General features: G+C 52.0%; 71 protein-coding genes, 2 tRNA genes and 1 pseudogene. 30 read left to right on the forward strand and 44 right to left on the reverse strand.

Annotated elements, in window-relative coordinates; translation table 11 throughout:
* Positions 1 to 474 precede the first annotated feature (474 nt).
* Complete coding sequence (locus tag ACN0YH_RS13115) at positions 475 to 1,362, reverse strand: FliM/FliN family flagellar motor switch protein (protein WP_417380017.1); 888 nt, start codon at positions 1,360 to 1,362, stop codon at positions 475 to 477.
* A gap of 270 nt (positions 1,363 to 1,632) precedes the next feature.
* Between ACN0YH_RS13115 and ACN0YH_RS13120 the strand changes: the two genes are divergently transcribed.
* The 3 genes from ACN0YH_RS13120 (at position 1,633) to ACN0YH_RS13130 (ending at position 4,181) form a co-directional block, all read left to right on the forward strand.
* The gene (locus ACN0YH_RS13120; RefSeq protein WP_417380018.1) at positions 1,633 to 2,421 is read left to right on the forward strand and encodes a TIGR00266 family protein; all 789 of its coding nucleotides are present in this window, start codon (positions 1,633 to 1,635) and stop codon (positions 2,419 to 2,421) included.
* Between the two features lie 57 nt (positions 2,422 to 2,478).
* Positions 2,479 to 3,036: a DUF3592 domain-containing protein gene (locus tag ACN0YH_RS13125; RefSeq protein ID WP_417380019.1), complete on the forward strand. Its 558-nt coding sequence runs from the start codon at positions 2,479 to 2,481 to the stop codon at positions 3,034 to 3,036.
* 104 nt (positions 3,037 to 3,140) lie between these two features.
* On the forward strand, positions 3,141 to 4,181 hold the full coding sequence (locus ACN0YH_RS13130; protein WP_417380020.1) for a hypothetical protein: 1,041 nt from the start codon (positions 3,141 to 3,143) through the stop codon (positions 4,179 to 4,181).
* Positions 4,182 to 4,187: 6 nt separating this feature from the next.
* Here ACN0YH_RS13130 and ACN0YH_RS13135 read toward each other — a convergent pair whose 3' ends face one another.
* The gene (locus ACN0YH_RS13135) at positions 4,188 to 4,661 is read right to left on the reverse strand and encodes an RrF2 family transcriptional regulator (protein WP_417380021.1); all 474 of its coding nucleotides are present in this window, start codon (positions 4,659 to 4,661) and stop codon (positions 4,188 to 4,190) included.
* Between the two features lie 110 nt (positions 4,662 to 4,771).
* Here ACN0YH_RS13135 and ACN0YH_RS13140 point away from each other — a divergent pair, with 110 nt between their 5' ends.
* A complete protein-coding gene (locus ACN0YH_RS13140; RefSeq protein WP_417380022.1) occupies positions 4,772 to 5,344 on the forward strand; it encodes a protoglobin family protein in 573 nt (190 codons plus the stop codon).
* Here ACN0YH_RS13140 and ACN0YH_RS13145 read toward each other — a convergent pair whose 3' ends face one another.
* The 3 genes from ACN0YH_RS13145 to ACN0YH_RS13155 all read right to left on the reverse strand — a co-directional run bounded on the left by ACN0YH_RS13145 (position 5,345) and on the right by ACN0YH_RS13155 (position 10,003).
* Positions 5,345 to 6,691, reverse strand: a complete 1,347-nt coding sequence (locus ACN0YH_RS13145) for a PQQ-binding-like beta-propeller repeat protein (RefSeq protein WP_417380023.1) — start codon at positions 6,689 to 6,691, stop codon at positions 5,345 to 5,347.
* A gap of 45 nt (positions 6,692 to 6,736) precedes the next feature.
* On the reverse strand, positions 6,737 to 8,500 hold the full coding sequence (aspS, locus tag ACN0YH_RS13150; protein WP_417380024.1) for an aspartate--tRNA ligase: 1,764 nt from the start codon (positions 8,498 to 8,500) through the stop codon (positions 6,737 to 6,739).
* A gap of 357 nt (positions 8,501 to 8,857) precedes the next feature.
* Positions 8,858 to 10,003: a PmoA family protein gene (locus ACN0YH_RS13155; RefSeq protein WP_417380025.1), complete on the reverse strand. Its 1,146-nt coding sequence runs from the start codon at positions 10,001 to 10,003 to the stop codon at positions 8,858 to 8,860.
* Positions 10,004 to 10,294: 291 nt separating this feature from the next.
* On the opposite strand from ACN0YH_RS13155, the gene ACN0YH_RS13160 reads away from it, so the two are divergent.
* On the forward strand, positions 10,295 to 10,852 hold the full coding sequence (locus ACN0YH_RS13160) for a ClpP family protease (RefSeq protein ID WP_417380026.1): 558 nt from the start codon (positions 10,295 to 10,297) through the stop codon (positions 10,850 to 10,852).
* Positions 10,853 to 11,006: 154 nt separating this feature from the next.
* Positions 11,007 to 11,720, forward strand: coding sequence for a hypothetical protein (locus tag ACN0YH_RS13165; RefSeq protein ID WP_417380027.1), 714 nt, complete (start codon positions 11,007 to 11,009; stop codon positions 11,718 to 11,720).
* Positions 11,721 to 11,741: 21 nt separating this feature from the next.
* Here ACN0YH_RS13165 and ACN0YH_RS13170 read toward each other — a convergent pair whose 3' ends face one another.
* Both ACN0YH_RS13170 and thiS read right to left on the reverse strand, forming a co-directional pair.
* The gene (locus ACN0YH_RS13170) at positions 11,742 to 12,572 is read right to left on the reverse strand and encodes a thiazole synthase (protein ID WP_417380028.1); all 831 of its coding nucleotides are present in this window, start codon (positions 12,570 to 12,572) and stop codon (positions 11,742 to 11,744) included.
* A gap of 5 nt (positions 12,573 to 12,577) precedes the next feature.
* Positions 12,578 to 12,778, reverse strand: a complete 201-nt coding sequence (gene thiS, locus ACN0YH_RS13175; RefSeq protein ID WP_145223693.1) for a sulfur carrier protein ThiS — start codon at positions 12,776 to 12,778, stop codon at positions 12,578 to 12,580.
* A gap of 353 nt (positions 12,779 to 13,131) precedes the next feature.
* Between thiS and ACN0YH_RS13180 the strand changes: the two genes are divergently transcribed.
* Together ACN0YH_RS13180 and ACN0YH_RS13185 are read left to right on the forward strand one after the other, a co-directional pair.
* On the forward strand, positions 13,132 to 13,962 hold the full coding sequence (locus ACN0YH_RS13180; protein WP_417380029.1) for a glycerophosphodiester phosphodiesterase: 831 nt from the start codon (positions 13,132 to 13,134) through the stop codon (positions 13,960 to 13,962).
* 112 nt (positions 13,963 to 14,074) lie between these two features.
* Positions 14,075 to 15,124, forward strand: coding sequence for a PDZ domain-containing protein (locus ACN0YH_RS13185; protein WP_417380030.1), 1,050 nt, complete (start codon positions 14,075 to 14,077; stop codon positions 15,122 to 15,124).
* Between the two features lie 14 nt (positions 15,125 to 15,138).
* On the opposite strand, the gene ACN0YH_RS13190 is transcribed toward ACN0YH_RS13185, so the two are convergent.
* The 10 genes from ACN0YH_RS13190 to ACN0YH_RS13235 all read right to left on the reverse strand — a co-directional run bounded on the left by ACN0YH_RS13190 (position 15,139) and on the right by ACN0YH_RS13235 (position 30,242).
* Entirely contained in the window at positions 15,139 to 16,575 is a 1,437-nt protein-coding gene (locus ACN0YH_RS13190) for a neutral/alkaline non-lysosomal ceramidase N-terminal domain-containing protein (RefSeq protein ID WP_417380031.1), read from the reverse strand.
* A 121-nt stretch (positions 16,576 to 16,696) separates the two neighbouring features.
* Complete coding sequence (locus ACN0YH_RS13195) at positions 16,697 to 18,556, reverse strand: glycoside hydrolase family 88 protein (protein ID WP_417380032.1); 1,860 nt, start codon at positions 18,554 to 18,556, stop codon at positions 16,697 to 16,699.
* A 340-nt stretch (positions 18,557 to 18,896) separates the two neighbouring features.
* On the reverse strand, positions 18,897 to 20,405 hold the full coding sequence (locus ACN0YH_RS13200; protein WP_417380033.1) for a PKD domain-containing protein: 1,509 nt from the start codon (positions 20,403 to 20,405) through the stop codon (positions 18,897 to 18,899).
* A gap of 33 nt (positions 20,406 to 20,438) precedes the next feature.
* A complete protein-coding gene (gene larB, locus ACN0YH_RS13205; protein WP_417380034.1) occupies positions 20,439 to 21,221 on the reverse strand; it encodes a nickel pincer cofactor biosynthesis protein LarB in 783 nt (260 codons plus the stop codon).
* A gap of 127 nt (positions 21,222 to 21,348) precedes the next feature.
* Positions 21,349 to 23,304, reverse strand: coding sequence for an acetate--CoA ligase (acs, locus tag ACN0YH_RS13210; protein WP_417380035.1), 1,956 nt, complete (start codon positions 23,302 to 23,304; stop codon positions 21,349 to 21,351).
* Between the two features lie 400 nt (positions 23,305 to 23,704).
* The gene (locus ACN0YH_RS13215) at positions 23,705 to 24,436 is read right to left on the reverse strand and encodes a phytanoyl-CoA dioxygenase family protein (RefSeq protein ID WP_417380036.1); all 732 of its coding nucleotides are present in this window, start codon (positions 24,434 to 24,436) and stop codon (positions 23,705 to 23,707) included.
* 232 nt (positions 24,437 to 24,668) lie between these two features.
* Entirely contained in the window at positions 24,669 to 25,643 is a 975-nt protein-coding gene (locus ACN0YH_RS13220) for a cell division protein FtsQ/DivIB (RefSeq protein WP_417380037.1), read from the reverse strand.
* Between the two features lie 320 nt (positions 25,644 to 25,963).
* The gene (locus tag ACN0YH_RS13225; protein WP_417380038.1) at positions 25,964 to 26,926 is read right to left on the reverse strand and encodes a D-alanine--D-alanine ligase; all 963 of its coding nucleotides are present in this window, start codon (positions 26,924 to 26,926) and stop codon (positions 25,964 to 25,966) included.
* Between the two features lie 171 nt (positions 26,927 to 27,097).
* Entirely contained in the window at positions 27,098 to 29,311 is a 2,214-nt protein-coding gene (locus ACN0YH_RS13230; RefSeq protein ID WP_417380039.1) for a site-2 protease family protein, read from the reverse strand.
* A gap of 34 nt (positions 29,312 to 29,345) precedes the next feature.
* Entirely contained in the window at positions 29,346 to 30,242 is an 897-nt protein-coding gene (locus ACN0YH_RS13235; RefSeq protein ID WP_417380040.1) for an efflux RND transporter periplasmic adaptor subunit, read from the reverse strand.
* A gap of 323 nt (positions 30,243 to 30,565) precedes the next feature.
* Here ACN0YH_RS13235 and ACN0YH_RS13240 point away from each other — a divergent pair, with 323 nt between their 5' ends.
* Together ACN0YH_RS13240 and ACN0YH_RS13245 are read left to right on the forward strand one after the other, a co-directional pair.
* Positions 30,566 to 31,645, forward strand: a complete 1,080-nt coding sequence (locus ACN0YH_RS13240; RefSeq protein WP_417380041.1) for a peptidase — start codon at positions 30,566 to 30,568, stop codon at positions 31,643 to 31,645.
* A gap of 59 nt (positions 31,646 to 31,704) precedes the next feature.
* The gene (locus ACN0YH_RS13245; RefSeq protein WP_417380042.1) at positions 31,705 to 32,238 is read left to right on the forward strand and encodes a hypothetical protein; all 534 of its coding nucleotides are present in this window, start codon (positions 31,705 to 31,707) and stop codon (positions 32,236 to 32,238) included.
* Between the two features lie 16 nt (positions 32,239 to 32,254).
* Here ACN0YH_RS13245 and ACN0YH_RS13250 read toward each other — a convergent pair whose 3' ends face one another.
* From ACN0YH_RS13250 to ACN0YH_RS13285, 8 genes are all read right to left on the reverse strand, one after another.
* Positions 32,255 to 33,826 carry a hypothetical protein gene (locus tag ACN0YH_RS13250; RefSeq protein ID WP_417380043.1) on the reverse strand — a complete coding sequence of 524 codons (1,572 nt, stop codon included), beginning with the start codon at positions 33,824 to 33,826 and terminating at the stop codon, positions 32,255 to 32,257.
* Positions 33,820 to 36,237, reverse strand: a complete 2,418-nt coding sequence (locus tag ACN0YH_RS13255) for a cytochrome oxidase (RefSeq protein ID WP_417380044.1) — start codon at positions 36,235 to 36,237, stop codon at positions 33,820 to 33,822. Before ACN0YH_RS13255 ends, ACN0YH_RS13250 begins: the two co-directional genes overlap by 7 nt.
* A gap of 198 nt (positions 36,238 to 36,435) precedes the next feature.
* Positions 36,436 to 38,016, reverse strand: a complete 1,581-nt coding sequence (locus tag ACN0YH_RS13260; RefSeq protein WP_417380045.1) for an SGNH/GDSL hydrolase family protein — start codon at positions 38,014 to 38,016, stop codon at positions 36,436 to 36,438.
* Between the two features lie 133 nt (positions 38,017 to 38,149).
* Complete coding sequence (locus tag ACN0YH_RS13265) at positions 38,150 to 38,566, reverse strand: carboxypeptidase-like regulatory domain-containing protein (RefSeq protein ID WP_417380046.1); 417 nt, start codon at positions 38,564 to 38,566, stop codon at positions 38,150 to 38,152.
* Positions 38,567 to 38,593: 27 nt separating this feature from the next.
* The gene (locus ACN0YH_RS13270; RefSeq protein ID WP_417380047.1) at positions 38,594 to 39,547 is read right to left on the reverse strand and encodes a DUF1559 domain-containing protein; all 954 of its coding nucleotides are present in this window, start codon (positions 39,545 to 39,547) and stop codon (positions 38,594 to 38,596) included.
* Positions 39,548 to 39,918: 371 nt separating this feature from the next.
* On the reverse strand, positions 39,919 to 41,538 hold the full coding sequence (locus tag ACN0YH_RS13275) for a DUF1570 domain-containing protein (protein ID WP_417380048.1): 1,620 nt from the start codon (positions 41,536 to 41,538) through the stop codon (positions 39,919 to 39,921).
* Positions 41,539 to 41,663: 125 nt separating this feature from the next.
* A complete protein-coding gene (locus ACN0YH_RS13280; RefSeq protein ID WP_417380049.1) occupies positions 41,664 to 44,810 on the reverse strand; it encodes a hypothetical protein in 3,147 nt (1,048 codons plus the stop codon).
* A gap of 64 nt (positions 44,811 to 44,874) precedes the next feature.
* Complete coding sequence (locus ACN0YH_RS13285; RefSeq protein ID WP_417380050.1) at positions 44,875 to 45,918, reverse strand: KpsF/GutQ family sugar-phosphate isomerase; 1,044 nt, start codon at positions 45,916 to 45,918, stop codon at positions 44,875 to 44,877.
* Between the two features lie 541 nt (positions 45,919 to 46,459).
* Between ACN0YH_RS13285 and obgE the strand changes: the two genes are divergently transcribed.
* The 3 genes from obgE to ACN0YH_RS13300 all read left to right on the forward strand — a co-directional run bounded on the left by obgE (position 46,460) and on the right by ACN0YH_RS13300 (position 49,369).
* Positions 46,460 to 47,461 (forward strand): GTPase ObgE, encoded by a 1,002-nt coding sequence (obgE, locus tag ACN0YH_RS13290; protein WP_417380051.1) that lies wholly within the window; start codon positions 46,460 to 46,462, stop codon positions 47,459 to 47,461.
* Positions 47,462 to 47,463: 2 nt separating this feature from the next.
* Positions 47,464 to 47,733, forward strand: a complete 270-nt coding sequence (locus ACN0YH_RS13295) for a hypothetical protein (RefSeq protein ID WP_417380052.1) — start codon at positions 47,464 to 47,466, stop codon at positions 47,731 to 47,733.
* A gap of 430 nt (positions 47,734 to 48,163) precedes the next feature.
* Positions 48,164 to 49,369: a hypothetical protein gene (locus ACN0YH_RS13300; RefSeq protein WP_417380053.1), complete on the forward strand. Its 1,206-nt coding sequence runs from the start codon at positions 48,164 to 48,166 to the stop codon at positions 49,367 to 49,369.
* Positions 49,370 to 49,413: 44 nt separating this feature from the next.
* Here ACN0YH_RS13300 and ACN0YH_RS13305 read toward each other — a convergent pair whose 3' ends face one another.
* From ACN0YH_RS13305 to ACN0YH_RS13330, 6 genes are all read right to left on the reverse strand, one after another.
* Positions 49,414 to 50,517, reverse strand: coding sequence for a zinc-binding dehydrogenase (locus ACN0YH_RS13305; RefSeq protein WP_417380054.1), 1,104 nt, complete (start codon positions 50,515 to 50,517; stop codon positions 49,414 to 49,416).
* Between the two features lie 163 nt (positions 50,518 to 50,680).
* Positions 50,681 to 51,811: a 2-aminoethylphosphonate--pyruvate transaminase gene (phnW, locus tag ACN0YH_RS13310; protein WP_417380085.1), complete on the reverse strand. Its 1,131-nt coding sequence runs from the start codon at positions 51,809 to 51,811 to the stop codon at positions 50,681 to 50,683.
* Position 51,812: 1 nt separating this feature from the next.
* On the reverse strand, positions 51,813 to 52,619 hold the full coding sequence (phnX, locus tag ACN0YH_RS13315) for a phosphonoacetaldehyde hydrolase (protein WP_417380055.1): 807 nt from the start codon (positions 52,617 to 52,619) through the stop codon (positions 51,813 to 51,815).
* Positions 52,616 to 53,200 (reverse strand): phosphonate degradation HD-domain oxygenase, encoded by a 585-nt coding sequence (locus tag ACN0YH_RS13320; protein WP_417380056.1) that lies wholly within the window; start codon positions 53,198 to 53,200, stop codon positions 52,616 to 52,618. The genes phnX and ACN0YH_RS13320 overlap by 4 nt, the downstream gene beginning before the upstream one ends.
* On the reverse strand, positions 53,190 to 54,542 hold the full coding sequence (locus tag ACN0YH_RS13325) for an MFS transporter (protein ID WP_417380057.1): 1,353 nt from the start codon (positions 54,540 to 54,542) through the stop codon (positions 53,190 to 53,192). Before ACN0YH_RS13325 ends, ACN0YH_RS13320 begins: the two co-directional genes overlap by 11 nt.
* The gene (locus ACN0YH_RS13330; RefSeq protein ID WP_417380058.1) at positions 54,542 to 55,714 is read right to left on the reverse strand and encodes a TIGR03364 family FAD-dependent oxidoreductase; all 1,173 of its coding nucleotides are present in this window, start codon (positions 55,712 to 55,714) and stop codon (positions 54,542 to 54,544) included. Before ACN0YH_RS13330 ends, ACN0YH_RS13325 begins: the two co-directional genes overlap by 1 nt.
* Positions 55,715 to 56,028: 314 nt before the next feature.
* Here ACN0YH_RS13330 and ACN0YH_RS13335 point away from each other — a divergent pair, with 314 nt between their 5' ends.
* Both ACN0YH_RS13335 and ACN0YH_RS13340 read left to right on the forward strand, forming a co-directional pair.
* Positions 56,029 to 57,195, forward strand: coding sequence for a substrate-binding domain-containing protein (locus ACN0YH_RS13335; RefSeq protein ID WP_417380059.1), 1,167 nt, complete (start codon positions 56,029 to 56,031; stop codon positions 57,193 to 57,195).
* A gap of 128 nt (positions 57,196 to 57,323) precedes the next feature.
* Positions 57,324 to 58,751 carry a N,N-dimethylformamidase beta subunit family domain-containing protein gene (locus ACN0YH_RS13340; protein ID WP_417380060.1) on the forward strand — a complete coding sequence of 476 codons (1,428 nt, stop codon included), beginning with the start codon at positions 57,324 to 57,326 and terminating at the stop codon, positions 58,749 to 58,751.
* A 3-nt stretch (positions 58,752 to 58,754) separates the two neighbouring features.
* On the opposite strand, the gene ACN0YH_RS13345 is transcribed toward ACN0YH_RS13340, so the two are convergent.
* Positions 58,755 to 59,327, reverse strand: coding sequence for a GNAT family N-acetyltransferase (locus ACN0YH_RS13345; protein WP_417380061.1), 573 nt, complete (start codon positions 59,325 to 59,327; stop codon positions 58,755 to 58,757).
* A gap of 311 nt (positions 59,328 to 59,638) precedes the next feature.
* Between ACN0YH_RS13345 and ACN0YH_RS13350 the strand changes: the two genes are divergently transcribed.
* Entirely contained in the window at positions 59,639 to 63,166 is a 3,528-nt protein-coding gene (locus ACN0YH_RS13350; RefSeq protein WP_417380062.1) for a PVC-type heme-binding CxxCH protein, read from the forward strand.
* 29 nt (positions 63,167 to 63,195) lie between these two features.
* Here ACN0YH_RS13350 and ACN0YH_RS13355 read toward each other — a convergent pair whose 3' ends face one another.
* Together ACN0YH_RS13355 and ACN0YH_RS13360 are read right to left on the reverse strand one after the other, a co-directional pair.
* Positions 63,196 to 64,884: a GH3 auxin-responsive promoter family protein gene (locus ACN0YH_RS13355; RefSeq protein WP_417380063.1), complete on the reverse strand. Its 1,689-nt coding sequence runs from the start codon at positions 64,882 to 64,884 to the stop codon at positions 63,196 to 63,198.
* Positions 64,885 to 64,987: 103 nt separating this feature from the next.
* Positions 64,988 to 65,191: a small basic protein gene (locus tag ACN0YH_RS13360; protein ID WP_145223733.1), complete on the reverse strand. Its 204-nt coding sequence runs from the start codon at positions 65,189 to 65,191 to the stop codon at positions 64,988 to 64,990.
* A 299-nt stretch (positions 65,192 to 65,490) separates the two neighbouring features.
* Here ACN0YH_RS13360 and ACN0YH_RS13365 point away from each other — a divergent pair, with 299 nt between their 5' ends.
* From ACN0YH_RS13365 to nrdR, 3 genes are all read left to right on the forward strand, one after another.
* Entirely contained in the window at positions 65,491 to 67,026 is a 1,536-nt protein-coding gene (locus ACN0YH_RS13365) for a sodium:solute symporter family protein (protein ID WP_417380064.1), read from the forward strand.
* Between the two features lie 9 nt (positions 67,027 to 67,035).
* A complete protein-coding gene (locus ACN0YH_RS13370) occupies positions 67,036 to 67,218 on the forward strand; it encodes a hypothetical protein (RefSeq protein ID WP_417380065.1) in 183 nt (60 codons plus the stop codon).
* A gap of 182 nt (positions 67,219 to 67,400) precedes the next feature.
* Complete coding sequence (gene nrdR, locus ACN0YH_RS13375) at positions 67,401 to 67,856, forward strand: transcriptional regulator NrdR (protein WP_417380066.1); 456 nt, start codon at positions 67,401 to 67,403, stop codon at positions 67,854 to 67,856.
* A 14-nt stretch (positions 67,857 to 67,870) separates the two neighbouring features.
* On the opposite strand, the gene ACN0YH_RS13380 is transcribed toward nrdR, so the two are convergent.
* The 3 genes from ACN0YH_RS13380 to ACN0YH_RS13390 form a co-directional block, all read right to left on the reverse strand.
* On the reverse strand, positions 67,871 to 69,295 hold the full coding sequence (locus tag ACN0YH_RS13380; RefSeq protein ID WP_417380067.1) for a DUF1501 domain-containing protein: 1,425 nt from the start codon (positions 69,293 to 69,295) through the stop codon (positions 67,871 to 67,873).
* Between the two features lie 2 nt (positions 69,296 to 69,297).
* On the reverse strand, positions 69,298 to 71,907 hold the full coding sequence (locus ACN0YH_RS13385) for a DUF1553 domain-containing protein (RefSeq protein WP_417380068.1): 2,610 nt from the start codon (positions 71,905 to 71,907) through the stop codon (positions 69,298 to 69,300).
* A 315-nt stretch (positions 71,908 to 72,222) separates the two neighbouring features.
* Positions 72,223 to 73,887 carry a sulfatase family protein gene (locus ACN0YH_RS13390; protein WP_417380069.1) on the reverse strand — a complete coding sequence of 555 codons (1,665 nt, stop codon included), beginning with the start codon at positions 73,885 to 73,887 and terminating at the stop codon, positions 72,223 to 72,225.
* A 321-nt stretch (positions 73,888 to 74,208) separates the two neighbouring features.
* On the opposite strand from ACN0YH_RS13390, the gene ACN0YH_RS13395 reads away from it, so the two are divergent.
* The 7 genes and pseudogenes from ACN0YH_RS13395 to ACN0YH_RS13425 all read left to right on the forward strand — a co-directional run bounded on the left by ACN0YH_RS13395 (position 74,209) and on the right by ACN0YH_RS13425 (position 85,012).
* Positions 74,209 to 75,237: a DUF1559 domain-containing protein gene (locus ACN0YH_RS13395; RefSeq protein ID WP_417380070.1), complete on the forward strand. Its 1,029-nt coding sequence runs from the start codon at positions 74,209 to 74,211 to the stop codon at positions 75,235 to 75,237.
* 3 nt (positions 75,238 to 75,240) lie between these two features.
* Entirely contained in the window at positions 75,241 to 75,639 is a 399-nt protein-coding gene (locus ACN0YH_RS13400; RefSeq protein WP_417380071.1) for a hypothetical protein, read from the forward strand.
* A gap of 163 nt (positions 75,640 to 75,802) precedes the next feature.
* Positions 75,803 to 77,149 carry an NPCBM/NEW2 domain-containing protein gene (locus ACN0YH_RS13405; protein WP_417380072.1) on the forward strand — a complete coding sequence of 449 codons (1,347 nt, stop codon included), beginning with the start codon at positions 75,803 to 75,805 and terminating at the stop codon, positions 77,147 to 77,149.
* A gap of 32 nt (positions 77,150 to 77,181) precedes the next feature.
* Entirely contained in the window at positions 77,182 to 78,111 is a 930-nt protein-coding gene (locus ACN0YH_RS13410) for a hypothetical protein (protein ID WP_417380073.1), read from the forward strand.
* Positions 78,112 to 78,390: 279 nt separating this feature from the next.
* Positions 78,391 to 80,766 carry a catalase/peroxidase HPI gene (katG, locus tag ACN0YH_RS13415; RefSeq protein WP_417380074.1) on the forward strand — a complete coding sequence of 792 codons (2,376 nt, stop codon included), beginning with the start codon at positions 78,391 to 78,393 and terminating at the stop codon, positions 80,764 to 80,766.
* Between the two features lie 640 nt (positions 80,767 to 81,406).
* Positions 81,407 to 82,597 (forward strand): annotated as a pseudogene (locus ACN0YH_RS13420) (HEAT repeat domain-containing protein); the annotation flags it as partial.
* A gap of 1,557 nt (positions 82,598 to 84,154) precedes the next feature.
* On the forward strand, positions 84,155 to 85,012 hold the full coding sequence (locus tag ACN0YH_RS13425; RefSeq protein ID WP_417380086.1) for a HEAT repeat domain-containing protein: 858 nt from the start codon (positions 84,155 to 84,157) through the stop codon (positions 85,010 to 85,012).
* Between the two features lie 39 nt (positions 85,013 to 85,051).
* Here the strand turns inward: ACN0YH_RS13425 and ACN0YH_RS13430 are convergent, their stop codons facing one another.
* The 3 genes from ACN0YH_RS13430 to ACN0YH_RS13440 all read right to left on the reverse strand — a co-directional run bounded on the left by ACN0YH_RS13430 (position 85,052) and on the right by ACN0YH_RS13440 (position 88,752).
* Positions 85,052 to 85,780, reverse strand: a complete 729-nt coding sequence (locus ACN0YH_RS13430) for an SGNH/GDSL hydrolase family protein (RefSeq protein WP_417380075.1) — start codon at positions 85,778 to 85,780, stop codon at positions 85,052 to 85,054.
* Positions 85,781 to 86,001: 221 nt separating this feature from the next.
* Positions 86,002 to 86,934 carry a DUF1559 domain-containing protein gene (locus tag ACN0YH_RS13435; protein WP_417380076.1) on the reverse strand — a complete coding sequence of 311 codons (933 nt, stop codon included), beginning with the start codon at positions 86,932 to 86,934 and terminating at the stop codon, positions 86,002 to 86,004.
* Positions 86,935 to 87,018: 84 nt separating this feature from the next.
* Entirely contained in the window at positions 87,019 to 88,752 is a 1,734-nt protein-coding gene (locus ACN0YH_RS13440; protein ID WP_417380077.1) for a choice-of-anchor I family protein, read from the reverse strand.
* 511 nt (positions 88,753 to 89,263) lie between these two features.
* On the opposite strand from ACN0YH_RS13440, the gene ACN0YH_RS13445 reads away from it, so the two are divergent.
* The 3 genes from ACN0YH_RS13445 (at position 89,264) to ACN0YH_RS13455 (ending at position 92,052) form a co-directional block, all read left to right on the forward strand.
* Positions 89,264 to 89,334, forward strand: a tRNA-Arg gene (locus tag ACN0YH_RS13445).
* Positions 89,335 to 89,343: 9 nt separating this feature from the next.
* A tRNA-Cys gene (locus tag ACN0YH_RS13450) sits at positions 89,344 to 89,415 on the forward strand.
* Positions 89,416 to 90,441: 1,026 nt separating this feature from the next.
* The gene (locus ACN0YH_RS13455) at positions 90,442 to 92,052 is read left to right on the forward strand and encodes a vWA domain-containing protein (RefSeq protein WP_417380087.1); all 1,611 of its coding nucleotides are present in this window, start codon (positions 90,442 to 90,444) and stop codon (positions 92,050 to 92,052) included.
* 155 nt (positions 92,053 to 92,207) lie between these two features.
* Here the strand turns inward: ACN0YH_RS13455 and ACN0YH_RS13460 are convergent, their stop codons facing one another.
* Positions 92,208 to 96,149 (reverse strand): hypothetical protein, encoded by a 3,942-nt coding sequence (locus ACN0YH_RS13460; RefSeq protein ID WP_417380078.1) that lies wholly within the window; start codon positions 96,147 to 96,149, stop codon positions 92,208 to 92,210.
* Positions 96,150 to 96,264: 115 nt separating this feature from the next.
* Between ACN0YH_RS13460 and ACN0YH_RS13465 the strand changes: the two genes are divergently transcribed.
* Positions 96,265 to 96,528, forward strand: coding sequence for a DUF5616 domain-containing protein (locus ACN0YH_RS13465; RefSeq protein WP_417380088.1), 264 nt, complete (start codon positions 96,265 to 96,267; stop codon positions 96,526 to 96,528).
* A gap of 203 nt (positions 96,529 to 96,731) precedes the next feature.
* Here ACN0YH_RS13465 and ACN0YH_RS13470 read toward each other — a convergent pair whose 3' ends face one another.
* From ACN0YH_RS13470 to ACN0YH_RS13480, 3 genes are all read right to left on the reverse strand, one after another.
* On the reverse strand, positions 96,732 to 97,193 hold the full coding sequence (locus tag ACN0YH_RS13470; RefSeq protein ID WP_417380079.1) for a DUF1348 family protein: 462 nt from the start codon (positions 97,191 to 97,193) through the stop codon (positions 96,732 to 96,734).
* Positions 97,194 to 97,484: 291 nt separating this feature from the next.
* Positions 97,485 to 97,715, reverse strand: a complete 231-nt coding sequence (locus tag ACN0YH_RS13475; protein WP_417380080.1) for a hypothetical protein — start codon at positions 97,713 to 97,715, stop codon at positions 97,485 to 97,487.
* Positions 97,716 to 97,755: 40 nt separating this feature from the next.
* The coding region (locus tag ACN0YH_RS13480; protein ID WP_417380081.1) for a dienelactone hydrolase family protein at positions 97,756 to 99,515 on the reverse strand (1,760 nt) is incomplete at its 5' end.

Raw genomic sequence — 99,515 nt, forward strand, 5'->3', positions numbered from 1 at the left:
AGTAGCGATGGTTCAATGTGTGAAATGATATCGAACGTTTTATCGGGCAGGCAACAGCGCAATTCAAATTCACCTGGATTGGTGCAAAGTCATGCCCGATGATTGCGTGTCGTAAGCCCAGTGCAAGTTTCGCTTGAGCACGGTGTCATTATTTTAGATCCTAAACCTTTTTGAAATGACTGTTTAGGAGATTCTTGTCGCCTTGAAATTCAAGCGGCCTGACTCAGGTTGAAGATGTGATAACTGTTCTCAGACAGGAATTCGTTTATAAAAATAAGGAACTACTATTATAATACGACCTTCTGCTGTCATTCGTTCTGAGAAAATCTCAATTTCAGCGATTTTTCATCCAATTAATCCTCTACCTGAACTACTGGATTATCATGATTTCTGCCTTTGATCGCGGAAAAGTCGAATGATCTGGGGAAGCGGATTGAAGGCAGCAGATGTTCTCTGGAGCCGATTCGCTCAGCATTAAAACTCGATGATCTTGGTTTCATATTCTTTTTTGAAACCGACGCGATCAATTTTCAAACCAAAGTTTTCACCAATCTTGACTGCTTCTCCCTGGCAGAAAACCTGATTGTTAATATACAAATCCAGGGGATCCTCACAGGGTTTATCAAAGGTGATCAGTGAACCGGGGCAGATGGAAAGTAACTGGTTCATTTCAATTTTTTTGGATGCCAGTTTCACGATTGCCTGTACCGGCAGTTTATTGAGCCGATTGAGCGGATTCTGGTTCGAGTTGGCAGGAGTTGCCTGTGCCATCGGTGGCGTCGCTTGAGCAGCAGAGGAAGAGGACGGCTGCGGTGCTGGATCGGCTTCCGGTTCAACGGATTCTGTAACTGGCGGTTTCGTCAGTGGCCAAATTACAGGGATCACAGCACTCGGGCTCTGGCCGTCGCTCTCTTCTTCTGAGGAAAATAAATTGATACGCAATAGTGCGGCCCAGTCACTGGGAGCACATGCTGTTACTTCACTTGCTAAATTATCTACGTAATAGGTTTTGAATTCGTCAACGTCACCCATATCCATCGGGATCAGATTCATTGACCACTCCAATGCAAGTGTCTGCAGACGTGATGTCTGTGAGTCACCCGGTTCAGAGTACCAGTCAGGTAAAGGCAGATTTGCGGGAAATAGTCCGAGCATTGCCTCGCTACCAAATCGAAACAGGGTAACCAGTCCAGGACCCTGGAACGCTTCCCCCAGTTCTTCCGGTGACCAGACACCAGACTCCCCCATTTCCAGACGATATTGAAAATCGAAACACTGGTTGAGAGAATCAGCAATTGCAGACATACTCTCACCCGCCTGGGCGAAAATAGACTCTACATTTTCCTGGCTGAAGCCTGACATTTCTTGTAAATCAGATCCTTAAAATGAAATTATGTTCATTATTTCAGAGGCTTTAGGTCGTGGTCTGAAATGCAGAAACCTTAACTCATACAATCGACCAGTTGAAATTTAGTTCTTCACTCAAAATCGGCAATCTTCGCGTATTCGGAAAAGATTGACATTATTTAAGGGCTATGCCTGTATTATTTTAAACCATGCTGCTGAAAAGACCGTTTTGATACAGAGACGGATAATCAAGCTATTTTAGTACCTGATGGAAGAGGAAAATCTATGCGGTGCCATGAAGTGGACTACGAAATATTTGGTTCGGATCTGCAGATCGTGGAGATCATCCTGGATCCGGGAGAATCGGTGGTTGCGGAAGCCGGTTCAATGAATTACATGGAAGAGGGAATCCGTTTTGAAGCGCGGATGGGGGATGGATCTCAACCCAATGATGGCTTCTTTGGAAAAATATTCAAAGCGGGAAAACGCATGCTGTCGGGTGAGTCACTGTTTATGACACACTTTTCCAACGAAGGGTCGCGTCAACAGCGCGTTGCGTTTGCTGCCCCCTACCCGGGAAAAATTATCGCCATTGATATGGATAAAGTGGGCGGTGCCATTACCTGCCAGAAAGATTCGTTTCTGTGTGCCGCTTTAGGCACGGAAGTCACCATGGCGTTTAATAAACGTCTGGGATCGGGCTTCTTTGGTGGGGAAGGTTTTATTCTGCAGGAACTGCGGGGTGACGGAATGGCCTTTGTCCACGCGGGGGGAACCGTGATTAAAAAGAAACTGAATGGCGAGACGCTCCGTGTGGACACAGGCTGTATTGTCGCGTTTACCGGGGACATCGAGTACAGCATTGAAAAAGCCGGTAATTTGAAGTCGATGGTTCTGGGGGGAGAAGGTCTGTTTCTGGCAACCCTCCGCGGACACGGGACCGTGTTGCTGCAGAGTCTGCCTTTTTCCCGTCTCGCCGATCGTGTGCTGGCACACGCGCCTGCAGCCGGCGGATCTTCGGTGGGGGAAGGCTCCGTGCTGGGAGGACTTGGAGACATGTTTGGTGACAGTTGAGCGTCGGCTCAACTGGCATGCATGTCAATACCACACTGTAAGGAGAGGAGTCTGGAAATGATTGCAAACCGTCATCGTATGCAAAAAATCGGACGCAGGCTGATCATATTTCTGGGATTCATTTTTCTGATCGTTGGCTATGTGATGGCTTATCTAAAAGGGCTCCCCCTCCTCGAACAGGCTCGTGCCAGCAAAGACTGGCCTGTGACGACAGGTGAGGTCCTCGCATCAGATGTGCAATCGCATCGCAGCAGTAACTCAAATTCTTCCACTTATTCTGCGCATGTGGTTTATCGCTACCAGGTCCAAGACAAAAATTATGAGGCGAAAACAGTCTGGTTTGGCAGTGATGTTTCCACCTCCGACAGATCACTGGCTCAGAATACCATCAAAAAATATCCGATCCAGCAAAGCGTGACCGTGTATTACGACCCCCAACATCCGGAAACAGCGGTTCTCGAGCCAGGCGTCTTTAAAACCACCTGGTTCTATTACCTGTTTGGCTGGGTGTTTCTGGGGACGGGGATCCTGATGACGGGAATTCCGTTGTTCAGTTCGTTCTTTCGTCTGTTTATGAAAAGTGGCCCGATCGAAACGGCAAACTTTGCCGAATGAGTGCCTGCTATTGTGCGATTCAGAAATCGGGCTTGCTTCAAAAAGAGACCTCTGATACAGAGCACTCCCCTCTCACATAAACTCCATTCCCCGGTTGCATTCTCATGTTCTCTTTACAGAAAAATTGTGCGCAAAAAACCATCTGGCTGGTGTTCGTTGTCTGCCTGACTGGTTCTACAATGTCAGGCTGCGCTACAACTCCCTATGTCTACCAGCCTGCATTGATTCAATCCCCCGAGCCTTTACTCGCAGAAGGAGAGCCCCAAATTGCGAGAGGCAAGCGCAGACCTGTCATTGATGGCATCGGCTGGGTTATCGGGATTCCGGGAAAAGTACTGCTCTGGGACAGGCGAATTGATAACCACAACGTTTCTCCGGAAACCGAGGAGGTGATCGCAGCCTACCTGGAAAAGAATGGACTGGAACAGGTGAAGGTGCGCGTCAATGAATACGATCCGGTGGGGGAATGGAAGCGACTGCGAAAAAATAAAGCGGTGGGTTGGGGCTGGCGCTATACTGCGGGGACATTGACGGCTCTCTCTTATACACTGCTGCCCGGACGAATAATTGGAGGCGACAACTATAATCCGTTTACCAATACGATCAGCCTGTATTCTGATCATCCCGCTGTGGCTTTACATGAAGGGGGACACGCGAAAGATTTTGGGACCCGGAAGTATAAAGGCACTTACGCGGTCGCGGGGGCATTGCCGGTTGTGTCGCTCTGGCCGGAAGCGATTGCCACCAATGATGCATTAGGTTATTTACGCGCGGAAGAGGATTTTGAGACAGAAGAAGAAGCGTATCAGGTACTTTATCCCGCCTACGCGACCTATATCGCAGGGGCTGCAACTCCTTTTCTGCCATATGCTGATCTGGCAGTGAAAGCCGGAGCGGTGATCCCGGCTCATGTGGTCGGACGCTGGAAAGCACGCGAGGTAAAGCAGGAGCAGCTCGCGCGACATGCCAGGTCAGAACTGCAGCAGGTCTCTGCGACTCAAACCGAACCGATTCCAGATCAGCTGGGCGAGCAACCTCAGCAGGTTGAGCAGGCCTACTTCGAACAGGCAGTACCAGCAGGCGAACCGAAGGTGCAGACGGACTCATTTTTAAAACGTGGGAATTTCAATCAGGCTGGTGAATGACCCGGATCAGTTTGAAGGAGCGACAGTGGGGCCGCCCAGCGGGGTCAGACGCTCGTGAGGTTCATTACACAGCGGGTAGCTGCTGGTGGAAGACATCAGAATGTCAGCCAGTGTCGTTTCTGCGAAGGCGGTCTCTGTTTCTCCCATGGCATCGTCCAGTTTGCGATGCAGCGGACATAAATTCGCGCCATGCCCTTTTAAACCCAGCGGGCAGGTTTTGATGCGGCAGATTGGATCGACGGCATTGACCACTTCCAGCAGACTCAGTTCCTCAGGAGTCTTGACCAGGGAGATGCCGCCACCGATTCCCCGTTGTGAATGCACCACGTTTGACTGCCGCAGACTCTGGAGCACTTTCGAAAGATAGGCCTGGGGTACTTTGGTGGCTTTTGCGATTTGCTCAGTCGTACAAGGGTGGGGAGCCTGATCCGCCAAGTGAACAATTGCTCGGAGTGCGTATTCAACAGTCTGGGAAAACATAGGAAAGTCCTTAAAAACGATAATTGGACATCGATGTCGATTATCGCGTTTGTTATACTTCGATTCAATCTCAAATCATTATAGTCGCTCAATTCGGGGAGAAATCAAAAATGAGGCAGATTGATGAAGAAAAACTGGAATCCGATCTGGCCTATCGATTTCAGTATCTGGTGGATTTTATTGGAATTACGGAAGATGACTTAGAGGCGATTCATGGAGCTGCGGGCGCTCTGGCACCCCTGGTCCCTTCACTGGTTGATGCAGTGTATGATCAGTTGTTTCGATATGATTGCACGAAACGTCATTTTGTGCCACGCCAACATGGTTACGAGGGCGAAACTCCTGAAAGTATTGAGACCCTGACTCTGGATCATGAAATGATTCAGTTTCGGAAGCAACATCTGGGCCGCTACCTGGAAGCTCTGGTCACCCGACCGTATGACGAAAAAATGGTACAGTACCTGGATCTGGTGGGAAAAATTCATACTCCCAAAGCAGGTAGTCCGACTCTGGACGTGCCTCTCGTACAGATGAACGCCTTGATGGGATTTGTCTCAACCGCGTTGATCAATACGATCCTTGGTCTGAACCTGGATCGCGACACAGAGGTCAAAACATTAACGGCGTTCAACAAATTGCTCTGGGTTCAGAACGATTTAATCAACCGCCACTACCAGGCTTGATTATTGATCCGGTGAAGGCTGGCGGACATCCACGCAGGCGATATTTCCCGCCGAGTCGCGGCAGTAGATGCGGCCACCACAAAGCAGAGGAACCGTCCAGCATTGATCATCGAGTACCTTGAAGCGGGAAATTTCCTGATACGATTCAGGAGACGCTTTTGCGGTGACGAGGGTTCCTTCATCAGAGAGAATGATCAGCTTACCATCTGAAATCAGCACAGAACCACAGCCAAAACCTGCTTCACGCCATTTTATTTTACCCGTCTGTTGATCAAGGCAGTTCAGACGTACGATGCGACCCAGGTTGGAATTCCCGTCCATGCCAAAGAAGTGCTTTTGAAAGAGCACACTGTTGTTGAAGTGGTTCTTCATGTCTTTATTGGTGTAGCGAGCCGTGAGCTTTTCGTTTTTAAATTCGAGGAGAGCACAGCCCTTATGGTACCCCGATGAGATAAAAATCGTATTCCCGTCAATGATCGGAGTGGTGGAATTCGTATCAAAGGGGGAAGGCCAGTTGAAGGTTGTGACTTCGGTACCATCACTGGCGCGGGCGATTGAGAGACAATCATTATTGAGCAGCGCCAGGTACTGGGTTCCCTCTATTTCAAAAGGAGCCGGCGTTCCATAACCTGGCATATGAGGCGCGGATTTCCAGAGTTCTTTCCCCGTGCGTTTATCCAGCGCGACCAGACGTCCGGCTTCGATCAGCAGTTTTTCACCCAGGATCAGCGGCGAACAGGTAAAGCCCCACTCAGGTACTTCCATCTGGTAGGCTTCGGTTAATTTCTTCTCCCAGACAATCTTGCCTGTTTTAATTTCAAAGCAGATCAACCTGCCGTCGCGACTGTTCGTGAAAAGAAAGTTGCCATCAATGGTCGGCGTGGCTCCCGGGCCTCCTGCATTCAGGTGATTGACCAGTTCTGCTGGATAACTTTGTTCCCAGATAATGTCGCCGGTCTCTGCATCCAGACAGTATACACTTTCGTTGCCCTCGTTGTGGCCCATTGTATACAGGCGGCCGTCGGCTGCGGAAATCGAACTGTAACCGATTCCCACATTCCTGCGCCAGCTGACCTGTGGTGGTTTGTCGGTCCAGTCCGCCCGCCAGGCGGTTTCGCTCGAGATACCATCGTAATTCGAGCCCAGCCAGTGTGGCCAGAAACCCGGCTGCGGAACGGGTACCGATTTCGAAGCAGCATCCTTGAATGAGACTTCTACGATCACGGGTGGCAGCGGCTTCGCTGGCTCAGTGGATTCATTGTCTGCGACGGTTTCCGGCATCGCTTCACTACAGGCCATCAATAGCAGGCCGGCAAGCAATAACAGAAACGGGGTGACAAATTTCATTCCGTTCTCCTTAAGGGGTGTCACCCTATTATGCCCGCAGATCCCTTACTTGGGAATGTCAACTTTGATCCGTAGATCGCGGAGCTGGTGTGGATCGACTTCTGAAGGAGCACCACTCAGCAGGTCGGCTGCTTTCTGAGTTTTGGGGAATGCGATGACGTCACGGATATTATCATTTCCGCAGAGCAGCATTACCAGACGATCCAGACCCAGTGCAGCGCCGGCGTGTGGGGGTGCCCCGTAACGCAATGCCTGCAGCAGGAAGCCGAAACGTTCTTCCGCTTCTTCCGCCGAGATCCCCAGTAAATCGAAGATCGTCTGCTGCACATTCTGATCGTGTACACGAACACTGCCACTGGCTAATTCATAACCATTCATCACCAGGTCATACGATTGTGCCCGCACCTTGGCTGGATCACTTTCGAAGTACTGTACGTCTTCTTCGACGGGCTGACAGAAGGGATGATGCTCAGCGTCCCAGCGTTTTTCATCTTCGTTGTAGGAAAGCAGGGGGAAATTGACGACCCAGCAGCACTCGAAATCATCGGGGCCGTACAGTTCCAGCTCTTTACCCAGGCGGTTTCTCAAAGCGGCCAGGGCTGCTGAAGTTACCGAGCACTGGTCGGCAACGAAAAACAGCAGGTCGCCGACCTCCGCCTTCATGGCTTCCATGATCTTCTGCTTGTCTTCATCAGAGAAGAACTTTGCAATGGGGGAATGCAGCCCTTCCTCGGTGACTTTGAAGAAGGCCAACCCTTTGGCACCGTATTCACCCACGAATTCGGTCAGGCCGTCAATGTCTTTGCGGCTGTAGCGGTCGGCGGCGGCTTTGGCATTTAAACCTCTGACGCGTCCGCCGGACTCGATCGTTTTCTTGAAGACGGCGAAGTCACAGCTGGCGGCAATCTCACCCACATCGATCAGTTCCAGGTCAAACCGCAGGTCTGGTTTATCGGAACCATATTTTTCCATCACATCATGGTAATTATAGCGGGGGAGCGGCTCGTTGATTTCAATGTTTCGCAGATCTTTGAGAATGCGGGCAATCAGGCCGTCGATTAAGGTCAGGATGTCTTCCTGTTCGACAAACGCCATTTCGATATCGATCTGTGTGAATTCCGGTTGACGGTCGGCTCGCAGGTCTTCATCACGGAAACAGCGGGCAATCTGCATGTAGCGGTCATAGCCGCCAATCATCAGAATCTGTTTGTAGATCTGTGGTGATTGCGGCAACGCATAAAAGCTGCCTTCATGGACGCGGCTGGGAACCAGGTAATCGCGGGCACCTTCCGGTGTGCTGCGACCCAGAATCGGCGTTTCAATTTCCAGAAACTGATGCTCATCGAAATAGTCGCGGGTCAGTTTGGTCAGACGATGCCGGACCATGAGAGCTTCCTGCAGGCGTTCACTCCTCAGATCGAGGAAGCGATAGGTCAAACGCAGTTCTTCATTAGGCAGTTCGCTCGTGCCTGGTTCGAACGGAGGCGTCTTACTTTTGTTGAGCACTTTGAGCTCATGAGCGCGGATCTCAATTTTTCCGGTCGCCAGCTTTTCGTTTTCCCGGTCATCCCGCAGTACGACTTCGCCGGCTACCTGAATGACGTCTTCCGCACGCAGGGAGCGGGCCAGCTCATGCATATCGGCGTCACGGTCCGGGTTGAACACGATCTGAGTTACTCCGTAGCGATCGCGCAGGTCGATGAAGGCCAGGCCGCCATGGTCGCGACCGCGGATCACCCAGCCCGCCAGTGTGACTGTCTGCCCGACATGATCTGTTCTTAATTCGCCACAGGTATGTGTTCGTAACACCGTCGTATGTCCTTGGTAAGAAAGCTGCAGTACCGAAATAACGTTTGTGTGGATCCCGCGCGGTCAGGAAGAGATTCGGTCCACATGAGTCAGACTCAACAGACCGGATCGAGAGCCGCTGATTGCTCATCGATCCTGACGTATTCCTGCAGGGTATGATCTGCACTCAGGGAGCCGGGGTTCGCCGGAAAGCTCCATAAGGCAAAAACAATGAAGCTGATCTTATTCAAGCAGGCTACTGCCCGCAATGAACAGCACGCGCTTAGCCAGACACAGACTGTGATCTTTTAACGGAATCTCCGATTATTCAGACCACAGACGAATCTGGAAGAGTGAGAAGTGGACTAGGGTTCACTTCTAGCGGTTGCGTCGCAGTCGAAACAGCCCACGCCGTCTCTGTACAGGAGCCGGCTGGCAGTAGCAGTCCGGATTGGAAACGGCTTCTGTTTCAGGAATTGGTTTTACCGGAGTGCTCTTTTCTTCATAAGGAGCTGCAGCGACTTTCTTAGCAGGAGGAGCAGCTGGTTTTTTGGGAGCCACTGAAACTTTCTTGGTTTTGGGCTTTGGTTTGGCGGTTTGTTTTTTATCAGCGGGCTTGGAGCCGGTCACTTTCAGAAACTGCTGATAGGCGTCAGCGACTTTCCCCTGCTGTGTATTACCCTGATGAATATACAAGCCGTACTTGAGATTAAACGTACCACCCGCTTTCAGGTGTTTGGGGTCGGCCGGTGATTTCTTGTTGGTGTAAGAATGATCGCCAAACGGGCTGATCGTAAACAGGCCGTAGTTGCGAACGTGGTAACGCGATTTCTTGAAGTTCTGGGGAGAGTCCATCAAAGTCACGCCATACAGTTTACCGTGCAGCGGACCATAGTAGTCGATCCATTCGGTAGGTTTGCCCCAGTTGTCTTTGGTGCCTTTAATGCCCGTGTTATTTTCGACGCTGCCTTCTTCTTTTTCCCGCATGCCATTAGGCAGACGAATTCCAAACAGACCTTCTTTGGTGTCTTCGAAGACAACCGGTTTGTCACCCGCTTTGAAGGTGATGTCGTAAGTTAAGAGCCGGTTGGCGTAGATTGAAATCACTGTTGTTTCGGTGACAATTGGTTTTCCGTCTGCGCCGAGCCATTGATTGGTCACCTGCATAACGGCAGGATTGCCGGCGGCTTTGATGACTTTGACGTCGCTGTTTTTGATCTTGCCTTTTTCTGCCCAGAAGTCAACTTCATTGACTTCATCAACGGCCACCCAGATTCCCTTATGGTGCGGGTGATCTTCGGGGTCAACCAGCGAACGTGTGATGATCGTGCCATCAGCGGCGCGCACGGGAGAGAAAAACGGCTTGGGAAGATCGCCGCCTGTGTTATATGTGGCGAATGGTTTTCCAGCGATGGTGACACTCAATTTCGTACCGTTTTTTGTGATTTCAACGGGCGCATCTTTCGCGTCGGCAACGGAGCTGAGGCCAACAAACAGGCAGAGTATACTTAAAACGATTTTCACAGCGAAAATTCCTCAAAAGGCAGTGGGTCGTAATGGGTTAGTGAATTACTATCAGTTATTGTGTGCTGAACAGCATTGCTGCGCCAAGTCGCAGGGGCAATTTCAATGATTTTTTCTGCAACTGAACCGGAACTCAGTTTGCGAAACGACCTTTTGATCTGTTATCCTAAGTAGCTTGAGAAAAATAGATCGCCTGGCACTTATCTGAAGACATATCTGAGAACAATGAATACGAAACGACGCCCGCGGACTCTGTCCCCTTTAAAATCATATCCCGGGAAATCATCTGGTTTGCGGAATCAAGGATCACGGGATAGAGAACCGGCGTGGGAAATCGCTTTGTCCGGCGATCTGGGTGATAAAGAGTCCGATCTGGTCTCCCGGATCGTGGATTTGCCGCGGGGCAGTCGAGGCACGATTTTCTTCGATTCTCCCGGCGGTTCCGTCTATGCCGGGCTGACGCTCGCCAGCCTGATTCGTTTACGCAAATTAAATGTGGCCGGCGTGGCTTTGGGAGAATGCTCGTCTGCTGCGATCCTGCCTTTTGCGGCCTGCAAGCATCGCTTTGTGACAACTTATACTACGCTGCTGTTTCATCCGATCCGCTGGCAGAGTGAAGATGATGTCCGCTTTGAAGAAGCAGCCGAATGGGCACGGCATTTCAAAATCATGGAGTCGGACTTTGACCGGTTGCAGGCACAGCTTTTCGGTTGTGATCAGAGTGTGCTGGATCAATGGACGCGGCCCGGGAAGTTCGTCTCGGGGCAGGAACTGGTTGATGCCGGCCTGGCACAACTGATCGATCCCTTCGCGGACGAAGATCAGTGGCAGATGATTGAGGCAAGATAGAGGGCTTATCCGGGACTGTCAGCCTGGCATTGTGGATCAATGTCGATTTTCCGGAACGGAATGTGGCTTCAAATGCGTCTTAAATACAGTCAGGCAGCATGCGCTGGTACCTGACAGAGAGATCATGTGTCTTAACACTATCTAAGGGTGTCCCATGAATGAGTTCAAACAGAGCATCTGTGCTTTACTGATTTTGATTCTGACAAACTGCTGTCTCAATTCCATGTATGCTGCTGATCCACCGGTGGAACCAGAGACCGTCAAAAAGATTAAGCAGGTGGCAATCCAGGTTCTGGCAACGAATCCCCCTCAGTTGTTTGTTACAGTGAGCGGGGAAGTTCCCAGTGGCGGGTTTACTGATGTGGAACTGACGCGTGTGAGCTATCTCAAACCACCTCAAGATGGAATTCAGGATTATTATCTGAAGGCACTGGCTCCCACGCAGCCCGCGATTGCCGTCATCTCGGAAGTCAAAGCCAGAGACCACTGGCTAGGGATGCCGTCCTGGGTCAAGGGGATTCGTGTGCATGGCGTGGATGAGGGAATGAAAGAAGTGCTCTTCAATGACGCACAGCGGAAAGCCCGCCCGCGTGTGCGTAGATTTAAAGGGACATCCGACAGCGGATCATATGACGAAGCCCTTAAAGCAGCGCTCGCGAAACTGAATAATGCGCTAGCCGATGACGGTGTACGCGATGCAACGGCAACGTGGAAAGTGAGCTCGGTTCAAGGCGAAGTCGGAGGCATCGCCGGATTAAATCAACTCAGCGTGATCATTATCGCGAACCGTCAGCCTGCCTGGAAGACGCAGCCAGATTCTGCAAAGACTCCGCCGGCAGCAAAGCAGAAACAGGAAAAGTCTGAATAACAGTTGAAAAGCGATTGACTGTCACTTGGGGGCGATCACACCGGTTTCCGGGCTGGAAGCGGTCGCATACAGTTTTTTCGGGATGCGGCCGGCCAGATACGCGTCGCGTCCCGCTTCGATACCGTGTTTCATCGCCCGTGCCATGCGGACCGGGTCCTGGGCACCGGCGATGCCTGTATTGAGCAGCACTCCATCGCAGCCCAGTTCCATCGCGATCGTGACATCGCTGGCAGTCCCGACGCCCGCATCGACGATCACCGGATAATCCGGATCGTCTTCTTTCAGATATTCCAGACAGATGCGAATGTTGTTCGGGTTCAGAATTCCCTGGCCACTGCCGATCGGGCTGCCCGCGGGCATTACGGATGTGGCCCCCGCTTCCTTGAGCCGCTTCGCGGTTATCGGATCGTCGGTGGAGTAACAGAGTACGGAAAAGCCTTCGTCGACCAGTTGCTTTGTGGCTTCCAGTGTGGCGACCGGATCGGGGAGCAGTGTTTTGGTGTCGCCGAGCACTTCGATCTTGACCCAGTCGGCTCCCGGGTTTTCCAGACCCCGCAGAATTTCGCGTCCCATACGTGCGACGCGGACGGCATCTTCAGCAGTGAAACAGCCCGCGGTATTGGGGAGAATCGTGTATTTATCCAGATCAATGAAGTCCAGAATATTGCGTCCGTCCGCATCGATCAGGCGTTCGCGGCGAACGGCCACGGTAATCACATCGGCACCACTGACTTCCAGGCTCTCCTGCATCAGTTCGTAAGTCGAGTACTTCCCGGTACCTACAATCAGACGGGAATTCAGGTGATGCGTTCCCAGGACGAGAGAAGATTCTGTACTGCCGATTGTTGCCATAATATTTACCCACCGCCTACCAGCGTTACAATTTCCAGGCGATCCCCTTCCTGCAATGCGCAGGCGGCGTGTTCTTCGCGTGGAATTAAAATTAAATTTCGTTCTACGGCCAGATACTTTGGCTGCAGTGCCAGTTCCACCAGCAGATCGGCGACTGTGAATTCAGCCGGGACCTCGCGGGTTTCACCGTTCACCTGAATTTTCACCAGACTGGCTCCTTGGAGATGTGCACGATCGGCCCTGAAAATATCAACAAATACAGATGGAACTGCTGTCACAGGTGATCTGCAGAAATCTCTCTGTTTGCAAAAAGTGAGTTTAGAAGTGATACTGCCAGTCGTCAAGCAATGGCCGGGAAGCCGCCGGACTATTTCCAACGGAGTGCTTCGTTTGTATTCTGAACAGAAGCTTCTGCTGGCTTCCTGCGATACTGATTGGTGGATTTCATCGATTCTTTACAAGTCTTTAATATCATTCGATATAACTGACAGATTGATCGACTTGGAAAGCAGTGACGCGTCACAGAAAAACAGATCGCTTTTATCGAGGATGTAATAGAATGTTGGACAGACGAATTTCGCAGTTTCTTTCTTTTGGAGCAGGTCTCCTGATCATGACAGCAACAGCATCCCTTTCCGCCGTCGAGATTATCGGGCACCGGGGGGCCTCTTATGACGCTCCGGAAAATACCCTCGCTTCTATTAATCTGGCCTGGGAACGGAATGCGGATGCGGTTGAAATCGACATCTACCTGTCCAAAGACGGGAAGATCGTCGCCTATCATGATAAAACCACCAAACGCATCGGCGGTCGGAACCAGGAAGTCAAAGACCAGACCTTCGACGAGTTGCAGACACTGGATGTGGGTGCCTGGAAAAATGTAAAATATAAAGCGGAACGCATTCCCATGTTGATTCAGATTCTGGAAACGATTCCGGATCAGAAACGGCTGTTTATTGAAATCAAATGCGGACCCGAAGTCCTGCCTCAACTGAAAGCGGATCTAGCCGCCTCCGGAAAAGCCCCTGCCCAGACAGCAATCATCGGATTTGATTTTGACACGATGCAGCAGGCCAAACAGTTAATGCCGGAACGGGAAGTCATCTGGGTGTTCAAAGTGAAGCAGAACAAAGTGACTCGTAAGTGGGAACACAAGCCAGGTTACTATATTCAGAAAGCCAAGGAAGCCAACCTGGATGGTCTGGATCTGGGCTATAATGGTTTCGTCGACAAAGCATTTGTCCAACAGGCAAACGAAGCAGGACTGCCCGTGTATGTCTGGACGGTCAATAAAGTGGCTGATGCAAAAAAACTGGCGGAAATGGGTGTGGCCGGCATTACCACCGATCGGCCTGGCCTGTTAAATTCTGCATTAAAACAGGAAAAATAGCGTGGTTTCCCGCGTTCCCCGCGGTGTCTCGTATTGATTTACATCCGGGTTTGTCCGAAAATAGAACGATGTCGCTCTGGTACGACAGAATTTTATGAGAGGTACAAACCCGATGAGAAACCGCTTGATTTTGTTGACAGGCTTTGTGTTGTGGATGGCGCCCCTCTTCTGCACGACTGAGGTGAATGCCAAAGACGAAACGCAGCCGCTGCCACAGCAGGCCATCGACTACATACTCGATCTGGAAAGCGATGATTTCCAGGCGCGGCAACTGGCCACGAAAAAACTGCCCGAATATGGTGAGCAGATTATTGAACCCCTGATGAAAGTAACCAAAGGGGATAGCCTGGAAGCGGCAGTGCGCGCGATTCTGGTAATCGAACAGGTTTACATTCAGGGGAAAGAGAAATCTGTCGGTCGGGCAGAAGACGCGCTGGAACAGTTGGCCAATGCCAACAATCCGTCGGTTGCCATTCGTGCGGAAGAGGCCATTGATCGCCACGCTGACATTCGCGAAAAACGTGCGGTGCGCGAAATTACAAAAATGGGCGGCAAGGTCACCTTCTGGACTGCGGAAGACATTGCCAAGACTCCTGGAGCCAATTCACGGGAGCCAGGTCAGGTCCGTTACATTGTGCTGGGTGAGAAGTGGTGGTCTGGAACGGAAAAAACAATAGAAGTCACTGAAGCAGGCGGAGGTGAAAAAACAGGTGGAAAAGAAAAAGAAGTGAAACCAGCAGGGGGAACTGAACGCGGGCTGCGTTTTATAAAACGGATCAGAAATCTGGATACGCTCTACATGATCAAAGGAAATACGATCCCGGAACTGGCTATGGATGATTTGATGAGAGCACTTCCCGCAACCCGCTTCCAGACGCGTGACAGTGATGCCATGCTGGGTATCACTTTTTCCCAGGTCGGGGGAGACGGTAATATCGGTTGCCTGGTCAGCGACGTCAGTGAGGGGCTCGCTGCCGCGAATGCCGGTATTCAGCCCGGGGATCGCATTATCCAGTTCGGTGACCAAAAAGTAGAAAACTTTAACAGCCTCGTTGATCTTATTGGTAAAAAAGAAGCTGGTGATAAAGTTGAGGTCCTGCTGATCCGGAATGGCAAACCAAAAGCAGTCACTGTCACGCTCAGCAGCTGGCTGGATCGATAACAGTTTGTACGTGCTCAATCATGCAGTTGGTTGAGCAGTTTTAAAGCGGTCTGACGAATGTGAGTTTCCGCATCGATTTCCAGGTAACTGCTGCGGGCCGGCCAGGTTTCATAACCCCCCAGTGCATGCTGCCCAGGAGTCGGCAGGTAACCGCTGGAACCATTCGCCAGTTCCATGGAAAAGGTCGCTTCGAATGGGCTCTGGTCTTTGATTGCCAGCCCGGTTTCGGTAAACACTTCACAAGGCAGGCTCACGATTCCCAGATCCCCAATGCGAATGGCCTGGATTTTTATTTTCTCTGTGGGAGGATATTTACTCAGTTCAACCGCTTCCGTCGCATAGATTTTCGCCCAGCGATGAGCTGTTTTCTGTTGGGGATGTTCCAGAATCTCACGCGCCCAGGCCAGCCGTGCAGCATCAGGACGACGAATTCCCAGTTCCAGTTCTGTTTCGATCATGGCAATCTGCAAGTCGGATTTGTGATTCATCTGGTCTATGACCTTCAACGACTGTTCCGCGAACTGTTTGCCCGATTCTTCGATCCACTCAAATGCCTTATATTTCTTTTTATCCTGTTTCATGACCGCACCCACATTGCCGCTGGTACCATTGGAGAGCATGCCTACAAACGGGGGATGTGATTTCTTCGTCGCCAGTTTTTTCGCGAGATGTCGGGCGTAAGCACCAAAATAGTCTGCACTGATCTGACCTTTCTGATAACCCCCGCAATAGTGAATGCTCATGTTGCCCAGAACTGCCAGAGGCGATCCATCTCGATGCTGGACTGAGAGCAGGGAGCACTGCGGGTCAATGGGAGCCGCGGGTTGAATGATCGATTTGCTGCGACCGGCGACCGACTTGATTTGTTCTCCCGCCACTCCGAACGGGTTCAAAGAGACACTCCCTTTCTCCGCCAGAAACCGGCGACAGGCGGCATACTTTCCGGCATCGAATGAGCCCCAGGCAATCTGCGCAGGCGCCAGATTCTGGTCAGCCTGGATGATGGCGGCGGCCATCTGTTCGATCAGTTGTTCGTAATAGGCATCATCTTTCTCACTCGCGCGACCATACGGCACACGCGGAGCAGCGTGCGTATGCGTGCTGGTCATCAGAATGCGATTCACGGGTAGACCGGTTTTCTCAAAGACGATCTGTTTCGCGCGATCAAAGTAACTTCGTTCGACCATGCACAGATCATTCACGCAAATGGCAATCCGTGTATGCCCGTCCGCGAGTACCAGTGCACGCGAAAAGATCCGATCGTGCACCCCGGTGACAGAACCATTTTTAGAGATGACCCCGTCCAGCGATGTTCCCAGCGGAGGAGTAATGTCGACAGCAGCGGCGCCTGCCCGCAGCCCTGTGGTCTCCGCCTGTGCTTCGCTGAAAGTCACTGTTTGCAACAGAAAACAGGCAGGCAGGATCAGTGTCAGAATAATGCGGGCCAGCATACGGGACCTCTCAAAGAATTCAAATAGGAAAAGCGCGTCGCATTCAGCATACCCGATCGGGAAGTGATCTTTCCAGAACAGAGACAGGATTTATACCAGTCCGATTATATTCCAGAATGGTTTAGTCCAGTTTCTGTTGCGCGGCGTTGTCGCGTTCATTCAGCCACTGGGCCATTTCATTGGAGACGAGAAATGCCATCGCGCCGCCGCGGGCATCGGTACCGAGAATCGCCGTACGATCCAGGTAGCCACGAAGGTTTTTCTGTTTGCCGGTTCCCGTACAGACATCGACGAGAGTGCCATCAAAGGCGACGCGGGTTTTGATCGCATTCCAGGCGCCTTCGATAATCGGCGTGTAAATCTTCGCGTCCAGCCAGCCTACGCGCACACCACGAATCATCGAAAATGTGATCATGCAGGTGGAGGTCATCTCGCGATAACTCTCGGGATGATCAATCACCTGATGCCACATCCCGTTGGGATCCTGGTGACGACTGAGCGCTTCCAGATGTTTTCGATGTCCTGCAATGAATTGTTCCCGCAGTGGTGAATTCAAGGGGAGCTCTGACAGGACTAATGCCAGACCCAAAGCCGGGAAGCCGTTACCTCGCCCCCAGGCTGCATCGCTGAGCGGTGAATTCTGATAGATGCCGTCCGGCCGTTGGTCCATGTTCTGAATGAACCGCCAGTGCTTCAGCGCCATGTCGTAGTATTTCGATTCCCCGGTCAGTCGGCCAACGGCTGCCAGAATGGGACAGGACATAAATACGGCGTCGCTCATTTCCGCATGATGAGGCATCGACTCGCGCATCTTTCCCTGCTCATCAAAACCGAGGTCCGCCGCCTGTTTTGCCAGCTGAAGATACTGCGGGTTACCAGTCGCTTTGGCCAATTCGGAAAATAGCAGATGCCCGGCGATCAGGCTGCCGCCGCCTCCTTTTTTGAGAGGCTCGGGGTTTTTCTTGAGATAGGCTTGCGTGATTTTTTCCACGGCTGGCAAGCGACTCGGGTCCGCCGTCAGTTCGCCTAGCTTGATCTGACTGATCAGAGACAATGCAGGCAGGTAGGAAAGCCGTCCCAGTTCATGTCCATAAACGTTAGCCAGTTGAGTCGCGACCTGAATGGGAGTCCGTTGCAGTCGTCGCATCAATTCCAGTCGAGCCGGGGAGGGGCCCTGAAAGGAAATCTGTTCCATTGCGGTTAACAGTTCAGGAAGAAACGTGCGCGCGTTGCTTGCCTCGAGTTCCACAGCCAAAGCGGGCACGCGACCGACGTGGGAAGGTGATTTGAAGGCAAGTGCCGAAACCAGTTCCCAACCGAATACCGGTTTGATCTGTGGCTGTAACTCTTTACCCAGCGTTTTTGTTGCCGGCAGACTGTCTACGGGGACGACCCATTGAAATTGTTTACCCTCGCGGACATCGAGTACCAGGTCTGGTGCATGCATGCCGATCCAGCGCCATAGATACTCGGCTTCCGGTTTGGTGGGACTGAGATACGCGTCTCCCATAGGCGGGTAGCCGTGCGTTGGATTTCCTCCCGAAGCGTTTTTCGGGCCCTGCTGCAGAACCCAGGCATCCGGGTTGGCGACAGGAACTGCGGACAGCGAAAACTTTTCCCGCAGCGGTCCGGCCTCTTTCGATCCATAAAACCAGTTGACCGCATCGAGAACAGCATCCACGGAGACCTGTGATCCATCCAGCCCGCCAATCAACAGGATGCGGGTTTTTCCCGTGTGCAGATTCAGATCTTCTTGAGAATACACGCAAGGGATCGGTGTTTCTTTACGGGTCACACCGATGGCCGAGTGAATCAAGGCAGGCTGTTTCTGCAGCGAATGCAGTTTTTCTGTGACCGCTGATTTAAAATCGACGGTTACTTCCGGTTTTTCTGCATTGGCGGGATCTGCAAACAGAGAAACCGGTTGAGCAGAAAGCAGGGCAACAAGCGTCAGGCTAAGCGTCAGCAGAGAAAATTTCATGGCAGGCAGAATCCAGGCAGGGTAATCAGGAAGAAAGTGAATGAAAACAGTAGTTCACAAATATTGTAAAACTGCTGCAGACCAAATGCCAGCAGAGAACCCTGTTCCTTACGAAAAGCAATCTCTAACGGGTGGGCACGAATGTAATTCGTGCCGAGCGTAGCGAGCAGGAGGTTGCAGCTCTAATGTGCAAATCATAGTTGAGATACCAACTAATCGACATCAGACAGAATAAGGTGCGTCGATGCACCACTCATCGTGAAATCTGCTACCTCCTGTTGCCTACGGCAATCCCGGATTTTATCCGGGACCACCCGCGGGACGATGTGGAGATATCGAATTACGGTTCTACGCGCACATGCAGTCGTGTCACTGCTTTCACGCCATCCTCGCGGCTGCGTTCGACTTTCACCAGGTAGTCGCCCGGTTTCTGAAAGGTGTGTTTTGTGATTGCGTAGCCATCTTCATTCAGGGGTTTCACGTTGCCATCTGATTTTACGGTGACGGTGGGGCTGCCATCGCCAAAGTCCCAGATTTCTTCCCCCATCGTATTGCCGAACGTGCGGACTTTAAACGTAATCGATTCACCTGCGTTGTTATTGAGGGAAGGCCAGTAGGAGGCGTGAATGCGTGGCACATACTCTTCCATGTTTTGGGGATCAAGTACGTGGACTTCCGCAAAATCGTAATCGACATTTCCGGCTTTGTCGGTAACTTTCAGAATTTCGCTATAGACGCCAGGTTTGTGGTAGGTTCGTTTGATTTCTGCTCCGGTTGCGGTCGTGCCGTCTGTGAAGGTCCAGTCATAACTCTGAATGCTGTCGTTGACACTAAAAGACTGCGTGCCTTTGAGAACCGTGGAGTCGCCAGCTTTGATAAAGTGTTTGCGACGGGTATTCGCGACCAGTTCCGGTTTGTATTGATTGCGGTATGCTTCCCAGATAAACGCATAGCCGGCCTGCGTGCCCCACTTGCCCGAGGGTTGGCGGCTCTTGATTTCAAAGTGCAGATGCGACCAGCCGCCACTGGCTCCCTTTTTGCCCAGGATGCCAATTTCTTCTCCCTGTTTAATCAATCGTCCGGGTTTGATGCGGTCATTGATTTGATGCAGATGACTGTAACGGTAGTACCAGCCCCGGGCATCGCGGAGATAAACGACATCGTACCGTGGTGCGACCGGGGTGTCTTTTTTGTGGGCATCGAGTACTTCATCCCCCGCAGAAACCACAATCGCATCCGTGGCAGCGATGACCCGTGTCAGTTTCTCGGCACCGCCGATATCGAGACCGCTGTGATAGTAGATTTTCGGCAGGATTTTTGTGCCGCCATCAACCGGTTCGTTGTCGTACCATGTTCGTGTGGCAAACCAGCGCTGGTCGACGGGATAGATAAACGAACCCGTTTTGATCAGCGGCGAAGCTTTGGGCCAGAAACGCAGGCGGGCATCTTTATCGAGTCCCCAGAACGAGGGGGTGCCGTTGGAGTTGTAACCGCCGGTAATGGAACAGTCCATCTGTACTTTTCCAATCGTCTGCGGCAGATTGTACATCCCCGATTCCAGCTGGATCGTTTTGCCGTCCACGTCGACCGTGACGATCGCGCTGCGTACTGCCTGTCGAACGGGGTCGCGAGTCTCCTTGAGATCGAGCAGTTTCACCTGAACCTGTTCGCCGTTATTGAGAGTGACCGTAGCTGACTCGCCGACATTCAGATCGACGACGCGCACAACAGGAGTGAACTCCGGTTCGGTTTCTGATTCCGCAGCCGGGAGATTCCCAGTCAGGATGGTCAAACAGAGTGCACTTAAGAGGATAAAGCAGAACTTAAAACGCAAGGAGGAGATCGACATGGCAGGGCTCTTTTGTTTGGGTCGGGGGGCGCATCAGGGGGTTGTCTGTTTCTGGTCGGCGATCAGCCCGGCGATAAAACCGGCTTTGAAGCCTGCATTGATATTAACGACAGTCACATTCGCAGCACAACTGTTAAGCATACCCAGCAGCGCCGCCATGCCACCCAGGCTGGCACCGTAACCGACGCTGGTAGGGACCGCGATGACCGGGCAGGAGACCCAGCCGCCGACGACAGAGGGGAGTGCCCCTTCCATACCGGCGGCGACAACGATCGCGGAGACATTCTGAATTCGCGGCAGTTGCTCTTGCAGACGGTGTGGACCTGCGACGCCGACATCAACGATGAAGTCGGGCTCGTAGCCCATCCAGATCAATGTTTCGATGGCTTCTTCCGCGACGGGACGATCACTGGTGCCCGCGGTTAAAACGGCAATTCTTCCCGTGATCAGTTCTTCATCACGGGCAGCATCTTTTTCGGCAATTCGAATGGTACGTGCTGTCTGATTGTGGATGGCCTGGGGAAACTGTTTAGACACAACTTCCGCCTGTTCTTCTGAGATTCGGGTTCCCAGGCAGCGTTGTTTTGATTCCAGCAACAGTGTGAAAATTTCAACCAGGGAAGCAGCCGTTTTTCCTTCGCAATACACGACTTCGGGATAGCCACAGCGTGAGCTGCGATCCAGGTCGATGCTCGCGGATGCCAGCGTGCCTGTTTTAAGAGGCGTCTGTTTCTGGAACGATTCGACAGCCTGCTCGACGGACAGCGCCCCCTGACGGACCTGCTCAAACAGTTGAGAAAGCTGGTCATCGGACATTAAAAATACCTCTATTCAACTGCGGTAAACAAACAGCAGGATGGTCGAAAACCGGCCATCCTGCGAAAATTTATGATAAGTGGAAACAGATCAGAGTTTCAAGTTGTTGTTTGAGCAACTCAAAAGATCAGTCTTCACTTTTGCTCAAATTGGCGATCACGCTGAAGTCTTCGAGAGTCGTGGTGTCCCCGGTACTTTCCCGGCCGGCAGCGATATCACGCAACAGACGTCGCATGATTTTTCCACTGCGGGTTTTGGGAAGTGCAGCGGCGAATCGAATCTGATCGGGAGTCGCGACGACACCAATTTGTGTGCGCACGTGCTGTTTCAGTTCTTCCTTCAATTCGTCGGGACTTTCATCTGTTTTCAGCGAGACAAAACAGCAGATGCCTTCCCCTTTGAGTTCATGCGGGAAACCGACCACGGCAGCTTCCGCCACTTTGGGATGCGAGACGAGGGCACTTTCGACTTCCATTGTACTCAGACGGTGACCAGAGACATTGATCACATCATCGATGCGCCCCATAATCCAGTAGTAACCATCTTCATCACGGCGGGCACTGTCGCCGGCCAGGTAACAGCCGGGGATCGTACTGAAGTAAACGTCTTTGAACCGTTCGTGGTCGCCATACAGGGTTCGCAGCATGTGAGGCCAGGGCTGACGCATTACCAGAAGGCCCCCCTGGTTATCTCCGAGACTTTCCCCGTCTGCTGAAACAATATCTGGTACGACGCCGGGCAGCGGTGTCGTACAACTACCGGGTTTGGTTGCCGTCACACCGGGCAGCGGGCTCATCATGATACCCCCCGTTTCGGTCTGCCACCAGGTATCAACGATCGGGCAGCGCTCCTGACCGATCACGGTGTGATACCACATCCAGGCTTCGGGGTTGATCGGCTCACCGACGGTTCCCAGCAGACGCAGGCTGGACAAATCATGTTTATTCGGCCATTCATCGCCCCACTTAATGAAGGCGCGAATTGCCGTTGGTGCGGTGTAGAAAATATTAACCTGGTACTTTTCGACGATTTCCCAGAAACGACCTTCATCGGGCCAGTTGGGAGCACCTTCATACATCACGGTTGTAGCACCGTTGGCCAGTGGGCCATACACGATGTAGCTGTGTCCGGTAATCCAGCCGATGTCGGCGGTACACCAGTAGGTATCATCTTCTTTCAGATCGAAGACCCATTCGGAGGTCATTTTCGCGCCGAGCAGATAACCGCCGGTGGAGTGTTGTACGCCTTTGGGTTTGCCTGTACTTCCGGAAGTGTAGAGGATGAACAGCGGGTGTTCGCTGTCGAGCTCGACCGGATCGCATTCCGGCGAAGCATCGTCCATCAGATCGTGCCACCAGTAGTCACGGTCGGGGACCATGTCGACTTCACAGCCCGTGCGACGATAGACGACCACTTTTTCCACACTGGGAGATTTTTCCATACTCTGGTCGACGGCTTCCTTGAGTGGAATGTTCTTGCCACGTCGCCAGCCACCATCGGCGGTGATGACCAGTTTCGCCTGGGCATCATTGTTACGGTCCGCAATCGCGTCGGCACTGAAGCCACCGAAGATAATCGAATGGGTTGCACCGATGCGGGAGCAGGCCAGCATGGCAATCGCGAGTTCGGGAACCATAGGCATGTAAAGTGTGACGCGGTCCCCGGTCTCAACACCCAGTTTTTTCAGGCAGTTGGCGAACTTGCAGACTTCCCGGTACAGGTCCTGATAACGCAGCACGCGCGTGTCGCCTGGTTCACCTTCCCAGATAATCGCGGCTTTGTTCTTGCGCCAGCTGTCCAGATGCCGGTCGATGCAGTTGACCGAAGCATTGATCTTGCCCCCTTTGAACCATGTGGTCTCGGGCATCTCGCCTTCGAGTACACTTTCATACGGTTGAGACCATTCCAGGTCTTGCGCCAGGTCACCCCAGAAACCCGCGGGATCATCTTTCGCCCGGTTCCAGAGCTTCTGGTATTCTTCCATGCTGGAGATATTAGCCTGCTCTACAAACTCGGCTGGCGGCGGAAATGATCGAGTTTCCTGAAGAACACTTTCAATGTTTTCGTTAACCTGGTCACTCATCGTTGTCATTCCCCTTTGTTTTATTTGGCGAGCGAAATAAGAACCGAAAATGTGGCTCAGCAGCCTGTAATGATCAGGTCCGCTGAATCGATTCTCTCCCTGTGTCTTTCTAAAGAATTAATAAACAATGCTAAGATAGAGATTTTAGGGCACTGTTTTTTTGAAGTCAACAAACGGACAATCGCTTCCTCAGATAACGGAAAAGCGTTGTTGAATACCTTATCTAAGCGTCAAAACACGGAAAATCAAGCGGGACGGGGTACGCAAGTCACTTTAAATCTGCGGAAAGTCAGTCCAATTCCCAATTTCTTAGCGAATCGATCTGTTTTCACCAAAATTTGAGAGAGACAGGAAGTGAACACTTGGTAAATTTACTCTCCGCTATGTCCTGCAGTACTTTTCAACTGGCGCCCGCTTCCATCAAGGCACGTGCTTTCTGGTAAGCGGCTTTCATTTCCGGGGAATCCTGCGTGTGTTCACCACGAAAGACGAGCAGCAGACCCAGGCGGGGGAAGTCGCTGATATTCGGGGCGCTGAAGTGAATCGTCTGGCTGTGATGGATCAGGATATCGCCCGCCTTGAGCAGGGCCGCGCTTGCCTGAGTGTCATCGACCGACTCTGCCAGTCCGAAGGAATTGCCTTTGACCCCGGAAGGCACATGTTCGTGCACGCCCTGCGTATGCGAACCAGGCAGATAATGCACGGGGCCATTTTCCGGCGTCACATCATCCAATGCGATCCAGACAGTAAGTACATCCGGCGGGGTCTGACAGAAATAAGCATTGTCTTGATGCGGTGGAACGCCTGAGCCTACCTTCGCTGGTTTATTGAAGGTTTCAACTCCCATGCAGGACGGCGTCCCATTGACCAGTTCAGCAATCAGAGCCTGCAGTCGTGCTTCGGCAGGGAGTCGGGTAAAGAAGGGGTCATGTGTCTGCATCCGCCAGCAGTTACGAATGGCGGTTCCGTCCGCTTCAAATACGACATCACTTTCAGGCACACCCGGCACGACTTCCCGGTTATAGCGTTCGACGGCTGATCTGATTTCAGCCAGTTCCTCACCTGCGTACCAGGCGGGAAGATGTACGAATCCCTGAGATTGATATTCCGCGACGATTTCCTGGTGGATCATAGTCGTTCCCTTTTGACTGGGATTTCAGAATGTTTCTGTTGCGCATAATCGTTAAGTTCATGCAATGCTACATTCAGGAAACAGGAAGAACATGTTGCCTACAGGCTAGCTCGAACAGGAAAGAATTTCAGCAAAATAATGACTGGATTGGTAAGTTCTGTGGAAATAATTGAATGCGGCGGGAAGCGGAGATTCCAAAGCAGAATCACCGTTTTCGTCTTCGCCTGAAGGTTCAGCGGCGCATCAGCGTACGTTGACTGCTCTGTTGTTTGAGCGGGCGGCGGGAAATTTCCTGCCAGTGGCGAATGTCAATTTCATAAGGACCATGCGGGCGATCGAAGCCGCCGTAATCTCGGTAGTATTTTTCCAGCTTGCCGATCTTCTGGTCGACGCGTAACTCACCCCGACGCTGGCTTTTCGGTGAACGACCCCAGACGATTTCCGAACCGCCGGTGGTGATCAGACGGTAGATCAAATCATCCAGGGTGACGTCTGCCGTCACGCGTGGCGGGACTTCGATGGAGACGATATCCAGTTCTTTCCAGTGCGGACCCAGTGCTTCAGCCAACTGGGCGGCGCCGGTAACGGTTGTGTCGCCCCAGGATGTCCCCGCCGGTCCGGCAGGGATCGAGCTGACGCCGGTGATAATCGGGAAGCGGCGGGCATCGGAAACGGAAAAGTCTTCGGGCGGTAACAGAACTCCCGCATTGTCCACGGGAAACAGCCCCTGCTTCAGCTCCACCATGGCAGCCGGTTTGCGAAACAGAATTTCCACTTCCACCGTATTCGTTTTGCGGACCGAAATGACTTTCTGTACCCAGGGATGTTTCTGGAACGCGTCGGCAATCTTGAGTACCAGACCCTGATCGAGCAGGGAGACCCGCGCGGGCAATTCGCTGCGTTTGATGACCTGGTCGACAATGTCGATCGGGACATAATGCGGGGGTGCCGGCTGCAGGGAGAGTTCTTTGGTTTCGATCTGGTATTCTTCACGCTGGGACAGATCGGGAAGCTGCTGCTTCACTTTCTGAAAGAAGAACAGGCCGGTTACTACCACCGCCAGAACCAGCAGAACCTTCGGGCGAAACAACAGGCGGATCAATGACGAAGGGTTGAACAGGGAAGTCGATTCTTCCTGTGCCTCTTCTTCTTCGACCACTTTGACCTTCTTTTTAGCAGGTCGTTTTTTGCTTGTTTTTCGACTCATGTGCTCTGGTTTAGCGTTGACCTTTGACAAATCATCGGGCTGCGAATCGCAGGGGATCGGGGCAGACTGTATCCCGTTTTATAAAACGTCTCCAAGGCTGTTTGGACCGAGTATAACAGATTCAGAGACGCTATGATTAACTGGGATGCGCTCTGGAAGAACAGACGCCGATCAATGCTGCAGCCTGGTGAAGCAAAGCCTGAGGGCATCTGCGCACGGTCTCTGTATTATGATTATCGCAATTCGAAGTGGTCTGTGTTGCGACGCTCACTGAAAAAGAGAGGATTCCTCAGTGAATCAGGCCGACTGGTGAAACTTTATCAATTTTGCGGGCGGGTGGTCGCTTTTTTCAGGCAGTTGCTCAACGCCTGCTCGCACAGTTCACCAAAATCGATACCCGCCTGAGCGGCTGCTTTGGGGACCAGGCTATGATCGGTAAAGCCGGGAATCGTATTCACTTCCAGGACCCAGGGCTGCTGGAAACGGTCTACCAGCAGGTCCACGCGGACAATGCCGGTCGTGCCCAGCGCTGTGCAGGCATTCGCGCCGGTTTTAATAATTGCCTGAATCACGTTCGTCGGCAGATCGAATTCAAACAGGTATTGCGTCGAATCTTCAGTGTACTTGGCTTCATAGTCAAAGAATTCGTGAGGCGTCTCTATCTGAATCAGCGGCAGCACCTGGTCATCGACAACCGTAACGGTCCATTCGGTGCCTTTGATGGCTGATTCCAGGATGCCGAACGAATCGTAATGGAAGCATCTCGCGAGTGCCTGTGGTAATTCTTCGGGAGTTTTCACAATCGTCACACCCAGGCTGGAGCCCTGGGCATCGGGTTTGACGACCAGGGGGTAACCCATGCTGCGGGCATGTTGTTCGATACGACCGGCGTCGTCCGATTCATGAATCAGCACATACGAGGGTGTATTCACATTGTGCTGAATGAACCGCTCTTTGGAAGCTGATTTACTGAAAGCCAGTTTCGAAGTCGCGGCGTCACAGCCTGAGTAGGGAATGCCCAGTCGATCGAGCGTCGATTGAATCGTGCCATCTTCCCCATACGTTCCGTGTAAGGCGATGAACACCACATCGCAGCCGGTCCAGTCAAAACGGTCCAGATCCACCAGGGAGGGGTCAATGATCTTGACCTGATGCCCGCGCGACGACAGTGCTCGCGCGACCGTCTCACCACTTTTGAGGCTGATTTCGCTCTCAGCCGATTCTCCACCTGAGAGAACCACGATATTAAAAGTCGAAGAGGGATTCGTTGGTGAATCGGTCATCGGGAAGCCTCCTTGCCGCCGTCTGCTGAAAAATATGATGCTGGTTTATTAATCGATCATCTGATGTATTCAAGTTGCGGAATTTTAGCAATTCTAACCGAATCTGCAAACGTTGATTCTCTATCTCACCAAAATGTAAAAACAGGCAATTTGCGTGGTATGCAATATTGCTTATTGAAACAGGCGAATGGTCTTTCTCAGCTGGCGGTACGCTTTTTTCCCCAGCGATTCAGAGGGTACTGCGATTTTGGCCTGCCCAGTCGAGTGAATCAGTGGCTGTTCGATCGGTGTTTCCAGCGTGACCAGTGCCAGGTACGAAGTACTGCTGAGCTGCTGTTTTCCGGAGGCATCGACTTCGGTGATGAGTTCTTCCCGGTGAATCAGATTGGGATGCAAATCATCCAGATCAATTTCCGCAATTTCCTGAACCGTTCCCGTTAAGATCTCACCCGGATATTCATCCAACAGGATGCGCACACTCTGACCGGGTTCGACAAATTCGACATGCTCCTGATCGACGATCAGTCGCGCCTGCAGTTGTTCTGGATTGCCAAGTGAGCATAACCAGGTGCCCCGTTCCAGAAAGCAATTCCGGTTATCCGCATCAAAGGGGGAACCGATCCAGGCGGGCAGATCTGTCTCATCAGGGTTAGCAGTCTTTCGCGGGGCAGGGATCAAAGTGCCTGTGATCGGTGCCTTGAGTGTGAGCCGTCGCTGGTCGGTCTGCCTCTGCTTCAACTGGTCTTTGAGATCGAGCAGTTGTTCCCGTGCTGTGGGGAGTTCCTGCGCTGCTTCCGGATCATCCAGCTGGCGACGTTCGAGAGTGGAAATTCGAATATCCTGTTCGTTGATCTGCCCCGTCAGCTTGAGAATGTCCTGTCTGATCTGTTCGTTCGACAGCTCTGCGATTATGGCCCCTTGCTCAAGCAACGTTTGTGGCGTGGCCACGGATTGGAGAAAACCGGGAGCGGTGACGTAAACGTGTTTGGCATCCTGCAGTTCGATAAGAGCGGGTGCGGTAACCCGGTGAGGCAGGGGGATTAACAGCAGACACGCCACAAGAAGGAGCACACATGTGGAACGAACGCTAAAACGTCGCCATTGGATCTGGCCCGCTTTGGAGTAGTTTTGAATTTCAACGGCGGCAGATTTCACAGGCACAATCAACATTCCCATCAGCACAAAGGCCCCCATGACCTGCACGATAATTTCCAGGCCGTAAGGTTCCAGAACATAATAACAGACGGTCAGAATTGCGAACACAATAAACCAGCGATAAATCGCCGAGGCGATACCATACGTAAAAAGAAAACGTCTCAGACGCCTGGGTTCCTTGAGCAGAGTCTCTGCTTTGTGTCCGAAAAACCAGTGGTGCAGTCGATTGGAAACGACTGTCTGTGCCCGCTGTCGCAGGTTGGGTACCTCCAGCAGATCGAGCAGAATATAATAACCGTCGTAGCGCAGCAGCGGGTTACCATTCAGCAGCAGCGTATTCACCGAACAGACCACGACGATATTCAGGCAGAGGGAATGGAACAGGCCGGGAAAGGAAAACCACCAGAGGAACACACAGACCGCAGAGATGACCAGTTCCACAAAGATCCCGGCGGAACTCACTATGATGCGATGCCATTTATCGCGCATGGTCCAGGCGTCGCTGACATTCACGTACAGACAGGGAATAAAAGCCAGGAGCATCACGCCCAACTCCCGACACTCTCCACCCAGGTGTTTACAGGCGAGCGCATGCCCCAGTTCATGGACAATTTTAACCAGCGCCAGACTACAGGCCAGCAGCAGCAGGTTCCGCGCTTCGAAGAAGGTCGCGAATTCGGGAAGCTGAGAGATGACCGTGTCCAGATGCGTGGTAATCAACGTCACCGCTGATCCCATCAGTAACAATGCCGCCAGCAGAAATAGAGGGGTAAAACAGATGGCAGTCCATGGTTGCAACCAGTTCAACAGACGATGCGGGTCGATACCTCGAAAGCGGATCGCCAGCGGGTTCATCCAGCGTGCCCGCCGCGCCTGCTGCTGTTTCTGTAACTGACGGTCCAGCAGAATTTCCCCCTGCCCAAAGGCATCTGCGATGATCAGGCCGGACTGATGCAGCCGCGACAGGAATCCCTGTAGATGAGAGGCCTGCAGTTTTTGAGGCAGGAACCGTTGTTCGTAATTTTTCCGAATGGCATCGAAGGAAGCGCGTCCATCCAGTTGTTGCAGGATGAAATATTCCTCTTCGCGCAGCTGATAATACTGCAGTGAAATCGGATCTTTGATGCCCCAGTATTTTTTTCCACCAAACTGCAGCGGTTGAACATGCAGATCGGCCCGCATTTTCAATCGCAGTGGCTGGTTCGAAAAGTCTTGAGGACCGAACGACATGGTGGCTGGCGTCGCTTTCTGAATCGAACGGGGGTTATTTAATGATTAAGGAAGCCCGCATGCCCGGTTTCAGTTTGAGGTCTGGGTTTTCAATCTCGGCCCAGACGCGTGTCTGATTGTTGACCGCATTGATTTCGGGACTGACGAACGAAATTTTTCCCTGGAATTCCATGGTCTGCTTAGTACCGGGATTCACGACCAGGGTGACCGGGCGATTCATCAGGTCCTGTCCCTGCAGCCGCGAGGCATTGATCAATCCTTCTGCCCGCAGTCGATCGAGCCTTAAAATTCGCAGGACCGTATCACCGGGGCGCACCCATTCACCATCGCGGATCAGAATCTGCACGACCATGCCGTTAATCGGGGAGACTACTTTACGCCGCTGCACTGCCAGAGAGGCAATTTGTTCAGCGTTCCGTTTCAGGCTGGCTTCCAGTTGAGTCGTCTTACGTTCTTCGGACGCCTGTTCGATTTCCAGTTCCGATTTTTCCTCGGTGAGCTTCAGGCGATCCAGCTCGGTTTTGGAAATGCTCTTGGGGTATTTTTTGATCGAATCTTCGGCCCGCCGCAGTTCGGCATTCGCGACTTCATAAGCTTTCCGGGCAAAGCGGAGATCGACATCATTGGCGGCTTTGAGTTGCGCCATTTCGTATTCCAGTTTGGCCTGCTGCAACAGGAGCATTGCTTCGGAATCTTCGATCTGGGCCAGTACGTCACCTTTTTCGACGCTCATACCCTCTTTGACCTGGATCGTATTGAGCTGCCCGACTTCCCGCGCAGGGACTTCCACTTCTTCGATCAGGCTGACCAGTACCGAATCAATCTGCAATTCGGGCGTATCCTTCGATTTGTCGTCGGCGGCGGTCAGGGTCTGCTGTAAAAACAGCGTCACGATGGTGAACAAAACGGGAATCGTGCTGGTGGTATTCATGTTCTTCCCTTCCTTCTCAGAGGAAATCAGCAGGAATGGATGAAGTTAAAGTCAATAACAGTCAGGATAAACGATTATTGACTGCTGTGAGCCTCTCATACCACATCCGCGGAGAGATGACCATCTAAATCGACCGGTCTCTGGCTCTTGTACGTGAATCGAAGCAGGGATCTACGGAGAACATTGTCAGAATACCCTATTTTTTGGCATCCTCAATTGAGAAGCGGTCAATGTGTGCGTTAAGATCGGTCTGAAAGATGCTTTTCTCTCGCAATTGAAACAACAGATATTTACGAACTTTTTGTTGCCAGGTATCAGTTTTTATGGATCAACGCTCAGCCTTAAACTCACGACAGACCGATTCCCGCCGTTCTTTTCTGAAAGCCGCCAGTGCGGTTATCGCGGGCCGTTTTTTTGCACCTGCCATACTCGGCGCGGAAGACAAAGCGGGCAGCAAGCCGCCGGTCCTCGGGGAAGGGGCATTTCAGTATGAAGCGATCCATAACTGGGGTGAGGTTCCCAAGCATATCCAATGGGGTGAGACACATGGCGTATGCGTCGATTCCAGTGGCCTGATTTATATCAAGCATCGTTCAAAAACCAAAAGTCCCATGGATGCGATTGTGGTTTTCGACCCGGCTGGAAAATTCATCCGCTCATTCGGTAAGGAATATCATGGCGGCGGACACGGGATTGATGTTCGCAAAGAAGGCAGCGACGAGTTTTTGTATCTCTCCGATACGAAGCATGGCGTCGTGGCAAAAACAAGTCTGACTGGCGAGGTTGTCTGGACGATCGGACGACCAGCCGCTCCCGAACATTATAAAGATACAAAGCAGCGTTACAGTCCCACGAATATTGCCTTCGCTCCCGACGGGGGATTTTATGTCGGCGATGGGTATGGTTCTCACTATATCCACAAGTACACGAAAGAGGGGAAGCCCGAATTTTACTGGGGGGGAAGTGGAACAGAGCCGGGCAAAATGAAAACGCCGCACGGGATGTGGCTGGATGAACGGGATGGTACACCGAAAATTGCGGTCTGTGACCGGGCCAATCATCGTTTGCAGTATTTCTCGCTCGACGGAAAACATCTTGGTTTTGTCAATACGGTCAGCTTTCCAGCCGATATTGATATTCAGGGAGACATCATGGTCGTCTCCGATCTGCATGCACGTGTGACATTATTTGATAAACAGAACAAAGTGATCACGCACCTGGGATACGATCAGGACTGGACGAACAAAGTGCTGGATGGCTTTAAAGTGCGTACACAGCCTGAAACCTGGCAGGCCGGTCGGTTTGTCCATCCACACGATGCCTGTTTCGATCAGGAAGGGAACCTGTTTGTCACCGAATGGGTTTCTGTGGGACGTGTCAGCAAACTGAAGAAACTGAGTTAATAGACACTGATCCGAATCGTTTTACTCGCCGCTTTAATATTCAATCCGTTTGGAACCTGATGAATTTTTCACACGAGTTCGATGAACAGCGTTTCTTCGAAATCTGGACTGCCGTGCGGATTGAACGCCCGGTAAATTTTTCCTTATTTACCTTCGGTGACCAGAAACTGCCTTACTATCTGGTCTGTGGTGCCGCGGAGAGTGGTTCGACAGTCACGATCCGTAAAGGAGAAGTCAGCATTACCCGTCCGACGATCATTACTCCCGATCGTATGGAGCCGGAGTTTCGTAATTTCTTTGAAGAGCAGGAAGAAGCCGACCTGGCTGCCTTTCTGCTTTCACGGACCGCTGGGTTTTCGAATCTGAAATTTGCCAATACCAGCGGCCCCGAACGGATCGTGAGCGACAGCATTGAAGAAGCGGTCGCTAAACTGAATCGTCAGCTGGACGACGAAGAGGAAGAACACGTGGCGATCCTCAGCGCACCGCCCGGCATGGGAGGCATCGCGGTAATGCGGTATGCAGCCGAGCGGGTCTGGGAAAGTGCCCCCGGGAATATTCAGGAATTACGCGAACGCGGCTTTCTGAATTGAACAGAAGCGGAGCACGTTACTTCGGAATCCGATTCAAGGTGTAGTAAGCATCGGGATGCAGCAGCGACTGTCCGTCTTGGCTTTTAACCCCTTCGGCGTTGAGTTCATGCACATACAGTTCGCGCAGGCCTTTGACTTTGAGCTGTGCTTTCAAGCCGTCTTCTGTAACCGTGACGTTTTCGATCTCAAGGTTACGAGGCAGAATTTCATCGCTGCCGTAGGAAGAGTGATACGTGTAGGTGTAGCTCTGCAGCTTGTAAGACTTCGGGTCCCGAGCTGACTTGCGGTCAACCGGTTTGGTGAAGACCAGTTCGAATCCCCCGGGTTGTGCCCGCATCTCTTTAATTTCGAACGGCATTTTTTTCGTCCAGACCAATCGCTGCAGACCATATGAGGCAGTGCCCAGGCTGCTCCAGCCCCGGTTAGTCAGGCCGACAAACATGCTGCCGTCAGTTCCCTGATCCATACGAAGTACTGCGGAAGCGAAACCGCTCCGAAAGGGAAAGCAGGCCCCCTGGTATTCGCCGTCCACTTTTTCGAGGAACACGCGCTGAATGGAAGCCTGTGTAAACTCGCCCACAAAAAACTGCCCATCAAAGGGGCCAAATTTACCGCCGCTGTTATCGAGCATGATGTCCGTTGCCGACTGACCGGCTTTCTTATACGGGAACCAGACAGCCGGTGGCTTGAGTTGTGGCATCCGTTTGAGGGCTTCGGGAAATGGCAGTCCGTTGGGAATTTCTTTGATTCCCGTTACCGGGGAACCAGGAAGACTCATCGATGCGAGAGCTTCAACGTGATGGAAAAACGCACCTTCGCGCATGTGATGCAGTGAATTGGTAGCGACCCAGTTTCCCTGCTGATCGGTGTAGAACACGTCGCCGGCACGGTTCACACCCAGGCCCGCCGGGGACCGCATGCCCGCACAGACGGGGATCAATTCGCCCTCCGGAGTACACTTCATCCCCCAGCCACGCCAGCGGCCTTGTGAAAAGCCCAGCGTCGGATCGGTAACCGCCCGCGATTTATGTTCCTTCTTCAGACCCAGTCCAATGTTTAACGTGAGCCACATATTACCATCGTGGTCGAGTACGGGGCCATAGGCATATTCGTGGTAATGACCAGTGACACCCCAGCCTTTGGCGACGGTCATGTATTCATCAGCGATGTCATCGCCGTCAGTATCGCGAATGCGCGTCAATTCACTGCGCTGGACAGTGTAGAAAGCGCCGTTTTTGTAGATCAGTCCCAGTGGTTCATGCAAAGCGGTTGCGAAGCGTTTGTAGGTCACATTTTTGGGAGGTTCTTCGTACACGCCGTCCATGATCCAGATTTCACCTTTGCGAATAGCGACGGCAATGCGATGGTCGTCGAGCACCGTGATGCCACTGACTTCCAGTACCAGGTCGCCGGGGGCCGGTTTCCAGTTGGCGGCCCGCGATTCGGTTTGTGCTTTGGGGGTCATGATCGAATCAAGTCGATAATAGTCCTCTTCACTCTCCGCAAAAACGGACTGGCTGTTTCCAGCGCCGCCGACAAACGTGATGCAGAGCAACGTCAATGTAGCCAGGAGTGCGCGATTTACCATTGGTAGGTCACCTCAATCGTAGTGTTATCTGTAGCAGGAACGGGGATGATCCAGTCAGATTGGTTGTCATGTTTGCGAAGGATACCGGCTTTCGCCAGTTCAGGTGAGATCGAAACCTGAAGTCCCGCCTGATTTTGCATGGTCGTCGCATTCAGTTGCTTCAGAGTTTTACCAGTCAGGCCGCGAAACCAGAGCGTCTCTGAATCGCTGGATTTCTGATTGCCTGTGATGGTCAGGCTGCGTTTCAGAGTCTGTTTGTCGGTTGCTTCGAAGCGGTCTTCAATATCAATATTCCCGCTGGAGTACAGGAAGGTGGGGATGCCTTTCGCATCGACGCGGTATCCTCGAAATTGCGGATCATTGGCATCTGGTGAATAGACGGGCCAGGACTGCTGTTTATTTTTCAAGGAAGCAACCGCTGCACCAGCAGGAAACAGAACCGCTTTACTGCCCAGCGGGTCGGCGGGGGGCGCGAAGCGAATGAACCAGGTTCCCTGGGCATCCAGGAATCGGCCTTTCCAGGCGAGGGCGGGGCGGACCTGTTCGGCATCAAAGGCGAAATGGACTTTCTCCGGCAGGCCCACTGCGATGGCGTGGGTTCCTGCTTCCTGCATGAAGGTTCGCAGGACAATCGGACGTTTGTCGGGAACCAGTTCGTAGTTTTTAGATTTTGCTTCCAGGATTTTTTCAGGCAGAGGCTGTTTGGATCCGGCTTTCAGGTAGCCCCAGAGTGCTGCAATCTGCTGATCGACATGACCATCAAGCAGTCCTTTGTTCTGACTCTTTCCGCCCGGGAAAAACGTAGGCATGCGGGTACGCGCTTTCAGGGAAGCAGGGTCGAGCAGGAATTCGCGGAACCAGCCGGGATGCACGCGGTTGGTGACATCACCCAGATCGGTGCCTACTACGCCTGGCATGCTTTCGCCACGAATCGGGTGACACTGGATGCAACCGGTCTCCAGCATAGTGCGGCCTGACGACGCCAGTTTGTTATGATCGGGGAAGACTTTTGTATCAGGCAGCTGCGCTTTGCCATCGACTTTTTCGAACGCAGTGGGCAGACTCGAGACCTGTTGTCTGGGAAAGACCGGCATGCGGGCCTGCATGTGAAAACGGATGTCGCCGCTCCCATTCAGAACTTTCGACAGCCATTTCTTCTGCAGTTTGTAGCCGATCCCGGTCAGTGTGGGAGGAATGCGGCCTTCATCACCCAGGTCGACATGTGCGGCGGTTTCAAAGTAGGGCTTGCGATTGAAGCCGACGCCTCCCCGTTTGTCCCGTTCATGACAGGCATAACAGTTGAGCTGCAGCACCTGAAAATCCAGCTGCTGTTCAGGACGGGACGATTTCTGAGCGGGCAGACTGATGAGGGTCTGCTCAGTCGCCGTCTGTTGCTGCTGATCGAGCGGATACGCGGGCATGTTTTTCTGAGCGGAGCGCAGGCAACTGTTGGAAGCGTCTGCGTTTAATTTCGCGAGTGGCTGAGCAAATTGTTTCGGTTTGAGGTTTTTTGCTTCGTGGCAGTTCACACACTTCAGTTCGACAAACAGTTGTTGTCCCGCAGTGATTAAATCTAGGTTGCTGGAACTTTCCTCTACAGTCTGTGAATCCGCCTGTTTCCGCAGCAGGTAGGCAGCAATGTCGGCTGCTTCGACCGCTTTGAGTTTAAGTTGCGGCATTCGACCAGCGGGGCGAGTCTGTTCGGGATTGAGCAGAAAAAAAGTTAATGATTTAGGTGTGTATTTGGCCGGAAGATTGCCGTGGGGTACGGAATTGACGGGACGCACGGCGGCGGCCAGTCCCAGTTCCTTAATATCTTCGGGGTCGAGTTGTGCGAGCATTTTATCGGAGGGAGAAATTTTGGTTTCCCCCGGTTCATACGTTTCATCTGGATCGTGGCAGGCAACACATCCGATTTTATGATACAGCTCCTGTCCCTGTTCGACGTTGCCTTTTCTCCAGAATTCATGAGGCACCGGGTTGGCGCCGGTCGCTTTGATCACAGGATATGCAGACTGCTGTACGGCGAGAAACGCGGTCAATGCGCTAATCGCCTGCTGTTTTTTTTCAGCAGGCAGGCCGTGCAGCACATCAGGCATCGTGGTGCCTGCTTTGGTGGTTTGAGGCGCGGCGAGGAATGCGCGAATCCATTGTTGCTGCAGATGATTGCCGGCTCCCGTTAAGCGAGGACCACGCTTGGGTTGCAGTTCAGAACGCTGTGAGGGATGACAGGCGACGCAACTCAGCTCGCTGATCAGCAGTTGACCTCCCGCCTGTGGTTCCAGTTCGTCATGCCGGGCGAAGCGATCAAAGCCAGCGACAAAGGGGGCCATTTCGGTTTCACTTTGAACCGATTGACCGGCGATCAGGAAAACCAGCCCCAGGATGGTGAAAATCCAGCGTTGTCTCATCAGGTGTCTCTTTCATGTTGAGCGGTGTCACAGGTCAGATTCAGGGAAGATAAGATCAACGTCAGCTAAACAGACGTTGATTTTCGATCATAAGGTAGCAGCCGACTCGAAGCAATCAGAGTATGCGTCAGATTTGTATCCTTTTTCCGCAATCATGAAACAGATTCCTTGAGTTAAGGCAGAAAATCTCCCCCGGATTTATTGAGAGGAACTCTGAGTGGATGCGGGAGGAATTTTTTGACTGCGACCCCGGCTCCAGCCTTCGAGCCTTCTGCTGCGCAGCGCGCCGCGGAGGAAATATTCCTCTGGTAAAGAACTTAAATGTGCCTGGCGTAGTGGATCCCGTTTCGACTGCCAGTCAGCCGGTTGCAGGACCAGTTGCAAGGAGAACAGTTTTTCATAGAGCGCATCGGCAATCAGTTGATGTCCTTCAATACTGGGATGGACATGGTCGACGAGCCATTCACTGCCGGGAATACCATCCGGTGTACGTTGCTCTATCAGACTGCGGATATCTACCAGGGGTACGTGAAATTCCTGTGACAGGTCAAACAGGGAGTCATGCATCGGTTCCAGTATTCGCAGCGGGCAGATGTCTTCTTCTTTAGCTTTTGTGAGCCAGGTCTTTGCTTCCGGGAATCGTCGCAGATGTTCGCAGGTTTTTCCTACGCTGTAGAGCAGACCCGCGTGCTGGTGATCGACGGTAACTGCTTCTGCCCACAACTGCATTTTACGGTCGGCTGCATTCCAGTCACAATCGTAGGCTGCTTTCCAGCAGGAGATCAGTTGATTCTGCTGTTTCTGCGAGAGACCGTTTTCAAATTCACATTTAAACGGGGGACAGTTTTTGAGGTTCGATACCGGATTGACCAGCACGAGCGGTACGTCTGCCTGCTTCGCAAGCAAAATCATCTGTCGTACATTGTATTTAAAATGATTGACTATGCCGCGACGATTGTCGAGGTCGCGATGATAATCTTCCAGACCTTTCTGGAAATCGAGCCGTGCATTCACGTCTGCAGTCAGGACGGTTTTATTTGAATTCATGGTGTCCTCACCCACGTCCGGCAGGATACGTTGCATGAGAGACGCGATGCGCAGATTCCGGAGCGATTTCTGTGCTGCCAGGTAAATAGGTGAACTCTGTTTGAGATCGCCGTAGGAACGTTCTTCCAGAAATTCGTTATGGCCGGTATAGACGATGAGCAGGTCCGGCTGGTACTGCAGCGTTTCACGCAGGATGGGAACCAGGCGATAGCTGGCGTACGAGACGCCGCCACAGTTGATGACTTCAAAGTTCCGCTCAGGCTGTGCTGCCTGCAGATTGATTTTCAGCCATGTGCTGAATGACGTTTCAACAGCATAAGGTCGGCCCTGAACGGTTGAGCCGCCCAGCACAAAGACGCGAAACGTATCAGCGGGTTTGTGGACGGGGAACGCTTGCGGGCGAAAGAAATCGATTCGTTCCGGAGCGGTCTGATAGCTGGTTCCTGCAGGATTTTTGATAAACAGTGTGGCATCAGAACTGAAGGAGATATAGGGGTCCTGACTGTCGGGCAGTGGTTGGATGTTGCACAGACGGAGTGTGAGTTCCAGAATCACCAGCAGAGACAAACCCAGCAGGATGGCTGCACCGCGAAACAGCAGCGGATGGCGGGTTCGCTGTGGATGTGCTTGTGGATCGGATTTCGGATGACATGCAGACGGCATCTCGAAGATCTCAGTTTCACAGGAGAGCAGGGCAGGAGAACGAAACACATTCATCCTATCGCGCGTCATCGTCCGGGTCCAGAAAGAAAAGCTTCCTGGACTGATCAAGGGGACGTAAAAAAACAGGTTTCACTCCGGAGAGCAGAACCTGTCGTCATTGTTATCTCTGATTCAAGTCAGACGTAAGTCATGCTGTGAATCGCTACTTCGCTTTCGAATCCAGATCAAAATTCACGGTATTCTCACCCGGTTTGACTTCGGCAGTGAGCTTTGAGTTTTGATTAAATTTCGCCGGGACCTGATCTTCCGTGTCATTCGGCGAACCTGGTTCACCCATTTTACTGATGCGTACCGTATGCTGGCCGGGTACGGCTCCTTTGGTGTCTTTGTTATAAGCCAATACATAATGACCGGAATCATCCGTCATGCCCACCGATGGGGCTCCCGACTGAGGTTGAAACGTGACGGAGGCCTTCGTAAGAGGTGCCCCGTCGAGTGTAATCGTACCTGAGACCTGACCCAACTCGGGTGTGTCGGCAGCGCCCCCTGCGCATCCGACAAGCAGGCCAGCTGTTAACAGGCAGAGTGCTTGAGAAAACTTGAGAAGATTTATTAACATAGGTATCACTAACCATTCTATTAAGTTTTAAAAATCGGCGACCACTTCGCCGGCATTGATGGTCTGAATTGCCCGAAGAGTATTGATGTCAATATTCTCGCTGATGAACCGCACCGCGCCGTCTCCCAACAGGGCATGACAACCACCTACGTGTTCGCTTCCCGGAGAACCCCATTCGGCTCGGGAGTCGGTAGCGGAATAAGGCTGATTGATTTTTCGATAGGGGGCGGCAATCACCGGTCCTGTCGCAACATAGGTTGCCCAGAAGGGGCCTCGAATTGCGGACTGCTTTTCCATCGGGGTTTCAATCATCAGCATCGAGTTACTGGTACCATCACTGAAATCCCGCATTCTGGCTGCACCGTTGTGACCAAATGCGGTCTTGGTTGTTGTCGCAGTTTCATACGTTCCCCCGCTGGAATTATCACCGGTATTGTATTCGATGTAAATAAAGGAGTAGCTCGTGCGATAATCTTTGTTGGTCGCATAGGCCATATTTGAGGTATAGGTGTAAGGTCCATGCGAATAGGAATCGCTGGGGCATTCGAACACAGCGATCGAGTGGGAAGTCGCTGCCGTTTGAATCCCCGTTGTGGGGGCAGTACAGGCACCATTGCCATCACCTAAGCCGGTTGCCATTGAAAAATTAATCTGATTGTAGATATTGGCCTGATCAAGGAAGGGGAGCATATAGATTTGCCCTGTGTGATTGCGGGTCTCCTGGGAACCCAGCCAGATGCAATCATAACCGCCGCCGTTCACATCCCCCGGGGGAAGGATGCGGTGGGAATCATGGTAGTTGTGCAAGGCCAGCCCTAACTGCTTCATATTGTTCTTACAGGTAGAACGCCGGGCAGCTTCACGTGCCTGCTGGACAGCCGGCAATAACAGGGCAATCAATATGGCGATAATTGCAATAACTACCAGCAACTCGATGAGGGTAAAACCCCGTTTTAATCGACGATGGAAATTGAGTGCCATTGGTTCGTTTCCTTAAGATTAAAATGACATTATAAGCAAAACTAAGTAACGATAACTAAATTGACATGAACCTTCTATTCTACCCGTATTAAGAAGATTGAGGCAAGAAAATATAACATAAGTTTGTTAACATATGGCATATTATTTAAATAAGATTAACTTGCAGGCACGGCCTTGCAGACGTGGCGCACTAGAGCGCATCACATTTAACCATAGCGTCTGTCAATCTAATATCCTCGGTCCAAGTGGACCTGGAGACGCTACAGTAAAACTGGACACAGTCTAGAGAAGTCTGGGCTGATGACAGCCCTGGCCTGAGAGGGAATTCAATCCATAAACACCAGGCATTTCTTGGTTCAAATTGAGCCAGTTTACGGACGGGCTTGCAGGCTCAATGCGCGTTCGTTGAGGGCTTTTTGCAGTGTCGCCGAGTATTCTCTGTACTCTTGATCCAAATCGGTATAAGAGACGCCCGTTAGTTCGGCGAGAGACTGCGGGTTATTGCGTACTCGGGAATTGACGCTGTAAAGCTGTGTCAGCTGGTTGATAAATGCATCCCGGTATTCTCCACGTGAGGCGTGCATGAAGAAATGCGACAGCCCGGAAGCCTGACTGTAATTGGGACTGATATTGGGGCTGGTTTGAAAGGCATTGCGGCCCATCGCAGCGAACGTTTCCAGGGGGATATAGTATTCGTCTTTCAGCAGTCGAAAGCGGGCGGCGTTGAAGCGGATATGATTGGGGTTTCCAGCGCGGAACTTTTTATCCTGCTTTTCAAAGGACTCCATGTAGCAGGCGATTCCTTCGACAGCCCAGAAATGATTCTTCTCGCCAACCTGACGGTTCCTGCCTTGAAAACTGGTTTCATAAAACAGCTGGTGGGTGGCTTCATGATACAGTGTTCCCAGGTCGCCTTCTGCATCAGGGCGATGATAGAAGTGGGAGATCCGATCGCCGAACAGATAGATGCCGTGCGTGAGTCCGATCTGGGGAATGTCTTTCTGGAGTCGCTGCAGATATTCCTCGCGCGTGCTGTAGTAGTGCATCACATGCTGATCGTTTTTATTGCGACGTTGAAAGGGATTACGCGCTCCTTCAAACAGTTTCTGCATTTGTTGGGGCGTGTTGAAGAATGCTGCGAATGTCTGGTGGAAATAGCGGTAAAAGTCTTCCATTTCGGTAGCCAGCTTCACACCCATTTCCAGGCTGTGGTTGGTTTTGATCAGAAAATGTTCGGTTTTGATTTCCCAGGCGTTGCGGAAATCGCGCCGGATTTCTGCTTCCTGTGCCGCTGATTTCCAGCGTCCGTTGACATAGCGTTCACCCTGCTCATAACGGGTGATATATGAAGCGGGTAACCAGCCAAACTGGGGATGCCATTTCTGTTTGCGATCGTGCATCTCTTTTTCAAAAGGGGTCGCCCATTCGTCGCCGTTCCGTACGTAGCCCAGAATCTGCCGCACGGATCGATGATCGGGATTGTGATAGGCGGTTTCCAGTATCAGGTCGTAAGCGTAACTGGGGAAGCCCGCATGCAACACTTTGCGGGAGAACACGAACAGATCATTGGCCTGTTCCTCCTGCAGGTTCCGCAACTTCAACCGCCAGCTGCGTTCAGCGGCGGGTAGACTGAGAGGCAGATCCGGCCGGACGTCACGCGGTAAAGGGTTGGCCTGGGGATCAAAATCCTGCACGTCTTTAATGATTTCGGTGATGGTCTGCACGCCCGCCTGCTGTTGTTCACGCTGACAATTCTGTGCCAGTTGGATCAGTTTATCCCGAAACTCAGTTTGCAGAATACCGTACTGTTTCTGATAGGTGGCCAGCACACGCGGGTTTTGTGCGTATACGCGACTCGACTGCGTCCACAGCAATACAATCAGGGTCAGCAGACAGAACCCGCGATAGCCGATCGAACGCCCCGCCGGTTCCTGTTCTGAGAATCCGGAAATGGAAGAGTACCGCTGAGATTGCTGTTGCGTGCCAGGCATGTTCACAGTTGTTCCTTATTCGAAATCCAGCAAAGACTTTTTTTGCAGGCATAACTTCTTATTCGATTGTAGGGGAGTTTGTGGGGGGAAAAAAGAAAGAATCTCCCATTTCGCGCGGAATCGACTTAAGGCAGCCCCTGTATTTCGGTTACCCCGTGTAATGTGACCCGATCATAGGACGGAGAGAACTCAATCTGTTGTGAAACGCTTCTGGTCGGAGTCTGTCCAGAGCGTGAAAATCGACGAAGTGTTGCTTTGCGGTTTCCAAACGAGCGGAGTGTGTACTGGTCCTTTGACTGATCAAAGCTGATGGTGTCGGCACTGGCGCTGAACTCCTGGCTGGTGGGAGTCCGTTTGCTTTTGATCAGAGTATTTCCTTCTACTTCGGCGTTCCCTTTCGCCAGCATGGAAATGGATTTCTTTTCCTGTCCGTCGATATCATGTTGAATCAGTTTCAGGCTGTTACTCCGCATCGAACCGGCGCCGGGGGGCAGTCTGTCCGGGTCGATGGTATCCAATGGTCGCTTCACGCCGCCGTAGGTGATCTGCACGCGATCATCAAAAGTCGTGCTCCGTTGTGAAACATTGCCGGCCATTTTTCCATTGAAGTCGATCCGGGTGTAATTCCAGCTGTCGCTCTCCGTTTTTTGCGGCAGGTTGGCCTGCGATACTTTGGATTGCGAAGTGGTTTTTTCAGGATTTTCCCGTCGCCACAAAACGAGCCAGCCGGGACCACGGGCCTCGGCGTTCCCGGTTTGCTGGTCCACGTTCATTTGCCAGAAACTGGCGCGACGAATGCCAACCAGGCGGTTGTCCAGATATTCATTACTTTCCACTTCGACTCCATCGCGGCAGGTAATGAAATGCACGTCCGGTTTTTGTTCGCTGGGATTTTTTTCCGTAAAGGAGACCCGGTCAGACAGGATGACTTCCATCTCCTGGCAGCGCAGCCGGTTGTCGCCCAGGTTGGTTCTGACTTTTCCAAAGAAGTTCGCGGTCAACCCATCAAAGATCATTTCCTGTTCCCAGTGAATTTCCAGCAGGTTGTCCTGGCTGTCTGCGTCTGCGGCAATGGGAGACGCCAGGCTACTCTCTTTTGTGATGCTTTCCGCTCCGGAAAGTAATCCACCAGCCGCCTTTTGTCCGCCGCGCACCGGGAGCAGCAGTAAGCCTTTCCCCTGGACTTCCGCCCGATTTGCCAGGCGGTACAGATAAATGTGTTCGCCTTCAATCTGAGAACCCTGGGCATTGATTTTGGCGGGGTTGCCAATCACATGCAGGACCTGATCATTGCTGCCTTTGTTTTGAATATGCAGTTGATTGCCCGTGATATGCAGGGGCTCGTCCTGCAGGGCATCGAACTGTTCGACGGTCACATTTCCTTCAGTCCAGACCTCGGAAACTTCGTCTTTATCCTCGTCATTTTTCCGGATGCGAATTTTCATCAGCTCTGCAACCACCATAATCGGTTCCGGAGAAGCGTCTTTGTTTCCAGGAAGCAGCGAATTTTTTTGTGCTGGAACTTTGGCGCGACCTGCAGGGTTCGCAGCAGTTTGTGGTCGCTGTTCAGGCAGTGTGTCTTCCACAGCGAACGCCGCATGTTTCACTGGGGAAAGATTCGGCGGAGCCGTTTCTCCTATCGGCGCATTGGGTGCCGACTGGGGTTTTGTTTCTTCATCGAACCAGACTTCGAGCCGTTTTGTTTTTCCGCGGAGCTGCGGGCTGTAAATTGCCACGTCCCGTTCTGCGATCATTTTATACGGGTCAACTTTGTTCTTCATCTTCTGTGAATCATCGCTGTCAGTCTGATTCACAGGCAGTCGCGCGTGCTGTGGCTGTTTGACTGAAGGGAGTTCTCCCTTGAGCCACAGGCAAATTTTATGCGCGGCAAGTGCAAATTCCGCGTCTGGTTTTCTGACGATGCAGTCTTTCTCCAGTTCCACCATTTCCAGTCTGGTTTCCGGATCAATCGACTTTTTCATATAATCAGCCCATTGCGCAGCCATCAGCAGTTGTCCGCTGCCCGGATCACGATGCTTGATAAATCCGACGCCTTTGCAGAGTACGGTTTCCAGTCGCCCTTCCTGATCCTGATTGATCGTGATGTCGGGGCATTGCAGTTCCGATGCTTGCTGGAAAATCCGCACAGCCTGCTGGTCCTGCAGCATGATGGTCTTGGTCGCTTCGTTGTATAACAGCCGGGTCATTGTGCCGGTAAACTGGTTTTCTGAGGAAGTCAGCGTGACATTTCTGCCCGTCGCCACGAGTTCCTCGAAAGTCAGTTTTCCACTGGAGTGGGTAGTCTGAGCTGCGACGTCTGTGAGTGTATTACCCTGTTCATCTTTACGCACGAACTGTAGTTGGAGCGTATCACATTCCAGTGTATCTGCATGTTGTGGACTGGTTGGGTGGAAGACCCGCACGTCGTCAGTAAACGTACCCTGATTCGTTTCCAGGTTAAAAGTAAAACTGCCTTTACTTTTTACCTTTGCAAAGCGTGAAGCTCCGTACTCTGCAGGCTTGGTGCTTTTCTTAATCGCCAGTGTCATTTCCACGTCGTGGCGTAACATGATTTCCCGAATGCCTTCCACTGCAGGCTTGAGTTCCTGGAGTTTCGTTGTAGAAGGGATCAGCTTCATTTCGATGCCTCGCGCTTTGCCGCGATGATCTTCATAAGCAAACTGGACTTCGTGGGCACTCCAGATATTCATCGACGCTTCATCGTAGAAGAAATTGCGGCCCCAGATGATCAAACCGTTGGGACCTGTAATTTTTACACGACCATCCAGTGAACCGGCAACCATCCGCCCCGGATCGGTGTGTTTAATTCCGAATGGATATTCAAAACGGACCAGAGCTTTTTCACTCACCAAAGCGACAGGTGCTTCAGTTTCCCCTTTTTTCCGGTCGAACATCAACATGGCAAAAGGTTTGAGGCGGACGGCTTTGTTGTTCTCCTCCTGCTCCCACTGCTCGGTGTAGACAAAGATATTTTCATCTTTGAACTGATACCGGGCATCGGCGGCCCAGTCATGCTCGGGTAGAAAAGTTTTCGCTTTCTCATTATTCCCCGAGGCATAAGCGGGAGATGTGAAGACTTCTTCGGGGAACTCCTGGCGGATGACCTGTTCTTTAATCACCGTGCGCATGGCCTGCGCGTAGAGCAGGTAGGCACCGGACAGCACGGCTGTTGTGAACCAGGTCAACAACAGGCGGTTGGCTATCAGGCGATCGAAAAATCCATTCCTGTTATAGTGAATGGTTCCGGTCATGCGAATGGAAAACGTTTCTAGTAGTGGAAGTGAAAGGTCAGTAGAAATGAAAAGGAAAACCAGATTACCCTGTTTTCTGGCTGGTGCCGGCAGATTCCAGTCCGGGCTGCCAGCCAATCACGTCTGTAATATCTATCAGCCCGACCAGATGCTGTCCCTGATCTACGACGGGCAGCTCACTTAACTTGCGGGCTTTCAGTAAATCGATGGCTGCTTCCAGGGAAGCCTCATCCTGAATCGTCGCGGGTTTTCTGGTCATGACCTGGGAAATGGGCTGATCCAGTTGTTCTTCCCGGCGCTCTTCCAGCAGTCTGGCCAGATCACTGTCTGTGAAAATTCCCGTGACCCGGTTGGCATCATTAATGATGATCACAGCCCCGCTGCGTCGACCGGGCAGGCTCAGTTTTACAAAGGCATCTCGGATGGAAGTGGTTTCTCCGGTAACACGTACTTCAGTTCGGGGGCGCATGACTTCATTGATTTTTGTTAAACGGCGCCCCAGGCTGCCACCAGGATGAAACGTGGCAAACTCTAATGGCGAAAAGCCTCGTGCTTTGCTGATGACCAGTGACAACGCATCGCCCATCGCCAGCATGGCTGTGGTCGTCGTCGATGGCGCCAGCTGATGCGGGCCCGCTTCTTTCAGGTCTCCCAGGCACAGAACCACCTGGCAGGCAGCGCCCAGTGTGCTCGACGTCCGCGCCGTGATTCCGATGATAGGCAGATTCATTTTCTGTATCAGTGGCAGCAGGCGACGTATCTCTTCCGTTTCTCCGCTGTTGGACAAGGCGAGAATCGTATCCTCGGCGTGCAGGCAACCCAGATCGCCGTGAATGGCTTCCGCGGGATGCAGAAAATGCGAACGGGTTCCTGTCGAAGAGAGCGTGGCGCAGATCTTCTGGCCGATCAATCCCGCTTTCCCCATGCCCGTTAAAATGACCGCGCCTTTGCGGGACATGATTAAGTCGACCGCGTCGCAAAGTTCGGTTCCCAGTGCGCGGCCCATCTGGCGCAAGGCGTCTGCTTCGCTGAAGATTATCTCACGCGCATCTCGTAATTGATCAAACTGAGAAAACTCTATAACCGACCTTGCAGGCAGGGAACTCATCACGCCAGTCCTTTATCGCATCCTTGCGGGCATGTTCAGGGTGCGGGAGTATAAAGAGATCCCTGAAACAGGTCAATGTGAATCTGAGGGCCAGGATGTGTCGTAAGGTGTTGTTTTCAAAGGGATTGTGGTGTTATGTGTTTAAAGGGTGTCTGGTTAATTCAATCCGAGTAATCAGGTTGAATGAGTGATGAAGCGGGGATTGTCCAAGAATGAATCAAAGGGCACTCGTATTTTCATCATAAGAATCTACAATAAGAAGCCCGGCGGCCATGGGGCAGCTGGTCGTCTCATCTGGGCTCACTGCGTTTTTTCAGTAGAAACAGCAGGAAAATATTTCTACCCGCCGTAACGTACGTGCCGTAGAATCAACGCAGAAATTAATGTCCGTGAATTCACAACATCCTGATATCAAACGGGATGTAGTTGATGCTGCCAGTCAGCGGCAGGGGTGAATCACAGGGGGCCTGTGTTTGTGAATCGTATCCGCACAGGAACCGGTCGTAAAACTTAGCAGAGTAGAAACAGTAGTCGGAATATCATGTTTGTAGATCGCGTCGATATTTATTGTAAAGCCGGTGACGGCGGTGATGGTTGTGCCAGCTTTCGCAGGGAAGCCCACGTACCCCGTGGCGGTCCGAATGGTGGTGATGGTGGCAAGGGGGGGGATGTGATTGTCATCGCCGATGAAAATGTCAGCAGCCTGGGAAATATTATCGGCCACAAACACTGGAATGCCGAGCGCGGCGGTCATGGGTCGAGCAGCTTGAAGACCGGGAAGTGCGGCGAAGATGCCATTATCATGGTGCCTCCGGGCACACTGGTGATTGACAGTAAACGCGGAAATCTGCTGCGTGATATGAAACAGAGTGGCGACAAGGTCGTGGTCGCCAAAGGGGGAAGAGGGGGCCGTGGCAATCGTCATTTCGCGACAGCCACCCATCAGACGCCCCGCGAATTTGAAAAAGGGGGAGTAGGCGAACTGAGAGACATTTCGCTGGAACTCAAGCTGATCGCCGATGTGGGGCTGGTCGGTAAGCCTAACGCGGGCAAATCGACATTGCTGAGTCGGCTTTCGAAAGCCCATCCGGAAATTGCTGATTACCCGTTTACCACCAAATATCCGAACTTAGGTCTGGTTCGTGTGGGCTTTGACCATCAGTTTGTGATGGCGGATATTCCCGGACTGATTGAAGGTGCGCACGCGGGCGTTGGCCTGGGTCACGAATTTCTCAGGCACGTGGAACGCACGCGGGTTCTAGTGCATCTGGTCGAACCTTCTCCCATGGATCAGACCGATCCGATTCAGAATTACCGCCAGATCCGGGAAGAGATGCGACTGTATGATGCCAGCCTGATGGAACGTCCGGAAATTATCGTTGTCACGAAAAGCGAGCTGCCCGATGCCGCACCGGTCGCCGAACTGCTGGGAGAAGAACTGGGAAGACCTGTTATGCAGATCTCTTCTGCAACCGGTTCTAATCTCGATAAGCTGGTGCGTATGATTATTGACGAACTTGAGGAACTGGAAGTTGAGGCGTAAACGTGGAATCGGAGCCCCCCGCTGAAACGGAAGAAAACAGACAGCAGCCAGCCGTTCCTGCGCCACAATTACCTGGCGAGCGGGAAAGTACTCCGGGGGAAGTCCGTGTACGGTTTGGCTTGTACGGTGCGGGAGTGATGATGGTGTTCTGCTTTTTGATCCAGGCCGTTTTCAATCTCACACCCAACCAGACCCAGCGGATTACCGAGCTGGGAATCCTGATGGGAATCGGCTTTGTGCTGGGCTGGGGCTTTGCCCGCATTCGCTTCTGATACCCATCCGGTTCCAGAACTGTCAAATTGTAAGAATTGCATAGCGACCCATTTTTACGTCAGATTTGCAATATCTACAAGCGGTTCATAGGCCTTTTTTTGCATCAACACTTCGGGAAATATATATTGTAAGTCTCTGTTTAGAAAAGACTTGCGTCCTGATTTTGTTGATGTTCACCTGTGGTGACTGGAAATTTCTCTTCTCATTGGCCCTGCGTTTGCAATACACTTCCCGTACTTGAGATGACCCCCGCGTCTGAATGGAATTCACCGACGATCATTTCAAGTCACTGGAACTTCAGGTTCCACCACGATCAAATCTCAAACCCCAAATTCGAGTGATCGACCCAACTATCCCGTTACAATCAATCGCTGAGTTTGTCAGCCACAGACCCGCATCTGTGGCTGCAACAAAAAGGATCAAGAGGGCATGGAAGCTCAACTTAGTCGCTGTCTCGTATTATTCCTGGCTTCATTCATCTCGCTGGGTGCTTCTTACAAAACTCCCAACTTCGTCACACATGCCCCGTCCGCGGAAGTCGCGAAACAGGTGGGGGATGCCGCTGAGATCTATCGTAAGGAACTGGCCATCACCTGGCTGGGGCACGAACTTCCCAACTGGTTTGCTCCCTGTCCCATCAAAGTCAAAGTCGGTAATTATGGTGCCGGCGGTGCGACGACCTTCTCGTTTGACGGCGGCGAAGTCTTTGGCTGGAACATGGAGATCCAGGGGTCTCTGGAACGCATCCTGGATTCCGTCTTGCCTCACGAAGTCAATCATACGATCTTTGCCTGTCACTTTCGTCGGCCATTGCCTCGCTGGGCCGATGAAGGGGCAGCAACCATTGTGGAACACGAATCAGAAAAACGACGTCAACGTCTGCTGAATCGCCAGGTGATGGGAACCAATAAACGGATTCCCCTCAGAAACCTGCTGTCGATGACTGAATACCCGTCTGAAATGCAACAGGTTCTGACTTTGTATGCAGAAGGCTATTCCCTGGCAGATTACCTGCTGCAGACTGGTGGCAAAAAACGCTACCTGATGTTTCTGGAAGATGCTCACAAAAATGGCTGGGACGAAGCAATTGCCAAAATGTATAAAATCAAAAACGTCGAAGCTTTGGAACAACGCTGGGGCAGCTGGATTATGGCAGGCAGCCCGGCCTTGAATCTGCCAGCCGGTCAACAGTTGGCTGCAACAGAACCAAAACAGCCATCAGCGGTTGATAACAAAGATTTCGTGATTCGCTCACAGAGCCCCGATCAGGTGGAAACCGACTTTGCCTCGGAGCTGCCCGGACAGACCGAGCTGGCCAGTGTGGAATCGAACGAAGAGTTTCAGCGTCAATCACGCCCTCTGCCGATTGAATCACGCATTCCCTTCAGCGGTCGAGCACCAGAAAAAAGACGCGTGCAGGAGTCGGTTGCCTTCGTACCGGAAGCGAAGCGTTTGCCTCGCACCTCGCTGCATCAGGATTCATCGTCTGCTTCAAGAACACGACCTCAACAACCAGTGGGACGGTCTGCACAACCAATGCGAGCCCAGCAGCGACCGGGGACCCGTTACAACCGCGGAGCAAGTCCTGCCCGAGGGGGTATTGATCTGGGGCAATCTGCCGAGATTGATTTCTGAAATTACGGGAGATCGTAATCCTGGTAACTCAACCTGCTGAAAAATCAGGAAGCCGGTTCAGGCAGGACAGCAACACGATACGAGCGACGGTGAGCCGATTCTTCAAAAGCCGCTTTGATTTCACTCAGTGGAAAGACTTGCTCGCAGAGTCGGGAAAAGGGATATTGGTTCTGGAAGCGTTCCAGGAAATTCAAGGCGTTAGCCAGATCCAGGTCCACGTAATTATGAATGCCTTCGATACGCAGTAATCGTCGAACAATCGTTTCTGCCGAAAGCTGGACCGGACGTGCTGGATAAACGGATCCCACAAGGATCATGGCGCCACCGATTGCCAGCGCTTCCAGCCCACTCTCGATGACATCGGGGGCTCCCGTCATATCGAATACGAGATCCACACCGCGTCCTTCTGTCAGATGCAGAATTTCCTGATGCAGTGGCTGTTCTTTTTTTCCCAGCAATGCATGCCGGGCACCGAATTCCAGGCTGCGTCGGACGCGTTCCGGGTCAATATCGGTTACCAAGATCTTGTCCGCGTTTTTAGCATGGGCGACCGCGGAAGCCGTGACTCCCAGCATGCCCGCTCCCAGAATGAGAACCGTTTTATCCTGGATGTCGCCTGCCAGGCGGAACGCCGCCATGACAGTCGCAGTGGCACAGTTCGCCGGGCTGGCAATCAGATCGGGCAGCGATTCGGGGACTTTAAAAATAGTCGTGCCTTCGACCAGATGGCAGTGACTGGCCAGGCCGCCACTCAGATAATTCTGCTCGTCCAGCCGCTGGTGACCGTACTTGAAGAGCTGCTTACATTTCTGTGTCAGCCCGCGTTTGCAGAATTCACATTTTTTGCAGGAGACCGCGACCGACCAGGTGATCCGGTCGCCGAGTTCCACCGGACGTTCCAGAAAATCTTTGACCGTGTATTCGGGATGCATATCGACCACACGTCCGACCATTTCATGTCCCAGGATGGTTGGACAAGGGGTAGAACGTGTCCCTTCGAAGGTATGCAGGTCACTTCCACAGATTGTGCAACACAAAATCTCAACCAGTACTTCACCCGGTTTCAATTGAGGTCGGTCGACTTGGGTATATTCTAACTTTTGATCATCGTCCTGCAGGATGATCGAAGTACATTGATCACTCATCATAAGACACTAAGACTGTTGACAGATAATACGATCTGAATGAACTACTTTTCAGATAGATGAATTTTGAGACAAACACAATTTTATACGTGACGAATAGAAATGTTATCATTTTTATAAACGGCAAACCGGTAAACGGAAAGTGTACGATTTGTTTTTTTCGGAGCTACTGAACTGTTGGGTTTTCTACACGCACACCCATTCCATTGAGCGTCTGTTCAATCTGGTCTACCAGGTCCAGGATGTCTGCCGGGAAGACGTGCCCAATATTGCCGATCCGGAATGTATCTGCCTGGCTGATTTTGCCCGGATAAATCACATAGCGTCGTTGTTTTAATTCATCATAAAACTGGTTGAACTCGAATGCGGGACTCTCAGGATAATAAAATGAGGTGATGATCGGCGACTGCAGTTCCCTTGGCAGCAGAGTCTGTAAGCCTCGTTTCTGCATTTCTGCGACCAGCGTTGTCTGATTTTCCTGATACCTCGCATGTCTGGCAGAAATCCCCCCTTCCGCGTCCAGTTCATTCAGCGCCTGCAGGAAAGCATTGACGACATGCGTGGGTGACGTGTAACGCCATTTACCACCCTTGTGTTCCATTTCATACCACTGGTCATACAGATCCAGACTCAAAGATCGCGCCAGGCCTTTGGTCTGTTCGAGTTTTTTTTGATTCGCGATCACAAATCCGAAACCGGGCACACCCTGAATACACTTGTTGGCCGACGAAATCAGGTAATCCACATGATCGTCTTCCATGGAAAGTGGAATGCCTCCGAAGGATGACATGGCATCGAGGATGTAATCCTTCCCGGTGGCGTGCACCAGTTGGCCGACTTCCCGGGCAGCGTTGATCATGCCGGTTGTTGTTTCGCAGTGCACCATGGCCACATGCGTGATATCGGAATCAGCGGCCAGCGTCGCGCGGATCTGATCCAGATCGGGAGGTTGTGTTTCAGAGAATGCCAGTTCCTGCAGGGGGATCTTCAGGCAACGGGCGATTTGAGCAATCCGGCTGCCATATGCACCGTTGGAAATCACCAGCAGTTTTCCATCAGGTGGAATGACCGATCCGATGGTTGCTTCGACAGAAAACGTGCCGCTGCCCTGCATCAAGACTGCCGTGTAAGCGTCGGAATCCGTCGCCAGGCGTACCAGTCGCTCGCGTATTTCCATCACGCGCTGGTTGTAATCCACGTCCCAGGTTGAGTAGTCGGCCAGCATGGCCTCGCGTACCGTGCGGGTGGTGGTCAAAGGGCCGGGGGTGAGTAACAGGTAGGGAATGTCCGCGTCCATTTCAGTTTTCTCTCGCATTTAGTTGTTCAATAATGCCAGGTAAGCCTTGCAGTGTGGGAATGACAAAGTGTGCGCCGGCGTTTTTGAGTTTGGTTTCTGCGATTGCTAATCGATCCGCTTTCTGTTCATCACTTAAGGCAGCAAATTCAGCAACGGTCAGGCCGACCTCACTACCTGTCTGTGTCAGGCCGACGGTCCATGTACCCGCATTCAAACCGGCTTCGATATCGGGCACGGTATCGCCCACCTTAACAACGGATGCAGGCGGAAAGACGCCCAGTGCTTCCATGTTGCGATAGATCATCCAGGGAGCAGGCCGGCCTGCGGGGACTTCGTCAGCACACATACTGAAGTCGGGCGAGTATCCCTGTGCCCGAGCTGCCTCCAGAACCGGGTCCGCCACAATCCGTGGGTAACCGGTGGTGGAGCCGATTTTGATTCCCCGATCTCTTAAAATCGAAATCGTTTCACACAGGCTGGGAACCAGGTCGGTAAACAGTTTTGCTTCTTCGATCTGCAGCGGCATAAAAGTTTCGTAGATGTGTTTGACATCGTCTTCGGTCCAGGCACGCTGGTGGAGCGATTCCCATTGCGCGGCGATCTCTTCCAGTTGAAACAGGCTGCGAATGTGATCCTGCTTATGCAGGCCCATCGGGCCGCGCGCCTGCTGTGGTGTCAGATCCACGCCACACGCTTTGAAGGCTTTGATAAAGGCTGAGATCGGGGCAAAGCAGCCATGATCAATCGTGGTGCCGGCCCAGTCGAAAATCACAAGTTTGATCGTTTCAGGTTTCATAATTTCTTTCATTCACCAGGATCCGGAGTCTGCTGCTGCAGGACTCTCCGGACATAAATTAAAAAATACTCGAGTTCGGGGGTTTCAAAGTCCGGGACTTTAGCGGCTTCATCCCAGTTGCGCAAACGCAATGCGGCCTGCGACCAGGGATTGTGTTCGAACTCCGTCTGTTCCGCGGAGTCAAAGGGGCCTCCCTGTAACTGCAGGCTCAGCACCGATGCAGGAGAAAGCCGGGATGCATATTCCGCATCGGTGGCACAGCGGTAGCGTTTGGCAGCAACGTGCAGCCGAATGGGTTCAGTTACCTCTTTCGGAAAGTAGCGAACCAGCCATTGCGCGCCAATGCGCTCATGCAGATCATCAATGCCCTGGGTCGCGCAGTGTTCGTCGTGTTGATGGAGCAGATGACCAATGTCATGCAGTAATGCAGCCACGATCAGTTCCGCAGACTCACCCGCCTGTTCGGCTGCGAATGCTGCCTGCAGCGCGTGTTCTGTCTGTGAGATTGCTTCGCCGGCATACATGCCGGCCCCTTTTTCCTGAAAACGCTGTCGTATTTCAGCGATGATCGCAGCTGGATTATCAGGGGGCATCCGGATCCTCCCAATCAGGTTCCGTGGGTAAGAGTTGCGCGAGGTTCATCTGCCGTTCCTGAATGCGCCAGTAGATCAGACCGGCAATGACAGCGGTGCAGCAGATTCCCGCCAGCCCGCCAAACGCCATTTTCCAACCATAATATTCCGCAATCATTCCGACCGTGTGACCCGAAAGTATCGCCCCCAGGTAACCGGCGGAATCGACGAGCCCGGCTACGGTCGAACAGCCCCGTTTTCCGCCGAGGTCAATCGCCATCACTCCCGACAGAAACGAATAAGGGGCCATCAGAAAAAAGGCGACCAGCGATAGCAGCGTGAGTGCCAGATACGGTTTGCCCGAGACGTCAATGGTAGTCAATAAGATCAGTGACAGGACCAGCAGAATGAGACTGGGTAGTACGACACGCCCGTGTCTCCCTTTAAGGCGATCCGAAGTGACTCCGGCCAGCAGGGCAGAACAACCTCCTACCAGCGGAAACAGCATGCTGCCTACCGCGGCCTGGCCAATATCAAATTTTGCGACTTCATTCAGGAAGGTGGGGGTCCAGAAGTTAAAGGTTTCGCGAACCAGGGTCAGGCTGAAATTCATGATGCAGATCAGCCAGAACAGCGGACTGGCGAACAACGGTTTAAGCACATCCCCGATAGAGATCCGCTGCGCATGGTTTCCTTCTGCCCCATACACGTTCAGTGGATTTGCTTCCGGTTCTTCCAGGCCGACATCAACGGGGCTGGACTTCAAACTGAAATAAACAAAGACGGTAATCAGTCCCAGTGTGCCGGCGGCGATGAAAAAGACGGTACGCCAGTCGGCCAGAAAACTGAACGAGGTATCGCGTTCTCCCAGCATGATCAGGCTGCCCAGATAGACGCGGGCAAATGCATCGCCGAACAGAAACGAAAGTGAGAGGACAGCCATCACGGTTGCATGCCATGGTACGGGAAACCAGCGCGAGGCAGTTTTCACGAGCGCCACCCAGCCCATCGACTGAAAAAATCGGTTGCCGGCCCAGATGATTACGAACAGGGTTAACCCACCTGCCAGACCGAACCAGATGGAAAACAGGACAGACGCGATCATGCCTGTCAGGAACATCAGTCGACCGCCGAGAAAATCCGCCAGGTAACCGTTAATGATTTTTCCGATGGCATACAACATCACCCCGACGGAGGCAACAGTGCCAATATCAACTTTGGTGAGCCCGACGCCTTCGTATTCCTTGAGCAGCAGCGGTGTTGCGACGGCCAGGTTGGAGCGGCAGATGTAATAGCCGACATAACCCAGAAACAGACTCAGCAGAGTCATGATTTGCCAGTTTCGATTCGGATGCTTCGACATTATGCGCGACTTTTTGAAAGAGAGAGTTGGCCGATATTTTCTTTTGCGAGTCCCGGGCCAGTGGTCATTCCCTTGCCGCCGATCCCCGTGACCAGGTGGATTCGGTCATCAAGTGTCTGCTGGAACAGCCCTGCGGACTTTTCTTCAGTATAAATACCACACCAGCGATCAATCACCTGAAAGTCGAGTTTGACGAACATCTTTCGCGCATAATTAATGATCTGCGATTCCACCTCGGCTGACAGAAACTCGGTAGGCGGGTCGGACGAGTAAGCATGTGAATCGCCGAGAATGAATTCGTTATGCTGATTTTGAGTGATCCAGATCTGAATGCCCAGGTCCTGCAGAACCGGGTCAGGAACAGGCAGGGAGATACCCTGTAAAAATTGTGCATTCATAAATGCGGGATAACGCGTAAGCGCGATGGGAGACGCGATACTTGTTCCCAGTGTACGGTTTTCGGGATTGGAGAGTTTCAGCATCTGCAGTTTGCAGTACTGCAGGTTCCGCGTGATATAGATATCTGGGAACAGAGTCTGCAGATCGGCACCGGAACAGACAAAAACATGGTTCGCCTGAAATTCTCTACCAGAAGATGTTCTGACATGGCTGTGGCTGGCCTGTGGGACTACAGAGATCGCCGTGGTGTTCGGTAGATAATCACAGTCTGACGTACACGCGATCCAGTTGATCAAGGCACGAAAAAACTGATCGGGATCCAACTGCAGATCCTGTGGAAAAAACAGACTGCCCTGGCAGAATTCCGGATTCAGGCAACAGCTGGAACGAACAGTTTCTTCTGCGGTATAGAATTCCGCCGAACAGAGGGAGTCTCCACAGGACAGTGCCATCTGTCTCAGGAAGTCGGCCTCTGCTTCCGTGTGAGCCAGATACTGAGTCCCCGTGCGTCGCAACGGAACGCCGAGTAACTTGGAGAGTTCAGAATAGATTTCACAGGAAGCGATCGCCCGGTCGCGCCAGCGTCCTGGAGGCATGGCGCTGGGAATGATTAAGCCGAAGTTACGTACGGAGGCCTGTTGGGGAAATACATTCCGTTCGATCAGTAGCGTCTTGAAACCCTGACGCATGGCGAAGTACGCATGAAAGGCGCCCAGGACACCGCCGCCAATCACAATGACGTCGTATTCACTCGAGTAAGTTTGAGTTGACATGGTTTCAGGAACAGGGTGAGTGTTGAAAGATCGGGACAGGCCTGACACGCGGTTGCCTGGTAACAGAAATCAATCCCGCTGGCAGTCTGGCGGGAAGAACAGGAGAAACTTCCCGCCAGACTTATCGCAAGCTTCATTGTACAAGGAAAAGTATCGATGAATTTTTTCAAAATACAATGACAAAATACGCAGTATAATTGATAATATTTACATCACCTTCATCGCATCTTTAAGATCCGTAAACCGGCAAAAGCTATGATACAGGTCTTGAATGACCGGCTCCCTCTGGTTTGCTTAAACAGAAATGAATTCCCGTGAGATTTCCCGAACGACGCAAAATCGCATTACTCGTACAGACTTCCAGTGACTGGAGCCGCCAGATCATTCAAGGTATCGCCGATTATGCACTCGAACAGGGGGGCTGGGATTTCTGGATTGAATTCCGTGGATTGCAGGAACAACTGCGATTGCCCGCTTCCTGGAACGGGCATGGAACGATCTGTCGACTGACCGATGCTCGCATTCAGCAATCGATCCTGCGGCGGAAATTGCCCGCGGTGAATGTGTCGTGGCTGGGTAAGCATTCCGCCAAAATTCCCAAAGTGGTTTCCGATGAGCGGGCCTGTGCCCGACTCGCCGCGGACTTCTTTCTGCAGAAAGGATTTCGTTCCTGTGGCTATATCGGTCCTGATCCGACACTGAAGTATCTGCCGACGATCGAGAAAGAGTATCAGGCAATCATAGAGCAGGGGGAAGGGACCTGTTTTCATTTTCCCTATTATGAACTGACGAAAGAAGATGATTATGAAAAACAGCAGAAACGTTTGAAGGAGTGGTTGCGGGAACTTCCTAAGCCGGTGGCGCTATTGGTCTGGTCGAGCAAGGTGGGCCGCGAAGTTGCGACCGTATGCGTGAATCATCATCTGGAAATTCCTGATCAGGTGGCAATCCTCAGCATCGAACATGATCCCCTGATGTCGGCACTCTCTCCCGTGCCTCTCTCCTGTATCAATCAGGCGCCCCATGTGGTGGGTTACGAAGCAGCACAACTGCTGGATCAACTGATTCAAGGAGAGTCGCCGCCGGTAGAACCGATCCTGATTCCTCCCCTGTCGATTGAAGAACGTGCTTCGACCGATACACTGTTCGCTGATGATGATCTGGTCCGTGAAGCGATTCAGTTCATCCGTCAGCATGCGCAGGAAGCCTTGCAGGTTTCCGATCTGACTGATCAGCTGAATGTCTCGCGTCGAATCCTGGAGCACCGTTTTCAGAAAGCCCTGCATCGTTCCCCGGCGGCAGAAATTCGTCAGGAAAAGTTAAAACGAATTCTCAAGCTGCTGCAGGAAACGAATCTGACGATCTCGCAAATTGCCTCCCGCTGCGGGTTTCAGCATCAGGAAGCCATGATCCGCATGTTCGGTCGTGTAATGGGGATGTCACCCCGCGAATATCGGCAGCAGAATCGTAGTCGTTCATGAATCTCAGAGCACGGGTTTGACCGTGATTTCTTTGTGCCGGAATAGCAAGCACTTCCCGGTCCTGTTAGGATCAGTAGAACAGATTCCACTGATTCATAACCAGCTCAACTGACTTTAGGAAGACGACGATGATTTCATGTTGCTTGAGACTATTTCTGACGGCGCTGATTGCTGGCATGCTGACGTCTCCGCTGGCTGCAGCCGACGATGATGCCGGTTCGATTTTTATCGAAGGTTACACCAGTCAGCTGAGCTATCAGCCTGGTGAGAAGGTCGCCTTTCATCTTTCCAGTTCTGAGCCGCAGTACACCGTCGAAATTACCCGACTGGGACCGGAGCCTAAAACCGTATTCAAAGAGACCCGTAAGAACGGCGCTGCTTACCCCGTTCCCGAAAATGCCTCGTCGCATGGTTGTCAATGGCCAGCCGCGTTTGAGTTGGCCGTACCCGATTCCTGGCAGAGTGGATATTACAAAGTCCGGCTGTCAGTTGCCGATGGGGGCGGCAAGTTCATCCAGCGGAACAGGCGTACTGCGGAATCGAATCTGTTTTTTATCGTTCGGGCAAAGCAGCCGGGCAGCCAGACGAAGATTCTGATTCAACTGAGTACAAATACTTATAATGCGTACAACAACTGGGGGGGCTCCAGTCTTTACAGCTATCATGGACGGGCCAATCTGCAGGGACATCGTGTTTCCTTCAATCGTCCCCTGGCGGGACAGTTTGCCAACTGGGAACTGCCGTTTATTATCTGGGCAGAAAGTAACGGGTATCAGCTCGATTACGCTGCCAACAGTGATCTGGAATTTCATCCGGAACTTTTGAAACATTATCGCCTGGTGTTGAGTGTTGGCCATGATGAATACTGGTCGGCTCCGATGCGCGATCACCTGGAACAGTTTATCAGCCAGGGAGGGAACGTGGCGTTCTTCAGTGGCAACTCGGTCTGCTGGCAGGTGCGCAGTGAAGAGGACGGGCGGGCGCTGACCTGCTGGAAGCAATGGTTTAACCAGGATCCGCTGTTTCCGGATGGCGATCATCGCCTGTTATCGACACTCTGGAGTCATCACCTGGTGAACCGGCCTGAAAATCAGTTAACGGGCGTCGGCTTTCTATATGGCGGTTATCACAAGAGCCACGGGCAGTTTATGGATGGATCGGGTGCTTATAAAGTGCACCGTCCTGCACACTGGGTCTTTGAAAAGACCGGCATCAAACAGGGAGACGAATTTGGCGGCAAAGACAGCATTGTGGGATATGAGTGTGATGGCTGTCAGTTTGAGATGAAAGATGGTCTGCCCGTACCGACATGCAAGGATGGGACTCCTCGTACCTTTGAAATTCTGGCTTCCTGTCCGGCAAAATGGGCACCCGGCGACAGCCTGTGGTATGAGCGGTTTGAAAAAGAGCGCGTGGGGGCTGCAATTCTCGGGATGTATACTAACGGGGGAACCGTCTTCACGGTCGGCAGTACCGACTGGGCACATGGCTTGCGCGGGAAAGACCCGGTTGTACAGCAAGTGACGAAAAATATTCTGGACCGTCTGTCGAAATAAAGGTCAACCTGCCTTTAACGCGTCCCGTTCCTCTTTGGTAATCCGATACAGGACATGACGCGAGAGCGGATCGTCGCCTGGAATGGCAGGATGATCAAAGTTATCGATATAACTCATCCCGATTTTTTCCATCACCCGCCGCGAAGCCACATTAGCCGGGACGGTAAAAGACACGATCTCTTTAAGATTACAGTGTTTGAACCCAAAGTCCAGCGCTGCCTGTGCGCCTTCTGTCGCGTAACCCTGGTTCCAGAATGGAGCCGCCAGTCGCCAGCCAATCTCAACACAGGGTGTGAAATATGCAGTAAACTGAGGTACGGCCAGACCGATAAAACCGGCGAATGTGGCCTGATCTTTGAGCTCAACGGCCCAGAGACCAAAGCCATACTCCTGAAAATGCTGTTGATAGCGTTCAACCAGGTGGGCGCTTTCCTGGTAAGTCAGCGTCTCTGGATAATATTGCATGACCTTCCGGTCGGCATTCATCTCTGAGAAGGGGGCGATATCAGATTCACGCCACTGTCTCAGGATTAATCGAGAAGTTTCCAAGGTTTGTTTCTCCAAGGTGTTTCGCATCGCTACGGTTCTCTGTTTTTCTATTGTTGGGTTTCACTACGAACCTAACGTAAAATTGCTGAGAATATTTCAAGGAAAATTAATCTAATCGCAATTCAGCAGGTCAGACACCATATATACACCACATAATCGTTATCCCTGTTACTGAACGGACTCCAGTCATATTTCCGGCTGTAACACCAATTCAAACGTAATTCTTTGAAACAACATTGAATTCTGACACCTGCTCTGGTGAAATATATTAAGAACCTTAATTTTATTAATTCTTGATTAAGCAATACGGATGCAGTGTGTATTAGTGGAGTTTTTAAATGAATGTCTGTCGATTTGCGTTCCTGTTTCTCATGATCTGTTCGAACTTCGTTGGAAATCTGTCTGCTGCAGACCCCGATTCTCCGGCTGAGTTAGTGCAGGTTCCCGGTAACTGGGAGCAGCAGTTGGAAGGCAAGTACACTGATTATGACGGTTACGCCTGGTACCGCTGCTACGTCAAGGTCCCGGATAACTGGGCCGACATGACTGCGCGCCCTCTCTGGCGGGATTCGGTGACATTATCAATTGAAAAGCTGGCCGACGCGCATGAGCTGTTTATTAATGGAACCCGCATCGGGCAGATTGGCAGCTTCCCTCCCCAATATGAAACCGGTTATGAGAAATACCAGCGCTATAAAGTTCCGCCGGGAACTCTGAAACTGGGAAAGTACAACACGATCGCCGTTCGCGTTTATAATGCAGAAGGTCCGGGTGGCTTCCGTGGCGTGCCTCCAATTCTGGCAGGATATTTTCTGGAATGCGTGTTAAAAGGGGAATGGGAGTTTCTGGTCGGCGATAATCCCAAGTGGGCTCTGGCCGCCATTGCTGAAAAACCAGAACAGGCCGCCTATGATCAATTCACCCCCGCAACTTCGACCCTCAAACGCTCCAGCAAACTTTCTCCGGGGCGCAGACTGCTGCCGCACAAGTCAATGGAACTGTTTGAAGTAGACGCTGACATGCGCGTCGAACAGTTGCTGACTGAGCCGCTCATCGGGCAACCCTTGTTTATGAGCTTCGATGAACGGGGCCGCATGTGGGTCGTGCAGTATCGGCAGTATCCCTACCCGGCGGGGCTGAAGGTTTTGAGCCGTAACAAGTATTATCGCATGGAATTCGACCAGGTTCCGCCACCACCTCCCCATCATTTTCCCGGCAATGACCGGATTACGATTCACGAAGACACGAATGGCGACGGGAAATTTGACGATCATAAAGTCTTCGCCGGCGATCTGAATATCGCAACCTCCGTGGTCAAAGGGCGAGGCGGCGTCTGGGTACTCAATCCTCCTTACCTGATGTTTTATCCCGACAAAAATAACGACGACATTCCCGATGCGGATCCCGAAGTGCATCTGCGGGGCTTTGGAATTTCGGATACCCATTCTGCTCCCAACAGTCTGCAATGGGGGCCGGACGGCTGGTTATACATGGTGCAGGGAAGTAACGTCGTTTCGCATCTGAAAAACAGTGACAAAGCCGATGCGCCGGCAATCTACTGTGAAGGTCCTGCGATCTGGCGCTATCACCCGGAAACAAAACGTTACGAACTGTTCGCCGAAGGGGGCGGCAATGCCTTTGGTCTGGAAGTGGATGGTGAGGGACGTGTCTATTCGGGACATAACGGGGGAGGCACACGCGGTTTCTATTATGTTCAAGGCGGTTACTACGAAAAAGGAACGGAGCGCAAGTACGGCGATGTCAGTAATCCTTACGCGTTTGGTTTACTGCCTTTCATGAAACATGCTGCCACACCCCGCTTCAGCCATGCACTTGTGAAATACGAGGGGGATACACTGCCTGAAAAATATCGAGGCAATCTGCTGTCGGTGGATCCGCTGCATCAGTATCTGGTTTTCTCTGAAATCAAGCCGCTGGGTTCTACGTTTGAGACGGAAGATCTCAGCTTCCCGCTCCGCAGCACCGACCTGGGATTTCGGCCAATTGAAATTAAAGTGGGTCCTGACGGAGGCGTGTATGTGGCGGACTTCTATGAAGAGTTCATCGCGCATGGGCAACACTACCAGGGGCAGGTCGATCCTAATTCCGGTCGCATTTATCGTTTCCAGGCAAAAAAGGCGAAACCGCGTAAGATTGAGGATCTCAGCCAGAAAACCACACCCGAGTTACTGGAACTGCTCAAGCATCCCAATGAATGGCAGCGCAGGACTGCTTTAAGGCTGCTCGGCGATCGCAAAGATGCTTCAGCGATCCCTACACTCAAGAAGTGGATCAAAGAAAACGATGGTCAACTCGCGCTGGAAGCGTTCTGGGCATTGAATCTCTGTCAGGGTTTCGATGAGACAGTCGCAGAAACGACGTTGAAACATCCCCATCCGATGGTTCGCTTCTGGAGCGTGCGTTTGCTGGGGGATGACAAAGTGGTCTCCACCCATCTGGGGCAGGCTCTGATCGCGCTGGCAAAAGCGGAACCGAACGCCGAAGTCCGTGGACAGCTGGCAGCGACCGCGCGACGTTTGCCCGCAGAAGTCTGCCTGCCAATCGTGGCGGCACTTTCGAACTATGCAGAAGATGTCAACGACCGCCATCAACCGTTGATGGTCTGGTGGGCGCTGGAATCCAAAGTGAACTCTGATCGGGATCGGGTGATCGCGCTGTTCAAGAATCAGGAATTGTGGAATCGTCCGCTGATCAAGACGGCGATTCTGGAACGATTGATGCGTCGTTATGCAACCGCAGGCAGCCGCACCGATCTGATCTCCTGTGCGAAGCTCTTCGAACTGGCTCCCGATGAGGCCTCAAAGAAAACGCTGATGGCCGGTTTTGAGAATTCGTTCAAAGGGCGTTCATTGGCTGGTCTGCCGGAAGTACTGGTGAAATCACTCGCAGTTGCAGGAGGCGGATCTACGACGTTGCAGATGCGGTTGGGCAATCCGCGTGCGATTCAGATCGCATTAGATGCGATTAAGGTGCCGGGTAAAAATCAGGCACAGCTGGTGGAATATATCCAGGTTCTGGGTGAGTTACAGGAGCCGCAGGCATTGCCCGCGTTGCAGAAACTGTTGAGCACAACCAAAGTGCCCGACATACAGATTGGTTTACTGGTGGCATTGCAGAAATATAACAAGTCTCAAGTCGCGGAGACGATTTTGAACCGGTATTCAGATTTCAGCGAACCGGTGCGCGAAGTGGCCCAATCGACACTGATCAGCCGCAAAGCATGGACCCGCCAGTTGCTGGCTGCCATTGATACCGGCGAAATCAAAGCCGACACAATTCCCGCTGACCTGGTCCGCAAAATGACCATTCATCAGGATCAACAGATCGCGGAGCTGGTCAGTAAACACTGGAAGACGATCAAGGGGGCTTCCAATCAGCAGATGCAGGATCAGATAACCCGTATATCCAAACTACTGGGAACCGAGTCCAGCGATGTATACCATGGCAAAGAACTCTATCAGCAGAATTGTGCGAAATGCCATATCCTGTTTGGCGAGGGGAAACGGGTAGGCCCCGAACTGACACAATACAAACGCGATGATTCACTGCGGATGCTGATGCATATCGTCAATCCCAGCGCAGAAATCCGGGAAGGCTATGAAACGTATCTGGTGGTCACCGTGAATGGACTGGTCGTTTCCGGGTTCCTGTTTGACCAGGATCAGCAGATCGTGGTCATCCGGGGGGCCGATGGACAGAACGTGACGATCAAACGGGAAAACATTGATGAAATGATCAAGCAGCCCAAGTCACTGATGCCGGAAGGGTTGCTGGATAAACTAAGCGAGCAGGAGCTGCGCGATCTGTTCGGATTCCTGCGGAGCAGTCAGCCCGTATTCAAATAAAGGAAACATTCGCCTGTCTGGCAGGACGCTTAGCTGGAAAAGCACTGCAGGATCTGTTGTGCGTAATCGAGTTCGGGAATCAGACAGGGGTGCTTATATTGTTCGATGCTGCCGCCGAGCTTATTCTGTCGTTCCGCGGCAAACCGGCGCCAGGTGCCTGCTGTCAGTTTGCAGCAAACGGGGGCTGCCAGGCGACCGGACTGGCGTTTCTCAGCATACTCACAGTTGGTTTCCTGCAAACATCGGTCGAGTTGTTCCAGTAGAGCCGGGAGTTGCTCGTCCGACGACAGGGCCGACGCTTCAAACAGCAGTTGATAACGAGGGGGTTCTCCCCACTGGGGGATCAGGGTGTACTGACCGATTTCCAGTGACGTCTGTTCGATGGCATTTCGAACCGCATTAACAACCTGTGATTCCGTGATTTTTTCTCCGGTCAGATTGGAAATATGCGCGCCCTTGTGCAGAAACTCGAGCAGAGGAGTCTGGCTGTAAAACCCGGTGCAGCGGACGACATCACAGATATGATAACGGTACAAACCCGAGGGGGTGGTCAGCAGGATGAAATAATTGTGCCCCACTTCCAGTTGATCGGCGGTGAGGATATTCGAAGTCGTCAGTGGATCTTCGTCTGCGGGAACGAACTCGAAGAAGTGAGACGTGATATCCAGCACACCGGTAGAACTACCTGATTCGAGAGGAATCGTCATTCGTCCTTCGCTGGCGGAAAGCCCGTGATCGCGGACAGGGGGAGTGCCATAATAAGGGGCCAACTGTGACAGATACGCACCGGCGGAACCCCCCATCCAGACTGCCAGCAGGGACAGCCCGGGCCAGAAATCGCGGGGGTAGAGGTGCCCCGTGCGTTCAACAATGCGTTCCAGTTCGTGGGCGCGCGAACGGTTTTTGCGCTGGAGTTTCGATTGCAGAATTTTCAGAATCGCAGGCTCCACCGATGCGGCTCCCGTGAGTCGGCCCTCTGCGATGTCGCGGATCAGTGATTCGCGATGTTGATCTGCAAACTGCGCCAGATGCAGCAGAGTGCTCGGATTGGCGGTGGTGATCATACCAACTTCTCGATCAGCGATCGCGAGGCGCAGGGCGGTGTAGTATTTGAGGTGTGGGTCTTCAATCTGCGAGACTTCGCCGGGAACGGTATACAGGAGTTTGACGACCGGGCTCTGCATGGCGGCGACGAGGCCGCTGATATTGCCACAAGGAGTGCCGCCGGGTGTGCGGAACTTGTCAAAGTTACTCGAGAGCTGAACGATGTTCTGATACTTGAGTCTGGGAAAATCGTCGTAGGTCAGAATGCCCCAGTTCTGCCAGCCCTGGCGATAATCATTCAGGAACGGCTCTGTGATGGGAATGAATTTGGAATCCGCTGTGGTGCCACTGCTGAGGGTAAACATCAGCAGTCGGTTTGCGCCTCCCAGCAGTGCGGTCGTTTCGCCGTTTTTGACACGATCGATCCAGGGGCGAAAGCGTTCGTAATCGGAGACGGGAAAGCGGGTCTGGAAATCTTCGATTGTGCAGGAACCATCCAACTGCCACTCGCGGCTGAAATCACTGTCCGCGTTCAACTGCAGGATGCGCTGCAGGGTCTGCTGCTGGACTTCACGGCAGCGCGAGGTATGGGCAAGAAACGAATGGGCGGCCCGACGATAGCGTCGTCGTGTCAATGTGCCGCCGGCAGCCCGTAGCAGATTCAGGGCATGCATTCCTTGCTCCCCGGTCGATAATTGCTGCGCTTCAGAACAGGGGAACTGTGGAGGAGAGTCTGAAAACAGAAAGGGCTCTCCTCCCCCCTACAGAGACAGACGATTAATCTTCGTCTTCGTCTTTCTTCTTTTTCTTCTTCTTACCAATGGAAATCTTTTCGACGCGTACTTTGGGTAAACCGAGGGCACCCTGGCCTTCGACCCAGCGGTCTTCGAATTTCAACTTTTCGATACGTTCTGCCCGTTTTAACACGTTACGTGCACGGACCAGCGTACTTTTGCTCTTTAAACTTTTGTCGAGTGACACGGTGTCATCCCCTTTGTTAGATGTTATTTCGAAGACAGCCATTTACTATGGAAATTGACTGTCAAAACTGGCATAGTGGTGTATCGTTCGCAAGAAGCGCTGTAGTCAGCGGGCTGGTCAAACGGATTCTGGACCCGTGACGATTTGCGAAGCGACATATGGTAAATGGAATGGTCATTGATTGCAACCGCTGGTAAATGATTCCTTTCCGCTGTTTTTCGTGAAATTCCGATTTTCGTCGGTCAAACGAGGATCGAGGGGGCCCCGCCATTTCTCTTTACGATACAAATTTCACCCTATTGGACTGGTCGATCGTTGTCTGCTACCTGTTGTCATCGATCGTAATTGGTTTGTGGGCCAATCGTTACGTCGGAAACCTGTCTGATTACCTGGTCGCAGGCCGCAAACTTCGTATCCGGCTGGCCCTGGCGACCATGACGGGGACCGAACTTGGGCTGGTGACCGTCATGTATATGGCAGAACTCGGTTTTATCCAGCAGTATGCGTCTTTGTACCTGGCTTTTCTGGAAGCAGGGGCCGTACTGGTGATTGGACTGACCGGTTTTGTTGTGTATCGGCTGCGGGATTCCTCGATCATGACGATTCCCGAATATTACGAAAAACGCTATTCACAGTCAGTCCGTGTGGTAGGGGCCAGCGTGATGGTGGTTTCCGGTGTGCTCAATATGGGGCTGTTCCTGAAGGCGGGTTCCCAGTTTCTGACCGCGATTTCCGGCCTGCAGGATGAGATGTACCTCAAGCTGATCATGACCGGACTGTTATTGCTGGTACTGTTTTATACGGTACTGGGGGGAATGGTCTCCGTGGTCATTACCGACCTGATCCAGTTTCTGATCCTGGGAACCGGCATGGTCATTGTGACCGGTGTCGTCTTCTGGTCGATTGGCTGGGATGGGTTTTCTGCCATCGTGACCGAACAAAACGGTTATTTTGATCCCACCAATCCTGAGAACCCGTCCGGAAAAGGGGGCGGGATTGGCTGGCTGCAGATCATTCAAATGACCGTGGTAATCGGTTCCGCCGCCATGTTGTGGCCCACGAGCGCGGCACGGACTCTCTCCTGCCAGAGTGCGGCGGTCGCGCAGAGACTGTATACCTTGAGTTCGATCTCTTTTCTGGCGCGGCGGGCACTCCCCGTCTTCTGGGGGATTGGCACCTTTGCGTTTTTCGCGTCTCAACCTGAATTGTTCGCTGAATTTGAAGAGGCAGTGAAAACCAACAACTCAATCACATCTCTGTCGGCGATGCCTCTGTTTCTGGCGAAAGTTGTGCCTACCGGATTACTGGGGCTGGTGACAGCAGGCATGATTGCCGCGTTCATGTCGACACATGACAGCTATCTGCTCTGCTGGAGTGGCGTGATCACACAGGATATTGTTGCCCCCCTGACGGGCCCGATGAGTCAGCGTTCGCGAATTTTGGTAACCCGTATCGCGATTTTTGTGATTGGGGTGATGCTGTTGATCTGGGGTCTATGGTATGAAGTCAGCAGTGATTTATGGGGTTATCTGGCAGTAACGGGTACGGTTTACCTGGCAGGAGCGATTCCCACAGTGGTGGGAGGCCTGTACTGGAAGCGGGGAAGTCAGGCGGGTGCACTGGCAGCGATTCTGGGAGGCCTGCTGGGACTGTCTGCCATGGGACCTTGTGTGGAAACGATCAATTGCTGGTTCTCTTCAAATCTGAATGGAACCCATCTGACGCTGATTACATTTGCCTTTTCCGCAGTCGTGTATGTGCTGGGGTCACTGCTTTTACCGGATCAGCCTCGCGCGATGAATACCGCTTCGATCAATCCTGAAGCAGAGGTGTGAGAGATTAATATGTATACATGGATGACAATCTGGACGTTGCTGTTACTGATCAGTGGGGTGGCCTTTCTGGTGGTACTCGCTTACGTTTCGTATGGTGTGAAAGCCGAATTGCGGGACACCCTTAATGACCTGAAAGCCGATGTAAAGGAATCGCAGGCGCATGAGGAAATTCTGGATCGTCCTGTGGAATAGATGCCAGATCGTTGATGGTCTCGGCAGACCACCACTCGTCGTAAACCGATAAAAATTGCGGATTTCGGAACAATAGACTGGTGCCGCAGTTTCGATCATGCTATTTTTAAACATCAGTCTGCAGAAACTCTCTGAATGTGAAGAGAGCCTTCTGTTGGTTCAGAGCAGGAGTCGCGTCGTTCATGATGTGCCCTTTTTGTCGTGATGGTGAGACGAAAGTAATTGATTCACGTTTGAGTCAACCTTTCAGTGTGCGCCGACGACGAGAGTGTCTGGCCTGTGGAAAACGCTATACGACTTACGAAAAAATCGAAGAGTCACCGCTTAAAGTCATCAAAAAAGATGGTGCCCGTATTCCCTTTGATCGCATGAAAATGGTCACCGGGATTGAAACGGCCTGCTACAAACGTCCGGTCAGTCCCGATCAGATTGAATCCATCGTCGCACAGATTGAGGCAGAAATTTACGAGAACTTCGATCGGGAAGTCCCCTCGCGATTTATCGGCGAACGGGTTTCCACAGTATTGAAGGACGTGGATCAGGTCGCCTTCGTCCGCTTCGCTTCAGTCTATCGCAACTTTACCGATGCAAATGACTTCGTGACCGAAATCCAGCCGATGCTGCGAACCGACGACTGAAGGAACAGCGTTACTCAGGCGATGATATCCGGTATCACATTGCCGGCGACTCCCGTGACCCGCATGTTGAGCCCCTGGAATTTGAACGTGAGCCGCTCGTGATCCATACCTAGCAGATGCAGCAGTGTCGCGTGAAAATCGTTGACGTGCATCGGATTTTCGGCCACATTGAAACCGATGTCATCCGTTTTGCCATACGCGAAGCCGCGCTTCACGCCTCCACCCGCCATCCAGACGGTATAAGCGTCTTTGTGGTGATCGCGACCGGGGGCTTTGCGATCTCCCTGGACCATGGGGGTTCTACCGAACTCCGCGCCCCAGACGACCAGCGTGTCATCCAGCAGGCCACGCTGTCTGAGGTCTCTGATGAGAGCGGCAATAGGTTGATCGACCTGTCGGCATTTCTTCTTTAGGCTTTTGACGATACTGCCATGATGGTCCCAGCCCTGGTCGAAGAGTTGTACGAACCGCACGCCCCGTTCCACCAGTCGTCGTGCCAGCAGGCAGTTGTTGGCAAAGCTGGCTTTGCCCGGCTGTGTGCCATACTGCTCGTGGATGTGTTTTGGTTCGTTGGAAATATCCATCAGCTCGGGCACGGCGGACTGCATGCGATATGCCATCTCGTACTGATTGATACGTGTGGCGATTTCGGGATCACCCACGTCGGCCAGTTGAACTTTGTTGAGATGATTTACGCTGTCAATAATTCGTTTGCGGTCTTCGCCGGTCATTCCTTTGGGATTGGACAGAAACAGAACCGGGTCTCCCGAGGAGCGGAACTCGACACCCTGGTAAATACTGGGCAGAAAGCCGCTGCCCCACAAGCTGTTTCCGGCGCCCGCGACGTTGCCGGTAATTAATACGACAAAGCCAGGCAGATTACTGTTTGCGGAACCCAGACCATAGTTGACCCAAGAACCCAGGGAAGGGCGTCCGAAACGCGAGAAGCCGGTCTGGAAAAAGAGTTGGGCGGGCGCGTGATTAAAATGATCAGTTTTCAGGGAATGGATCATACAGAGTTCATCGGAGACCGAGCCCAGGTGAGGCATGAGTTCCGAGATGGGGAGACCCGCTTCTCCCTGCTGCTGAAAGGCGAACGGGCTGCCCATCAGTTTGGGTTGTTCGCGAATAAACGCCAGCCGCAGTCCTTCCCAGAGTTTGTCAGGTACGAGTTCGCCGTCCAGTTCCTGCAGCTTGGGTTTGGCATCATACAAGTCAAGGTGAGAGGGGGCGCCAACCATGTGCAGGAAGATCACATTTTTGGCTTTAGGAGTGAAGTGTGATTTGCGGGCCGCCATCGGGTTGGCGGCTGTGGGGAGTGCCGCCTGTAAATCGTTGGACAGCAGCGCAGTGAGCGCCGCGCCTCCGACCCCCATGCCGGCCCGCTGGAAAAATTCACGTCGGGTATAATTCAGCAGTTGTTGCAGGTGCGCGTTCATGATTAACCCTTCGTAATGGTTTCATCTAAATTCAACAGGATATTCGCGACATACAACCAGGCTGCCATGCGAGAGGCACCGACGCCTTCCGGTCGGTCGTCTGTTGCAATCAGCTTCTGGGCTGCCTGGGGATGATCCTGGAAATATTTCAGTTCCTGCTCAAAGACTTTGGTTAAATGATTCACTTCCACAGGCTTCGCTTCGCGGGCGACACACAGGCGAAAGGCATACGCAATGCGCTCACGGTCGGTCATCTCGGAATTCAGGCCTTTCGTCGCCAGTCGTTCCGCCAGACCGACGCCGATCTCGACGTATGCCGGATCGTTGAGCAGTGTCAGAGCCTGCAGTGGTGTGTTGGTGCGCGAACGATTGATCACACAGGCACCACGATCGGGCGCATCGAAATTCGTAAAACTCGGATAAGGGGCACTGCGTCGCCAGATCACATAGACGCCGCGGCGGTAGCGATCTTCCGAAGTGGAGGTCAGATACTTGGGTGCATTCCGGCCTACGTGCCTCCAGAGTCCCTTTGGCTGGGGTGGATAAACGGGCGGGCCTCCCATTTTCGTTGAGAGTAGTCCACTGATGGTCAGCGCGTTATCGCGAATTGTTTCTGCCGAGAGTCGCAGCCGCGGGCCGCGGGTATAGAGTTTGTTATAAGGATCTGCTGCGAGCAGTTCCGGTGTGATGCGGGCCGACTGCTGATAGGTGGCCGACATCACGATCAGTTTGTGTACCTGTTTCATCGACCAGTTGTGGTCCATGAATTCCACCGCCAGCCAGTCGAGTAATTCGGGATGCGTGGGGGCATCTCCCTGGCTGCCGAAATCTTCCTGGGTGGCGACAATGCCATGACCGAAGAACTGTGACCACCAGCGATTGACGGTGACCCGCGCGACCAGGGGGTTTTCTCGGGCGACAAGCCAGCGGGCAAATTCCAGGCGGCTGGGTGTCTCTTTTGTGTTGAGGGGATGCAGTGCGTCCGGTGTGCGGGGAGCGACTGGGGCCCCTTTGCTGAGGAAATCACCGCGTTTGAAAATATTGTTCATACGCGGTTCCGGCATCTCCACCATCACCAGTGTGGAATCGGGTTCCAGCACGGTTAACTGTTCGCGGACCTGACTCAGTTTCTGGTCGAGGTCGGCGTACTTCGCATCCTGCTGCTGCTGAAACTGTCTTAAAGCATTGGTCTGTTTTTTGGTCCGTTCCTCTGTTTCGGTTTGCAGTGCTTTGCGCACGTCGGCGGGAATTTTGCCGGCTTCTTCACTGTTCTCCAGTAGCGCCAGTGTGGTTTCTTCCCATTCAGACCAGGCGGTTTTCAGATCTTTCTGACGCTGGTTTAACTGCTTCTGCAGCGCCAGGCGTTCGGCCGTCAGTTGATCTTTTGTTTTCAGTTCTTCTTTGGCCAGCGGAACCGCCAGTTTGGGGCCGGTGACTTCGAACGTCACGCTCTTACCCACCTGCTTGACCTCCAGTGGCGTATTGTTGAAGAAGGCGAAAATCTGGTAGTAGTCCTGCTGCGAGAAGGGATCGTATTTGTGGTTGTGGCATTGTGCACATTCGAATGTGGAACCGAGCCAGACCAGTCCAGTGGTATTAACGCGGTCGAAGATCTGGTTGACGCGATTCTCTTCGGGGTCGACTCCCGCTTCCACGTTACAGGTGGTGCAGCGATGAAAGCCGGTGGCGATTTTCTGGTCCAGAGTTGCTTTGGGGATCAGGTCGCCGGCAATCTGTTGAATGGTAAACTGATCGAAGGGCAGATCCTCATTCAAGGCATTGATGACCCAGTCACGATAGAGCCACATCTCGCGGAGCTGATCCGCCTGAAATCCGTTGGAGTCCGCATAACGGGCCAGGTCGAGCCACTGTCGCGCCCATTTTTCACCATAGCGAGGTGACTTGAGGAGCTTGTCGACATATTTTTCATACGCGGCGGGAGACGGATCTTTTTCGAACGCGATCACATCTTCGGGCGAGGGGGGCAGGCCGATCAGGTCGAGGGAGACACGTCGCAGCAGTCGCGCCGGACTGGCCTGCGGAGACTGAGTGAGTGGCGGCTCCTGTTGAGATAATTTTTCTGCGACAAAAGCATCAATGGCGTTGTTGATGCGAAACGCAGAGTCAACCTGTGGTAACGGACTTTTGACCGGTGGGATGTAGGCCCAGTGTTTCGGTTCTTCCGATTCGGTCGGCCAGTCTGCACCAGAGTCGATCCATTGTTTGAGAGTTTGAATTTCCTGTTCGGTCAGTCGCGTGCCGGCATCAGCGGGAGGCATCTGTTCGCTCTCGTCTTTGCTGGAGACGCGATGCAGGAGCAGACTTTCTTTACTGTTACCGACGATGATGGCCGGTTCACCTGAATCGTTGCGGAGCAGAATATTTTTGCGGCTGGTTAATCGCAGTCCCCCTTCGCGGGCATCCGGACCATGGCAGTCCTGGCAGTGTTTGACAAACAGCGGGCGGACCGATTTCTCAAAGTCGATTTTGTGAGCAGCGGGTTTTTCTGTCGTCGCAGGTGCACCATATGAATGAGCAGTCGTACTCAAAAACAGCGAGGTAAGAACCGTCAGGCAGCCGCAGACAGTTCGTGGAACTTGAGAACCATACATACGCGTTCAATCCCTGTCAGGCCACCCATAAGACTTTAACAATCTCAAGAGGGAACCTGGTGAGATAATTGAAAGTAATGCCGGTCCGTCAGAACCGCCGAATTCGGGGGACGGTAGTCAGACACCATTGTCTGACGGGCTGAATTCATTTTGGGGAGAGTCGATAGGCGTTGTTCTTTTCCTATCGGAGTAATTCAATATGTTAGAATAACGGACACGCAGAGAAAGTTCAAGTTTTTTCATCTGAACACAAGGTATTAGCATAACCGGCAATTGTGGAATCACCGGTTTGCTAAAGTCCGAACATAGTATGACTTAGGATTTCTTCTTCGTGTTTTTCTTCGCGGGCTTTTTCATGCTCTGTGCCGATTTTCCCGCTTTGAAGATATCGACTTCGCCCGTATTCGGCTGGGGTTTGCCCGGTGTGGAGCGTCCGCGATCGGCATAGCTCTGCAGTAATTCCGTCAGTTCTTTGACGACTTCCGGATGTTCGGCCTGCACGTTCTTCTGCTCGCCGACATCAGTATTGAGGTCATACAGCTGGATGGCTGGGAGGTCGCTCAGATCGTCTTTGCCCGGCTTGGGGAAACTCCAGCCTCCCGATCCCGGACAGAGTTCGAGCTTCCAGTGATCCTTACGAATCGAGAACGCACCGCGGATTGAATGATGGACGGCGGCTTCTCTGAGAGGCGTGTCTGCTTTGCCTTCCATCGCCGGGAGCATGCTCACGCTGTCTTCGCCCGCATCATCGGGAACCTTCGCGCCTACGATGTCGGCGGCGGTCGCGAACAGATCGGTCAGACAGGTGAGCTGATCCGAATGTGTGCCCGCTTTAATCCGTGCGGGCCAGTTGGCGATGAAGGGAACCCGATGTCCGCCTTCATAAATGTCGGCCTTGTGTCCGCGAAACTGGTAACTGGGGTAATGATCTTTATCGGTCATCTCTTTGAAGTTGGCAGCGGGTGAGCAGCCATTGTCGGCGGTGAAGATGACCAGTGTGTTTTCATGGATGCCCTGTTTCTTGAGCGCCTGCATCACCTGGCCGACGGTGTCGTCCACCTGCATCACAAAATCGCAGTAGGCGTTGATGCCGCTTTTGCCCTGCCATGCGGGTGTCGGTAGAATCGGAGTGTGGGGTGCGTTGAGAGGAAAGTAAATGAAGAACGGCTTTCCTTCTTTGGAAGCAGTAGCGTGCGCGTCGATGATCTGGACAGTTTTGTCGGTGATGCGGGGCAGCACGTCGATGGCTTCGAAATCTTTGTGCGCGGGACCATCGCGAAAGAAGGCTTTGGTGACCGTGGGAATGCCCTGGCTGCGATCGTTTTCAATATAGACATACGGGGGCATGTCGAGTGAAGCGCTGATGCCAAAGAAGTAGTCGAAACCAACGCTGTTCGGCCCGTTCTGGATCGGTTTGGAATAATCAACGTCCCAGCCCGGATTGGTTTTTTTGTTATAAGACTGTTCTGTCGCGAAGCCGCCCTGCTTGAGTGACCAGTCCATTCCCAGATGCCATTTACCGACACAGGCGGTATAGTAACCATGTTCTTTGAGCATTGAAGGGACGGTTTCCCGATCCGGTTCAATCAGACATCGCGATAATCCCCAGAGCACACCGCTCTTGAGCCGCGAGCGCCAGTTGTAGCGACCGGTGAGCACGCCGTAACGGGTCGGCGTGCAGACAGACGAACTGGAATGCGCGTCGGTAAAAATCATGCCGCCGTGCGCGAGTTGATCCAGGTGTGGCGTCGCAATTTTACATTCCGGATTGAGTGCCCGAATGTCACCATAGCCCATATCGTCGGCCAAAATGTAGATGATGTTGGGATCGTTCGTTTTTTCCGCGGCTTGTGCTGTCTGATGAGAACCAGATGCAACCAACGCGATCACTGTCGTCAGGAGTAATGTCGTTAAAGTGTGTTGTAAAGCTGTTTTCACAGATTTCACCGGGCGCTGGGGAAAACATGTAACGGTCTGCATAGTGGCTCCTCTGAAAGGAATGATCCTGTGACTCTCTGAATCGTTCCTTTCAGTATCAGCTGCGCGAACCACCGGGTCAAGGCTGTGAACCCCTCTGGCAGTTGCTCTTCACCCCGAAGTCCACGTGCAACAGACCTGCCTGGTTGCCAGTAAGTCAGCAGAATGAGGTGTTATAGAAAGTTTTACGGTTCGCTAATGGTTTCTTAATACCTGATGCATAAACTCAGTCTTCAACGACGAGCCCTGCGCCCGCAGCGGCCTCCTGCCTCAGGTTACTGCTACTCACCCTACAGTCCACAACTAGTAGAAAGCCCTAGCGAAATGATCCCTCCACACCACAAGAAGACAAGGTTCTCCGGGTTTACTTTAATTGAACTATTGGTTGTCATCGCCATCATTGCGATTTTGGTAGCATTGCTGTTGCCTGCCGTACAGCAGGCGCGAGAAGCTGCGCGACGGTCTTCCTGCAAAAATAACCTGAAGCAACTCGGACTGGCTTTAAATAACTATCACAGCACCCATGGGATATTTCCTCCAGGTAACATCAATCCGGGAACCGGCAGTTTTGCTGCCTGGATTCAAGCCGATCAAATTCGCAATCACACCGGGCATTTGATGCTGCTCCCTTACCTGGAACAGACAGCATTATACAACAGTATTAATTTCAGTCTCGCGACCGGGACCGCCGACACAGCCTCCATTGGGGGAGGGGGCGTGCAGACCGACGCCTCCGGCAAAGTGATCACCGATCAATACGTGGCAAATTTTCGCTGTCCCAGTGATTTCGGTTCCAACGGTGGTTCTGGCTATGGTTCATTCACGTTCACGCGAACGAACACAAGCACTTCCCGGCATTACAACTGTCAGAATAACCAGCGAACCAGTTATGGATTTGTCAGCCATACACAGACAGAGAGCCAGAACACGTATGGCGAAACCTACGGCGTGACAAAATGTGCGTTCGGAAATAACGGAGCAGCACGAATACGTGACATTACAGATGGGACCAGCAATACGATTTTGATGATGGAATCGCGGATGAAAAAATGGAACAGTTTTCAGTGTTCGAACGCTGCCGCCGCGAGTTGGATCAGTCCTGAATTCGGCCCTTACTGGAGCCAGTTTACGCGATACACGTTTCTACTTCCCAGATCGTTTCGCATCAATCAGTCAGCCTGCACAACTCACAACGAGGGGCCGGGGCGAAGTACACCAGGCAGTTATCATACAGGAGGTTGCCAGGCGGTGCTGGGAGATGGCTCGGTTCGATTTCTCAGTGAAAACATTCACCTCCCCACACAGCAGAATCTGGCTTCCATTGGCGATGGCCAGGTTCTGGCGGAGTTCTAAAACATGAAATGGCAACTCTTGCGTAAAAACCGAAGCCCTCACTCGGTCGGGAGATCGCTTCACTGGCCGCAGATAGGATTGTTAATACTTGGATTGCTCAACGGGGGATGTTTTTCAGGCGAACCTCCTTTGAGTGGAGTCGTTGGTGGCAGGGTGGTTCGTAACGGCCAACCGGTGACGGCTGGAAGAGTCGAACTTCACAGCGGCGATGCTGAGGTTGTGGTCGCTGAAATCAACGCGGAGGGAAGTTATAGCATGGATTCGCTCCAGGCGGGGGATTATCATGTAGCAATTGTGAGTGAACGGGTTCCCGAGAAATTTGCCGATCCGCAGACGTCAGGGCTTACGATCCAGTTAGAAGCGGGGACCGGTCCACTCATCGCTGATTTTGAATTCCCCTGACACGACGATGTGCCGTCTTCATACGGATTCCCCTCAATGGGAACCAACTTGATTTTGAGCATCAATAAATGTAAATCAATGCTGCTGCGTGTCGCGAACCAATAAGAGCGACCAGAAAAGTCCGCTTTCTGTCGCGAATAGCATTAAAACCGGGAGTCGATTCATGCTACCTATTCTTAAACATTCGTTGGCACGTCTGTATTTCTACCGTGGCGCGGTCAGTTGTCTGTTCGTCGTTTCACTTCTGCTGACAGACATGTCGCTGCAGAAAAGCTGGGGTTGGGGGCGGGGGCATAAGCTGATACGGGCCTGGGCGGTGGCGCGATTACCGGCCTGGCAGAAAGAGTTATTAGCCCCGGAAGTCTGGCAACATCTGCAATCTGATTACACCTCCCTGCAGGATGCTCACGCGGGTGGAAAATCGCCTCACCTGGACAAATACTGCAAACCACCGGTTCGATTGAGTCTGCATGATGTCGGTAGTATTGAAGCAAGCCTGCCAGATATTGAATGGTACATCCAGCAGACGCTCGACCACCTCGCCCGGAACGAGCCCGATGAAGCGATGAAATTTCTCGGCGTCTTGTGCCACTGGAACGAAGATCCCGGCTGCCCTTGTGCCCACAGCAGTCCGATCAACGAAGCGACGTTACGCCGTTTGTTGCCTCCGACCGCTGGCATGGCCAACAAGAATTATCTGTTTGGCTATGGCGGGATCGCCGATATTGGGAGTTACACCATCCCTGAAGAACCATATCGTCCCCAATTACTGGGGACCACTATTCCCGAGGCAGCGGCCCGCATTTATCAGCGTCAACGATTGTTGCGCGCCCATGCGGCTGCCTTGATTATTCCGCTCATTCAGGCGGAGATTGCCGGAAACGCTGCCCAGGCAGATCTGCAGCGGCAAACCGCGGCCATTTACAACGCGAAACATGTGGCCGACATTTTATACACCCTGTTTTGTTTGCAGGAAAAACGTTTTGCCAGCGACGAAGTGGCAGCGTTGAAAACGCAACCCCTCACTGCCTGGGAACCGGATACCAAAATGCAGATGATTTCTCATCCGTATTATGTGACACCCTTCCTGGTGAATCAGGCTTTGGATGCGGGACGCAAGTTACATCCCCTCGCCTTCGCCAATGAAGCGGATACCGAATCGGCCATCACACATGGCTTGGGGATGGGGACTCCCTACACGCTGAATTATAAAGTGGGACCTGGGGTCGTGTTTGATCACTTTACCTGTCGAGTCGGTTTGCATCCGACGGCTGGTGCAGCGGGGAAAGTCGCTTTTGCGATCATCGTCAATGGGGTCGAAACGGCGAAAACGAAATTCCTGACGCCTGCCGACAAACCTGAAATGATCGAAGTCTCCCTGCCTGAAACCGACATCATCACAATTGGTTTGCAGACGATTCCGCATCCGGAATCAAATCCGTTGCATAACCTCGCCGTCTGGGGCGATCCTAATCTGATTCGCGCGGAAGACGTTCCCGTTCGTCGCTGAGACTTTTTAATTTGTACAGAAAAATGATACAAATGTCTGCAAAGATCGTCGCGCGCCATCTTGTCGATTTTGAAACTGTGATCGGAAATCGAAGCCTGATTACGGTCACGGTGGGGCCTCAACTCAATCCGATCATTCTCTCTCTGGGAAAGCTTCCGGATTACCGTCAAGAAAGCTCTGGTGGTGGTAGTTTTGCGAAGAAAAATTCAGATACTCTCAATGACTATCGTATCCATTACTGCGCAGGAGAAGACTGGTTCTCTGTCGATCTTGCTCCGACTTTAGAAAACTTTCATTCTGTTCAACCGATTGGGGATCAAGATTGGCTGTTAGTCCGTTGTCGATCTTCGGGGGATAAAGATCATAACGCCCATGTTTATAGTGCATACGGAGAACACGTTCGCTCCTTCCCTGCTGGAGACGGGATTGAAGATGTCCAAGTCACGAAAGACTCAAATATCTGGATCAGTTATTTTGACGAAGGTGTTTTTGGAGATTGTGAATGGAGTCGAAGTGGTCTGGTCTGTCTCGACAATGAGGGAAAACAGGTTTTCGATTTTCGTGCTGTTTGCATAGAAGCAGACCCCATCGATGATTGCTATGCACTCAATGTCTGTTCCAGCCATGAAACATGGTTGTGCTACTACACCGATTTTCCCCTCGTCCGGCTGACAGACCATAAAGTGAATGAAATCTGGCGGAACATTCCCGTTGCCGGTTCACATGCCTTCGCTGTTTCAAAGGAAAATGTACTTTTCGCAGGAGGCTATAATAACCGAACAGAGCTCATCAAAGTCCATCTTCCTACCGGGGTGTTCAAAAAACTGAAAGCAGTGACAGAGAACGGTCAGGTGTTGAAAGGCTTCAGTGCCTGCGGGCGATCGCACAGTCTTTATTTATCAACAGAGAAATCGCTTTTTGTTGTCGAGTCAGAGTTCAGTGAGCATTCTTTTCCTGAATAAAAACGGAAGCAAGTGATTAGGAATCAAAAGGGATCAGCGACAGAGTCGAAAGTAATGAAGATGCTGTAAGTGATTGCTATAGAATAACATAGTGTGTGTCTTGTTTCTGGTCGGCAGGCACAGGCTGCTCGCGGTTAATCCATGCGTTTCATGCATGGCGCGCATGTTGAAAATGCATTGGATATATCAGATGCTCGCATCCATAATAAGGAAGCAAGGTGGGATGATCTCACTCTGTACGTAATCCGCATCACTGTTCATTCCTGGAGAGACATGACCATGAAAACTCACTTTAAGCGTTTCGTTTCGAGCTGTGCGGTGTTCTGCATCGCAGGCGCCGCGTTTGCTCAGCAGCATCCGCCTCTGACGAAAGAGGCCGCTCAACAGGCTGACAAAAAACAGGACATCAGTAAATGTCCGGTGATGGGGGGCGCCAGTCATCCCTCCCAGAGGAATACTGCTGCCGGCAGCATGTCGAACGGGAACTGGTGGCCGAACCAGTTGAATCTGGATGTGTTGCATCAGAACTCGAAGAAGAGCAATCCGATGGGCGAAGATTTCGACTACGCCTCGGAGTTTCAGAAACTCGACCTGGCAGCCGTGAAGAAAGACATCAAAAAATTGATGACCACCTCTCAGGACTGGTGGCCTGCAGACTACGGTCATTATGGTCCGCTGTTTATTCGCATGGCCTGGCATAGTGCAGGTACCTATCGTGTGACCGATGGTCGCGGCGGTGCTTCGGATGGCACACAACGCTTTGCACCCCTCAACAGCTGGCCCGATAATGCGAACCTCGACAAAGCCCGGCGTTTGCTCTGGCCGATCAAGCAGAAGTACGGCCGTAAAATATCCTGGGCCGATCTGATGGTATTGACCGGCAACTGCGCACTGGAATCGATGGGCTTCAAGACGTTCGGATTTGCCGGCGGTCGTGAAGACGTCTGGGAACCACAGAAGGATGTGTACTGGGGACCGGAAAGTGAATGGCTGGGCGACAAACGCTATACGGGCGACCGTGAACTGGAGAACCCGCTGGCAGCCGTTCAGATGGGTTTGATCTACGTCAATCCGGAAGGTCCCAACGGGAAGCCCGATCCACTGGCTGCCGCTCATGACATTCGGGAAACCTTCGGTCGAATGGCGATGAATGATGAAGAGACCGTCGCGTTGATTGCCGGCGGACACACGTTTGGTAAAGCACACGGTGCCGCCAGTCCCAAAGGAAACGTCGGTCCGGAACCCGAAGGCGCCAGTCTGGCGGAACAGGGATTGGGCTGGAAGAACAAATATAAAAAAGGGAACGCAGAGGACACGATCACCAGTGGCCTGGAAGGTGCCTGGACATCCACGCCGACACAATGGTCGAACGGCTACTTTGATAACCTGTTCGGTTATGAGTGGGAGCTGGTGAAAAGTCCCGCCGGTGCCTGGCAGTGGACTCCCAAGGAAGAGTCAGCTAAGGGAACCGTTCCCGATGCACACGATCCCAATAAATCACATGCGCCGATGATGTTTACGACTGACCTGGCACTCAAGATGGATCCCGCGTATGGCAAGATTTCCAAACGCTTCCATGAAAACCCCGATGAGTTTGCCGCTGCCTTTGCGAAAGCCTGGTACAAGTTGACTCACCGCGATATGGGACCTGTCTCCCGCTGCCTGGGACCGGAAGTACCTGCCGCTCAGTTGTGGCAGGATCCCGTTCCCGCCGTCGATCATGAATTGGTCAACAAGCAGGACATCGCTGAACTGAAGGCCAAAGTGCTGGCATCGGAATTGACGGTCCCCGAACTGGTCTCCACTGCCTGGGCGTCGGCTTCCACCTTCCGTGGTTCCGATAACCGTGGGGGCGCCAATGGTGCCCGAATTCGTCTGGCTCCACAGAAAGACTGGAAAGCCAACGATCCTGCCACACTGGCGAAAGTGATCAAAACGCTGGAACAGATTCAGTCCGAATTTAACAGCGCACAGTCGAGTGACAAAAAAGTATCGCTGGCTGACTTGATCGTGCTGGCGGGTTCTGCTGCTGTGGAAGCAGCTGCGAAAAAAGCCGGGCATGAAGTTCAGGTTCCCTTCACACCGGGACGCACCGATGCAACTGCAGAAATGACGGACGCCGAAGCATTCGCAGTGCTGGAACCCAAGGCGGATGGATTTCGTAACTACCAGGATCACGGTCATGTTTATGACCGACCCGCGGCGGAGATGCTCGTGGACCGAGCCAATCTGTTGACGCTGACTGCGCCCGAGATGACGGTTCTGGTAGGCGGCATGCGGGCGTTGAATGCGAATGCGGCTAACTCTTCGCTGGGTGTATTCACAAAGCAGCCGGGTACGTTGACGAATGACTTCTTCGTGAATCTGCTGGACATGAATACCAAATGGGACAAGTCCAAAATGTGTGAGCATTTTTATGAAGGACGCGACAGCAAAACGGACCAGGTCAAGTGGATGGCCAGTTCGGTCGATCTGGTATTCGGTTCGAATTCCCAACTGCGTGCCATCGCGGAAGTGTATGGCAGTGAAGACGCTGAGCAGAAGTTCGTGAATGACTTCGTGGCAGCGTGGACGAAGGTGATGAACCTGGATCGATTTGATCTGGACCGGTCACCGCAGAAAGCAGCAAAAGCGGTGGCAGTCGGCCAGCGCTGAACTGCGACCTGTTCCTGGATAGTGAGTGCGCGGATACTGGCCGATCGGCTCTGTGAGTCGGTCGGTCAGAGCGCGAAAAAGAACATTGATGCCCGCTTCGATTTCAGCAGAATGAAATCCAGGCGGGCATCTTGCGTTTCAGATGTCAGCCTGATAGGTTAATCGACATGGGAACAGTTTATGTGTTGCGCTCTCTACATGACTGTCAGGGCGAAAAAAACAGCTCCCGCCCATCTTTCAGCCACTATTATCTACGAGGGCAATGATGTCTAAATCTGTTTGCTTGAGCCTCTTTCTGTTAATCATTGCCGGCTGTGGGGCTCAATCTTCTCCCGAAGAACAGACTCAGGAATCTCAAAAGAAAGCCGTCTCGCAGCCCGCTCCGTCAGAAAAGGCTGCAGTTGACGCAAGTCAAACCGTGCAGAAAAAAACGCAGCCTGACGGCGATCAGGTGGTAGAGAAAATTCTGTCCGAGCATCACGCTAAAAGGATTCAGACTGCCTTACATGATTTGAGATCGCAGAATCGCGATCAACGGGTGATGGCAGTCGCGACATTGGTCACATCCAAAGCAGACCCCAATCAGGTTGTGGCTGCGCTGTTGAAGGTTGTCGATGATCAGGATGAACAGCTGGCAGAAATGGCCCGGGATTATATTCAGTCACGCACTTTTCAATCCAGGGGATTACTGGTCGATTTCTACGCTGACTGGTGTGGTCCCTGTCGGTTGATGAAACCAGTGGTGAAAGAGTTGCAGGACGAAGGATATCCCGTGGTTCAGGTGGACGTGGATCAACACCGGGATTTGAGTCAGTATTTCTATATCACCAGCATTCCCACGTTTGCGGTCATCGTCGATGGCTCAATGCAGAAACGCAGGGTCGGCGTTGTTTCCAAAGCGGACTTACTGGAACTGATCAAAAAAATTCCCCAGGAAAAAAAGAAGGATCAAAAAAAACTGTTAGTGACAGACCCTAAACTGAAGGTCTACGGATTGCTGTTGGCGATGTCGTCTGACAAGCCATGGCTGCGATATGAGGCCGTTCAGCAACTTGTCTCTCAGAGTGGAACCTCTTTGCCACAGTTGATTCAGATCCTGCGAGATCCCGAACAGGGCAAAGTATTTCGTCAGTCAGCCATCAAAGCGCTGGAAGCGTTTATGGAATCGCAAACGGGTTCCGAAGAAGTCATCTCGGCCATGACAGAGATGATGCATGACAACAGTGCGTCCGCAGAATTGAAGGGGGCCGCCGTCATTTTTCTGTCCCGCCATGTACCCGAGCAGACGAGTGAGCTCAATGCAGAGTTGATCAAGGTGTTGAAACGTTCTCAGGAAGAAGAACTGCAGAGGGCAGCGGCATTGGAAGTCGGCAGAAATAAGATTACGGAAGGTTTGCCAGTCTTACTGGGAAAACTGAAGAATTTGAATGAGGCCTCTACTCTCGAAAGGATGGCTTATCTAGAAGCGCTGGGATATTACGGTGCCCAGGCGGAAGCTGCGGTTCCCGAATTGCTGTCTGCATATCGGTCACAGCCGGATGATGGTGATCTGATTGCCGAGACTCTGGAGCTGATCTGCCTCGATTCGAAAACGGCAACGGATCAGTTGATTCAGGCACTCTCAGATGAAAACGCAGAGTTGAGAGCAGTTGCCATCTCGATTCTGGATCAGGCGGAATATATCACACAGGCCTTCCCGGCACTCCGCAAGCTTTTAAAAGATGAGGACCCCGAGGTCAGTAAAAAAGCGGCTGCCCTGCTGATCAAGATTGGCGGGTCCGATCAACAGATTGTTTCTGCCATGCTGGGTATGCTCGATCAGGAGAATGTGGACTGGGAAGTGCAATCCGTTTTTCAAACCGCCTGGAGGCATGCGATCCCGGAACTCGTCCAAATTATCTGTGAAGAGCAGAGCCCGGAGCAGATGAAACTGAATGCGTTGACACTGCTCAGGCAGAGTTATCACGCGCTGGCACCGGTAGAACAGGCGTCTCTGAAAGCGGCGCTCGACAGTGCCGACCCGTTGACGAAACAGTGTGCTGCCCTTGCCATTTCGTCCACGGACACCAGTAATCAGAAAATGGTGGCATTGCTCCTGGAGGCTTTTAAATCGGAAAATGAGATACTCCGCCGTGAAAGTATCCGGTCGCTTCGACAGCATTTTAAAGCGTTGTCAGATCCGCAGCAGAAGCAATTCACAAAAGCATTGATCGAATTACTGTCCGCCTCTGATCAATCCATGGCAGATTACGCCGCCGACGCGCTCCAGCAGTTAACACTCTCAGCAGCTGAACTGAAACAACTGCTCGGCTTGCTCAAGATCACGGATTCACAGTATCTCGTCCTCAGCGTGCTCTCAACACAACATGAAATTCCATCCGCAGCCATCGCTCCCCTGCTGTCGGTTTTACAAGAGGGGGAGGCCGAAGAGGATCTGATAAACAAGGTCTCCGAATTACTGGGGCGAGTCGGAAAACCGGCGTTGGACGGGCTGGAGAAAATACTGTCTGACTCCGAAGTCGATGTCGAAAAACGCGCTGGTGCCGCACGGGCGATTGGGGCCATTGCGAAGAACGAGCCATCGGTGGCTCCTCTGCTTAGGAAGTTGCTCAAGCAGGATGAAGTTGAATTGCAGATCGTGGCAGCCACTGAACTGGCTGGTCAGCAGCAGGATATCAAAACACTGATGCCCCTTCTGCTGGCAGGAATGCAGAGTGAGAACTGGGAATGCAAACGGACCTCGGAAGAAGCCCTGTTGGAAATTCTGATGAAATCGATCGATGCACTGGATGAGACATTGACGGCCATTGATCAAATGGAACCCGAAAAACAGAGTGAATTGCTTCTGACACTTTTTAGAATGGATGTGAAAAACGACCAGTTACAACAGCGTCTGATCCCGTTGATTCAAAACCTGTCACAGGAAAAGGACCATTATACACGCTTAACCGCGATCCGTTTTCTCATTCGTGAAGACAAGTCGGGAAGCGAAATCGTCAAGTTGCTGTCAGAACCGGATGAAAAACTGGTGCAGCAGACACTGTCCACGTTAAACAGTTCTGAGGATGCGATTCCCGCAGCCGTCGTTCCCAGACTGGAACCATTCTTGAAGAGTTCCTATGAGCAAACCAGATTACTGGCAGCATTATGTCTTCTGAAATCAGGGGCTCAAGAAGAAACACTGGTCTCTATTGTCAGTAAGGCACTGCAGTCCGCTGATCAGGAAGTTCAGAATGAGGCAATCTCTGGACTGGATTCGTCGAATGCGCTGGATGCGAGATTGGTGCCGACACTGATTACCTTATTAAAAGATCGCAGTTCCAGAACGACGGCGATCGATTTACTGGGGCAAATGGGTGAAGATGCAAAGCCCGCGTTGCCGGAACTGATGGAACTACTGGAGACAGTCAGTTATTATCCCGACGCAGCGCACGTGCTGGAACAGCTGGGGGTATCGGCAGCGCCCGCTATTCCGGCTTTACGGGCAAAGCTGACCAACGAACGCACGATCCAGGCCGCCGCTCACGCGCTGGCAAAAATTGAACAGGATCACCGTGCAACCATCGCGATCCTGGCACAAAATCTCGACCAACCCGATCTCCGGGGCGCGAGCTGTACCTGTCTGGCTTATTTTGCAGAAGCGACACCCGATGCGGTAGAACCGCTGCTGCTGAAAGTCGCCAGGAGTGAAGAATTTTATGATCGCGGCCTCGCGATTTCGGCATTAGGATCACTCAAAACGAAAGCAGCCGTGCAGCAGCTGGTGATAGTTCTGGAAGATAAGAACAAGACACTCGCATCCCGCGCTGCCCGAGCATTGGGTGAGCTGCGCATTGAAGCGGATCTCGCGGTTCCGGCGCTGATGAAATTTCTTGAAGATCAGGATCAACAGCTCTCTTTTGCTGCAGCCCGCGCATTAGGTGCTTTCGGTCCTGCAGCGCAGCCCGCCATTCCTGCATTGCTCAAATTACTGGACCAGGAACAGTTTCGTGTGATGGCGGCGAGAGCATTGGGCGACATCGGCGCTCCCGCAGAAGGCACCATTCCCCGATTAATTAAGATGCTGGATGACGATCAGACGCGCCGGGCAGCCGTGGAAGGTTTGAGAAATTTTGGACCACTGGCAAAGGAGGCACTTCCCCGCTTGAAGTCCCTGGAAGAAAATTCGAATGGATACGAATTACGACAGATCCAGCTGGCAATTCGAGCTATCGAAAAAACTGAGGAAACAAATCCCAGACCATAGCTTTTCGGTCTGTTGCATCATTCCCTGCAACACGTTTCTTCAGTCTTGAGCAAGTTTTTTCTTTGGCAGCGCCGCTTTAATTTCTTCTGTGACCTGTTGCGCCAGTTTATCGGAACCTGCTGGTTTGAAGTGGACGTTTCCCGGGCCGGCCCAGAGGGGCGCGTCAAAGTCTGTCGCGAGTTTGTGCAGGTCGTTGATTTTGATGCCGTGCTTTTTCATGATCTTTTTCGCGACCTGGTTGTACTTCAAATCATCGCCGACGATGCGGCCCGCTTCCCCTTCAGGGACCGGGGTGGTCGTGGCCCAGATCAGTGTGGCGCCCGTTTTTTCAAGTTGCTTCACCAGTGCTTCCAGGTTTTTCTCATACTGATCAAGGGGGACTGAGATCGTGCCATTGACTTTGTCGCGGTGTCCCTGGGTTTTCGAATCCGGGTGCCGATAGCAAAGGTCGTGCAGACCCCAGTTGAAATGGATCACGTCCCAGTCCGTCTTTCCCAGCCAGCGCTCGAGATTCTGTAAACCCCGTTTCGTATCGCCGCAATTCGCTTTTACACGTTCTACGTGCGCCACGTCTTTGAGTCGTTCTACGGTTGGTTTGGTATAGCCGATGGAAATCGAGTCGCCGATGATCAGGACGTGCGGCAGATCACTGGCTTTATTTGTGCTCTGCTTTGAACTGTCCTGATCCTGTGCTGTACCGGTTGAAGTCACACACAACATCATGAGGAACGTTGTAAGAAGATTGAAAGATTGATTCAGTCGCGTCATGTTGCTGTTCCTGCCGGAGATGAATTATGAAACCGATTTCATTCAGTATCAGCATCGAATAGATCCGGGTCAAGCAGGAGCAGAGAGAAATGAATTATCATCCTGTGAATCAAGCGGTCGTTGTTTTATAAAGAGCAAAAAAAAGCGTTCCGGCCCATAATGACCGAAACGCCAGTGCTTAAAACAATATAGCGAGACTCTGAGTCCTCATTAAACGTAGATCAGAATTCGCCAAGGACCTCGCCATCGGACATGTTGCCCAGGAACTTATAGGTCTCGCGGTTAACGTTTTCCGATATGAACCGGACGGCACCATCACAAAACAGAAATTGTGCCCCACCCACGTGACGGCTGCTGGCGCTGGCCGGGTTTGCACCGTTGGGGATGAAGGAGTCCGAGTCATTGGTGCGGAGTAACGTCGCGTACTTTTCGCCATCGTAAGGACGTCCGGCCCAGACAGAACCTTTGCTAGTTGATCCGCCCGGATCATCGTCTTTGATGGAAATTCCGTCCCACATCCGTTCGCCCGACGCCATTGTGTTGCTGGTTCCGTCGGTGATGTCACGCATCCGTGTGCTGCTGTTATAATTGAAGATGCCGCGCTCGTCTGCATCATTGCTGCGGACATACCACTCGTCGTCATCAACGCCTTCGCTGCCGCTGACGCCGGGATAGTTTGACTTGCCGAGTCCTACACCATCTTCGTTGTTGGTGAATCCGACGTAGGTATTGATGCCTCCACTGGCATCAGAGGGGCAAATCAGTGTGGGAATAACCGTCTGAATCAAACTGCCGGCGGCGGCTGAGGGGAAGTTTGCCCCGTTGGGAGTCAATTGATTGTACAGCGGTGCCTGATCAATGTAGGGGAGGAGGAAAGTATTCCAGCCCCAGTTGCCCAGATCGGGATCGGGATCGCCTGAGCCGTCGTCAAACATCAGAACGCCTGGAGGTAAGACCCTGTGAGTGTCGTGGTAGTTGTGCAGTGCGATACCAATCTGTTTGAGACTGTTCTTGCAAGTGGAGCGGCGTGCCGCTTCGCGCGCCTGCTGGACGGCGGGTAACAGCAACGCAATCAGAATCGCAATGATCGCAATGACGACCAGCAATTCGATGAGCGTAAAGCCTCGTTTGTGGGTTAAATATTTCTGTTGCATTCGAAAACCTTTCTTCTGTAAACGGTCTGTCGTTTATCAAACGATGAGTTATAGTTGAGAATTCAGCGAGCAAATTGAATTTCTTTACTCCAGTGGTTGGCTTGACTTTTCTGTAGCAGTGTCGCTGACGACTTCGAACAAGGCAGTCGTACCGCTGATTTCATACGAGACGGCAAGCAACGGCTTCTGCGTCGGGCTCACATCAGCGGGAATAAACGTGAGTCCTTCCGGCCCCAGGTCGCCTGCCTCTGGTTTCTTCGTCGATTTGTCGAAGTCGCGTGTGATAACATAGTCGCAGAAGACCGGCTGTTTCGGATGGGCGAGGTCGTATACCATGATGCCGCTGTGACGTTCCATGCCGATAAAGGCCACGGGGCGGCCCTCAACCATGCCTACGACCAGCCCTTCGGGTTCTGGCCCTTTGTTGTCGCTGCGGTCATCGAAGTCGTTTGACTCATGATCTGCATTGAAAGACTTGGGATAACGATTCGCAATGATCCGTTCGAATTCGTTACCACTGTCGTACAGAAGCTGGCCCTCCGTATTGCGGATGGAGAACGACCGTCCGCCGAAACTATAGATTTCTTCGTAGAGTCCATCACCATCGGCATCACCGTTAGAGGATGTCACCATCAACCGCCCGAGTGCTTTGGGCGATTGCAGTTCATTTGCGTTGGGAAATATTTTCGGGTCGAGTTTCAGATCGCCGACGCGAGCTTTCTCACTAAAGCCATCAACGTCGCGGTGGTCTCCTTCGTTGGCCGTGATGACGTACGCTGTTCCGTCGACTTCAAAGGAGTAGATGGCATCGGGCTGGTACATCCCTTTGACCGGCCAGGTGCGAAGTTGAATACTCTTGCCTTTGTTACTGGCATCGAAGGCGTTTTCAGGGAGTGAATGATCTTTGAAACCCAGCGGCACGAGATCGACGAGCTTTTGTGTTTCCAGATCGATGATGGCAAATGCATTTGCTTCCTGCAGCGACACCCATGCAGTCCTTGAATCGGGGGAAACAGCAATGTATTCCGGTTCAAAATCCTGGGCCGGCGTCGCATTCTTTCCGAAAACACGTACTCCAGATGGCAGTTTAGACTTATCATTATAAGCCGTGAAATCAATATGAACGATGGAAGCATCGGTCACCGCTTCCACGCCGTCGGTCAGATCAATCAGCGAGACACTTCCTTCCGGATTTCGCGTATAATCTTTTGTCGCCTCTCCTTCATTGGCTGTAATCAGCCAGTGACCATCTGGTGAAATAGTGATCATGTCCGGCTCGGGGCCGACATGAACGGTCTTCAGCACCTCACCTTCGGGTGAGAGAAAAACGACCAGGCCCGGCTCCTGCTTGGGAGTGGATGAAACAGCGGCAGCGATCACGCCCCCTTTTGCCGTGATCGAGTTCGGCTTGGAACCCAACTCAGCCAGATCAACCGACTTAAACAGTTGTGGTTCGGCCGGGTTGGTAATGTCGAGAATATCGACGGCAGCCCGCTCACCATCAACGACAAAGAGTCGCTTCGAGCTCGTGTCGAAGGCACAGATCTCCGCCGTCGATTTTTTCCTTGTACCATGGCGATAACGGCCGAGAAACTTCAGGCCGACAGCGTTGGAAGCTGCGGGTGGTTCGGGAATAGGCACGACAGCAGCGCCGTCGTTCACTGGGCTGTTCGCAGCATTGACTGCGGCTTGGGGATCATCTGCTGCACTGGAACAGCCGGAGGCAATCAGGCTGAAGCTGCTGAGAATAATTGCAGCAATAACAGGTAGATGGTACGGGCGCGGCCTTGCTCCAGACTGCGGAGAGTGGGGAGTCATGTTGTACTTCCAAAATTTGAACTGGTTGAATGTCAGGTGCAGGTTGTAATGATCACTGCCTGATGGCGCAAGATGGGCAAATGAATGGCATTGAATCTAGCAAGCATACATGAAGAGGGTGAGAAGATATTATTAAGAATTGAGATGTGTTCAGTTTGGTCTGAATGTGTTTGCAGTTGAGAGCAGGGAGGTGTTAAGGGAGCAGCGTCTATTTGGGAGTATGCAAAAAGCTAAGAAAATCTGGTTCCATGTCTGGTGAGAATGAAATTGCCCGGACTCCAAAAAATGATTGTTAATTTATGATTAAATTTATGCCACGAATTTAATGAAGACTTTCTGACTCCGTTTGTCATATTCCATAAGACAGCGTGCGCGTCTCAATCTGAATATCAACGGATGCCGCGCCCCGTTTTTTTGGTTCTGTTTCGAGAATGTAGCGAACCGATTCCTGCTGCGCCCTGTCTTTTACCAGCAGCCGGCGAATGTGGTTTAGTCGGTTTTCAAAAATTATGCCTTGCGAGTGTGATGGAAGCACGATGGTCTTCGGAACCATTAGACGGGGTTCGACTCCCTGGTGAGGTACTGCTGAACGACGCTGACACCTGATGGCCGGGGAACTGCCTGCAAAGCAGTTTGAAGTGGGTTCGATTCCCACCGGCGTCTTCGGCCGATCAACTGCCGGCTCGGACTACATCTTTATGATAGAAACGATGTCTAAGTCATTTCTTCGTTGGTCGGTTTATAAAAAAGTCCAACTGCCCGTCGGGATTACATTTTGACGGTCCTAAGGTAGCCAACCTGGAGCGATCCAGGGAAGGTGAGCGCAACGGCATCTCTTTGAGATGGTCTGGCGTGTGCCCACTGTCGGTCTCACATGCGACCGATAAGAGCGGCCGAGAACAGCAACAATCTCGACGATCACTTCGTTGGGATTTTTTAAGAATATTTGATCGACTGCCAGACTGGAGTACATGGTTATGGACCCGGTGGTTGCGGGTTCGAATCCCGCCGGCGCTTTTTTGAAAGTGTGTTGCGCCGTAGCTCAATGGATAGAGCACCGTAAAAGCTCTGGTTTAACACTTCGTCGATCATTTTGAATTTAACCGGCGACTTTCTGAGTGAATTTATTCGTTGCTTGAAAACAGGATCGACTGCCGAATCGGAGTACATGAAAGTTATGGGTTCGATTCCCATCAGCGCTCAATGCGTAAGCATGCCACGCTGTAGCTCAACTGGCAGAGCATTAATAACTCTGGATCAATAACTTCGTCGATCTTTGAAAGAACTTTGGAAGACCGAGCATTTATTTCGTGATACGGAGACATAATCGACTGCCGAATGGGAGTACATCTAATCCGAAGGTTGTGGGTTCAATTCCCACCAGCGTTCCGTGTTTAAGCATGGCACGCTGTAGCTCAACTGGTAGAGCATTGGAAAAACTCTGATTCACCACTTCGTCGGTTATTTAATACACACTCGACTGTCGGTGTGGAGTACATGGTTAACGCTGGTTCAACTCCTGCCCGGCCCGCTGAATAAATTTATTCGGGCCGGCCCCTGTGATCCATGTACGTGGTATCGCAGGGTGGTCTCTGCCCATCACTTCGTCGAGTACTTTTTACAGGATCCGACTGCCGTCAGTGAGGACTGACGCCTTTTTCGCCGATTCCATTTTTGAAGGAGGCTATGATGGCCAATAAGTCTTTGTTTTCGAATCGTCAGAATCAGTTTCCACGTGCAGATGCGCGCAATGCAGCCGGAGGTCGGGCTTACAAGTATGGACCGAAGCATGCGCTGGCACAGCTGGCGGCGACCGGTACATTTAACGGCGTGTTCTATGCGAATGCCCAGGCACAGTTGGACGAACTGCGTACGTTGATCAACCAGGTTGATGATAATCGATTCCTGGCCCAACTGGCCGTGTATGCGCGGGAGCACGCTTTCATGAAGGATATGCCGGCGGCGCTGTTGGTCACATTGTCGACGCGGGATACCGAACTGCTGCATCGCGTGTTTGATCGCGTGGTGGACAATGGCCGCGTGCTGCGCACGATGTTCCAGATGATCCGCTCGGGACAGTTTGGTCGTACCGGTCTGTCGTCGAGTCTGCAGCGTGCGTTTCAGCGCTGGTTGAACGAGGCTTCCGTGGGTAAACTGCTGTCGGCTTCGATCGGTAACGATCCGAGCCTGCGCGATGTCCTGCGACTGGCACGACCAACGCCCGTCGACAACGCACGGCGTGCGCTGTTTGGCTGGCTGACGGATAAGGAACTGGCGAAGTGGGCTCCTGCCACTGAGGCGGACTTGCCCGCACAGGTGCAGGCGCTGATCGCCTATCGCTGTGCAGAGACCGACCAGGAGCAGGCTGCGATCGTAGAAGGTCTGTCCGTGCGCTGGGATCTGCTGGCCGATGCGGCGAAAGGTCCGCTGGTGTGGCGTACAATCGCCCGTCAGATGGGGCCACAGGCACTGCGGATGAACCTCAACACGCTGCTGCGTCATGACGTGTTCAAGGATTATGCGCTGATTGACGAGGTGGCGAACCGCCTGGTTGACAAGGAGGCGATCCGACGTTCGCGGCAGTTTCCGTACCAGTTTCTGGCTGCGTATCTGAACGCGTCGGATCAGATTCCGCACAAGATCACAAAGGCGCTGCATGAGGCTGCTGAGATCGCCTGTGGAAACGTGCCAGAGTTGTCAGGTCCGGTGGTGATCGGACTGGATACGTCCGGTTCGATGGCGAGTTCGGTGACGGGCTGGCAGCATCGCAGTTCGTACAGCAAGATGCGTTGTGTGGATGTGGCGGCGCTGTTTGCGGCGGCGATTTTGCGTCGTAATCCGGACAGCGTGGTGATTCCGTTCGATACGCGGGCATACAACGTGCGGATCGATCCAGCCGACTCGATTCTGAGTCTGTCGGAGCGACTGGCGAAGTATGGCGGCGGTGGAACCGACTGTTCGATTCCGCTTCACGAAGCCAATGTACGACTGGGTCAGCGCGCGTTTGCCGGCTGTGTGCTGGTGAGCGACAACGAGAGCTGGGTTGGTACAGGCCGACATGGTTCGACCGGCGTGATGACTGCGTGGCAGACGTTCGCGCAGAATCAGCGGCGACTGGGCGTGACGGATCCGAAGCTGGTGTGTATCGACATCCAGCCTTACGGTTCGTCGCAGGCTCCGGAGCGTGACGACATCCTGAACATCGGCGGCTTCAGTGACGCGGTGTTCAACGTGGTGACGTCCTTCCTGAGCAACAGCGCCAGCCGTTTCGTTGCGGAAGTCGAGTCGATCACAGTCTGATCGATGTTATTGTTAATCAGGGACACCCCTGGTCTGAGATTTCGGGCCAGGGGTGTTTATTCATGATAGAGTATACTTTTCTCTTTTTTTATCTTCTAAATAATCCACTTTTTTCAAAAAGTGAATATTGGATAGAAGTGAATTAATAAAAGATCCTAGTACTCTTTAAATGCTGAAGTATAAAGCACTACATGCATAGGACGAACCCTTTGAACCTGTGGTATGTGCTTAAAGTCATCAGATTGCTTTTTAGGAAATCCACCATGTACAATAATCGGTTCACCAAGCCCACCCAGTGGATTAAGGACACGGACTGTATCCTTGGGGCCCATGGTTGAGTTGCTCACAATTTTGAGGAATTGTCTCTTGTCTTTAAGCTCAACACTCACAGGCCGATCAATGTGACGTCCAATATCAGTCCAATGAATTTCTGATCCTAATAAAATTTTCTGTTTATTCAAAACAAATGGTTCCGCACTGAGTCCATTGACAGTTTGAGCAACCTTAATGTCCAGTTTATTTAAGTCATAGGTTTCATCTAAAATTGCTTCACCAGTTCCTGTTCTGGTTTCGCAATCATTCCAGATTACACCTATGATTGGGAAGAGTCGGAGACTATCTTGATGAATCACTTCGACTGGTGCGCGATTTCTTGGATCGAGCCTGTCAGAATTAAGAAGAACGGCATCTGATTGTCCTGGTGTTCTGGCAAGACGCCGGGCAAATACTTTATTTCTAAATAATGCAATTACTAAAGAGTGGTCGGGGATTTCCTCTTCCTCAAGAGATACGATTACGCGACAAAACTTTGGAACTGCCAATCCCAACGAGTGAGATAATACCTGATAGATGGCAATTCTACCAAGTTGACCCCAACGAAATTCCTCTCCAGCATCGTCTGCTTCTATACCAAAGGAATCTGCATTCGATGCTGCTGCAGATGTTAGAACTTGGACTCTATCATTTGGTAATGCATGGGATGACGGAGCCTGAGGCAACGGCATAATTGTTCGCTTCAGTTTTAGTTGTACCGCTGTTAAATACTTAGAATTTTGGCAATGATCCCATACTTCGTTGACACATTTTACTAATAATTTTAATTCACCAAGAAGAGTATCAACTTTTCCAATAGTTATCTGATCAGCTCGTGAATGGTGAGGATCGTTCAAGAGTAGATATAGCGGACGACCTTGAATACATCCCCCATTTTTTAAAAGACTTGTTATTGCATCGCCATCAAATGGTTGAGTTCCCAAATTATTCAAACGGGCAATTACATTTACTGCATCCAATAAAGTCGGTTGATCAGGGAGTGAAATGGGACGCTCATGCCGAAATAATGCTAGTAGCCTGGTTTCTGCATATACCCGCACACTTCCTGCCAAGTGTTGAGCTTTGTTATCAGTTCTATCTGATCGATAATCTAAAAATTGTTGCTCAATTTCTTTGCGAGACATTAGTAGCTGCACAACAGGGTTCCCAGGCTTCCAATCAATTTCCCATCGTTTGCCTTTGACCTGTTTCTGATCAATGTCATGAAAGAATATTTTTTTATTTGTAGTCAAGATTACTTGAGCTTCTGAATTTATTATTTTTGGGATCGCGCGAGCGAGTTGTAGCTGATTATCTTCATCGAAAAGATCTTGAGGATCGTCAAAAAGTATTGTGCGTAAACCACCACGCATAGCTAGTTGATGTTCCCAGTAAGCAAGATAAAACGCGACTAATGTCGCTCTCAAATGCGAAGCATTTGAAATATGGTGTGCAGGGGCATATGTTCCTAAGTGTGCTGCCTGAAATCCTAGCTGCCCATCAGAAGTTAATTTAGGATTAGTTATTTCTGGATGCGTTAACCTTGCTGGTGTGTAGATTGCATCAAGCCATACTTTTTGGCGAGACTTCAAATTTGACAGAAGTCCATCGACTTGTTTTTGAACTAGTTTCTGTAGACGGCCCAATGACTCCAAAGCTTTGATTGCACGATTATATTCTTTTTTTTGTGATTGAAGCTTTTTTTGTTCCTCGAGTTGTTCATTGATTGTCGCTGCATGTTCCAATATTTTTGTTAGAGGTTCAGCTTCATTTGTGACTTCTGCTAAAGTCAAAATCATTTGTCGGAGACTTTTGTTTTCAGTTACGTTTTCAGTGACTATTCCAAGCAATTCATCCTCAATTTTATTACGATTCCATTCACTCTGTTTGATGATTTGTGCGTATTTTATATTTGTTTCGATTGTGTCAAGCTGATCGATGAGATCACTGCAGTCCGCTTGAAGAACTTGAGGGATGGTATTGTTTTGGGTGACAGGAATGTCTGGAATATTTAATTGAACTTCATTCCATCTTTTAGCCAAGTTGTCTGCAAGTGGCCTGAGTATTTCTCCAAAGCAAGCAGAGTCTGATAACTCTTTAACCATTGAAGATCCCAACTGAAGAGCCGGGCTTGCTTTAGCTTTCTTCCGCAGCGCATCTGGTACAATTTGAGCAAGCTTTCCCAAATAATCGTTTGCCCAGATATCAGGGGCTCTGTCCCACATTTCAGTCGATTCGCTAAAACATTCTTCAAGATGTAGATGAATTGATTCTCCTGTTTGTTGATCTTGCCTGCTCTCTAGACTTTGCCCGCAAACAGGGCACTCTGTGGGGATGTCATTGCTTTCCTGTTTTAGCCAATTAGCAACCTTTGCATACAATTGAATTCGCCGGGCTCGATCAGGGTTAGCATGTAATTCCGCGAGAGCATTTGCCTCGCTTAGAATTTTTGCGATTAGTTCTTCAGTTTTCTGAATGGTTTCCACTGCCAAAGCTGCCAAACTATTCCAACTTTTTATACAGTTTAGCTTGGATAATTCTTCTGAAGTCAGCTGGTGCTCTGCGAGATGAACATCTTTTATCATCTGCTTTTGAATATCAGAATTCGAAAAGTTTACATCGCTCCCAAGTAATTCACTTGCACTTGAAAGTAATACTCCTCTTCGAGCTTCCACATCTCTTTTCAATTGATCTATATTTTCTGAAGTTGTGTTTTGAAGGATATCAACGTATTTATTTTTCAATTCAACCAGATTATTCTTGTCCATTAATTGAATTATTGCTTCAGTTTCTTTTCTAATATGTTCTCGTGAAATACTCAGATCATCGTCAGTGTCTTGGATTAGTTTTTTCTGAATTTTTTCAATAGTTTTTTCGGCATGCCGTGCAACCTCTTTTATTGGTTGAATGTCGATAAGTTTTGATACTGCTTCTCCCAATCCATTCTTTTCATCAAGACGAATATGTGGAAGCATTGCCGGTAATCTTGTGCCTATTTCAAGATCAGATGGAGATAGACCAAGGGTAGCGAAATTACCTGATGTTGATTCTGTTACTTTACCTTTTTGGATTGTTGCTGTACGCCGAAATGGTCCATGCACATTCCCGATTTCATCTTGAATTTCTACTTCAACCCAAGTCTCGATTGGATATTTAGATTTTATCACAAGATCAAGAACTTCTGCTGGTGGCATAGGGATTATTGGAAGAGCTTTCAGCTTGGTTGCTGTCGCTTTCTCATCCTCATCTTCACCAACATTACATGTGTACTCAACCACCATTGTACTTTTTGCTGGAAATCCCTGCGGCTGATAAAACCAACCTGTTAAACACCAGCTGATTGCACTTAAGAGAGATGATTTACCACACCCATTACGGCCGTAAAGCAGTGTTGCCTTGTATTGACTTGGATCAAGGTTCACTTCAAGAGCTTCGGGGTTTGAATTCAAATTCCCAAACTCGTGAATCCCACCAAATCGACTAATACGAACCTTACTGATCTGGTACTTATTCAGTGTTTTGGTTGAGCTTTGTGGAACCTTTGAAGGTCGATCCGGAGGATCCACAGTCATTGCAGTAGTGATCTGAGAGGCAAATTCTGTACGATTTGTTCCATCCCAAATTGACCTATTCTTACGAAACCATTCTAAAATTGAACGGCTATCACGTTCAAATGCTGCAAAAACATCACCTGTGGAATCGATCACTTCTCGACCTGATATCAATTCATCAAGAAGAGTATCAAGTGTGTGATCTTCTATTCGTGTAGGAGTTGATTCAGGCATGCTTATCCATCACTCATTGGTTATATCGAATTCTGGTTCAGGGTGCGTATTATCATGCTAAACATATAGCCCCTGTGCAAGGAGTGTGATGAAATTGTTCTGGAAACAGAACTAAATCGAAGGGCAACCGGTCTCCAACAGCGGGCGTCTGAAGACGATGCTAAGGGAGATCAGCGAGGAGCATGGCTGGAACTGGGAGATCGAACTGGTGCCTGACCCCGATCCTGTACTGAGTGGAACTGACCAGATCGTCGCTTCCGCCGACAGCCAGATTCTCAACCAGGCCGAACGCTGGTTCAACCTGGCACGGGTTGCTATCGAGACGCGGATACCCGATGCCTGGATTGTGGATTTGTCGCGGGAGGGATTGAAGGAATGATACGATTCTTTCAGAGTTTATTTTCGCGCGGTCTTGCTCCCTGGAATTTGTAAGTCTGCCCTGCTGGTTTCCTGTTCGCTGCGCTCACCCCGAATTACATTCGGGGCCATCTATAAATCTGTCGGGAGAGTGAGTGACGAAAGCTCAGTCAACCGGAATCAGGGTCAGTCTGAATCTAAACAGCTGACCCTGATTCTGTTCTGTCAGGCGACCTCCGGAATCCCGGTGTGTTCCGCCGGGCGCGGAGCGGAGGTGGGCCAGTGAAACCGGCGCTGATCTTCCGCGATAGGGACGTCGTTGATGCTTGCTTCGCGGCGGCGCATTAAACCTTGTTCATCGAATTCCCAGAGCTCATTGCCGTAGGCGCGAAACCATTGACCTGCCGCATCGTGATACTCGTACTGGAAGCGGACCGCGATGTGGTCGTCCGAAAAACTCCAGAGTGCTTTGACGAGTCGGTAATCGAGTTCCCGTTCCCATTTGCCAGACAGGAATTCCCGAATTCGATCGCGGCCCTGCAGGAACTGGTCGCGGTTCCGCCACTCTGAATCCGGAGAATAAGCCAGGGAGACTCTTTCGGGATCGTGACTGTTCCAGGCATCTTCTGCGGCACGGACTTTAGCGGTGGCGGTTTCGAATGTGAACGGGGGTTTGAGAGCGGACATGAGATTCTCCTTTATTGGTTTGGGTTGTATTAGACAGACAGGTCTGTTTATTATGTGGTAAAAAAAAGTGGATGACCTCATTCAAAAACGTAACAATTTGATTGCACATTATCCTAAAATAAAAAGGCTATTATTTCAGATGAAGTTCAACCGGGGCTAACGCCCTGCGGCTAATGGGTCTTTTTGCGAACCGAGCGTCTGAATAAATAAAGTATACAGATCAGTCTATTATCGGTCAAGTGGAATTTGATCGGATCATCGCTGATATTTCGATTTCACTGCGATCTTTGATTATTGGCCCCCAAAGGCCTGGTCATCATCGCGCATATTTTTCAGTGCGCGGTCGACGATGCGGCGGAACTGTTGTTCCAGTTCGTCGATGTTTCGCTTTTCCTGGGGGAGAAGCATCCAGCACAGTTGCAGCGCCTGGCGCACGCTCTGGTCCACCTGTGCCGGGCTGAAGAGGTCGCGCAGCTTGTCGAACGATTCCTCGTCGTTGGGATCGAATGTTTGCAGTGCCATGAGAATGATTCTTTCCTGTGAACTGGAATTCGAAATAACCTTATGGGCTGACCTGCCAGCGCAGGTTTTGGAATGTGGGTTGCGAGCCGCGCCAGTTTTTGCCGAGGATGCGTTGTTTCGTTTTGCTGCCGCGAGTGGGACGCTGGGCTTCGGCGGGGGTGAGCTTTAATTGCTGGATGCCTTGCCAGTCTGGTAACGTTACGCCGGCCAGGATTTGAAAGTCGGACGGTTTGAGGGTGATGGTCTGCCAGTCGGGGCCGCCTGTCAGTTCGACTTCGGCGGCGTAATCATCCAGGACGACCACCATTTGATTGGCTTCGGCGGCGCGGACTTCCAAAGCGAGCTGTGCCTGCGGCGGTGCTTTCCAGAGACCGTCATTCAGCTTGTGGGTTGTTATGGTCCATTTGTCGGGTTGATACGAAAACCATTCCTGCCGCCAGTTGTCTTTGAAATCTTCGATCAGCAGAGAGGGTTTGCGTGTGGCCTGAACGCCGGCTGCTTGCAATTCGGTCGGCGAAACCATCTGCAAGAGCGATGAAAGGTTGAACGACTTTGTGGTGTAAGGGCGATAGTAATAGCCGGCGCCGGACACCGGTTCGTCGAGGGCATAGCGGATGTTGGCGTACACCCACAACGGCTGATCGACATTGCCCAGGGGGAGCTTCGCGGTCCAGGCGTCCTCGGCTTTCGCAGGTTTGGCATGATGCCAGAAGCGGTGCATGGTATTGAGCCGGTCCTGGGGACCTTCGTCTGTTTTGCCCTGTCGCGAGTAATAGACGTCGATGGAGAGGATGGTTCGAGATTCGTCGGGGATCACTGTGAAGCGGGGCACGCCGTCTGTGGTGTTGAGCGTCAGGTTTGTTTGGGGTGTCTGGGGAAATGTAAAGCTGCCTTTGAGATACTGATCCATCCAGAGCTGGGTGGCGACTTCGAAGTCGGGGGTGTCCTGGTGATTGTGGTGCGGCGAGCAGGTGACACGCCAGTCGCTGCTCTGGATTTCGTCGATGGCGGTCGGCAGATTGCCAATGCGCCCGTGAAAATCATTGGCGGGACTGAGGAAGATGACGGGACAGGAGGTCTGTTTGAGGCTGACGTTATCTCCCAGCGTCTGACAGAACAGGGGGCTCCGGTTGTAGCGGTCGCTGATCCCGCCACATGAGGGGGCGGCTGCTTTGACGCGGGAGTCGGGGGCCGTCAACACGGTGAGCTTGCCGCCCATCGAATGGCCATAAACTCCCAGGCGATCGGGGTCGACCAGGGGCTGCTGTTCGAGGAATGTCAAAGCCCGACGCGCGGCGAGCGCACACAGAAACCAGCCACTGTTACGCGGCGATTCAATGTTGTCGAGCGTCCAGGCTTCCGGTGTGATGCCGGGGAACTGGTTGCCCGGATTTTTTCCGGGCGCATGATAGCCGTCGAGCGCGCCCCAGTCAGTGGTGATTTTATAGCGGGGATCGTCGGTCTTGCCGTCCCAGAAGAGTTTTACTTCCGCGGGTGTCACCTGGTAGTCGGAGGCACTGATGCGGCCGGCCCAGGCGATGGAGAGGGTTGCATATCCGCGTTTCGCGTTCAGCAGGCAGGCCCGGTAGTCGGCGTACTGTCCGCCGCCATGAATCTGCAGCAGGCCCGGCAATTTCTGTTTGTTTGCAACAGCCTGTTTGGGATAACCAAACACGGCCGCGAGCCGGGCGGTTTTTCCTTTAAAGACGCCGATACGGAAACGGACGACCTGCAGAACAACGCCGTCTTCTTCCCATTCTTTAAGAACTTCAGTTTCCAGCGGTTCGCTGCGGGGATCAA

This window comes from Gimesia sp. (genome assembly GCF_048262075.1).
In the GTDB taxonomy this organism is placed as follows: Bacteria; Planctomycetota; Planctomycetia; order Planctomycetales; family Planctomycetaceae; genus Gimesia.

Coding starts and splice junctions, on each gene's coding strand:
- ACN0YH_RS13115 (WP_417380017.1), bottom strand. CDS start 1,362: ATGTCAGGCTTCAGCCAGGAAAATGTAGAGTCTATTTTCGCCCAGGCG.
- ACN0YH_RS13120 (WP_417380018.1), top strand. CDS start 1,633: ATGCGGTGCCATGAAGTGGACTACGAAATATTTGGTTCGGATCTGCAG.
- ACN0YH_RS13125 (WP_417380019.1), top strand. CDS start 2,479: ATGATTGCAAACCGTCATCGTATGCAAAAAATCGGACGCAGGCTGATC.
- ACN0YH_RS13130 (WP_417380020.1), top strand. CDS start 3,141: ATGTTCTCTTTACAGAAAAATTGTGCGCAAAAAACCATCTGGCTGGTG.
- ACN0YH_RS13135 (WP_417380021.1), bottom strand. CDS start 4,661: ATGTTTTCCCAGACTGTTGAATACGCACTCCGAGCAATTGTTCACTTG.
- ACN0YH_RS13140 (WP_417380022.1), top strand. CDS start 4,772: ATGAGGCAGATTGATGAAGAAAAACTGGAATCCGATCTGGCCTATCGA.
- ACN0YH_RS13145 (WP_417380023.1), bottom strand. CDS start 6,691: ATGAAATTTGTCACCCCGTTTCTGTTATTGCTTGCCGGCCTGCTATTG.
- ACN0YH_RS13165 (WP_417380027.1), top strand. CDS start 11,007: ATGAATGAGTTCAAACAGAGCATCTGTGCTTTACTGATTTTGATTCTG.
- ACN0YH_RS13170 (WP_417380028.1), bottom strand. CDS start 12,572: ATGGCAACAATCGGCAGTACAGAATCTTCTCTCGTCCTGGGAACGCAT.
- ACN0YH_RS13180 (WP_417380029.1), top strand. CDS start 13,132: ATGTTGGACAGACGAATTTCGCAGTTTCTTTCTTTTGGAGCAGGTCTC.
- ACN0YH_RS13185 (WP_417380030.1), top strand. CDS start 14,075: ATGAGAAACCGCTTGATTTTGTTGACAGGCTTTGTGTTGTGGATGGCG.
- ACN0YH_RS13190 (WP_417380031.1), bottom strand. CDS start 16,575: ATGCTGGCCCGCATTATTCTGACACTGATCCTGCCTGCCTGTTTTCTG.
- ACN0YH_RS13195 (WP_417380032.1), bottom strand. CDS start 18,556: ATGAAATTTTCTCTGCTGACGCTTAGCCTGACGCTTGTTGCCCTGCTT.
- ACN0YH_RS13200 (WP_417380033.1), bottom strand. CDS start 20,405: ATGTCGATCTCCTCCTTGCGTTTTAAGTTCTGCTTTATCCTCTTAAGT.
- larB (WP_417380034.1), bottom strand. CDS start 21,221: ATGTCCGATGACCAGCTTTCTCAACTGTTTGAGCAGGTCCGTCAGGGG.
- acs (WP_417380035.1), bottom strand. CDS start 23,304: ATGAGTGACCAGGTTAACGAAAACATTGAAAGTGTTCTTCAGGAAACT.
- ACN0YH_RS13215 (WP_417380036.1), bottom strand. CDS start 24,436: ATGATCCACCAGGAAATCGTCGCGGAATATCAATCTCAGGGATTCGTA.
- ACN0YH_RS13220 (WP_417380037.1), bottom strand. CDS start 25,643: ATGAGTCGAAAAACAAGCAAAAAACGACCTGCTAAAAAGAAGGTCAAA.
- ACN0YH_RS13225 (WP_417380038.1), bottom strand. CDS start 26,926: ATGACCGATTCACCAACGAATCCCTCTTCGACTTTTAATATCGTGGTT.
- ACN0YH_RS13230 (WP_417380039.1), bottom strand. CDS start 29,311: ATGTCGTTCGGTCCTCAAGACTTTTCGAACCAGCCACTGCGATTGAAA.
- ACN0YH_RS13235 (WP_417380040.1), bottom strand. CDS start 30,242: ATGAATACCACCAGCACGATTCCCGTTTTGTTCACCATCGTGACGCTG.
- ACN0YH_RS13240 (WP_417380041.1), top strand. CDS start 30,566: ATGGATCAACGCTCAGCCTTAAACTCACGACAGACCGATTCCCGCCGT.
- ACN0YH_RS13245 (WP_417380042.1), top strand. CDS start 31,705: ATGAATTTTTCACACGAGTTCGATGAACAGCGTTTCTTCGAAATCTGG.
- ACN0YH_RS13250 (WP_417380043.1), bottom strand. CDS start 33,826: ATGGTAAATCGCGCACTCCTGGCTACATTGACGTTGCTCTGCATCACG.
- ACN0YH_RS13255 (WP_417380044.1), bottom strand. CDS start 36,237: ATGAGACAACGCTGGATTTTCACCATCCTGGGGCTGGTTTTCCTGATC.
- ACN0YH_RS13260 (WP_417380045.1), bottom strand. CDS start 38,016: ATGACGCGCGATAGGATGAATGTGTTTCGTTCTCCTGCCCTGCTCTCC.
- ACN0YH_RS13265 (WP_417380046.1), bottom strand. CDS start 38,566: ATGTTAATAAATCTTCTCAAGTTTTCTCAAGCACTCTGCCTGTTAACA.
- ACN0YH_RS13270 (WP_417380047.1), bottom strand. CDS start 39,547: ATGGCACTCAATTTCCATCGTCGATTAAAACGGGGTTTTACCCTCATC.
- ACN0YH_RS13275 (WP_417380048.1), bottom strand. CDS start 41,538: ATGCCTGGCACGCAACAGCAATCTCAGCGGTACTCTTCCATTTCCGGA.
- ACN0YH_RS13280 (WP_417380049.1), bottom strand. CDS start 44,810: ATGACCGGAACCATTCACTATAACAGGAATGGATTTTTCGATCGCCTG.
- ACN0YH_RS13285 (WP_417380050.1), bottom strand. CDS start 45,918: ATGAGTTCCCTGCCTGCAAGGTCGGTTATAGAGTTTTCTCAGTTTGAT.
- obgE (WP_417380051.1), top strand. CDS start 46,460: ATGTTTGTAGATCGCGTCGATATTTATTGTAAAGCCGGTGACGGCGGT.
- ACN0YH_RS13300 (WP_417380053.1), top strand. CDS start 48,164: ATGGAAGCTCAACTTAGTCGCTGTCTCGTATTATTCCTGGCTTCATTC.
- ACN0YH_RS13305 (WP_417380054.1), bottom strand. CDS start 50,517: ATGATGAGTGATCAATGTACTTCGATCATCCTGCAGGACGATGATCAA.
- phnW (WP_417380085.1), bottom strand. CDS start 51,811: ATGGACGCGGACATTCCCTACCTGTTACTCACCCCCGGCCCTTTGACC.
- phnX (WP_417380055.1), bottom strand. CDS start 52,619: ATGAAAGAAATTATGAAACCTGAAACGATCAAACTTGTGATTTTCGAC.
- ACN0YH_RS13320 (WP_417380056.1), bottom strand. CDS start 53,200: ATGCCCCCTGATAATCCAGCTGCGATCATCGCTGAAATACGACAGCGT.
- ACN0YH_RS13325 (WP_417380057.1), bottom strand. CDS start 54,542: ATGTCGAAGCATCCGAATCGAAACTGGCAAATCATGACTCTGCTGAGT.
- ACN0YH_RS13330 (WP_417380058.1), bottom strand. CDS start 55,714: ATGTCAACTCAAACTTACTCGAGTGAATACGACGTCATTGTGATTGGC.
- ACN0YH_RS13340 (WP_417380060.1), top strand. CDS start 57,324: ATGATTTCATGTTGCTTGAGACTATTTCTGACGGCGCTGATTGCTGGC.
- ACN0YH_RS13345 (WP_417380061.1), bottom strand. CDS start 59,327: ATGCGAAACACCTTGGAGAAACAAACCTTGGAAACTTCTCGATTAATC.
- ACN0YH_RS13350 (WP_417380062.1), top strand. CDS start 59,639: ATGAATGTCTGTCGATTTGCGTTCCTGTTTCTCATGATCTGTTCGAAC.
- ACN0YH_RS13355 (WP_417380063.1), bottom strand. CDS start 64,884: ATGCATGCCCTGAATCTGCTACGGGCTGCCGGCGGCACATTGACACGA.
- ACN0YH_RS13370 (WP_417380065.1), top strand. CDS start 67,036: ATGTATACATGGATGACAATCTGGACGTTGCTGTTACTGATCAGTGGG.
- nrdR (WP_417380066.1), top strand. CDS start 67,401: ATGATGTGCCCTTTTTGTCGTGATGGTGAGACGAAAGTAATTGATTCA.
- ACN0YH_RS13380 (WP_417380067.1), bottom strand. CDS start 69,295: ATGAACGCGCACCTGCAACAACTGCTGAATTATACCCGACGTGAATTT.
- ACN0YH_RS13385 (WP_417380068.1), bottom strand. CDS start 71,907: ATGTATGGTTCTCAAGTTCCACGAACTGTCTGCGGCTGCCTGACGGTT.
- ACN0YH_RS13390 (WP_417380069.1), bottom strand. CDS start 73,887: ATGCAGACCGTTACATGTTTTCCCCAGCGCCCGGTGAAATCTGTGAAA.
- ACN0YH_RS13395 (WP_417380070.1), top strand. CDS start 74,209: ATGATCCCTCCACACCACAAGAAGACAAGGTTCTCCGGGTTTACTTTA.
- ACN0YH_RS13400 (WP_417380071.1), top strand. CDS start 75,241: ATGAAATGGCAACTCTTGCGTAAAAACCGAAGCCCTCACTCGGTCGGG.
- ACN0YH_RS13405 (WP_417380072.1), top strand. CDS start 75,803: ATGCTACCTATTCTTAAACATTCGTTGGCACGTCTGTATTTCTACCGT.
- ACN0YH_RS13410 (WP_417380073.1), top strand. CDS start 77,182: ATGTCTGCAAAGATCGTCGCGCGCCATCTTGTCGATTTTGAAACTGTG.
- katG (WP_417380074.1), top strand. CDS start 78,391: ATGAAAACTCACTTTAAGCGTTTCGTTTCGAGCTGTGCGGTGTTCTGC.
- ACN0YH_RS13425 (WP_417380086.1), top strand. CDS start 84,155: ATGGAACTACTGGAGACAGTCAGTTATTATCCCGACGCAGCGCACGTG.
- ACN0YH_RS13430 (WP_417380075.1), bottom strand. CDS start 85,780: ATGACGCGACTGAATCAATCTTTCAATCTTCTTACAACGTTCCTCATG.
- ACN0YH_RS13435 (WP_417380076.1), bottom strand. CDS start 86,934: ATGCAACAGAAATATTTAACCCACAAACGAGGCTTTACGCTCATCGAA.
- ACN0YH_RS13440 (WP_417380077.1), bottom strand. CDS start 88,752: ATGACTCCCCACTCTCCGCAGTCTGGAGCAAGGCCGCGCCCGTACCAT.
- ACN0YH_RS13455 (WP_417380087.1), top strand. CDS start 90,442: ATGGCCAATAAGTCTTTGTTTTCGAATCGTCAGAATCAGTTTCCACGT.
- ACN0YH_RS13460 (WP_417380078.1), bottom strand. CDS start 96,149: ATGCCTGAATCAACTCCTACACGAATAGAAGATCACACACTTGATACT.
- ACN0YH_RS13470 (WP_417380079.1), bottom strand. CDS start 97,193: ATGTCCGCTCTCAAACCCCCGTTCACATTCGAAACCGCCACCGCTAAA.
- ACN0YH_RS13475 (WP_417380080.1), bottom strand. CDS start 97,715: ATGGCACTGCAAACATTCGATCCCAACGACGAGGAATCGTTCGACAAG.